Annotated in this window: 109 protein-coding genes, 1 tRNA gene and 1 pseudogene (1 of these 111 running past the window's edge); 50 read left to right on the top strand and 61 right to left on the bottom strand. The window is 65.8% G+C overall.

Going from position 1 to position 115,343, the window contains the following annotated elements; all coding sequences use genetic code 11:
* Window positions 1-25: 25 nt before the first annotated feature.
* The 3 genes from BHE97_RS16855 to BHE97_RS16865 all read right to left on the bottom strand — a co-directional run bounded on the left by BHE97_RS16855 (window position 26) and on the right by BHE97_RS16865 (window position 4,765).
* Window positions 26-2,290: a heavy metal translocating P-type ATPase gene (locus BHE97_RS16855; protein WP_087625207.1), complete on the bottom strand. Its 2,265-nt coding sequence runs from the start codon at window positions 2,288-2,290 to the stop codon at window positions 26-28.
* Window positions 2,287-4,299 (bottom strand): cytochrome c oxidase assembly protein, encoded by a 2,013-nt coding sequence (locus BHE97_RS16860; RefSeq protein WP_140400221.1) that lies wholly within the window; start codon window positions 4,297-4,299, stop codon window positions 2,287-2,289. The genes BHE97_RS16855 and BHE97_RS16860 overlap by 4 nt, the downstream gene beginning before the upstream one ends.
* Window positions 4,300-4,384: 85 nt before the next feature.
* The gene (locus BHE97_RS16865; protein ID WP_170931474.1) at window positions 4,385-4,765 is read right to left on the bottom strand and encodes a BlaI/MecI/CopY family transcriptional regulator; all 381 of its coding nucleotides are present in this window, start codon (window positions 4,763-4,765) and stop codon (window positions 4,385-4,387) included.
* A gap of 162 nt (window positions 4,766-4,927) precedes the next feature.
* Between BHE97_RS16865 and BHE97_RS16870 the strand changes: the two genes are divergently transcribed.
* The 5 genes from BHE97_RS16870 (at window position 4,928) to BHE97_RS16890 (ending at window position 7,942) form a co-directional block, all read left to right on the top strand.
* On the top strand, window positions 4,928-5,290 hold the full coding sequence (locus BHE97_RS16870; RefSeq protein ID WP_087625210.1) for a DUF6153 family protein: 363 nt from the start codon (window positions 4,928-4,930) through the stop codon (window positions 5,288-5,290).
* Window positions 5,291-5,379: 89 nt separating this feature from the next.
* Entirely contained in the window at window positions 5,380-6,039 is a 660-nt protein-coding gene (locus tag BHE97_RS16875; protein ID WP_087625211.1) for a thioredoxin domain-containing protein, read from the top strand.
* Window positions 6,040-6,077: 38 nt separating this feature from the next.
* Entirely contained in the window at window positions 6,078-6,605 is a 528-nt protein-coding gene (locus tag BHE97_RS16880) for a TlpA disulfide reductase family protein (RefSeq protein WP_170931475.1), read from the top strand.
* Window positions 6,605-7,351, top strand: coding sequence for a cytochrome c biogenesis protein CcdA (locus tag BHE97_RS16885; RefSeq protein ID WP_087625213.1), 747 nt, complete (start codon window positions 6,605-6,607; stop codon window positions 7,349-7,351). The genes BHE97_RS16880 and BHE97_RS16885 overlap by 1 nt, the downstream gene beginning before the upstream one ends.
* A gap of 51 nt (window positions 7,352-7,402) precedes the next feature.
* On the top strand, window positions 7,403-7,942 hold the full coding sequence (locus BHE97_RS16890; protein WP_170931476.1) for a copper resistance protein CopC: 540 nt from the start codon (window positions 7,403-7,405) through the stop codon (window positions 7,940-7,942).
* Window positions 7,943-8,036: 94 nt separating this feature from the next.
* Here BHE97_RS16890 and lnt read toward each other — a convergent pair whose 3' ends face one another.
* Entirely contained in the window at window positions 8,037-9,599 is a 1,563-nt protein-coding gene (gene lnt / locus BHE97_RS16895; RefSeq protein WP_087625215.1) for an apolipoprotein N-acyltransferase, read from the bottom strand.
* A 77-nt stretch (window positions 9,600-9,676) separates the two neighbouring features.
* Here lnt and BHE97_RS16900 point away from each other — a divergent pair, with 77 nt between their 5' ends.
* Window positions 9,677-10,057 (top strand): BlaI/MecI/CopY family transcriptional regulator, encoded by a 381-nt coding sequence (locus BHE97_RS16900; protein WP_087625216.1) that lies wholly within the window; start codon window positions 9,677-9,679, stop codon window positions 10,055-10,057.
* A 3-nt stretch (window positions 10,058-10,060) separates the two neighbouring features.
* The gene (locus BHE97_RS16905) at window positions 10,061-10,996 is read left to right on the top strand and encodes a M56 family metallopeptidase (RefSeq protein WP_087625217.1); all 936 of its coding nucleotides are present in this window, start codon (window positions 10,061-10,063) and stop codon (window positions 10,994-10,996) included.
* A gap of 32 nt (window positions 10,997-11,028) precedes the next feature.
* On the opposite strand, the gene BHE97_RS16910 is transcribed toward BHE97_RS16905, so the two are convergent.
* Window positions 11,029-11,568, bottom strand: a complete 540-nt coding sequence (locus tag BHE97_RS16910; protein ID WP_170931478.1) for a DUF3152 domain-containing protein — start codon at window positions 11,566-11,568, stop codon at window positions 11,029-11,031.
* Window positions 11,569-12,310: 742 nt separating this feature from the next.
* Between BHE97_RS16910 and BHE97_RS16915 the strand changes: the two genes are divergently transcribed.
* The 6 genes from BHE97_RS16915 (at window position 12,311) to BHE97_RS16950 (ending at window position 19,977) form a co-directional block, all read left to right on the top strand.
* The gene (locus tag BHE97_RS16915; protein WP_236757759.1) at window positions 12,311-13,216 is read left to right on the top strand and encodes a helix-turn-helix transcriptional regulator; all 906 of its coding nucleotides are present in this window, start codon (window positions 12,311-12,313) and stop codon (window positions 13,214-13,216) included.
* 1,276 nt (window positions 13,217-14,492) lie between these two features.
* On the top strand, window positions 14,493-15,260 hold the full coding sequence (locus BHE97_RS16925; protein WP_236757760.1) for a DUF2637 domain-containing protein: 768 nt from the start codon (window positions 14,493-14,495) through the stop codon (window positions 15,258-15,260).
* Between the two features lie 489 nt (window positions 15,261-15,749).
* Window positions 15,750-16,607 carry a hypothetical protein gene (locus BHE97_RS16935; protein ID WP_087625221.1) on the top strand — a complete coding sequence of 286 codons (858 nt, stop codon included), beginning with the start codon at window positions 15,750-15,752 and terminating at the stop codon, window positions 16,605-16,607.
* Window positions 16,608-16,609: 2 nt separating this feature from the next.
* Window positions 16,610-17,602: a ParB N-terminal domain-containing protein gene (locus tag BHE97_RS16940; RefSeq protein ID WP_087625222.1), complete on the top strand. Its 993-nt coding sequence runs from the start codon at window positions 16,610-16,612 to the stop codon at window positions 17,600-17,602.
* An 81-nt stretch (window positions 17,603-17,683) separates the two neighbouring features.
* Window positions 17,684-18,364, top strand: a complete 681-nt coding sequence (locus tag BHE97_RS16945) for a hypothetical protein (RefSeq protein WP_087625223.1) — start codon at window positions 17,684-17,686, stop codon at window positions 18,362-18,364.
* A 20-nt stretch (window positions 18,365-18,384) separates the two neighbouring features.
* On the top strand, window positions 18,385-19,977 hold the full coding sequence (locus tag BHE97_RS16950) for a M23 family metallopeptidase (protein WP_087625224.1): 1,593 nt from the start codon (window positions 18,385-18,387) through the stop codon (window positions 19,975-19,977).
* Window positions 19,978-20,143: 166 nt separating this feature from the next.
* Here BHE97_RS16950 and BHE97_RS16955 read toward each other — a convergent pair whose 3' ends face one another.
* From BHE97_RS16955 to BHE97_RS16965, 3 genes are all read right to left on the bottom strand, one after another.
* Window positions 20,144-21,481: an MFS transporter gene (locus BHE97_RS16955; protein ID WP_087625225.1), complete on the bottom strand. Its 1,338-nt coding sequence runs from the start codon at window positions 21,479-21,481 to the stop codon at window positions 20,144-20,146.
* A gap of 282 nt (window positions 21,482-21,763) precedes the next feature.
* Entirely contained in the window at window positions 21,764-23,704 is a 1,941-nt protein-coding gene (locus BHE97_RS16960; protein WP_087625226.1) for a cation-translocating P-type ATPase, read from the bottom strand.
* A gap of 92 nt (window positions 23,705-23,796) precedes the next feature.
* Window positions 23,797-24,189 carry a metalloregulator ArsR/SmtB family transcription factor gene (locus tag BHE97_RS16965; protein ID WP_087625227.1) on the bottom strand — a complete coding sequence of 131 codons (393 nt, stop codon included), beginning with the start codon at window positions 24,187-24,189 and terminating at the stop codon, window positions 23,797-23,799.
* A 118-nt stretch (window positions 24,190-24,307) separates the two neighbouring features.
* Between BHE97_RS16965 and BHE97_RS16970 the strand changes: the two genes are divergently transcribed.
* The 6 genes from BHE97_RS16970 (at window position 24,308) to BHE97_RS16995 (ending at window position 29,289) form a co-directional block, all read left to right on the top strand.
* On the top strand, window positions 24,308-24,937 hold the full coding sequence (locus BHE97_RS16970; protein ID WP_236757761.1) for an isoprenylcysteine carboxylmethyltransferase family protein: 630 nt from the start codon (window positions 24,308-24,310) through the stop codon (window positions 24,935-24,937).
* A gap of 69 nt (window positions 24,938-25,006) precedes the next feature.
* The gene (locus BHE97_RS16975) at window positions 25,007-25,741 is read left to right on the top strand and encodes a hypothetical protein (RefSeq protein ID WP_140400225.1); all 735 of its coding nucleotides are present in this window, start codon (window positions 25,007-25,009) and stop codon (window positions 25,739-25,741) included.
* A 6-nt stretch (window positions 25,742-25,747) separates the two neighbouring features.
* Window positions 25,748-26,014: a DUF6112 family protein gene (locus BHE97_RS16980; RefSeq protein ID WP_087625229.1), complete on the top strand. Its 267-nt coding sequence runs from the start codon at window positions 25,748-25,750 to the stop codon at window positions 26,012-26,014.
* A 160-nt stretch (window positions 26,015-26,174) separates the two neighbouring features.
* On the top strand, window positions 26,175-26,495 hold the full coding sequence (locus BHE97_RS16985; protein ID WP_087625230.1) for a DUF6112 family protein: 321 nt from the start codon (window positions 26,175-26,177) through the stop codon (window positions 26,493-26,495).
* Window positions 26,496-26,501: 6 nt separating this feature from the next.
* The gene (locus BHE97_RS16990; protein WP_087625231.1) at window positions 26,502-27,815 is read left to right on the top strand and encodes a conjugal transfer protein TrbL; all 1,314 of its coding nucleotides are present in this window, start codon (window positions 26,502-26,504) and stop codon (window positions 27,813-27,815) included.
* Window positions 27,816-27,822: 7 nt separating this feature from the next.
* Window positions 27,823-29,289 carry a PrgI family protein gene (locus tag BHE97_RS16995; protein ID WP_087625232.1) on the top strand — a complete coding sequence of 489 codons (1,467 nt, stop codon included), beginning with the start codon at window positions 27,823-27,825 and terminating at the stop codon, window positions 29,287-29,289.
* 4 nt (window positions 29,290-29,293) lie between these two features.
* On the opposite strand, the gene BHE97_RS17000 is transcribed toward BHE97_RS16995, so the two are convergent.
* Window positions 29,294-30,361, bottom strand: a complete 1,068-nt coding sequence (locus BHE97_RS17000) for a CHAT domain-containing protein (protein ID WP_087625233.1) — start codon at window positions 30,359-30,361, stop codon at window positions 29,294-29,296.
* Window positions 30,362-30,421: 60 nt separating this feature from the next.
* On the opposite strand from BHE97_RS17000, the gene BHE97_RS17005 reads away from it, so the two are divergent.
* From BHE97_RS17005 to BHE97_RS17035, 7 genes are all read left to right on the top strand, one after another.
* Window positions 30,422-31,300 (top strand): hypothetical protein, encoded by an 879-nt coding sequence (locus tag BHE97_RS17005; protein ID WP_201791507.1) that lies wholly within the window; start codon window positions 30,422-30,424, stop codon window positions 31,298-31,300.
* Complete coding sequence (locus BHE97_RS17010; RefSeq protein ID WP_087625235.1) at window positions 31,297-32,790, top strand: ATP-binding protein; 1,494 nt, start codon at window positions 31,297-31,299, stop codon at window positions 32,788-32,790. The genes BHE97_RS17005 and BHE97_RS17010 overlap by 4 nt, the downstream gene beginning before the upstream one ends.
* Before the next feature lie 165 nt (window positions 32,791-32,955).
* The gene (locus BHE97_RS17015; protein ID WP_087625236.1) at window positions 32,956-33,441 is read left to right on the top strand and encodes a hypothetical protein; all 486 of its coding nucleotides are present in this window, start codon (window positions 32,956-32,958) and stop codon (window positions 33,439-33,441) included.
* Window positions 33,438-35,222, top strand: a complete 1,785-nt coding sequence (locus tag BHE97_RS17020) for a TraM recognition domain-containing protein (RefSeq protein WP_087625237.1) — start codon at window positions 33,438-33,440, stop codon at window positions 35,220-35,222. The genes BHE97_RS17015 and BHE97_RS17020 overlap by 4 nt, the downstream gene beginning before the upstream one ends.
* Before the next feature lie 69 nt (window positions 35,223-35,291).
* Window positions 35,292-35,765 (top strand): single-stranded DNA-binding protein, encoded by a 474-nt coding sequence (locus BHE97_RS17025; RefSeq protein ID WP_087625238.1) that lies wholly within the window; start codon window positions 35,292-35,294, stop codon window positions 35,763-35,765.
* A 15-nt stretch (window positions 35,766-35,780) separates the two neighbouring features.
* Entirely contained in the window at window positions 35,781-36,368 is a 588-nt protein-coding gene (locus tag BHE97_RS17030; RefSeq protein WP_140400227.1) for a hypothetical protein, read from the top strand.
* A gap of 306 nt (window positions 36,369-36,674) precedes the next feature.
* Window positions 36,675-37,385 (top strand): hypothetical protein, encoded by a 711-nt coding sequence (locus tag BHE97_RS17035; RefSeq protein WP_201791508.1) that lies wholly within the window; start codon window positions 36,675-36,677, stop codon window positions 37,383-37,385.
* Here BHE97_RS17035 and BHE97_RS17040 read toward each other — a convergent pair.
* Complete coding sequence (locus BHE97_RS17040; RefSeq protein ID WP_140400229.1) at window positions 37,382-38,320, bottom strand: HNH endonuclease; 939 nt, start codon at window positions 38,318-38,320, stop codon at window positions 37,382-37,384. The genes BHE97_RS17035 and BHE97_RS17040 overlap by 4 nt on opposite strands.
* A gap of 324 nt (window positions 38,321-38,644) precedes the next feature.
* Between BHE97_RS17040 and BHE97_RS17045 the strand changes: the two genes are divergently transcribed.
* Window positions 38,645-39,049, top strand: coding sequence for a sulfate permease (locus tag BHE97_RS17045; protein WP_236757762.1), 405 nt, complete (start codon window positions 38,645-38,647; stop codon window positions 39,047-39,049).
* Between the two features lie 44 nt (window positions 39,050-39,093).
* On the opposite strand, the gene BHE97_RS17050 is transcribed toward BHE97_RS17045, so the two are convergent.
* The 7 genes from BHE97_RS17050 to recO all read right to left on the bottom strand — a co-directional run bounded on the left by BHE97_RS17050 (window position 39,094) and on the right by recO (window position 44,834).
* Window positions 39,094-40,299 (bottom strand): site-specific integrase, encoded by a 1,206-nt coding sequence (locus BHE97_RS17050; protein WP_087625240.1) that lies wholly within the window; start codon window positions 40,297-40,299, stop codon window positions 39,094-39,096.
* Entirely contained in the window at window positions 40,292-40,477 is a 186-nt protein-coding gene (locus BHE97_RS17055; protein WP_087625355.1) for a helix-turn-helix domain-containing protein, read from the bottom strand. The genes BHE97_RS17050 and BHE97_RS17055 overlap by 8 nt, the downstream gene beginning before the upstream one ends.
* Window positions 40,478-40,667: 190 nt before the next feature.
* Window positions 40,668-40,742 (bottom strand) — tRNA-Gln (locus BHE97_RS17060).
* Window positions 40,743-40,864: 122 nt separating this feature from the next.
* Window positions 40,865-42,340 carry a glutamate--tRNA ligase gene (gene gltX, locus BHE97_RS17065; protein ID WP_087625241.1) on the bottom strand — a complete coding sequence of 492 codons (1,476 nt, stop codon included), beginning with the start codon at window positions 42,338-42,340 and terminating at the stop codon, window positions 40,865-40,867.
* Window positions 42,337-43,149 (bottom strand): fumarylacetoacetate hydrolase family protein, encoded by an 813-nt coding sequence (locus tag BHE97_RS17070; protein ID WP_087625242.1) that lies wholly within the window; start codon window positions 43,147-43,149, stop codon window positions 42,337-42,339. Before BHE97_RS17070 ends, gltX begins: the two co-directional genes overlap by 4 nt.
* 186 nt (window positions 43,150-43,335) lie before the next feature.
* Window positions 43,336-44,103: an isoprenyl transferase gene (locus BHE97_RS17075; RefSeq protein WP_087625243.1), complete on the bottom strand. Its 768-nt coding sequence runs from the start codon at window positions 44,101-44,103 to the stop codon at window positions 43,336-43,338.
* A complete protein-coding gene (gene recO, locus BHE97_RS17080) occupies window positions 44,100-44,834 on the bottom strand; it encodes a DNA repair protein RecO (protein WP_087625244.1) in 735 nt (244 codons plus the stop codon). Before recO ends, BHE97_RS17075 begins: the two co-directional genes overlap by 4 nt.
* A 79-nt stretch (window positions 44,835-44,913) precedes the next feature.
* Between recO and BHE97_RS17085 the strand changes: the two genes are divergently transcribed.
* Together BHE97_RS17085 and BHE97_RS17090 are read left to right on the top strand one after the other, a co-directional pair.
* Window positions 44,914-45,309, top strand: coding sequence for a phage holin family protein (locus BHE97_RS17085; protein WP_087625245.1), 396 nt, complete (start codon window positions 44,914-44,916; stop codon window positions 45,307-45,309).
* A gap of 190 nt (window positions 45,310-45,499) precedes the next feature.
* A complete protein-coding gene (locus BHE97_RS17090) occupies window positions 45,500-46,468 on the top strand; it encodes a quinone oxidoreductase (protein ID WP_087625356.1) in 969 nt (322 codons plus the stop codon).
* A 5-nt stretch (window positions 46,469-46,473) separates the two neighbouring features.
* On the opposite strand, the gene BHE97_RS17095 is transcribed toward BHE97_RS17090, so the two are convergent.
* The 4 genes from BHE97_RS17095 to BHE97_RS20205 form a co-directional block, all read right to left on the bottom strand.
* Window positions 46,474-47,553: a saccharopine dehydrogenase C-terminal domain-containing protein gene (locus BHE97_RS17095; RefSeq protein ID WP_087625246.1), complete on the bottom strand. Its 1,080-nt coding sequence runs from the start codon at window positions 47,551-47,553 to the stop codon at window positions 46,474-46,476.
* 165 nt (window positions 47,554-47,718) lie between these two features.
* Window positions 47,719-49,413: a 2-isopropylmalate synthase gene (gene leuA, locus BHE97_RS17100; RefSeq protein ID WP_087625357.1), complete on the bottom strand. Its 1,695-nt coding sequence runs from the start codon at window positions 49,411-49,413 to the stop codon at window positions 47,719-47,721.
* A 258-nt stretch (window positions 49,414-49,671) separates the two neighbouring features.
* A complete protein-coding gene (locus BHE97_RS20200; RefSeq protein WP_170931479.1) occupies window positions 49,672-49,947 on the bottom strand; it encodes a PepSY domain-containing protein in 276 nt (91 codons plus the stop codon).
* Window positions 49,907-50,227 carry a PepSY domain-containing protein gene (locus BHE97_RS20205; protein ID WP_170931480.1) on the bottom strand — a complete coding sequence of 107 codons (321 nt, stop codon included), beginning with the start codon at window positions 50,225-50,227 and terminating at the stop codon, window positions 49,907-49,909. The genes BHE97_RS20200 and BHE97_RS20205 overlap by 41 nt, the downstream gene beginning before the upstream one ends.
* 135 nt (window positions 50,228-50,362) lie before the next feature.
* Here BHE97_RS20205 and BHE97_RS17110 point away from each other — a divergent pair, with 135 nt between their 5' ends.
* Entirely contained in the window at window positions 50,363-51,292 is a 930-nt protein-coding gene (locus BHE97_RS17110) for a glutathione S-transferase C-terminal domain-containing protein (RefSeq protein WP_087625358.1), read from the top strand.
* On the opposite strand, the gene BHE97_RS17115 is transcribed toward BHE97_RS17110, so the two are convergent.
* The 3 genes from BHE97_RS17115 to BHE97_RS17125 are packed head-to-tail and all read right to left on the bottom strand — an operon-like array spanning window position 51,293 to window position 55,501.
* Window positions 51,293-53,422, bottom strand: a complete 2,130-nt coding sequence (locus tag BHE97_RS17115) for a DUF3488 and transglutaminase-like domain-containing protein (protein ID WP_170931481.1) — start codon at window positions 53,420-53,422, stop codon at window positions 51,293-51,295.
* Window positions 53,419-54,570, bottom strand: a complete 1,152-nt coding sequence (locus BHE97_RS17120) for a DUF58 domain-containing protein (RefSeq protein ID WP_140400231.1) — start codon at window positions 54,568-54,570, stop codon at window positions 53,419-53,421. Before BHE97_RS17120 ends, BHE97_RS17115 begins: the two co-directional genes overlap by 4 nt.
* 4 nt (window positions 54,571-54,574) lie before the next feature.
* Window positions 54,575-55,501, bottom strand: coding sequence for an AAA family ATPase (locus tag BHE97_RS17125; protein ID WP_087625250.1), 927 nt, complete (start codon window positions 55,499-55,501; stop codon window positions 54,575-54,577).
* Window positions 55,502-55,580: 79 nt separating this feature from the next.
* Here BHE97_RS17125 and BHE97_RS17130 point away from each other — a divergent pair, with 79 nt between their 5' ends.
* Window positions 55,581-56,030: a flavodoxin family protein gene (locus tag BHE97_RS17130; RefSeq protein ID WP_087625251.1), complete on the top strand. Its 450-nt coding sequence runs from the start codon at window positions 55,581-55,583 to the stop codon at window positions 56,028-56,030.
* Window positions 56,031-56,105: 75 nt separating this feature from the next.
* On the opposite strand, the gene BHE97_RS17135 is transcribed toward BHE97_RS17130, so the two are convergent.
* Window positions 56,106-56,387 (bottom strand): acylphosphatase, encoded by a 282-nt coding sequence (locus tag BHE97_RS17135; RefSeq protein ID WP_087625252.1) that lies wholly within the window; start codon window positions 56,385-56,387, stop codon window positions 56,106-56,108.
* A 52-nt stretch (window positions 56,388-56,439) separates the two neighbouring features.
* Between BHE97_RS17135 and BHE97_RS17140 the strand changes: the two genes are divergently transcribed.
* Window positions 56,440-57,462: a PHP domain-containing protein gene (locus BHE97_RS17140; protein ID WP_087625253.1), complete on the top strand. Its 1,023-nt coding sequence runs from the start codon at window positions 56,440-56,442 to the stop codon at window positions 57,460-57,462.
* A 12-nt stretch (window positions 57,463-57,474) separates the two neighbouring features.
* Here the strand turns inward: BHE97_RS17140 and era are convergent, their stop codons facing one another.
* The 9 genes from era to hrcA all read right to left on the bottom strand — a co-directional run bounded on the left by era (window position 57,475) and on the right by hrcA (window position 64,626).
* Window positions 57,475-58,392 carry a GTPase Era gene (gene era, locus BHE97_RS17145; protein WP_087625254.1) on the bottom strand — a complete coding sequence of 306 codons (918 nt, stop codon included), beginning with the start codon at window positions 58,390-58,392 and terminating at the stop codon, window positions 57,475-57,477.
* A gap of 1 nt (window position 58,393) precedes the next feature.
* Window positions 58,394-58,726: a cytidine deaminase gene (locus tag BHE97_RS17150; protein WP_087625255.1), complete on the bottom strand. Its 333-nt coding sequence runs from the start codon at window positions 58,724-58,726 to the stop codon at window positions 58,394-58,396.
* A 36-nt stretch (window positions 58,727-58,762) separates the two neighbouring features.
* Complete coding sequence (locus BHE97_RS17155) at window positions 58,763-60,025, bottom strand: hemolysin family protein (RefSeq protein ID WP_087625256.1); 1,263 nt, start codon at window positions 60,023-60,025, stop codon at window positions 58,763-58,765.
* 34 nt (window positions 60,026-60,059) lie between these two features.
* Window positions 60,060-60,542 carry an rRNA maturation RNase YbeY gene (gene ybeY / locus BHE97_RS17160; protein WP_087625257.1) on the bottom strand — a complete coding sequence of 161 codons (483 nt, stop codon included), beginning with the start codon at window positions 60,540-60,542 and terminating at the stop codon, window positions 60,060-60,062.
* Between the two features lie 14 nt (window positions 60,543-60,556).
* Window positions 60,557-61,552 carry a PhoH family protein gene (locus BHE97_RS17165; RefSeq protein ID WP_087625258.1) on the bottom strand — a complete coding sequence of 332 codons (996 nt, stop codon included), beginning with the start codon at window positions 61,550-61,552 and terminating at the stop codon, window positions 60,557-60,559.
* A gap of 191 nt (window positions 61,553-61,743) precedes the next feature.
* Entirely contained in the window at window positions 61,744-62,088 is a 345-nt protein-coding gene (locus BHE97_RS17170) for a histidine triad nucleotide-binding protein (protein ID WP_087625259.1), read from the bottom strand.
* A 35-nt stretch (window positions 62,089-62,123) separates the two neighbouring features.
* Window positions 62,124-62,396 (bottom strand): hypothetical protein, encoded by a 273-nt coding sequence (locus BHE97_RS17175; RefSeq protein WP_087625260.1) that lies wholly within the window; start codon window positions 62,394-62,396, stop codon window positions 62,124-62,126.
* A gap of 18 nt (window positions 62,397-62,414) precedes the next feature.
* Window positions 62,415-63,572, bottom strand: a complete 1,158-nt coding sequence (gene dnaJ, locus BHE97_RS17180; protein WP_087625261.1) for a molecular chaperone DnaJ — start codon at window positions 63,570-63,572, stop codon at window positions 62,415-62,417.
* A gap of 25 nt (window positions 63,573-63,597) precedes the next feature.
* Entirely contained in the window at window positions 63,598-64,626 is a 1,029-nt protein-coding gene (gene hrcA / locus BHE97_RS17185; RefSeq protein WP_087625359.1) for a heat-inducible transcriptional repressor HrcA, read from the bottom strand.
* A gap of 62 nt (window positions 64,627-64,688) precedes the next feature.
* Between hrcA and BHE97_RS17190 the strand changes: the two genes are divergently transcribed.
* Both BHE97_RS17190 and BHE97_RS17195 read left to right on the top strand, forming a co-directional pair.
* Complete coding sequence (locus BHE97_RS17190) at window positions 64,689-65,117, top strand: hypothetical protein (RefSeq protein ID WP_087625262.1); 429 nt, start codon at window positions 64,689-64,691, stop codon at window positions 65,115-65,117.
* Window positions 65,107-65,949, top strand: coding sequence for a DUF3097 domain-containing protein (locus BHE97_RS17195; RefSeq protein ID WP_087625263.1), 843 nt, complete (start codon window positions 65,107-65,109; stop codon window positions 65,947-65,949). The genes BHE97_RS17190 and BHE97_RS17195 overlap by 11 nt, the downstream gene beginning before the upstream one ends.
* On the opposite strand, the gene BHE97_RS17200 is transcribed toward BHE97_RS17195, so the two are convergent.
* The 9 genes from BHE97_RS17200 to BHE97_RS17240 form a co-directional block, all read right to left on the bottom strand.
* A complete protein-coding gene (locus tag BHE97_RS17200) occupies window positions 65,874-66,782 on the bottom strand; it encodes a galactosyltransferase-related protein (RefSeq protein WP_087625264.1) in 909 nt (302 codons plus the stop codon). The two genes, BHE97_RS17195 and BHE97_RS17200, sit on opposite strands and share 76 nt — an antisense overlap.
* The gene (locus tag BHE97_RS17205) at window positions 66,779-67,756 is read right to left on the bottom strand and encodes a glycosyltransferase (protein ID WP_087625265.1); all 978 of its coding nucleotides are present in this window, start codon (window positions 67,754-67,756) and stop codon (window positions 66,779-66,781) included. The genes BHE97_RS17200 and BHE97_RS17205 overlap by 4 nt, the downstream gene beginning before the upstream one ends.
* Window positions 67,753-68,817 carry a glycosyltransferase family 4 protein gene (locus BHE97_RS17210; protein ID WP_087625266.1) on the bottom strand — a complete coding sequence of 355 codons (1,065 nt, stop codon included), beginning with the start codon at window positions 68,815-68,817 and terminating at the stop codon, window positions 67,753-67,755. The genes BHE97_RS17205 and BHE97_RS17210 overlap by 4 nt, the downstream gene beginning before the upstream one ends.
* Window positions 68,802-69,947, bottom strand: coding sequence for a glycosyltransferase (locus tag BHE97_RS17215; protein ID WP_087625267.1), 1,146 nt, complete (start codon window positions 69,945-69,947; stop codon window positions 68,802-68,804). The genes BHE97_RS17210 and BHE97_RS17215 overlap by 16 nt, the downstream gene beginning before the upstream one ends.
* Window positions 69,948-70,062: 115 nt before the next feature.
* Complete coding sequence (gene hemW, locus BHE97_RS17220; RefSeq protein WP_087625268.1) at window positions 70,063-71,208, bottom strand: radical SAM family heme chaperone HemW; 1,146 nt, start codon at window positions 71,206-71,208, stop codon at window positions 70,063-70,065.
* A 41-nt stretch (window positions 71,209-71,249) separates the two neighbouring features.
* Complete coding sequence (locus tag BHE97_RS17225; protein WP_087625269.1) at window positions 71,250-73,085, bottom strand: long-chain fatty acid--CoA ligase; 1,836 nt, start codon at window positions 73,083-73,085, stop codon at window positions 71,250-71,252.
* 69 nt (window positions 73,086-73,154) lie between these two features.
* Window positions 73,155-73,772 carry an MOSC domain-containing protein gene (locus BHE97_RS17230; protein WP_087625270.1) on the bottom strand — a complete coding sequence of 206 codons (618 nt, stop codon included), beginning with the start codon at window positions 73,770-73,772 and terminating at the stop codon, window positions 73,155-73,157.
* Between the two features lie 113 nt (window positions 73,773-73,885).
* Entirely contained in the window at window positions 73,886-75,742 is a 1,857-nt protein-coding gene (gene lepA / locus BHE97_RS17235) for a translation elongation factor 4 (protein ID WP_087625271.1), read from the bottom strand.
* A 7-nt stretch (window positions 75,743-75,749) separates the two neighbouring features.
* Window positions 75,750-76,085: a hypothetical protein gene (locus tag BHE97_RS17240; protein ID WP_140400233.1), complete on the bottom strand. Its 336-nt coding sequence runs from the start codon at window positions 76,083-76,085 to the stop codon at window positions 75,750-75,752.
* 145 nt (window positions 76,086-76,230) lie between these two features.
* Between BHE97_RS17240 and rpsT the strand changes: the two genes are divergently transcribed.
* Entirely contained in the window at window positions 76,231-76,491 is a 261-nt protein-coding gene (rpsT, locus tag BHE97_RS17245) for a 30S ribosomal protein S20 (RefSeq protein ID WP_087625273.1), read from the top strand.
* Between the two features lie 186 nt (window positions 76,492-76,677).
* Here rpsT and holA read toward each other — a convergent pair whose 3' ends face one another.
* From holA to BHE97_RS17280, 7 genes are all read right to left on the bottom strand, one after another.
* Complete coding sequence (gene holA, locus BHE97_RS17250; RefSeq protein ID WP_087625274.1) at window positions 76,678-77,652, bottom strand: DNA polymerase III subunit delta; 975 nt, start codon at window positions 77,650-77,652, stop codon at window positions 76,678-76,680.
* Window positions 77,653-77,703: 51 nt separating this feature from the next.
* Window positions 77,704-79,878: a ComEC/Rec2 family competence protein gene (locus BHE97_RS17255; protein WP_087625275.1), complete on the bottom strand. Its 2,175-nt coding sequence runs from the start codon at window positions 79,876-79,878 to the stop codon at window positions 77,704-77,706.
* A 20-nt stretch (window positions 79,879-79,898) separates the two neighbouring features.
* Complete coding sequence (locus BHE97_RS17260; RefSeq protein WP_087625276.1) at window positions 79,899-80,681, bottom strand: ComEA family DNA-binding protein; 783 nt, start codon at window positions 80,679-80,681, stop codon at window positions 79,899-79,901.
* Window positions 80,682-80,775: 94 nt separating this feature from the next.
* Window positions 80,776-81,618, bottom strand: coding sequence for a DegV family protein (locus BHE97_RS17265; protein WP_087625277.1), 843 nt, complete (start codon window positions 81,616-81,618; stop codon window positions 80,776-80,778).
* A 71-nt stretch (window positions 81,619-81,689) separates the two neighbouring features.
* The gene (gene leuS / locus BHE97_RS17270; protein WP_087625278.1) at window positions 81,690-84,536 is read right to left on the bottom strand and encodes a leucine--tRNA ligase; all 2,847 of its coding nucleotides are present in this window, start codon (window positions 84,534-84,536) and stop codon (window positions 81,690-81,692) included.
* A 179-nt stretch (window positions 84,537-84,715) separates the two neighbouring features.
* Window positions 84,716-84,976, bottom strand: a complete 261-nt coding sequence (locus BHE97_RS17275; protein WP_087625360.1) for a hypothetical protein — start codon at window positions 84,974-84,976, stop codon at window positions 84,716-84,718.
* Window positions 84,977-84,986: 10 nt separating this feature from the next.
* Window positions 84,987-86,675, bottom strand: coding sequence for a sodium:solute symporter family protein (locus BHE97_RS17280; RefSeq protein WP_236757769.1), 1,689 nt, complete (start codon window positions 86,673-86,675; stop codon window positions 84,987-84,989).
* A gap of 102 nt (window positions 86,676-86,777) precedes the next feature.
* On the opposite strand from BHE97_RS17280, the gene BHE97_RS17285 reads away from it, so the two are divergent.
* Entirely contained in the window at window positions 86,778-87,224 is a 447-nt protein-coding gene (locus BHE97_RS17285; RefSeq protein ID WP_087625280.1) for a VOC family protein, read from the top strand.
* 58 nt (window positions 87,225-87,282) lie between these two features.
* Here BHE97_RS17285 and BHE97_RS17290 read toward each other — a convergent pair whose 3' ends face one another.
* Window positions 87,283-87,960 carry a TrkA family potassium uptake protein gene (locus BHE97_RS17290; protein ID WP_087625281.1) on the bottom strand — a complete coding sequence of 226 codons (678 nt, stop codon included), beginning with the start codon at window positions 87,958-87,960 and terminating at the stop codon, window positions 87,283-87,285.
* The gene (locus tag BHE97_RS17295; protein WP_087625282.1) at window positions 87,953-89,308 is read right to left on the bottom strand and encodes a potassium transporter TrkG; all 1,356 of its coding nucleotides are present in this window, start codon (window positions 89,306-89,308) and stop codon (window positions 87,953-87,955) included. Before BHE97_RS17295 ends, BHE97_RS17290 begins: the two co-directional genes overlap by 8 nt.
* A gap of 73 nt (window positions 89,309-89,381) precedes the next feature.
* Between BHE97_RS17295 and BHE97_RS17300 the strand changes: the two genes are divergently transcribed.
* The 4 genes from BHE97_RS17300 to BHE97_RS17320 all read left to right on the top strand — a co-directional run bounded on the left by BHE97_RS17300 (window position 89,382) and on the right by BHE97_RS17320 (window position 93,216).
* Window positions 89,382-90,329 carry a glycosyltransferase gene (locus BHE97_RS17300; RefSeq protein WP_087625361.1) on the top strand — a complete coding sequence of 316 codons (948 nt, stop codon included), beginning with the start codon at window positions 89,382-89,384 and terminating at the stop codon, window positions 90,327-90,329.
* A 46-nt stretch (window positions 90,330-90,375) separates the two neighbouring features.
* The gene (locus BHE97_RS17305) at window positions 90,376-92,265 is read left to right on the top strand and encodes a glycosyltransferase (protein WP_087625283.1); all 1,890 of its coding nucleotides are present in this window, start codon (window positions 90,376-90,378) and stop codon (window positions 92,263-92,265) included.
* Window positions 92,266-92,597: 332 nt separating this feature from the next.
* Window positions 92,598-92,828: a hypothetical protein gene (locus tag BHE97_RS17315; protein ID WP_087625362.1), complete on the top strand. Its 231-nt coding sequence runs from the start codon at window positions 92,598-92,600 to the stop codon at window positions 92,826-92,828.
* Window positions 92,815-93,216, top strand: a complete 402-nt coding sequence (locus BHE97_RS17320) for a type II toxin-antitoxin system VapC family toxin (protein WP_087625285.1) — start codon at window positions 92,815-92,817, stop codon at window positions 93,214-93,216. The genes BHE97_RS17315 and BHE97_RS17320 overlap by 14 nt, the downstream gene beginning before the upstream one ends.
* 37 nt (window positions 93,217-93,253) lie before the next feature.
* On the opposite strand, the gene glf is transcribed toward BHE97_RS17320, so the two are convergent.
* On the bottom strand, window positions 93,254-94,423 hold the full coding sequence (gene glf / locus BHE97_RS17325) for a UDP-galactopyranose mutase (RefSeq protein WP_087625286.1): 1,170 nt from the start codon (window positions 94,421-94,423) through the stop codon (window positions 93,254-93,256).
* A gap of 145 nt (window positions 94,424-94,568) precedes the next feature.
* Here glf and BHE97_RS17330 point away from each other — a divergent pair, with 145 nt between their 5' ends.
* Both BHE97_RS17330 and BHE97_RS17335 read left to right on the top strand, forming a co-directional pair.
* Entirely contained in the window at window positions 94,569-95,603 is a 1,035-nt protein-coding gene (locus BHE97_RS17330; RefSeq protein ID WP_087625287.1) for a class I SAM-dependent methyltransferase, read from the top strand.
* A 194-nt stretch (window positions 95,604-95,797) separates the two neighbouring features.
* Entirely contained in the window at window positions 95,798-96,967 is a 1,170-nt protein-coding gene (locus tag BHE97_RS17335) for a glycosyltransferase family 4 protein (protein WP_087625288.1), read from the top strand.
* On the opposite strand, the gene BHE97_RS17340 is transcribed toward BHE97_RS17335, so the two are convergent.
* Window positions 96,880-98,574 carry a glycosyltransferase family 2 protein gene (locus BHE97_RS17340; RefSeq protein ID WP_087625289.1) on the bottom strand — a complete coding sequence of 565 codons (1,695 nt, stop codon included), beginning with the start codon at window positions 98,572-98,574 and terminating at the stop codon, window positions 96,880-96,882. The genes BHE97_RS17335 and BHE97_RS17340 overlap by 88 nt on opposite strands.
* 541 nt (window positions 98,575-99,115) lie before the next feature.
* On the opposite strand from BHE97_RS17340, the gene BHE97_RS17345 reads away from it, so the two are divergent.
* On the top strand, window positions 99,116-100,411 hold the full coding sequence (locus BHE97_RS17345; RefSeq protein WP_236757763.1) for a hypothetical protein: 1,296 nt from the start codon (window positions 99,116-99,118) through the stop codon (window positions 100,409-100,411).
* 68 nt (window positions 100,412-100,479) lie between these two features.
* Entirely contained in the window at window positions 100,480-101,271 is a 792-nt protein-coding gene (locus BHE97_RS17350; RefSeq protein ID WP_087625291.1) for a class I SAM-dependent methyltransferase, read from the top strand.
* An 8-nt stretch (window positions 101,272-101,279) separates the two neighbouring features.
* Here the strand turns inward: BHE97_RS17350 and BHE97_RS17355 are convergent, their stop codons facing one another.
* Entirely contained in the window at window positions 101,280-103,325 is a 2,046-nt protein-coding gene (locus tag BHE97_RS17355) for an acyltransferase family protein (protein ID WP_087625292.1), read from the bottom strand.
* Between the two features lie 276 nt (window positions 103,326-103,601).
* Here BHE97_RS17355 and BHE97_RS17360 point away from each other — a divergent pair, with 276 nt between their 5' ends.
* The 3 genes from BHE97_RS17360 (at window position 103,602) to BHE97_RS17370 (ending at window position 105,805) form a co-directional block, all read left to right on the top strand.
* The gene (locus tag BHE97_RS17360) at window positions 103,602-104,072 is read left to right on the top strand and encodes a hypothetical protein (RefSeq protein ID WP_087625293.1); all 471 of its coding nucleotides are present in this window, start codon (window positions 103,602-103,604) and stop codon (window positions 104,070-104,072) included.
* Window positions 104,069-105,049, top strand: coding sequence for a glycosyltransferase family A protein (locus BHE97_RS17365; protein WP_170931483.1), 981 nt, complete (start codon window positions 104,069-104,071; stop codon window positions 105,047-105,049). Before BHE97_RS17360 ends, BHE97_RS17365 begins: the two co-directional genes overlap by 4 nt.
* Before the next feature lie 288 nt (window positions 105,050-105,337).
* Window positions 105,338-105,805: an adenylyltransferase/cytidyltransferase family protein gene (locus tag BHE97_RS17370; protein WP_087625295.1), complete on the top strand. Its 468-nt coding sequence runs from the start codon at window positions 105,338-105,340 to the stop codon at window positions 105,803-105,805.
* On the opposite strand, the gene ispD is transcribed toward BHE97_RS17370, so the two are convergent.
* Entirely contained in the window at window positions 105,787-106,515 is a 729-nt protein-coding gene (gene ispD, locus BHE97_RS17375; RefSeq protein WP_087625296.1) for a 2-C-methyl-D-erythritol 4-phosphate cytidylyltransferase, read from the bottom strand. The genes BHE97_RS17370 and ispD overlap by 19 nt on opposite strands.
* A gap of 140 nt (window positions 106,516-106,655) precedes the next feature.
* Here ispD and BHE97_RS19825 point away from each other — a divergent pair, with 140 nt between their 5' ends.
* Window positions 106,656-108,209 carry a class I SAM-dependent methyltransferase gene (locus BHE97_RS19825; protein ID WP_140400239.1) on the top strand — a complete coding sequence of 518 codons (1,554 nt, stop codon included), beginning with the start codon at window positions 106,656-106,658 and terminating at the stop codon, window positions 108,207-108,209.
* A gap of 264 nt (window positions 108,210-108,473) precedes the next feature.
* Entirely contained in the window at window positions 108,474-109,412 is a 939-nt protein-coding gene (locus BHE97_RS17390) for a glycosyltransferase (RefSeq protein WP_201791509.1), read from the top strand.
* A 272-nt stretch (window positions 109,413-109,684) separates the two neighbouring features.
* On the opposite strand, the gene BHE97_RS17395 is transcribed toward BHE97_RS17390, so the two are convergent.
* A complete protein-coding gene (locus BHE97_RS17395) occupies window positions 109,685-110,509 on the bottom strand; it encodes a siderophore-interacting protein (protein WP_236757764.1) in 825 nt (274 codons plus the stop codon).
* 84 nt (window positions 110,510-110,593) lie between these two features.
* On the opposite strand from BHE97_RS17395, the gene BHE97_RS17400 reads away from it, so the two are divergent.
* A complete protein-coding gene (locus tag BHE97_RS17400) occupies window positions 110,594-112,543 on the top strand; it encodes a M13-type metalloendopeptidase (protein ID WP_087625300.1) in 1,950 nt (649 codons plus the stop codon).
* A 13-nt stretch (window positions 112,544-112,556) separates the two neighbouring features.
* On the opposite strand, the gene BHE97_RS17405 is transcribed toward BHE97_RS17400, so the two are convergent.
* The 4 genes and pseudogenes from BHE97_RS17405 to eno all read right to left on the bottom strand — a co-directional run.
* The gene (locus BHE97_RS17405; protein WP_087625301.1) at window positions 112,557-113,000 is read right to left on the bottom strand and encodes a hypothetical protein; all 444 of its coding nucleotides are present in this window, start codon (window positions 112,998-113,000) and stop codon (window positions 112,557-112,559) included.
* Window positions 113,001-113,104: 104 nt separating this feature from the next.
* A pseudogene (locus BHE97_RS17410) lies at window positions 113,105-113,588 on the bottom strand (DUF501 domain-containing protein); the annotation flags it as partial.
* The gene (locus BHE97_RS17415; RefSeq protein ID WP_236757765.1) at window positions 113,585-113,986 is read right to left on the bottom strand and encodes a septum formation initiator family protein; all 402 of its coding nucleotides are present in this window, start codon (window positions 113,984-113,986) and stop codon (window positions 113,585-113,587) included. The gene BHE97_RS17415 and the pseudogene BHE97_RS17410, both read right to left, overlap by 4 nt.
* A 173-nt stretch (window positions 113,987-114,159) precedes the next feature.
* Window positions 114,160-115,343, bottom strand: the 3' portion of a protein-coding gene (gene eno, locus BHE97_RS17420) for a phosphopyruvate hydratase (RefSeq protein ID WP_087625303.1). It continues 94 nt past the right edge of the window; 1,184 of the gene's 1,278 nt are visible here — the last part of the coding sequence; its start codon lies beyond the right edge, outside the window — the gene reads right to left on this strand; the stop codon is at window positions 114,160-114,162.

Genomic DNA, 115,343 nt, shown 5'->3' on the forward strand with positions numbered 1-115,343 from the left:
GCAGCGAACCTGGGGCGGTTCAATCTCAGTTGGCTGCTCGAAGCCTCTCACGGTCTGCGTGTTTGCCTAACCGAAGGCTGTTGTGAACAACGAAGAGCGATGAGCACGCCATTGCGGCGGCTGCAATGAGTGGGTTGAGAAACCCTGCCACGGCGATCGGAATTGCGGCCACGTTATAGCCGGCCGCCCACATCAGATTGCCTCGGATGGTCCTGAGGGTGGCGCGTGATAATTCGATGGCATCGGGGATGACATCGAGGTCGTCGCGGAGCAGGATCACGTCGGCTGATCGCATCGCGATGTCGGTCCCTGTGACGAGGGCGAGTCCGAGGTCGGCTTGGGCAAGAGCCGCGGCGTCGTTGATTCCGTCGCCGACCATCGCCACCCGACGCCCACGTCGTTGAAGTTCTCCGATTGCGAGCGCCTTTTGCGCCGGCAGCACCTCGGCGAGCACGAGATCGATGTCGAGACGGTCGGCGATAACACTGGCAGCTCGATAATGGTCACCGGAAAGCAAACCGACATCCAGACCCATGGACTTGAGACGTTTGATAGCGCTGTCGGCGGAGTCTTTGAGTGTGTCGGCGCATCCGATGACCGCGCAGCAGCGGCCGTCGACTGCGATGACTATCACGGTCGAGCCGGTCTCACGCTGGTCGCGAACGTCATCGTTGAGGACACCGAGTTCGTAGCCGAGTTCGGTCATCATCTCGACAGTTCCCACATCGATCCGCCGATTGTCGACCCACCCACGGACACCACGGCCGGCGACCGTTTCGCTGAGCTCGGGCTCAGTGACCCCGATTCCCCGATCTGCGGCGTAGTCGACCACTGCCTGGGCGACTGGATGGCTGGCACCGCTCTCAACCGAAGCCGCCCATCGCAACACCTGGTCCGTAGCGAAGCCATCCACTACTGCCAGTTGGTTCACTCGCATCTTGCCCGTAGTCAGCGTGCCGGTCTTATCAAGGACAACTGTGTCGATAGTGCCGCTGGCCTCGAATGCATCCTGGCCTCGCACAAGCACTCCGCCGCGGGCTCCCCGGGCGACACCAACCATGAGCGCCATGGGAGTGGCGAGCCCGAGCGCGCAGGGACAGGCGATGATCAGCACAGCGATGCCGATGGCGAGCGCTTGGCCCAGTGGTGCGCCGGCGGTGAACCAACCGATGGTTGTCAGACTGGCGACGACGATGACGGCAGGGACGAACCAGCTCACGACCTTGTCGACGAGACGCTGAATACGTGCTTTTCGCTCTTGCGCCTCTTCGGCCATGGCGGCCACCTGCGCGAGTTGAGTGTCGGCACCAACTGCGGTGACTTCGACGACGATACGTCCATCCATGTTGTACGCGCCGCCGACAACATGATCGAATTCGGTCACGGCGCGTAACGCCGATTCGCCGGTGACCGGTGACGTATCGAGCGAGGCTACGCCGCGCCGAACGGTTCCGTCGAGGGGAACCACCTCGCCGGGCAGGATCACGATAGTCTCACCGACGCTGACCGTTTCGGTGGCAACAACATACTCTTCGCCTCCACGGATCACCCTGGCTTCGGGGGAAGCTAGTTCACCGAGCGCTTCGAGCATGTCTGCCGCCCTGCGACGTGACCTGGTTTCGAAGTAACGGCCGGCAAGCTGGAATGTTGTAAGCCCGGCAGCGACGTCCAGGTAGAGCGCGTCAGCACCGGCGGGCACCTTGCCGAAGCCGATCCAGAATCCGGAGTCATCGGCAAGCCCGAGCAACACAGAGGCTGCGGCCCAGCCAAACGAGACGACAATACCCAGCGACACGAGGGTATCCATGCTTACCGCGCCACGTCGCACGTTGTGCCAGGCGGCTCGGTGGAAAGGCATCGCGCACCAGGTGACGACCGGTATCGCCAGCAGGACGCAGAGCATATCCCAGTAGTCGAACCTCAACCGGGGTACGAGGGCAAGCGCGATAGTCAGGTCCATGAGAGGCACGGTGATCAAAGCGGCGACCACCAGCCGAATGCGCAGGTCGCTGAGCCGTCGCCGGGCGGCGGCCACCGACCACTGTTCGTCGGCCTGATGTTCACGCGCCTCGTAGCCGGCCCTCTCCACAGCCTCAACGGCACGGTGCACTTGATCTTTCGGCAGCCCGCCGACGGTAGCCCTTTCGGTGGCGAGGTTGACCGTTGCCCGCACGCCGTCGAGCTTGTTGAGGGCACGCTCGACCCGACCGGCACAGGCGGCACAGGTCATCCCGCCGATGTCGAGTTGCAGCACAGTCGTGCGCTCATCGGACTGCTTGCTCGCTGTCATGATTCGTCTCCTCGTCGGCCCGGAGAGTTACGGGTCGATGGCCGTTCCGCCAACCGATCGAGCATGCGGTTGTAGGCCTCGAATTCGTCGTCACGCCCGGTATCGAAGTGCCGGTCCTTGCGTCGAGCCTCACGTGCGTCGCTGAGTGCCCATTGCGCAGCCAGGGTCAGCACCACGATGAGAAGCGGGATCTCGCCACCAGCCCAGGCGATCCCGCCCCCAAGACGCTGGGTCGCCAGCAAGTCGGTGGACCAGGACATATCCAGATAGGCGTAGTATTCCGCGGCGATGATCGTGCCCGTCGACATGATGATGACGCCAAAGAACGCGTGGAACGGCATCGCGGCGAACACGAAACCGAGGCGGGCGATATGCGGAAGTCGGTGCGGGACTTTGTCTATTCCGACCGCGAGTCCGTAGTACAGGTAACCGATCAGCAGAAAGTGCAGGTTCATCAACTGATGCGTCCAGTGGCTTCGGACCATCTGTTCAAACAGGCCGGTCAGGTAGAGGGCGTAATAGGAGCCAACGAACACCACGAAGACGACCAGCGGGTGGTAGACCACCCGCGCCAGCGGTGAACGGAGCAGCCCCGTGATCCACTCGTGCGGCCCGGACGGCCCACCAGCTCGGGTCACCCGCAGCGCCAGCGTAACTGCCCCGCCCAGCACTAACAACAACGGCACCAGCATGTTGAGGACCATGTGCACGCCCATGTGCACCGCGAAGTCGGCCCCTGAATATTTCCCGAAGCCTGAACTCGTCGCCGCGATCAGCAGTAGGCAGCCAGCAAACCAAGCCGCCGACCTCCCTACCGGCCAGCTGTCACCTTGATGGCGGAGGCGTCGCAGACCCAACCCGTAGGCGACCATGAGCACCACCGCGATCGCGCAGAACAACAGGTTCGGACGCCACTGCCCGAGCAACACGGCCAGGCTCGGTGAATCTGGAAGATCGAAGCCCAAAAAAATCTCGGCCAGCGAGGTTTCCACGTCGTACTGGGGTGAGAGGAACCGCGTCATCGCCACCTGCGCGGCCACCGAGGCCGCTCCCAGCGAGACGATGCAGAAAACCGCACGCTCTCCAGCCACCGTCGCATCGCCACGGCTTCGACGCCATAGGACGAAGGTGATGACCCAGATGGCGAGGAGACTCACCAGCCGAACCAAGCTGAGCCATCCGGCCAACCCACCAGTCAGGGAGGTACCCGCGAGCTTGAACCACACGATCACGACCTCGGCAGCGAGTGCCACCGGCATGGCCGTCACAGTCCAGAGCACCAATCGGCGTACCAGCTGACCCGAGGTCGGTTCGCCCGAGACGATGCGAAACAACTGATTGGTCCAACAGCCGAGTGCGCTCAGTGACAGAGCCGTCATGATGACCGCCGCGTCGCCGCCGAAGTCATGGTTCGGACCGACCAGCACTGAACCGACAACCACCGGCGCAAGAATGCCCACGACTGCGAGCATCAACGGCACGAGCAGATGCCACCACAAGTAACTGAAATAGGTGATCACCACGATGACCATGGCCGCGACGGCAGCAACGAACCAGGCACGGGCATAGAGGCTCGTGCTCACCAGATGCCAGAACGCACCCTCTTCGAGAAGCCTGGACAAACTCATCCCGTTCGAGTCCACGGCTTCGAGAAACACCGACGCTGCAGCAGAGACCATCCATAAGCCCGCAGCGCCACGCAGAACGCGCACGTCGAACGAATCCGTGAGCCGCAACTGTTTGGCCATCCGGAGCCTCTGCAAGAACAATGCCGACACCGCGGCGCCGAGTGTGAGGATGGCAGACATGTCCGCCACTGCTCGAACCGCCGCCGTGACTGCCCCTGTGGCCGGACTGCCTGGATAGTCGCGTCGATCGTTGGCGTCCTCGCCCAGCACAATAGTGACAATCACCGGTACGGCGATCACGGCCAAAAACAGAACGAACGCGAGTACGCGTCCGGCAAGACGTCGCCCGGGGACGACCGGCGTGAAGAGTTCAGCACTCACGCAGCTACTCTACATATCGTAGAGAACAACCATGCCGGGACTGGAGTGTCCACCGGCGCCCGCCGGTAAGCGGCGGGCGCCACCTCTAGCCGTCGCCCTGATCTTCCAATGCTTTGCGCAGCGCCGCCACATCTTCATCGCTGAGTTGCCCAGCGAAATGCAGCAGTGCCGCACTCCGACGCTGCGCATGGTCCAGCCGGTCGAGCATCGCCAAGCCGATGTATTCCTCTTCGGTGCGCGTCGCAGCGAACCGCACCCCTCGTCGCTCCTCCCCAACACGACGTATCTGGCCCTTCGCACGCAATCGCTCCAGTGCCGTCAGGACAGTGGTGTGCGCGGGCCTCGCACCCGGCAGCGCGGCCTGCAACTCCTTCGCCGTCATCGGAGAGTCGTTGTCCCACAGCGTGCGCAGCACCAGAGCTTCAAGCTCGCCACGCGAGCGCCGCGATCTGGCTGCGTCTTCCACTGGACCGACCCTCCGTCGCCGGTTTACAACTCTACTCATTGTAGAGGCTCAAGTCTCCATTGTCCCTCATACCCCCAGGCCCTAGAGCCGCCGAATGACACCAGAGGTGGTTTGAAGCGTCAGGAATACTTTTCCCGAGGAGGTGCCGTCGTGAGGTTGCGCATGAGCTTGGGTGTGTTCGTCGGTGCCTTGGTGCTCGGCGTGCTCGGACTGCACACCTTCGCGGCGGGACACGAGTCGCCCGCGCCGGCAGTGGCCGTCGACGCCGGTCACGTGCTCGCGGGCTCCGCCGATAAGGTGCCGTGCGACTCGTGCGCCGACGATCCAGGTCATGCGGCCGTGGCCATCGGGTGCATTCTCGCGCTGATCGGCTTCGTCATCGCCTGGCGTGTTCCCACGAGCCGCTTCTGGTACTTCGTGCGCTCGCGGGCTCCTGACCCCAATGTCGTGGTGCCGCATATCGCTGCATGGAACGTGTTGGCCGATAAACCTTCACTTTCCGCGCTGGGAATCTCCCGAACCTGACAACAATGCCGGTCCTCAGACCGGTCCGATGGGCATGCTGCGGCGTGCCCATCTCGTCGTTGTCCAGTGTCATTTTCCTTGGAGTCCCCATGTCCCGTACCACCCGTGCCATCGTCACCCTGGCCGTCGTCATCACCGCTCTGCTCACCCTCGCCGCGCTCGTACTGTTCCAGATGAGCAGTTCCGATCAAGACAAACAAGCCGCCGCCGAAGTCAGCACCGTCGAGGACAACAGTCATCGGCTGCAAGAAGCCGATAACCCCGACGCTCCGGTCTTCGTGGAGTTCTTGGACTTCGAATGCGAGGCCTGCGGCGCGGCCTACCCGGTCATCGAAGACCTACGCGAACAGTACGCGGGCAAGGTGACCTTCGTCGTGCGCTACTTCCCGCTCCCGGGCCACCGCAACTCCCGCAACGCCGCCCACGCGGTCGAGGCCGCCGCCCGTCAAGACGCCCTTGAGCCGATGTACCAGCTGATGTTCGAGACCCAGGCCAGCTGGGGCGAAAGCCAAGACGACAGGTCCGAGCTGTTCCGCAGCTACGCCGAACGCCTCGGACTCGACCTGGACCAGTACGACCGCGACGTCGCCAGCGACTCGGTCGCCCAACGCGTCCAGCAGGACTACGACGCGGCCATCGCCCTCGACCTCAGCGGCACACCGTCGTTCTTCATCGACGACGAACCCCTGCAGCCGCAAAGCCTGCAAGACATGACCGACGCGATCGACGCCGCGATCGCCCGCCGATGAAACGCCGGCGACCGCTGGCGATCATAGTCAGTAGCAGCTTGCTGGCCATCGTTACAGCGTGCGGGACAACGGAGGAGACCAACGAGGCCGGTTTCGCCTCCGGCGATGGATCGGTCACGTTCGTGCCGCCAGCAGAGCGTGCTGAGTTGCCTGAGTTGACGGGCGTCGACTTAACCGAACAGCCGATGAGCTCACGGGACTTCGACGCCGGCGTCCTCGTCATCAACATCTGGGGCTCCTGGTGCCCGCCGTGCCGCAAGGAGACGCCCACGCTGGTGTCACTCTCCCGCGAGTTCGAAGACCAAGGCGTACAGTTCCTCGGGATCGCCGTGCGAGAAAGTCCGGCGGCATCGCAAGCCTTCGTCCAAAAGAACGACGTTCCTTACCCCAGCTTCAGCGACGAAGCCGGCAAGTTGCTGCTCGCGTTCACCGAGTCACTGCCAGCGGCCGCGGTACCGACGACTTACGTCATCGACCGAGACGGCAAGGTCGCGGCACGGATCCTTTCCGAAGTTGACGAAACGACCCTACGTCAGCTCATCGAGCAAGAACTAGGGCGTCGATGATGGGTGACTGGTTCGCCCTCCAGGTCACCTCAGGCGCGTTCGTCGTAGCCGCGCCCATCGCGGTGATCGCCGGGCTCATATCGTTCTTCTCTCCTTGCATCATGCCGCTATTACCGGGCTATCTGTCATATGTCAGCGGCCTGACAGTCGAAGAGATCGGACAACGTACGAACTGGCGCATCATCGCAGGAGCAGCGTTGTTCGTCGCTGGATTCACCGCGATGTTTGTTTCGTACGGCATGGCATTCGGCGCCATCGGCTTCCAGCTCCTGGCCTATCAGAAGCCCGTCAACATCGTACTGGGCATTATCACCATCTTGATGGGCCTGGCATTCCTCGGAGCGATCCCGGCGCTGGACCGTGGCGTCGGAGCGGTGGCGGTGCCACGGGTGGGTTTGGCCGGTGCCCCCGTCATCGGGGTGCTGTTCGGAGTCGGGTGGACACCTTGTCTGGGGCCGACGCTCGCCGCCGTGCTCTCGCTCTCAATGACCGAGGCGAGCGCGTCCCGGGGTGCCCTGCTCACTCTTGCCTACTGCATCGGGCTCGGAGGGCCGTTCATCCTCGCCGCCATTGCGTACCGACGGGCACTTCGGACCATGGCGTGGGCGCGCCAACGGCAGTTGCTGTTCAAGCGCATCGGCGGAGCCCTGATGATCTCCATCGGCCTGCTGCTCGTGACCGGATTGTGGCAACGCCTCGTCAACGCTCTGCAAGGCCTCATCGCCGGCTATACCCTTCCCGTCTGACCTAGCGAGATCACCATGCGCCTACTCACACGCTCGACGATCATCCTGAGCATGGCTTCGCTGGTAGCCGGTCTGGTGCTCATCGGCACCGGCCCGGCATCAGCCCATAGCCAGATCATCGACGTCGATCCAGCCGACCACACCGTCGTCAAGGATCTCAACGCCGTCAAGCTGACCCTGGACGAACAGCCGGCACCAAGAACGACCAGCATTGCCGTCGTTGACTCAAGCGACAGCAGCATCGCGCTGGGTGCCCCCACTATCAACGGCACCACCGTGACGCAGAAGATCGCGCCGGAAAGCCCGGCTGGCACCTACACGATCGGCTGGCGCATCACATCGTCGGACGGCCATCCCGTCACCGGAACATCGACCTTCGCCATCGCCAACGACGATGGCGGCACATCACGAATACCGACCGGTTTGGACCCGCAAGCCACCATCAAAGGCGCCGATAGTGACACCGTTCTGGGCGCCGGCGCTGCGCTCCTCATCAGCGTCCTCCTGCTCGCAGCAGTGTTCATTCTCGCGATCACTCGGCGGCGGAGATACCCTCAGGACGCGGACCACGGCGGCAGCAGTGAGTCTTAGTGGTTGGCAACCAGTGGCTCGCAGCATTTCGAACTCTGAAGGGGCGGCGCAAATCCGCCTGCCACCGCATGCTCGCTGTCGCCCCGTCCTATCATCATCGCGGTTGCTCGGGCGTCGACATAGGACCGGCGCGCCGAAACTTCGAGGAGTGACGCTGTCGGGACCAACGAGCAAGGGCGAAAGCCAGGCCAAGAAACCCGGCCGCATGGAGACCGGCAGAGCGCATGAACTGCAGGCGTATCGCCGGCGTGATCACCTCCGCGAGAGGGACAGCTGCCACCAGCGTCGCTGCCGGACCGCTGGGGGCGCGCCGAACCACACTGCCGTCAGGTCGGATGATCCCTGAAACCCCGTTAGTGGAGGCCACGACGATACTGCGTCCCAACTCGACGGCGCGAGCCCGAGTCATAGCGAACTGCTGCTCGGGCTGAGAAGTACCGGTAAAAGTAGCGTTGCTCGTCTGCACCACTGCCAGCTGCGCTCCGCGAGCTACCTGGCGGGGGAGCACGTCGTCGTAGGCGACGTCGAAGCAGATCGCATCGGCCACCAGCATTCCCTGTACGTCGATCGGTCCCTCGTCATTGCCGGGCAACATGTCACGGGGTATCCGGTCGAACCGTGACGACCATCCCTCGATCAAAGGTCGCCAGGGAATGTACTCTCCAAAAGGAACCAGATGGGTCTTGGTGTAGACGCCGGCGCGGGTGCCGTCAGGAAGCCACAGCAGTCCACGGTTGTAGGCCTTAGACTGATCCGGGCCGTCGAGAATACTCCCGGCCAGCAGCGGAGCATCGATCGCAGCGACGGCTTCCCTGATTTCCGCTCCGGCGAGAGGATCACGGACCGGATCGACGGCAGTGGCGTTCTCCGGCCAGACCACCAGCGCCAGCGAGTCCCGCTCTTCCCCGGTGAGCCGACGTGCCAGGTCCGAGGTCGCCTCGACGTGGTTGCGAGTGACCTGTCGGTGGTTGGCTGCCAGGTCTCGACCGTCTCCTGGCACCCCGCCCTGCACCGCAGCCACCGTGGCCGTGTCGGTGGCCGGCACCCGATAGGGCCATACGGCGGACGCCACGGCAACCAAACAGGTGCCACCGATGAGGACCACCGCCGGCCCACGCCGCCGGCTGCAAGCGTGGGCAGTCGCGAACCCAGCCAGGGCGATCATGAACCCAGCGCCGGAAACCCCGCCGTAGCCGAGCAACGCCTGCCAAGGAGTATCGATCGCCGTAAACCCGAGTCGTCCCCAAGGCATCCCACCGAGCGGCCAGCTGCTGCGCAGTGCCTCCACACTGCCCCAGACCGCTGCCGCCCACACCGGTCCACCCGACAGCGAGGCGACCACCCGCATCGCCACGACGGCAATCGTGACCGCGACAGCTTGTGCAACCGAGAGTCCGAACCAGGCTCCCCATCCAATCGAATCCTTCAGCCACCACAGCAACACCAGCATGAACGCCAGCCCGAAACAGAGTCCGCACCCCACCAACGACCACAGTCGTCTTGCTTCAATGCGCGACAAGCTGGCCCACAGCAAGGCCATCGCAAGTGGCGCGAGCCAACCTGCGCTGACCGGCGGAAAAGACAAAGCCGCAAGCAGTCCACTCCCAGCCGCGGACCACCAGGACATGCGACAGGGCGCGTCGAAAGCTGAAGACATGGGATCCTGAGGACGGATGAATAACCGATCTACGATGTAGCATAGTAGACGATGACTCCCCTGAAAATGGAGGTTGAATGAGACGGCTCGGACAACTGGAAACCGTGGTCATGCAACGCCTGTGGGATTGGGGCCGCTCGGTGTCAGTGCGAGAAGTCGTCGAGGATCTCCACAAGGAACGGCGAATCGCTTACACCACGGTGATGACAGTGCTCGACAATCTCCATCGCAAGGGCTTGGTACACCGCGAGAAACATGGGCGCGCCTATCAGTACCACGCGGTCATGTCCCGAGAAGCCCACACCGCGGGCCTGCTGGAGGACGTTCTGGATCAGAGCCCGGACCGCAAAGCGACCCTGTTGAACTTCGTAGGGCAGCTCTCAGCCGAAGAACAAGTCCAACTCCGGGCAGCGCTGGCCAAGTTCGATGAGCCAGACGACATAGACACCGAGGAGTAAGACGTGCTCGCCCCCATCGTTCTCCTCGCCTTCGCCGCTCTCGCCATCATCTGCGGTCCGCGCCTCCTACTCGGGTCTGCCTGGGTACGCCGGGCACCAGGCTGGGGTGTCATGGCATGGCACGCACTGACACTCTCGGTCGTCGCTGCAGTCGCCCTCTTCGGGTTCACGCTGGCAACACCCGTGTCGCCGTTAGCCGAGCCGATCGCCCGACTATTTCGTACGACACCCACCGAAGTCGTCGAGCACTACCAGACCCCAGCTGGGGTCTGGCTCGCCTACACTGCCGTCTTTGCCGTCGCCGGCTTCACAGTGTGGATGCTGTGGCTGACCATCTCGACCCTGATCGACACCACTCGCAGCCGCCGCGCCCACCTGCGGCTCCTACGAATGCTCGGACGCGATCACCCCGGCGGCTTCGTACTCGTTGAGCATTCCCAAGCCCTGGTCTATTGCCTACCTGGACTACGAAAACGGGTCGTGGTCACCACCGCAGCTTTGGAACTACTGGACGCTCACCAACTCGAACTGGTGCTGGCACACGAGAAGTCGCATCTGCGCTCACGTCACGACATCGCAATCGCACTAGCTGACGTGCTGCGCCGTACGTTCAGACCTCTGAGGTTGTTCACTGTCGCGCATGAACAGGTGCGAACGCTCATCGAGATGCAAGCCGATGACGCGGCACACGATCGCCACGGCCTCGCTCGTGCGTTAGTGACGCTGGGCTCCGGCACGCCCGAACCTGGCCTGAGCGCCGGTGACGTGGCCACGTTCGCCAGAGTCCAACGGCTGACCAACGGCGCGGGGCCATGGAAACGTCGACAGAGCTTCGCGGTGTGCCTGGCCACCACCACACTGCTCGCGACCCCTATCGCACTAGCGACGACACCTATGATGGAGATGATCATCATCGGATGCACCACCGTCCTCGGCTAACCAACGCCAAATACCCGAGATGAGAATGGGTCCTAAGCGACCGTAGGCCACACGTTGCGTCGACAACCGTCCAGTCCGTAGGTCTGCTGCTGCATCACCGGTGCCGGTTCTCCAGGCCCGGGGCACTGGACGTGAGCGTAGCCGATGGCGTGCCCAACCTCGTGGTTGACTAGGTACGTGCGATACTCGGGCACCGCGTCCTGGTAGTCCTCGGTACCGAACGCCCAGCGGCGGGCATTGAGCACCACCGATTCCCCATTGCGACAGGAGACCTCGCCGTTGGTCTCCAACGGCGAGCAAAGTTGGTCCGTGGTCCCCGGAGTAGCCACGAGGATGCGCAGCTCACCCGCGGCGGCAACCGGGTGGAATTCGCGTCCAGCCACACCCGGCCAGCCTCGAAGGTCATCGAGGATCCCATCGATTGCGTCGGCCGTCGCACTCGGATCGAACGGGAGACCCGCTTCGATCTCGACGGTATAAGTCAGTTCCCCCGCCCCAAGGTCGTGGTCCGGCGAAACGGACGGCGCAGAGACGATGAAGTTACCGGGCCCGGTCTCGGCGATATCGATCACCTGAGTAACATCCGCCGGAGGACGCGCCGCAGGCTCCGTCTCAGTCGGCCCGGTTGACCGAGACGGTCGCCGTGCCTGGTCCGGCGTCCCTCCGGCCTGCGGCGTCGAGGCTTTCTGCCGAGACATGGATCCGATGTCCGTCTGTTGTCGGGACACGCCGATACCGACCCCCATCACCGAACCGACCAATGAGACCGTCAGGATCGAGGTCGCGACGAGGCGGCGTGAAGAGGGCTTCTTACGGTGCTTGCCGGAACGACCCGCATACCACCGACTAGCCATAGGCATCGGCACCGAGGGCACGAACTCGACTGAGCCGCTCGACCGCAAGCTCAGTGCACAGCGCGAGGCGTGGGCTACTCACACCACTCACATCCACCACTCACACCTCAGCGGTCAGCAACAACCTTCATTCAGTAATCCGCACACACGGACCTGCCACCACACTCTACTATGGTTGATAGTAGAGTGCCTTAGCGGCGATCAAACAATGCTGTCGCAGTCCAGTTCTGCGCCCGCGCCCTGCACGGGAATGGGGGCCGCACGCCCGCTCGCCACAAAGAGCATGTGAGGTCGCTCGAAAACTGACGACAAGAGGGCCAGGAGGAACATGAATCCTACTGACTATGTCACATAGCAGTAGATATTAACAGCGGTCGATGGCTAGACAAACCCGGGATGAGGTAGCCGGGCATGGGTTCGGTCATTCGTCAATGATCCAGAACGGCGAGGTTAGTGAAGCGTGAATTACCGCTTTACGCCTATAGTCGCAAGAACAGAGACGATTACTCGCCCAGTAGATTCACGAGCATTCGATTGTGTAAAGCTCATTTTCATTCGCAGTGGATCAGCAGTATTATTCAGCGAGTTCGGCGAAAAGCCAGTGCGGGCCAACGACGTGGTCGTGCTCGCACCAAACACCATGTGCGGGAGTCATCCCGAAGGTGCGATCACAACGACGACGATCTATGCGGATCTGGACTATCTGATTGATCAAGCGTTCTGGCAACATTCTGCTTTTCTGACAGACCGGCATCACGCACGAGAGTTCATCGCAAGGAAGTTTCCTGACCCGGCCCGAATCATCCGATTCGGATCGGAGCGGATGTGCGCAGTTTCACCGTGGCTCGATCAACTTGTAGATCTGAGCGTGGCGGGTGCGAGTGCAGATCAATTCTTCCAAATGCAGGCGAATCTCGCAGCCGTACTGAATGCCTTGTCACCGTTCTTTAGACCCGGCGGGCCGGAACCCAAGCAAGAAGCCAGCTGGAGTCGGCCTTCACTTCCTCGTGCACGCCGGTTCCGCCCCGTGCGCCGCGAGGCCTCGAACATACGCAAGTTACTAGAAGAGGAGCCATCATTACGGTGGAGCCTGAACCAACTTGCGGCTGCGGTGCATCTCTCACCGTCGCAAGCGCATCGCGTGTTTCTGGATGCATACGGGAAAACCCCACTAGCCTATCAAGCACTGCTTCGAATCCAGAAGATGGCCGATTTACTGCGCAGCTCGGACTTATCGGTGCAAGAGATCGCCAACGCAGTAGGTTGGCGTGACCGCAGCCACGCGGCTCGTATGTTTCGACGTCTGGTCGGAGCATCACCGCATCGGTACCGCCAGTTACTTGACGGTCGAGGAGACCGGCAATGACTTAAGCCCTTGTCGTTCTGAGATGCGGCAGTAGCAGCTGGGGGTCGAGCGACCTCAATGATGGCTGAACTTTCGAGGGTGATCTTGCGGTAGTTGACGGCGTTCTTCTCAAATCACGGGGTTACCTCCTGGCGGACGCCTGCGGGAGCGGCTAAGCAGGAGAGAATCGTCAGGCAAGCTATCGATCCCTGACGGCCGCTGTTGCTACTCCTCGTTTGCTGTCTGGCTGGATCCGCTGGCTCTCCTGACGCACCTCATGGTCATGAGACCACCCACGCCGCGGTGGTCCGGCGGGAGGAGGTTCGAGCATGGGGATGCGGAGTACGGCGACCCGGTATGCGACTCTGGCTGCGGTCTTTTCCAGGCCAGTTGGACAGGTGTCCTTGCCAACAGCTGCGCAGTTGTTAGCCCTTGGCGGTATTCCGATCTTCCCGTGTGTTCCGGGAGAGAAGCGACCGTTGACGCCGAGAGGATTTCACGACGCCACCACGAACCTTCAACAGGTGAAGGCGTGGTGGCGTCGGCATCCAACGGCTAACCTCGCCATCCCCACTGGTGGGGTATCAGGTTTGGTGGTCGTCGATGTTGATGTCCATGGTTCCGCCAACGGTTACAGAGCCTTCGACCGTGCTAAGCGAGCCGGGTTGGTCCCAAGCTGGTCGTTTCTCGTGGATACGCCGTCTGGTGGATTGCACGCCTACTACCCGACAGTTCGGGGTGTGGTCCAGCGGTCGTGGCAGGCAGCCAGCTCTGGAGTGGATTTTCGCGGTGACGGTGGTTATGTGCTCGTCCCACCCTCAATGATCACTAGTAAGCGCGGTAGGGCGACCTATCAGTTGCACCAGGTGGGTATCGCGGCGGCGCGACCGGTGGATTCCGACCGCCTGCGCGATTTTCTCGACCCGCGCCCCGAACCCCGTCCGCTGTCACCTTCCGACATGCGACAGGGGGCTGATGTGTCGAGGCTGGCAGCTTGGGTGGCGAGCCGGCCTGAGGGCGAACGTAATCGTGGATTGTTTTGGGCGGCCTGCCGTCTGGCCGAGAATCGGATTCCAGCCGCAGACGCGCTCGATGTGTTCATCGCGGCTGCGGGCCACGCGGGGTTGGGTGAGCGGGAGGTTGTCGCCACCGTCCGATCCGCCTACCGCTGCACTCATCCGAGACCGTCGTCGACGCCCACGCCGACGCCACGCACCGCAGGATCGATGCCATCGACTGCGGGCGGTTGGATGGATGAGCGCCCTGCCCAACGGGCCTTTCGCGGACGGGGGTTGTCGTGTTGACTGGGCGACGTGGGGCGGTGGTCACCGCGGTGGCCGGGACGGTGGTCATCGGATGCGGGGCGTTCTGGCTGTCGTTCATGTCGTTAGCGGACCTGGCACGACGTTCAGGGATCGGTTCAGGGCACGCGTGGGTATGGCCAGTCATCGTGGACGGCATCATCGTGGTGTCCACCGTCGCGGTGGTCGCCCTCGATGGGCAGTCCACCGCGTGGTATCCGTGGGCGCTGCTGATCGGTGCCGCCGCGATCTCGGTCACCGCGAACTCCGTGCACGCGATCGTCGCTGCCGAGGCCAGTGTGCCTGCACTTCTGGCCGCCGCGGTGGCGGCGATCCCTCCGGTGGTGCTGCTGGCAAGCACCCACCTGACGGTGATCCTCATCCGCCCATCCGCCCGAGCTGAGTCCCCGCCACATAACAGGCATCCAGCCGAACCGACCCCGCTGACCACGGTCACTCCCCCGACGACCGGCAAACCTGAGCTGCCCGGGCCGGTGTCCGGACCAGCGAAGCCGCAGCGGGATCGGCGTGATCGGGCCCGCGAGTTACGCAGCCAAGGCTGGTCGAACAAGCGCATCGCCCGAGAGCTTGATGTGCACGCGGCGACGGTGGGCCGCTGGTTCGCTCGCGAACACCGTGAGCGCCAGGAGGCGACAACGCCCCTAGGGAGTCTAAAGGAGCCATGGAGAAGGAGAGGGACTGATGAACCCCAACAACCAGGAACAGAACCATCAGCCGTGGAGCCGTTCGGACCCGACGCCTGACCGCGGGCCGACAGAGTCGGCTGGCCCTGGCGGTGCGCCGGATGCGGTCCAGGCCGCTGATCTGGGACAACGACATAACCGAGAGCTTGAGGACCGCGATCTCAACGACGAAGCCACCGCGAAAGCCGAGGAACAGGAATCGAGGCAGGAGCATCGGCGCGGCCGAGGTGTGGAGTGGGTGCGTCCGACAGAACTGCTTACTCGTACCGGCGGCGTGGCGTCAGGGCGTGGGATCAGCTTTCAGGCTGAACTGGCACGGACCGTACGCGCTCCGGTGGTCGATCGGCTCCAGCGGGTCGGTGAGCGGGCTCGTCAGCTCCCGCCGTTGGCCGCTTTCGGGCGGAGTTCGAGGCGTGATGGCACGGGCCGCTCCAGTGTCGGCATGAGCTGAAGAGCCGGGTGTCAGGTCATGGACGTTGACGTCGAGGGCGAAAGGTCCACCGGGTCCGGACGTGGTGGGCGTACCTGGCTGGCAGGAGGTATCCAACCATGAGAGCTGACGACCGAGCCCCTACCCCGCCCGGCGGTGAGGACTACACGAGTAGCGAGGGGCTGCGGGCTCTGCTGCACCGACTCCACACGGCTGGTCCAGGGGCGTGGCAACACGACCAGACCGCCGCGGAGCTGATGGCGTATGCGGCCGAGAAGTATGCCGCCTTGGCCAGGAAGCACCGACTCGACCCGTGGGAGGCGGCGACCGCGGCATTTGATGCGATGCAGTACCGCTCCACCAGGAATGCCGCCGATCCGTGGGCGATGGTCACCCACGCCGTGCGGGTGACCTGCGTCTTCGAGGAGCGCGGCCAAGGCATGCTCTGTTCGACCCAGCAGGCGAGGCGCCCTCATTTCTCGATCTTCCACGACGCGGAGCGGTTCAGCGACCGCGAGACTCCGTTGACCGAGTGGCACCCGGCGTTCCACGTCACCGACGAACCCGACCTCGACGACGATGCCGACGACGCATCGGAACCTGCGGGTGTATCGGCGACCGAGGCGGTCGAGGAAACCATCGCCCTGTTCACAAAGTGGGGCTGGCCAGCGACCACGGCCCGGACTGCCGTCGAACATGTATGCGGTGTACTGGCACGGGCCGGATCTCGACAGACCGCCTATGAAAGTCTGCGACGCGATCAGCATGCGCGGGCGCTGCTCGACCTGCCCGCGAAATCCTGGTCGATGCTGCTGAGGATCTTGTTGGGCCACCCGCATCCGGCGTACGCCGCAACTGACACCGGCCGCGGGGTGCTGTTGCGGCTGCTGATCGGCGAGAACCTGCCGAAACTGTTGGAGGACAACGGCCTGCGACTGGCGGTGGAGGCGGCTGCGCCGAAACGAGGAGGCTACTGATCGTGGCCACAACTACCGGGCATATTGAACTCGATCGCACGGTCGAGTCAATCAGGATCGGGCGACGGCATCGCACCGACCTGGGCGACCTCGACGCCCTCGCCACATCCATCGACCGCTATGGCCTGCTTCAGCCGCCGACCGTCACTCCCGAAGGGGTACTGGTATGCGGTCGGCGACGGCTGGCAGCCATCAAACACCTCGGCTGGCGAACCCTCAACGTGTGGGTGCGGTCGGGGATATCGGACCGATTGGGGCACCTGTTGGCCGAGCAGGACGACAACGTGTTGCATAAGGAACTCACCGCGTCTGAGGCCTTCGCGCTCTACCGCGAACTCAAGACATTGATGGCCGAGGATGCCAGACGGCGCAAGGCATCGACGCAGTTCAGCGCCACCCACCAGCCGCGCATTGACGGTCCCGGAAATTTTCCGGGACCGTCGATCTCTGTCGGCGACGCTCGCGAGCAAGCCGCCGCGATGATCCCCGGCGGCGCCTCCTACAAGACGCTGGACAAGATCGGATATCTCCGACAAATCGCCGAGGACCCTACCCTCCCCGAGCGACTGCGCGCCACGACCCGCGACGAGTTGAAACGTATCGACGCCGGCGCACCGATCGATCCCTCCTACCAACGTCTGCGCACCGCCGCCGAGGGTGCTCGGGCGAGCGAGCTGGAACAACTGGCCGATGACGCGGTCGCTCGCGCCACCGGCGCCAAGACTGACCGGACTCGGAAGAAGTCGGCCCGAACGACACGGACCGTTGATGGAGAGCCGGAAAAGTGGCCGGTACGGGCGTTCTTACAGACCTGGACCAGCCTGGAATGCTGGTGGACCCACTATGACCCGGTCGAGCTCGCCACTAGTTTGAGCGATGAGCAGATCACGTCGTTCCTGGACACCGCCGATGGCACCTACTGGTTCGCCGGCCAACTCCGCGACGCCTTGACCACCCATCACCGACATCACGACAACGGGGGGCGCCGACGGTGAAGCCAGCAGCGACCCTGCGCCGAGTCACCTGCGCCTGAGGTAGGCGCCGTGCCGGTGGGCGCCGGCCGTGCACCTGATGGCATGACTTTCCACGACTCTCATGCGCGGCATCGCCTGTTCGCCGTCATCATCGCCGGCCTAGCCGTGCTGGTCCTGGTCGGGATCGGCGTCTACGGCCTGGTCATCGGTCCCGATAGTGACTCCGGCACCAGCGATGGTGAACGAGCGCGGCCCGGGTCGGTGACCAGCGAGCCCGGTGGACCCGCGAGAAGTGGTGCGATTCCGCCGATCCGCCCCAGCGAAGACCCTGCGACGTTCGCCCGCGTCGTGGCCACCCGGCTGTTCGACTGGGACACCGCCAGCGGGAACCTACCGTTGGACTACACCACGGTGATCCTTGATGTGGGTGATCCGTCCGGGACCGAGCAGCCTGGTCTCGCCTCCGACGTCGCCTCCTACCTGCCCACCCGCGAGGCCTGGATCGAACTGCGCGAGTACGCCACCCGACAGCAACTGACCATCGACCAGTCGTATGTGCCCGAAGCCTGGGACACCGCCGTCGAACAGGCCGAGCCCGGACAGCTCGCCGAGGGCACCATCGCCTACACGATAGAGGGCACTCGGCATCGCTCGGGCGTCTGGAACGACGAGAACGTGACCTCCGAGCACGCCGTGGAGTTCACCGTGTTCATCGTCTGCGAACCCACCTACGACTCGTGCCGGCTCCTGAGGCTGTCCGAACTCGACAACCCGCTGCGCTGAGCCGAGAAGCAGGCATCCCCGTGTTGAAGAAGCTCAGTATCGGTGTCCTGGCGTTGATGATCCTGTGTCCCTCGCTCGGGCTCGTCGGCGTGGGTGCGCTGATGAACCCCGCCGCGAACGCCGCCTGCACCATACCCGGCGGCGACACCAGCACGCCCGCAGGTGAGGTGCCCGACAAGTTAAGCGCGACCACCGCAGATGGTGACCAGATCACCCTGACCAAGACCCAGCTGGAGCACGCGGCCACGATCATTGACACCGGATCGGGCATCGACGGCGTCGGCCGGGACGGGCAGCGAATCGCGCTGATGGCCGCGCTCGCCGAATCCACATTGAAGAACCTCGCCAACCCCGCCCACCCCGAATCGGGTGAGCTGCCCAACGACGGGAACGGCACGAACAACGACAGCCTGGGACTGTTTCAGATGCGCCCATCGGCCGGATGGGGCGACCCGAGCCAACTCATGAATCCGGAGTATCAGGCCCGGGCGTTCTTCGGAGGCCCGGGCGGGCCGAACAACGGCTCCCCGCGAGGACTACTCGACATCTCAGGCTGGGAACAGCTCGATCCTGGCGAGGCCGCCCAAGCCGTTGAGGCCTCCGCCCACCCCGACCGATACCGCACCTTTCAACCGGTGGCCGACACGATCCTGGACGCCCTCACCGACAGCACCGACGCGCTGGCAACCACGCTCGTCGCGGCCGACATCACCACCAGGGCTTCTAGCCAGGCACGGATCGTGTTCCCGCTCCCGGCCGACAGCTGGGTCATGACCGACGAGTTCGGACCGAGAACTCATCCAGTCACCGGCCGGCCATCGATGCACACCGGTACCGACTTCGCAGCGGCCGAGGGCACACCAATTCTCGCAGTTGCGGACGGCACTGTCACCAAAGCCGGGCCGGCCGCCGGGTTCGGTCAGCTGATCGTCATCGAGCACCAGATCGACGGCGCCACCGTGGCAACCGCGTATGCCCACATGTGGGAGAGCGGCGTCCGCGTCAACGTCGGCGATACCGTGAGCGCTGGTCAACACATCGGCGACGTCGGCAGCGCCGGTTATTCGACGGGTCCCCATTTGCAGTTCGAGGTCCGTCCCGGTGGCACCAACGCCGCAGCCGTCGACCCCGTGCCCTGGCTGAACGAACACGGCGCGGCCGACTTGCCCGAGCCGGGACCCGGCTCTCCAGCTCCAGGACCGGCTGGCTGCGATCCCAGAAGGCCTGGGCCAGATGATGGCAGCATCTCGGATGCCGAGTGCCGACATGGTTCACGGATCGAACAAGGACTCCAGCCAGACACCGTCAAGGTCTACCGTGCGGTCTGCGCCGCCTGGCCCGAAGAGGTGACCATCTACTACGGTCTCGCCCCACGCGGTGAACACGCCACTGGCCACTCCCTAGACATCATGATCTCCGGAAAAGCCGGCTGGGATATCGCCTATTGGCTACAAGAGAACCATGAGGAGTTGGGTATCGACTACGTGATTCACGCACGAAAGATCTGGTCAGTCCCTCGCTCAGCCGAAGGCTGGCGCCCCATGGAAGGCCGGGGTGACCCAACCCAGAATCATTTGGACCACGTGCATGTCACTACCGTCGGGTGGCGCTGAACGCACGGTTCAGGGATCGGACTCATCTCCCTCTCGCCGGCAACCCATTTTGTGGACGGTCATCCTCTTGTCGCCCATGTGGAGGTCGACCTGTAGACCGTGGTGATGTTCCGGCTTCTTCTTTCCTTCCTTATCGGGAGAACGGGCAGCGATGAGGCTTGTCCGGTCACTCCGACTCGGTATTGGCCTTCGCATCAAGGGTGAACAGCGCGAGGAGCGCGGCGGCGATGAGGATGCCGCTGCCGGCGACGAGGGCGGTGCTGTATCCGGCGACCAGTGCCTCCCCGGGCGGCAAGGCCGTGTTGTCGGCGCGTGCGGTGATGGTCGCCGCGACGCTGGCGAGGATGGCCAGGCCGAGGGCGACGCCTATCTGCTGGGCGGAGTTCAACAGCGCCGAGGCGATACCGGCCTTGTCCGGATCGACCCGGTAGACCGCGGCCTGGGTGAGGGCGATGACTCCGATACCGAACCCGAGCGCCACGAGGAACATAGCCGGGGCCAATCCGAGCCAATAGCCGGTGTCCATACTGATGCGGGAGAACCAAAACGCACCGACCGCGCTCAATAGTGCACCGACTGCGGTGACATATCGGGCAGAGACTGCCAGCAGCAACTTCGGCGCGCCACCTGCACCCACGACGATGCCGACCGCGAACGGTAGCCACGCGAGCCCTGTGGTCAGCGGCGTGTAGTCGCGCACCTGCTGGAGGTAGAGGGTGATCACATACAGCGTGCCCATCGGCCCGATTGCGAGTCCCAGCATCGTCAGATACGCGCCGGCCCGGTTGCGGTCTGTGAACAGGCTCAGCGGCACCAGAGGGTTCTGGCTACCGCGTTGCGTGAGGACGAACACGACCAGCAGCACCGCCGCCGCGACGATCAGGATGTAGGCGATGGGGTCGGTGAAGCCGTCTTCGCCGAAGCGGGTGATCGTGTAGACCAGGGCTACCATACCGCCAGTGCCAAGCACTGCGCCGAGCGTGCCGAGGCGTCCGGCATGGCGCCCGGCGGCGACGAGGGTGCGGGTGCCGGCCAGGACGAGTAGGCCGATGACGATCCCGATACCCGACATCGCCCCGTAGAGAAAGAGCGCTTTGTCGCGCATCGACCGCTCGGAGAAGGTCGTCGTGATCAGCGCGAGCGCGTTCGGGGCCGCCATCGCCGCCCCGACACCCTGCGCGGCGCGGGCGACGATCAGCATGAGTGTGTTCTGTCCGAGGCCGCCGACGAGGGAGGCGACGATGAAGATCGCGATACCGGTCTGCAGCGTGCGCTTGCGGCCCCAGAGATCACCGATCCTGCCCCCCAATAACAGCAGCGCGCCGAAGGCCAGGATGTAGGCGTTGACCACCCACGGCAGATGCACCGCCGCAACGCCGAGCTCGTCCTGGATACTCGGCAACGCGATGTTCACGATCGAGTCGTCCAACACCAGCATCAACTGAGCCGTTGCAATTACCAGCAGCGGGATCAACCCGCCCCCGAACTGCACCTTCGAGGTCATCCCCACTCCTTCATCCGCGCAGCACAAGACCACACGTCACCACGTTTGACTGCCATGCCCAGCTCTCACCCAGGAACGGCGAACATTAGATATAACCTATACCCCCTACGGGTATAGAGATGCTACGGGTTCGCCGAGAAGCGCAGCAAGCAGAATGCGAGGATCTTCTCGCCTAGAGGGGTGGATAGCGTGCGCAGCGGTGAAACGTTCAACGACTCCGACGCAATCGACGACTTTCCTGGGTGAGAACGGTCGTGCCGAATCCAAAGTCTGGAACGACTATCAACCAGTGGTGGCATCGCGCCGAACGGGGGTGGTGATCGTCGATATCGCGTGGGTTCGGCCGCGGGCGGCGCGTAGTCCGTTGCCAATGACGATCACTTCAGCGATCTCGTGGACGAGCACCACTGCGGCCAGGCCAAGCACCCCGAACAGCGCGAGGGGGAACAGAATGACGATGATCGCGAGCGCGAGGGCGATGTTGCCAGTCATGATCGCTCGGCCACGACGCGCATGGATCAAGGCAGCGGGGATCAGACGCAGGTCGTGGCCGGTGAAGGCCACATCGGCGGACTCCACCGCAGCGGCGGACCCGGTGGCGCCCATAGCGATCCCCACAGTGGCCGAGGCCAGGGCGGGAGCGTCGTTAATGCCATCACCAATCATCGCCGTGGGAGCCTGACTTGCCAGCTGGCGGATGTGCTCGGCCTTGTCAGCTGGAAGCTGCTCGGCATGCACTTGGTCGACCCCGGCCCGCGCAGCAATCGCGTTCGCGGTCAGGGCATTGTCGCCAGTTAACATCACTGTGTTGATGTCTTGAGCGTGCAGAGCGGCGATGGCTTCGGCGGCTTCGGGGCGCAATTCGTCGCGGATACCGATCACGCCAGCAATGTGGGTGTCGGCTTCAACAACGATAATGCTCATCCCTTCTCCAGCCATTGCCTCGGCCTGGGCGTCCAGACCTTGGGGGTTGATCCAGCGGGGGCTGCCGACGCGCACCTTCCTACCACCAACAACGCCGGTCAGCCCATGACCAGGATGCTCCTGCACATCGGCCGCAGTCGGATTCTCGGACACCGCGGTGATGATTGCGCCGGCGAGGGGATGACTGCTGTTGACCTCCAACGCCGCGGCCATCCGCAACACCTCATCATGCGAGTAGCCATCAATCGTGTGGATTGCTACAACCTGGGGATGGTTACGGGTCAGAGTGCCCGTCTTGTCCACCGTGACCGTGCGGATGGTGCCAAGCTGCTCGAACGCCGCACCGGACTTGATGACAATGCCGAACTTGCTGGCCGAGCCAATCGCCGAGATCACCGTTACCGGGACCGCAATCGCCAAAGCACAGGGCGAGGCCGCGACCAGCACCACCAGAGCACGCTCGACCCAGGTGCCCGGATCCCCAATAAGGAACCCGAACGCCGCAATCAGCGCAGCGGCTACCAGCACTGTCGGCACCAGCGGGCGGGCGATCCGGTCAGCAAGCCGGGCGCGCTCGCCCTTGGCCGCGTGGGCCTGCTCGACCAGATGCACGATCTTCGTCAGCGAGTTGTCCCGCCCGTCGGCGATGGCCTCGATGCTCAGCGTGCCCGATCCGTTCACCGACCCAGCCAACACAACGTCTCCGGGTACAACCTCGACCGGAATCGACTCTCCGGTGATCGCAGATGTGTCCACCGACGACCGGCCACTGACTACTACGCCGTCGGTGGCGATACGCTCACCGGCGCCCACGATCAGGATGTCCAGCTCGCGGATCTGCGCAGCGGGAATCACCTCCTCCCCGGATAGACGGGAGACCCGAGCTGTCTCAGGGATCAGCGACAATAGGGCCCGCAGACCCTGGCGGGCGCGATCCATCGCCCGGTCCTCCAGGGTCTCGGCGATCGAGAACAAGAACGCCAACGCGGCAGCCTCGCCTGTATGGCCTAGCAGCACCGCGCCGGTCGCGGCAATCGTCATCAGCAATCCCACACCCAGTCGGGCGCGTCCACGGCCGGCGAACAGCCGGCGCAGGGCGTGTGGGACGAACGCCCACGCCCCCGCGGCTAATCCCAGCGCATGGGAAATCAACGCCGGAACCTCCTGGCCGGTCCAGTCCAGGATCAGCCCCGTCACCCAGAGGACGCCGGAGGCGACCGGCAGCACCAGCGTTCGGTCGCTCCACCACGGCGCGGGATCTTCATGCTCGCCACTAGACTGGTAATCGCGGTCGCGCATTGGTTCGGGACCGCAACACGCATCCCCCAGTGTGGACGGTCTCCGCGCCGAGGGGAGGGGCACCGGCTCGGCGGGGCCACGGCGCTCCCGGCTCATACTCGGGCCTTCGACGTCAGCCCGTCGGGGGTTGCAGTGGCGGCAGGCCCGCAACACAGCGGTACATCGCAGTCAGTGTCCACGCATGACATGCCGTCGTCGACAGCGAGCACCACGTCCAGCAGCGCCTCCAAGGCGCGGGTCAGATGCGGGTCGGCGATCTCGTACCTGGTCTGTCTGCCCTCGACCTCAGCCACCACAATCCCGCACCCCCGCAGACAGGCCAGATGGTTCGATACGTTCGTCCGCGAGAGGTTCAACTCGCGCGCGAGCCGCGCTGGATACCCCGGCCCCTGCAACAGAGACAACAGAATCCGTGACCTCGTCGGATCGGACATCGCCCGGCCCAGCCGATTCATTGCATCTACCCGAGACGATATAGTCAGCATATGATGACTATACACCGTTTGCTGAACAATACTCGACGACCATCATGACCTGTGAACGTCATCACCAGACTGCTGCTCAGCTCGATCTACCCGCAGACACGGCTGGCGGGATCGCCAGATGATGCGAGACGCCGCCGTCGCGCTCATTCTCTATCTGAGCTACCTAGCCGTCGCCTTCGGCCTGCGCACCTGGCTGCTTTATCGACAGACGGGCATCACCGGATACAACGGCCCATCAGGATCTGTCGGCTCGTCGGGCTGGTCAAGCGGTGTTCTTTTCATCGTCGCTCTACTCTTAGGACTGGTTGCCCCCTTGCTGCAACTCCTCGGCGCGATCGAGCCCATTGAGGTACTCCATAATGCCGCCGTGCGCTATATCGCTTTCGCTCTCACCTTGAGCGGTGCTACGGCAACGCTGGTCGCCCAACACGCGATGGGCCAGCACTGGCGTGTCGGAGTCAATGACGACGAGTTCACTGGACTTGTTCGCTCCGGACTTTTCGCCATCGTCCGCAACCCGTTCTTCAGCGCTTTGCTGGCCACCGCAGCCGGCCTCGCTCTTCTCACACCGAACCTGCTGGCCGTTGCGGCTTTCGCTGCCCTATTTGTCGCAATCGAACTCCAGGTCAGGGCAGTCGAGGAGCCTCACTTACAGACAATGCACGGCGACGTCTATCAGGACTACGCCCAGAAAGTCGGACGGTTCATTCCTGGCGTCGGGCGACTGCGGTCTAATTCCTCGCGTTGACGCGAGCATAACGAGAAGAACGCCTGCGGAATATCCAGCGCACCCGATACCTCACGAGTACCTGTCGGCATGGACGCAGAGAAGTCTGAAGCTGGAGCACCATCCTTTCGCACCGTGTGCCAGGCGTTGGCGTGGCTCGAAGTCGCCCAGCCTGAGGAGCATCGGCGTTGGGAGAGACGGCTGGACGCGGCCGACTACCAGCCCGATGAGGTCTACGACAGGCTCACCCGTGAGTTGGTGGCGCAATGGCGGCAGCATCGTGACGATCCGCTGCCCTCGCACCAACGGTTGAACTCGGATTTGGCGCAGGCCGAGGACTGGCTCGGGCGGGAGTATGCCTCCCCGTGGCGGCGTTGGCATGGTCTGGCGATGACGCCAGCTGAAATCGAGCACGACCACGATGAGCTGCTGAGCCTGTGGCGGCAGCATCGTGATGGTGGCGACGACCTGCCTACAGGCGCGAGAGATTACCTGGCATGGTTGAAGACGTCCAGGGAGGAACGGCTAACCGAGGCCGAGAAGTGGTTCCGCAACGAGGACCCGGACGCCTATCGCCGGTGGGATACCCGCCGGAGCTTCGCCGATACGGTCCAGGATGCCACCCGCGATGAACATGATCTGATCCGCCGGTGGCTCGACGAAGGCGCGCCCGCCGCACCTCCCGCGCCGTCTGCTCGGCAGCCTTCCGCCCGTCACCGGTGGACTGACAAGATCCTGGGCCGGCGGGCACCTGGCCGCTTCGGGCGCAACGATCACGCTGGTCTCGGCCGAAAGCCGGGGGCCGGGCCGCCGTGGGAGCTGTGATGCGTAATGGACGTGTTTCCCAATTTCGACGGGCTGGCGGGCGTAAGCGATCTCGAAGACGTCGTTGGTGCGCTGTTGACGATCGTGCTGGTGGCCGCGGTGTTGATGTTGATCGTCTCGGCTGTGGCGTGGGCGATCGCGTCGGCAGCTGGTAACTACGCGACCGCGGGGAAGGCCCGAGGCGGCGTGCTGGTGGCGCTCGGTGCGGCCGTGCTGGCCGGAGGCGCCATCGCGTGGGTGAACTGGTTGATCGGTATCGGCCGGCAGCTCTAAGACCCGGCCCGTTCTCTCAGCGGACGCCCATCTCTTGACCGAAGGGATGGGCGTTCCTCATGTCCGGCCGCGCTGAGCACACGAAGGCGAAGAAGTCCCGGGGTCGTCGGGTGTACCTGATCGCCGTCCCCACCTGTTTCTCGCCAGTCAGGAGCATGCCGTGTTCGAGTTAGTTGTTTCCGTGATCACCGGCGCGGTCACGATGCCGTTGCAAGTCGATATCGCCCCGAACTCCGATGGGCTACCGGGCATCGCGCAGCTGCGCACAATCGTCGGCGCGGTGATGACGATCGGTCTGATCCTGTCGGTGTTGGCCTTAGTGATCAGCGCGATTGTGTGGGGTTTCGGGTCGAACTCATCAAATCCCCATTTAGCGGGCCGGGGAAAGCTCGGCGTGCTGATTTCCTGTGCCGCCGCGGTGATCTGCGGCGCGTCGGTGACGCTTATCAACTTTTTCTGGAACGTGGGACAACAGGTGTGATTCTTGATGGGCGTCTGCGATATCCCGGTGATCTCCGGCGTCTGCGACAGCGCCGGTGAAGCTGCGGCGAGCCTGGTGGCGGCGCCGTTCGAGTGGCTGGCCTCGGCGATGGGCGAGACCGCCGGATACCTGATCGAGTCGATGTGGGCGATATTCGACACCACGACCTTCGTCGATATCACCAGCCCCGAGTACCTGGCGGTCTACCGGCTGCTGTTCGGCATCGGTATCTTCCTGGTGCTGATCTTCTTATGCTGCCAACTCATCCTCGGCCTGATCCGGCGTGACCCGGCGGCGTTGTCGCGAGCCGCGCTCGGGGCGGCCAAAGCGGTCCTCGGCAGCTTCCTGGTGATCACTTTGGCGGCACTCGCTCTGGAAATCGTCGACCGGCTCTCACTCGGGATCGTGCAGGCCGCGGGTGAGACCAGCGAGACCATGGGCGACAAGATCGCCGCCCTCGCGGTGGGGCTGGGCGCGACCACGGTCGCGATCCCGGGAGTGGGTGCCATCCTCACCATTTTTCTGGCTGGGTTGATGATCTGCGCGGCCGCGATCGTCTGGCTGTCGCTGCTGATCCGCAAGGCGCTGCTGTTAGTGGCGATCGTGCTCGCGCCAGTCGCGCTCGCCGGGGCGACCTGGGATCTGACCCGCGGGTGGATCGGCAAATGGCTCGCCTTTGTCATCGCGCTCATCGTCAGCAAACTCGTGTTGGTGGTGATCTTTCTGGTGGCGATCACGCAGGTCGCGGCCCCGATCGACAGCGACATCGCCTCGGTCGCCGACCCCCTGGCCGGGATCGCCTTGCTGTTTATCGCGGGTTTCGCTCCCTACATCGTCTACAAGACGATCTCGTTCCTCGGCGTGGATCACTACCACGCGACCGGGACCGAGCAAGAGGCCAAGAACGCGCTTAACAGGCCTCTTCCGATACCCGGCGCTCGCCGTCAGGGCGGAGGCACCAAGAGCGTCCTCAACAGCGACAACAACGACGATGGTCACGGCAAGACGGACACCGCGAGCGAAGGCGGGCAGCGACCGACGCCCAAACCCTCCCCCGCGCCGGAGGGCACGCCCGGATCGAATCCGGAGACCACCGAGGTCGCGGCCACCGCTGGGCCCGCGACCGTGGTGGTCGCCGGAGCCGAAGCCGTCAAGGACACCGTGACCGCCGGCCCTCGGGCCGGTGAGGCCGCGGGCGACCAGGCCGAGACCGCTGCGGACGGCCCCACGAATGCCAGCGCGGACAGCGCGCCGCCTCCGCCTCCGTCGGACCCGGTGCCGAAGACACCACCCGACCCGAGCCAACCGAACAAGGAGTGACCCGCCGATGACCACGTCGACGGACCAGCCGCCGGGCACCGAATTGGTGCCAGTGAAGTTCTCCCGACTGACCCGGCGCGGCATCCTACTCGGACTATCGCTGGCCCAACTGATCGCTCTCGGCATCGCCGGCACCACTTTGACCGGCACGCTCTACTCCGGTGGCGGGAAACTGATCTGGCTGTCCGCGCCGATCTGGCTACCGGCCGCGCTGGCCGCCTGGGTCCCGGTCGCCGGGCGCCCAGCCGTCGAGTGGGTACCGGTCGCCGGCTGGTGGGCCTGGCGTGCCACCGGCCACCAGATCGCCTACCGTCGCCGCATTCTCGCCCCGCGTCCGGCCGGAACCCTCGCTCTGCCCGGCGATGTCGCCCGGCTGCGCGAGTACGTGGACCCACACACCGGTGCGGGGATGATCCACGACCCGAGGACACGCACCCTGACGGTGGTGTGCGAGGTGACGCATCCAGCCTTCATCCTGCTCGACCCCGCCGAGCAGCAGCGCCGGGTCACCGCTTGGGGTCGCGTGCTGGCCACCATCTGCCGCTCCGGCCGGATCGCGATGCTCCAAGTCCTCGAACGTACCCTGCCAGCGTCCGGCACAGGCCTGGCCGACTGGTGGGCCACCCACGGTAACGACGACGGTTCCTGGGCGGCCACCACCTACGCCGAACTCATCGACCGAGCCGGTCCCACCGCGCAACGCCATGCAACCACCATCAGTCTCAGCCTCGACATGCGCGCCGCCACACACCAGATCCGGACCGCCGGTGGCGGCATCCGTGGCGCCGCAGCCATCCTGCGACAAGAAATGACCACCCTGACCGCGGCGCTGCGGTCGGCGGACCTGGCGCCCTCGGCCTGGTTGGATAGCGGCGACATCGCCGTGATCTTGCGCAGTGCCTACGACCCGGCCATCGCGCCGGCGTTGGAACGTCACGGCCAGCTCGGCCGGTCGCTGGCGACCGCCGGACCCGCTGCGGTCAACGAGTCCTGGTCACGGATCCGCACCGACTCGGCATATCACGCTGTGCTGTGGATCAGCGAGTGGCCCCGCGCCCGCATTCATCCCGGGTTCCTCTCCCCGGTGCTGCTGTCGACCGATATCCAACGCTCCTTCTCCCTGCTGTGCACGCCCATGCGAGCCGATCAAGCAGCACGCCACGTCCGCAAGAGAAAGACCGAACACATCAGTGACGCGGCCCAGCGGGCACGGATCGGGCAGATCGAAGACGCCGCCCAGGCCGCCGAGTACGCCGACGTGCTCGCCCAAGAAGCAGACCTCACCGCCGGCCACGGGCTGTTGCGCTACACCGGCCTCGTCTCGGTCACCGCTACCAACCCCGACGAGCTCGATGCCGCCGTGGCAGCCGTCGAGCAAGCCGCCATCCAAGCCTCCTGCGAAACCCGGCGACTCGTCGGACAACAGGCTAGAGCCTTCACCGCCGCCGCGCTCCCCCTAGCCAGGCGGGTGTGACGCCTCATTCGGACTTGGGAGCTTTCACTAAGACGGTATCGCCTGGTTCGACCCCTTGCGCCCAGGCCAGAGTCGGCAGTTCGGCACTGTCGAGTCCCGCGGCTTCGAGTGCGACCTGGGCGGACAAGTGCGCGGACCGGATCGATTGTCCGTTGGCGATCGTGGCGTAGAACTGGGCGGCGTAGCTGATGGCATCGCTGTCGTCGATGGTCCCGGCCATACCGATCGCGAATGGCACCACCTGGGCGACAAGGTCATCGATTTGTGCGGCCGAGTTGCACGAGTTCAGCAGCACGAGCACGGGTGGATCGTCGGTTGCGTCGATTGCCTTGGCGAAAGTTTTCGCTGTGACAATCACGCCTTCGTGGTGACCGTCGTGGTCATCCTCGAACACGATGAGGTTCTCGTTGCTGTGGCCCGAGAAATGCACGACATGTGGCCGGAACTTTGCTAGTCCTTCAAGCAGATCAGCCGTGGTGGCCGCCGGTCGGACATCGAGCTCGATCTGGTCGCGGTGTAACGCTGACTCCACCGCAGCACGGATGCGTTTCTGCTCCCGCCCAAGACGCAGGTCACCTTCGGCGGAGGCTCCAAGAATCAGGACCCGCAGCTTCTCCTGTTTGGGCTGTCTCAGTTGTCGTGCAAAGTGCTCAACTGCCAGTTCGGTGTCAGCGACTCTGGATTCCAAGGTGGCGTGTTCCGCAATGGCTTGGCGCTCGATTCGCTGTTGCACCTGTTTACGTTGGCGTTCGGCCGCATCAGCCTCGGCGCTCTCAGCGCGAGCAAGCTTCGACGCCAGGGCCGCTTCCTCCTTGGCATAGGTTGAGGCCTTTTTCTGCCAGCGCGCAGCTTCTTTGCCTGCGGTCTCAGCCTCCCGTTCTTTATTGTCAGCCTGGCGCTGCTTACTTCGCCGCGTGGTGTCGCTCTTGGTCTTCGCACCCGCAAGCCGAGCCCGGCCAGCCTCGGCCCGTTTTGTCGACTCCTTGGATCGGAACTCACCCGCTTTCTTCTCAGCAGCCAGACGTTGGTTTCGTTTGCGTTCGAGCTGACTTCGGTACTGGCTTGCGCTCACTCTCTTGACCCTTTCTGGACCACAGCGTCCTCCTCACTGTACGGGCGTGTTCCGACACTCGTGACCGCCTCGGCGCACCTCCCGGTCGAACCCGATCGTTTGGGGAGGCCGAAGATGCCCACGTTTCATGATCCTGTCGCCGATGCGACCGAGGCCGCGAGCGCGTTGCGCGGTCTGGCGCACGCTTCTCGATCGTTCGAGGACCCGGACCAGACCTATGGGGTGCTTGCTGATCTGTTGGCCGCCAGCCGGTCGTTTCGGCAGGTTCTGGACCAGCTCGCCGACGCGCATCTGACCCACCGTGGGCAGGCGCGTGACGAGGACGGCAGTCGGGCGCCCGGGCTGCTGGCCGCGTTGTCTGCTGCTGATGAGTTACATGAGGCGGGGACGCTGCTCGATCAGGCCAAGTCGCATCTCGTCACCGCGTTGCGAGAGGCCGGGCGCATCGCCTGGCATCCCTACGCGCCTGAGGCCGAGGTACCGGTAGGTCAGTGGGTGCCGGTGGTGATCCTCAATGGCGAGGACACCGATCACGTGGTGGAGCTGATGGACCGTGACGGCGCCGATGCCGCCATCGAGCACGTGGCTCAGTGGGATTACGGCGAGGAGACGACCGAGGCGGCGTTGGACAACGGGCAGGTGTATGACGAGCCGCCGTTCGGTTCGATGGACCGCCGGGCGACACGCGGCGTGTATACGCTCACTTACAGCATCCCGTTCGGGCAGATCGGGCTCTACCGGCAAGCTGACGCGTTACCGGATCTGAAACCGCTCGGCGTCGCCGCGCCCACCGTGACAGGCGCCCACACGAGCCAAACACCCGCGCCGGGCGGAACCGCCACATCTGGTCGGCCAGCTCGGCGTCGAGCGGCCGATACATCGTGGTTCTCACGCGGCGACGACGGTATCGTCACCCGGACACGGGGACGGTCCCTGTGAACCCCAGCGACGAGGAGTCCGAGCGGCTGCACACCTCCGTCCTGGTCGCCCCGTCCGCCGAGCGGCGCCGGCTGCGCAAGCAGCGCCGTCAGGCGGCAGCACGGCTTCAGGCCGACCGGCGCCGCGCCGCACGGGCGGCGGCGAAGGCCAGGGCTGAGACAGAACGCGCCGAGCGCCACGCCACCCGGTATCTGCCCGCGGCCGGTGAACCGGGACCAGCCGCATTGCGGACGCCGGGGCGGTTCCGGCTGCCCCGCCATCAGGACACGTCCGCCACGTTGGCAGCCGCGTACCCGTTTCTGGCCGAGGCGGGCCTGGGCAGCAACGGCGTGTTCGTCGGAGCCGATCTGTACAGCGGCGGCAGTTTCGTGTTCGATCCGTGGGAGCTGTACCGGCAGGGCGTGATCACCGCGCCGAACGTGATCGTCGCGGGAATCGTGGGCAGTGGGAAGTCGAGCCTGGCCAAGGCCCTGTATGTGCGGTCGCTGCCGTTCGGGCGCCGGGTCTACATCGCCGGGGATCCCAAGGGCGAGCACTCCGCGGTGGCCGAAGCGGTCGGGGGTCGGGCGATCCGCCTCGGCCACGGCCTGCCGGCCCGGTTGAACCCGCTCGACGAGGGTTACCGGCCCAGCAACTTGTCCGACGCTGAGTGGGCTGTCACGGTCACGGCGCGGCGCCGGGCGTTGGTCGGTTCGCTGGCCGAGACCGTCGTCGAGCGGCCGTTGTCGCCGTTGGAGCACACCGTCATCGACGCCGCCCTGACTCAGGCCGTCCGCGACCATACGGTGCCGACCCTGCCGATGGTCGTCGACCACATCCTGGCCCCTTCGCACGATCCGGATGGGCGCTTGGCAGAAGACGGCCGGCTCGTCGGCCACGGCCTGCGCCGTCTGGTGGCCGGTGACTTGGCCGGATTGTTCGACGGCCCGAGTACCGAATCCTTCGACCCGTCGTTGCCGATGATCTCCTTGGACCTGTCCCAGGTCACCGAGAGCAACACGCTCATCAGCGTATTGATGACCTGTTCCAGCGCCTGGATGGAGGCCGCGCTGCTCGACCCGGCCGGCGGGCAACGCTGGGTGATCTACGACGAGGCATGGCGGCTGATGAGCCATCCCGCCCTGCTCAAACGCATGGACTCCCACTGGCGGCTGGCCCGGCACTATGGGATCAGCAACATGCTGCTGTTCCACAAACTCAGCGACCTGGACAACGTGGGCGACTCCGGGTCGGCCATGCGCGCTTTGGCGAACTCGCTGTTGGCCAACGCCGAGTCGAGAATCGTGTACCGGCAAGAGAGCGACCAACTCGGCGTCACCGCCGACATGCTCGCGTTGACCGGCACCGAACGTCAGCTCCTGCCGTCGCTCGGGGTCGGCCAGGGCTTGTGGAAGATCAAGGACCGCAGCTTCGTGGTCCAGCACCAGCTTCATCCGGCCGAGCTAGCGCTGTACGACACCACGGGCCGCATGATTGATTCTCAAAATTAGCATCTTCTAATTGTAGAGTAATCAAGGTCTGCGCGGGGCCGCGGCGCGCACCTGGCTGGCATGGGAACACATACCCCCAGTGGGGCGGATCGCAGGTCAGCGCATCGGACCAGGCCCGGAAAGCATCAGGACACGTCACCGGAACGGTCGCCCGGTCGCGTTCCGGTGACGCTGCCGCATGTGGTGGTCACGGCCGCCGACACCGGCACGTTGACGGTCAATGTCGATGACAAACCGTTCCACCCGCCCGACGGTGACCCGCCGTGGACGCGGGCGACGTTCGGCGACCTGCTCGATACCGTCACCCGCGACCGGCATGTGCCGGTGCGGATCGAAGTCCGCGAAACCGACGGCACGGTGTTCACCGACCTGGTTCAGGCCAGCCGCCGCCCCGCCACCGGTCAGCCCGACCCTCCGGCCGACGAGCCGCCGCAACGCGACGCGGTGCGTTCGTTCGAGCAGGTCGAGGTCGTCGGCGAGAGGTTCCGCCCCGGTGAGCAGGTCCTGGTGGCGATCGTCATCGACGACGTCCATGCCGGTCCGGACGGCACGGCCCGAGCCGCACTGTCTCCGGGCCGGATCGAGCCGGCGGACGAGGTGGTACTGGTCGGACGGATGTCCACCACGCTGCGCACCCAGCGGGTCGGATGAGCGGGCAGCGTCAGACCGGCTCGTTCGGCGACGAACTCACCAACATGCTGCTGGCCGGTCTGATCGGGTTGTTCGGGACCACGCTCGTGCTGCGCGTTAGCGGGTCGATCGCCGCGTTCGTGACCGGTGCGCCCCAGCCCGCCGGGAATGTCACTGCCGGGGTACGGGTGTTGTTTCGTCCCGGCGACCCCGCCGCCGCGCTCGACGCCGAGCGCTTGAACCCGGTCGTCTACTGGACCCTGGTCGCGGCCATGCTCGCCACGTTCACCGCTGCGGGAACCTGGGGGTGGGCTTGGGTACGCCGTCACATCCGCAGAACCGAGACCGACCCGCGCAAGCTCGCCGGCGTCGCCACCACCGAGGAAGTCAGGCAGGTCGCCTCACCTCGGGCTTTGTTGCGCCGCGCCGGTAACCTGCGCCCTTCTCTGGAGCATCCGACGCCAAGGGACGTGGGTTACCTGCTCGGCGCCAGCCGCGGCAAACAGGTGTGGGCCAGTGTCGAGGACTCGATGCTGTTGCTCGGCCCGCCGCGTAGTGGCAAGGGCCTGCATGTGGTGATCCCGTCGATCCTGGATGCTCCCGGCGCGACGATCACCACCTCCACCAGGCCCGACAATCTCACGGCGACTCTGCGCGCCCGGGAACGCATCGGCCCGGTGGCGGTGTTCGATCCCCAACACCTGGCCGAAGGGGTGCCGGCCGGGATGCGCTGGTCACCGATCCGTGGCTGCGCCGACCCGTTGACCGCGATGATCCGCGCCACCGGACTGGCCGCCTCCACCGGACTGGGCGCCGGCGGCGTCGAGTCCGGCGGGTTCTGGGAAGGCAAGACACGAACCGCGCTGCAAAGCCTGCTGCACGCCGCCGCCCTCGACCAGCGCTCCCCCGCCGAGCTGTTCCGCTGGACCCTTGATCCCTCGGCGGCGGCCGAAGCGGTCGCCATCCTCACCAACGCACCGACCGCGGCGACCGGGTGGGCCGATTCCTTGGATGCCATGATCGACGCCGACCCCCGCACCCGTGACAGCATCTGGCAAGGCGTCTCCCTCGCCCTGGGTGCGCTGGCCGACCCGCGGGTACTCGATGCCGTCAGCCCGCGCCCCGGTGAGGACTTCGACCCCGAGACGTTCCTCGCCGACCGCGGCACCCTCTACATGTTGGCGACTGGATCCGGAGCCGGAGCCAGCGCCCCACTGGTCGCCGCGTTCATCGAGGATCTGGTGGAGACCGCCCGCCGGATGGCCGCCCGCTCACCGGGCGCTCGACTCGATCCACCGGTGCTGCTGGCCTTGGACGAGATCGGCAACCTGGCAAATCTGCCGAGCCTGCCGACCTTGATGGCCGAAGGCGGCGGCACCGGCATCACCACGCTGGTGGTCCTGCAATCGCTGGCCCAGGCACGCGACCGATGGAACGAGAACCAGGCGAATGCGATCTGGGACGCGGCCATCGTCAAGGTCATCCTCGGCGGAGCATCGAACTCCCGAGACCTGCAAGACCTGTCCGCCTTGATCGGCGAACGCGACGAACACACCGACTCCATCACGATCGGGGACCACGGATCACGGTCCTCACAACGGTCGATCCGCCGGATACCGATCCTGCCGCCCGACCGACTCCGCACCCTACCGTTCGGCACCGGCATGGTCCTGCTGCGCGCCGCCCCACCGATCGTCACCGACCTGACAGCGTGGACCAAACGTGAGGACGCGACAACTCTGACAGCCGACCGCCGCCAGATCGAGCACCTGCTGGAGACCGGATCCGACGGGCCGTCCTGATCGGCCAGTGCACCTAGCAGTCACAGCAATCATCGACCGGCCCGTCCGGTCGCCGGGAGGAGACCTCTCATGACCATGCACACCCAGAAGTCGATCAGCGGCTTCATCGCGTCGGACCCGAAACTGACCTACCACCATGACGGGAACCCCAGGTTCTACGCCCGGTTCAAAAAGGAGCACTACCGCGAGGAGCCCGACGGGTCGTTCACCCAGCTCGAACCGACGTTCCACCACCTCGTCATCCGTCGTAAGACCGCCGAACGCGCCCACGAGATGTTCGCCGAGGGCGACGCCTTCATCGCCGAGGGCTACGTCCGTCGATACAGCTACCAGCGCGACGGCCGACAAGTCGAGGGCGAGGAATTCGTCGCCAAGAAGATCGGCCACGACACCGCCCGCAGCCGCTACACCGTCGACCGGACACCACGCGACCGGGCCGTCGATCACGAGGACCGAGCACTCGACCGCCGTGGCGGGTTCCCCTCTCCCGACCCACCCTCCTACGGGGCCGCCGGGTCCGCGGCGTCCGTACTCGGTCAGTAAGGAATGGGGAGAAGCATGACCGACGAGCCATTTGCTGACGATCACTTCGCTGAGGAGCCCGAACCCGACCTCGACGACACGATCGATGCTCGGAACGATATGGAGGTCTCGGCTGAACCGCCGCGGCCAGTGAACTGGAACCTGCTCACCGCCGACGACCTGGAGATCGAGCTGCTGGAGCTCAACCAATGGGTCCGGTGGCTGTGCCGAACCTATGGGCTGCCAGCCAGCGTGATCCCACCGCTGTGGCATCGGCACTGGGAGCTGATCTGGGAATTGAGTTCGCTGCATTTACATTGGCTCTGCGCCTACGATCCCGAACAAGACGGCAGCGCCCCGCTGGGCTGGCATCGGGACTTCGCCGACGCACGTGGGCGGTTGCGCGACTGGGTGACAGCTGCGGGGACACGACTGGATCGTGACCGGCCCACCCGGCAGACCGTCTGGCCGGGCGACGAGCCGATCGAGTCCTCGGGCGAGGTGCCGATCGCCAACCGCGACCAGGACTTCGTGGAGTTCGTGATCGCCGAGGTCGACCAACGCCGACAAGCCGAAGAGGAGTTCTACGCCTCCCTCGACCCCGACACCGGTGAACTGCGCTGACCGGTGCCGTCAGTCGCCGAGTCCCCGAACGCGGGCGGGCGAACGGTGCGGCGGTCGGGTCTCCAACCGTACCGAGACAGCATCGCTCTGCGAAGGTCGTGAGCTTCGCGTTAGCCGGTGTGAGTTTCGGAACGAGATGGGCGCTCTCTCAATGCCATGATGTTGTGCATGCAAGACGGGCGCAGACTTCAACCCGACGACTTCGCACATCTGCTGTTAGATAATGACGGCTTGTGCTGGTGGTGTCAGAAACGTCCCGCAACGACCGGCGAACACAAGTACAAGCACAGCGATTTGAAGCGGTTGATGGGCGACGACGATGTGTTGTATTGGGGTGACCACGAACAGTTCCGCGAATTGCGCGGTAGGAGCGGCATCAAACGTGACCGGCACGGGGTGGTTAAGTTTCCGAAGTCAATGTGCGGCCCCTGCAACAACGCTAGGTCGCAGCCGTTCGATCTGGCATACGACAGGTACGCCAAATATGTGACTGAACGACCGACTCGGAAGATCCCCGGACTTGACTTCGAGGCGGTCTACGGTGAGTCGTGGGAGAACGATCTTCTGAATCTTGCGCGGTACTTCGGAAAGCACTTCGGTTGCCGAATGGCCCGATCTCGCGTGCCGGTCCCGGAGTCATTGCGGAGCTTCCTCGACGGCTCCACTGACATGCCGGATGCTCACATGGCTTTGATAACAACCGATTCAGTCCACCGGCTCTATCGACATGGCATGTACATAGGACCCGACGGTGTTGACGTTTCGTCCGACTGTTCAAGATTCACCGGATATGTGATGGCGGTCTACCTGGGATCATTCGGGGTTCGCTACATGTGGTCAGAAGAGGAGATTCCAAACGAAGAGCGCTCGCAGTTCTTCCACTTCCCTCGACCGCTTCTGAACTACTTTCGGACCGAGGAAGCGGTGATGCGTGGAGACACCCGCAAGCCTGGCCTCCTCGTCCGATTTCTGCAGTGGGCACAGAAGCCACGTAACGATAGTGGACCCGAAAGCTAACTGTCCGCCAGGTGCGGCCCCAGTTGCACAGCCGCCCCCGGCTTATCGTCTACCACCGGAACCACCCAGCCTCCGACAGGCCAAGTGACGAGCAACACTGCTGAGAGAAGAACTGCATACTCCGCGTGGTCATCGGACCAGGCTTGGACCAAGAGTGTTTCGCCGCGAGCTGCCGGACCCTGACTCCGGGCAACCCTGATGCCTTGAGGTACAAGCATGGGATCAAGACGCTCATTCTTCGGCTTGTCCCGAGCGATCATCAATGACTCCCGGACTCGTTCAGCTTCCGGGGTTTCTGGGATTTTTCCCAGTAGCAAGCACGAGGCGAGGTATGCGGACTTGAGTGCCGCCAGCTGCCAGCGGACGGAGTCGATGACCTGGTAAGTGAAGTCGATTTCACCGCCTTCCTCGAAGACCTCCCGCACCTCTCCTGGGGTCCGCGGCTTGTCCGGCAGCATGACAAACTCGCCGTTGTCGGTTTGTCGCAGCAGAATCTTCGGACCGCGACGAGCTCCCTGAAATCGGGGACTACGGTATTCAACCCGGACCAGGGCGTCTTCCCACCAATCGACGAGGTCAGCTTCCAACTTCGAACCAAAGGCGTTGTTACATCGCGCACAGGTGTTGACCATGACTGCGCCGCCGAGCGCCTTCGGCGGTACGTGTTCGAGGCTGTCTGCATCCGATGCCAGGCAGAGCGGGCAACGATCGAAGTGGCGATTGGGCAGGATCTCGGCGATCGGAATAATCTGATCGACCTTGCGATAGTTCTCGTGTTCCAGACGGCTGATCCGCAGGCTCTTGCCCTGGCCGTCGTCGAGCAGCATCTCATGGGCTTTCGCCAACCCCGGTTCAGGAGAGGAGCCGCGACCGCGTACATGTTGAACCTTGAACGGCTGTCGCTGTTGAGTAGGCTCGCTTGCTTTTTCTGCCACTGAAGCAGCCTAGCGACCAGTGCTGACACCAGCTCTGATGAACCACAGTAGTCACGTTCGCTCGCCCGGCTGTGAGGACTGCCGGCTGAGCGAACTCTTCACAGGGGCAGTCTCATGCCGTCGTATCGCGAGGTTATATCCCGACAGTTCTAGTGGTGTCAGCTTTGAGCGGAAACGACTCATTGCCGACACACATGCTAGGCTCCGCCGACCGCTGGCTCGTCGAATCGTTACGTCTGACTAGATGCCCGTCGTTGATCAGCGGTAGAATCACCAACCAAGGCGACCTGTAGATCAGCTAGGTCACCGGATACATCCGGTGACATGACGCCCTCGGGAAACCGCTCGGGGTCGGTCCATTTCCCACGCGACGTCGCCGTCATCAAGGAGGACTGGACCATGCTCGGTCCTATTCTCGCCGGTGTCACCTACGTCTACGTCTTTCTGCGGACGTGGGCGCCCAGCAACATCGTCTTAGATCTCATCCGTACCCGGTCCGGGCTCAAGTGGGGTGTTCCCGCGATGGGGATCGCGGTGCCCTACCTGGCCATCGCGTACTGGTGCACCACGCTCATCAATGGCGGCGGTCCCGGATGGTTGCATCTGGTGGTGTTGTGGGGCATCTGGAATGGCATCAAGTTCCTGGCTATCGGGCCGGTCAGCCTGGTCCAGTTGACGATCGTGCGGGTGCGGGAGCACCGCGCCAGGACCGCGCCGGCCGGCCGCTGACGGCCGGCGCGACCCCGCACCCTCCCCCGGGGGCTGACCGCGGATCACAGCGGGTCGGCGAAGGCGTCGTCCATGATGTCGGCGGTGACCGGGTCGACGAGTTCGCTAGTGACGACGTAGCTGCGGCGAGTGACCTGCTCGTCTGCGTGCCCGAGCAGCCGGGACGCCAGCCCGATGCCGGCTTTGGCTTCCACGATGGTGGCGGTCGAGCGGCGGAAGATGTGGGTGCTGAACTCCTCGACATCGATCCCTGCGGCGATCAGCTCGGACCGGTGGTCGCCGACGAACGTGCGCAGCAGGCGTTCGTAGTTGCTGACGCTCAACGGCTTTCCCGTCTTGGTGGCGAACAGATACGCCTCGGGGTGTGTGTCGGTGACGGCGAGTTGGTTGCGCACCGCGGCCGCGCTGAACGATGGCAGCACGATCCGCCGTTCTTGGCGGACTTGTTTCGGGGCGGGTTTGCGATGCAGGCCCTCTTTCTTGGTGTAGCGGATCGTGCCGTTGAAGTGCGCCAGCGGCTTGACGGCTGTCACGTCCACGTCGCATCGACGCAGGGCCAGCACTTCGCCGATGCGCACGCTGGTGCCGATCATGATCCACATGGCGTTCTCCAGCACTCGCACGTTGGGACGCGGCCCATAACCGCTGTCGGCGCGCCAGGCTCGCATCAATCGCCGCACTTCCCAGATCTGTGCGGGGGTGAGCACCGATTCCTTCTTGTCCGGCATCGGTAGTCGGCGCGCCGCCCGCACCGGGTTGTGCGTCAGGACCTCGTGCTCGATCGCGACCTGGCAGACCTGCGACAACACCGATCGCACCTTCCGCGCCGCCGACAACGATCGCGTGGTGCGGATTTCGGCGAGGATCTTGTTCAATCGGCGTACCGACAGGTCGATCAACAGCAGGTTGTCGCAGGTGCCAACGATCTCGTTGTTGACCGTGTAGGTGTAGCTGTCGATCGTGCTGTCCTCGACCAGCCCCGACTCGGCCTTGTCACGTAGGAACACCGCGCAACCGTCGGCGATGGTCGAGTCCGCGGTGAGTTCCACGCCGCCGGTGCTGTCGCGCAGCTCGGCGGCTTTGGCGCGCAGCCGCTCTTCGGCCTCCTCGGCGGTCGTCGCGCTGGCTTTAAGGCGGCTCTGGCGGCCGACCTCGTCGCAGAACAGCGCCCGGGCCTGTAGGCGCCCGCTCGGCATCTGGGTGACGCGGATGCGGCCGAGCTGGCCGGCGCGGAGTCTCTGCCTACTCATCGCCGGCCAGCTCCTCGAACCAGACCAGCACCTCGGCGCGCAGGTAGCGGATGTGGCGGCCCATCTTCCGGTACGGCGGACCGGTGCGGGTGCGTCGCCATTCCTCGACCGTGCGCACCGAGACTTGCAGCAGCTCGGCGACCTGCTCGGCGGTGAGAATCTGGCGCTCGTCGCTCATGCCACGCAGGTAGGCCAGGCGCTTCGGGGCCAGCACGGGCCGGCTGCGGGCTAGTCGTAGCAGCCAGGGGCGACGAAGGCCGACGAGGGCTCCGCCAGGCAAAACGGGACCCAAAAAGGGACTTTGAGGGGTAACCGGCCGTGACACCAGCATGGGAATCTCACATTTCCCGCGAGATTCCAGGCGGATTTGGCTGGGGTACTAGGACTCGAACCTAGAACAACTGAACCAGAATCAGCCGTGTTGCCAATTACACCATACCCCAAGGGGGTACCCTGCGGGCTCCTTGCGGAGCCCGGGGAACCGAAGTAAGACTCTACCCGACGGCCCCACCACGCCCCAAACCGGGGTGCGTGCCCACCTTGTACCGAGATCTGCAATCTCGGTTCAGGCCAGGGCGGCGTCGAGGCGGGCGAGGGTCGTGTCGCGACCGAGGAGTTCGAGGGATTCGAACAGCGGCGGTGACACTCGGCTGCCCGTTACCGCCACTCGAACCGGGCCGAAGGCGAGCCGGGGCTTGAGACCCAGGCCCTCGATGAGAGCGCGCCGCAGCGCGCCCTCGATCGACTCCGTCGCCCACTCCCCCAGTCCAGCGAGAGCCTTGCGGGCGGCGCTCACGACCTCCAACCCCTTCTCATCGAGCTGCTTGGCCCGATCAGCCTCGTCGATCGCGAAATCGGCCTCCGACACGAGGAGGAAGCGCAGCATCGCGACCGCCTCGGTCAGCAGATTCGTCCGCTCATGGACGAGCGGCGCCGCACTCGCGAGCGTGGCGTGCTGTTCCTCGGTGATCGGGTCGTCGACCAACCCCGCCGACTGGAAGTACGGCACCAGACGGTCCGTGAATTCGTCCAGCGACAGCAACCGGACATGGTCGCCGTTGATCGCCTCGCACTTCTTCAGATCGAAACGCGCGGGATTCGGGTTCACCCGCGAGATCTCGAAGGCCTCGACCATCTCCGCCAGCGTGAAGATGTCGCGATCCTCGGCGATCGACCAGCCCAGCAGAGCCAGATAGTTCAGCAACCCCTCCGGAAGGAAGCCCTGCTCGCGATAGCCGAGCAGATTCGACTCCGGATCGCGCTTGGACAGCTTCTTGTTGCCCGAACCCATCACATAGGGCAGATGAGCGAACTGCGGGGTGGATCCGTCGCCGACACCGATCTCGGCGAAGGCCTCGTACAGGGCGATCTGACGCGGCGTGGAACTCAGCAGATCCTCACCGCGCAGCACATGGGTGATGCCCATGAGCGCATCATCGGTCGGATTGGTCAGCGTGTAGAGGGGCTGGCCATTGGCACGGACGATGACGAAGTCCTGCACATTCTCGGCACCGAAGGTGATCGGCCCGCGCACGAGATCGTCGAAGGTCCAGTCCTTGGCCGGCATCTTGAAGCGGATCACCGGCCGGCGACCCTCGGCCTCGAAGGCCTGCTGCTGCTCGACGCTGAGGTCGCGGTGCAAGCCGTCGTAACCGCTCGGGCGGCCCTCGGCACGAGCCTTCTCCCGCCGCTCCTCAAGCTCCTCGGCCGTGTCATAAGCCTTATAGGCGAAGCCCGCGTCGATCAGTCGCTGGGCGACATCGGCGTAGATGTCCATGCGCTCGGACTGGCGGTACGGACCGTCCGGTCCGCCGACCTCGACGCCCTCGTCCCAGTCCAGCCCCAGCCAGCGCATCACGTCGATAAGCAGCTGATACGACTCCTCATTGTCACGCGCGGCATCGGTGTCTTCGATGCGGAACACGAAACGGCCGCCGTGATGGCGGGCGAAGGCCCAGCTGAACAGGGCGGTACGCGCCATGCCGACGTGCGGGTTACCGGTCGGCGATGGGCAGAAGCGGGCTACGACCGGTTTGGTCATGCCGGCACCTCCAGGTCGTCGTCTTCGTCATCGACATCGGCGACGACGGGATTGGTCAATGTGCCGATACCCTCGACGGTCACGCTCACCGAGTCGCCGACCTGCATCGGGCCGACGCCCTCCGGAGTGCCGGTGAGCACCACATCGCCGGGCAGCAGCGTCGTGAAGCTCGTGACGTATTCGATGACATCGGCGACCGAGAAGACCATGTCGCTCGTCCGACCATCCTGTCGGAGGTGACCATTGAGTGACGTGGTGACCCTCAGATCGGCCGGATCCAGGTCGGTCTCGATCCAAGGACCAAGCGGGCAGAAGGTGTCGAAACCCTTCGCCCGGGCCCACTGACCGTCCTGGGCCTGCAGATCGCGGGCGGTGACATCGTTGGCAACCGTGTAACCGTAGATCACCTTGGCGGCATCCGCGGCGTCGAGCTTGCGGCAGATCCGACCGATCACCACGGCCAGCTCTCCCTCGAAGTGGAGGTCCTCCGTCTGCTCGGGATAGAAGATCGGCTCATCGGGGCCGATCACGCTCGTATTCGGCTTGTAGAAGATCAGTGGCTCGGCGGGCACGTCGCCGCCCATCTCCGCCGCGTGCCGGGCGTAGTTCTTGCCGACGCAGACCACCTTGCTGCGGGGGATGACCGGCGCCAACAGCCTGACATCATCGAGCGGGAGCTTCTGCCCGGTCAGCTCGACACCGGCGTACATCGGGTCGCCCTTGAGCGGCGCGATCACCGTCGTTCCGTTGTCATCGCCGATCACACCGAAGCGAGGTTCATCGTCCAAGGAGAAGCGGGCAACGCGCATGCCCCCACCCTATCGAGCGCCCCTCCTCCCTAACCCGTTGAGTGTGGGGGCACCTCCCACGAGCGCAGCGAGTAGGGGGAACGTTTGGAGGGTACAACTGTCGATTTTGCCGTCCAAACGTTCCCCCAAGGACTCCGCTTGCGCTCCGTCCAGGGAGGTGCCCCCACACTCAACGGGTTCCCGAGGTCAGGCGGAGCCGAAGCGGCGCTGGCGGGCGGCATACTCCTCGACGGCGGCCCACAGCGCACGACGGTCGACATCGGGCCAGGCGATGTCACTGAAGACCATCTCCGCGTAGGCCGACTGCCACAGCAGGAAGTTGCTCGTGCGCTGCTCGCCCGAGGTGCGCCAGAACAGATCCACATCGGGCATCCACGGCTCATCGAGATACCGGGCGAAGACCTTGTCGTCGATCCGATCGGGGCTGACCTTGCCCGCCTGCACATCGCGCGCGAGCGCGGCCGCCGCATCCGCGATCTCAGCGCGGCCGCCGTAGTTGACGCACATGGTCAGCGTCATGACCGTGTTGTTCCGTGTCAGCTCCTCGGCGAGCTCGAGCTCGCGGATCACGCTGCGCCACAACCGGGGCCGACGGCCCGCCCATCGCACCCGCACACCCAAGTCGTGCATCTCATCCCGACGCCGGCGGATCACATCGCGGTTGAAGCCCATCAGGAACCGCACCTCGTCGGGCGATCGCTTCCAGTTCTCGGTGGAGAAGGCATAAGCCGACACTGCCTCGACACCGATCTCGATGGCACCCTCGACGACATCGAAAAGCGCCGCCTCCCCCATCTCGTGGCCGGCGGTGCGAGGCAGACCGCGCTGCTTGGCCCAGCGCCCGTTGCCGTCCATCACTATCGCGACATGGCGGGGCACCTGCGAGGGCGCCAATGACGGCGGCTGGGCACCCGAGGGATGTGGGCGCGGGGGCCGGGGGGCCGGCAATGTCATGAGTATCGATCCACGTGAGCCAGGGAACGCAGACCGCGCTCCAGATGCCAGGACAAGTAGGCGGCCACGATACCGCTCGCCTCACGCCGGGCACGGTCATCGGAGGACCTGGCCGTCGCCCAGTCCCCCGCCAGCAGCGATCCGAGCAGCTGGACGGTGGCCGGCGACGGCGCCGTCGCGCCCGCGACACGGCACCGGTCGCAGAGCATCCCGCCCGCCGCCACCTGGAAGAAGGTGTGCGGACCCTCGACGCCGCACCGCGCACATGCCTCGAAGGACGGCGCGTAGCCGGCGATCGCCAGGGACCGCAGTTGGAAGGAATCGAGGATGAGACCCGGATCCTCGCGCCGCTCCGTCAGCGCGCGCAGGGCACCCACGAGCAGCGTGAACTGTGGCACCGAAGGCTCGGCTGTATCGGCGACCAGTCGCTCCGCCGTCTCGAGCATCGCGCAGCCGACCGTGTACGCGCCGTAGTCGGCGCCCAGATCCCGGGCGAAGGCGTTGATCGTGACGACCTGGGTGATGAAGTCGAGGGATTTGCCCTCGCCCATCTGCAAGTCGACGTGCATGAAGGGCTCGAGGCGTGCACCGAAACGGCTGGTGGTCTTGCGGATGCCGCGCGCCGCCGCCCGCACGACACCTCGTTCCCGGGTGAGCAACGTGATGATGCGGTCGGCTTCACCCAGCTTGTGGGTGCGCAGCACGATACCCGCGTCACGATAGAGGCTCACCGCCCCATTGTGCCGCGTCCCTCCGACAGTCCCGGCTCGGCGCGCGCATCGTCTTCGGCAGAGGCTCTACGATGTGGCCATGGCCAGACTCGCGGTGATGATCGGCGTCTACCTGGGTTCGGCGGCCCTCGGACTGCTCGCGGCCGCCATCGCGGTCGACGGGTTCCGGGTGCGCGTCTTAGGATTCGTGACCACCGTCATCATCTATGCCATCGTCCAGGGACTCGTCACACCCTGGCTGGCCCGGGTCACCGTGGAGCGTGCCCGGTATCTGGTCGGACTCACCGGCCTCGGTGCCACCTTGATCGCGCTGGTCATCGCCTCTTGGTTCGGACGTGCATTGTGGATCTCCGGCCTGTCCGCTTGGGCGTGGGGTGCACTCGTCGTCTGGCTCGTGTCGTCGATCGCGGCCATCGCCCTCCCTCGCCTCCTGGTGGCCCTCGGCGTCGAGGCAGCCCGCGATCCGCAGGAGTAAGCGTCGCACTCGCCGCCGCCCGCGGATGGCGGTAGCCGGTCAACCTCACCTCGATCGCAGGGGTACGTCAGCAACGTGATGAAGGCTTTATGAGGTTGATAGCCCACCGCGACCACGAGCGTAGGGTTAGATGACCTACCGCCACGCCGAGCTCAGCAGCGCGACAAGGGCCGCGGACTACCCTGGCTGTATGAGTCACGCGATCGTCATCGAGGAGACCGGCGGACCCGAGGTCATGCAGTGGCGCGAGGTCGAGCAGCCCGTGCCGGGACCGGGTGAGCTCCTCGTCGAGACGGGTGCCGCAGGCGTCAACTTCATCGACACCTACCTACGCACGGGGACCTACCGCGCACCTCTCCCGTTCACCCCGGGCAAGGAAGGCGCAGGCCGGGTAGTGGCCGTCGGCTCCGATGTCACGGAGTTCGCACCCGGTGATCGTGTCGCTTGGGCGATGGGCGATGGCGGGTACGCCGAGCATGTCGTGGTCCCCGTCAGGCTCGCTGTGCGGGTACCCGACGGAATCAGCGACGAGCAGGCGGCGGCTGCGTTGCTCCAAGGCATGACCGCGCACTTCCTGGCGCATTCGATCGTTCAGCTCGACGCGGGCGACATCGTGCTCCTGCATGCCGGCGCCGGGGGCGTCGGTCTGCTGCTGACCCAACTCTTGACCCACCGGGGTATCCGGGTGCTGACCACGGTCTCGACTCCCCAGAAGGCCGATCTCTCGCGCAGCGCTGGGGCCGAGGACGTGATCGTGGGCTATGACCGCTTCGAGGAGCGTGTCCGCGAGTTGACCGATGGCCAGGGTGCCCGGGTCGTCTTCGACGGGGTCGGCCGGGACACCTTCGACCGCTCACTCGACGCCGTGCGCTCGCGCGGAACCATGGTGCTATTCGGCGCCGCGAGCGGTCCGGTGCCCCCTGTCGATCCACAGACGCTCGCTGCCAAGGGGTCGCTCATGTTGACGCGCCCCTCCCTCAACGATTTCATCGCCGATCGTGCCGAGCTCGACTACCGGGCCACCGATATCTTCACGGCGATCTCCTCGGGTGAACTGGATGTGCGCATCGGTGCGACCTACCCGATGCCCGAGGCCGCGCGAGCACACGGGGATCTGGAGGCCCGTCGCACCACGGGCAAGGTCCTGCTCACGATCTGACCCGATCAGGCTGCGGCCGCGAACAGCGCCCCGGATCGTGTCCCCAGCAGATCGGCGAGCCGGATGTCCTCCTGATGGACGAATCCGGTGTGCGGCAGCACGCCCGCGGCCACCAGTTCCACGACGCCGACCGCGGATGCCGCGGTCGTCCAGCTGATGGCCCGCCAGCGGCGGCCGTCGATGTCCATCGGCAGATAGCCGCGGACGAAGTTCTCACGGAACGGCTGCCCGTCCTTGACTCCCTCGACGGCCGCGTGCACGTAGACGATGTCGTCGTTGACCGGTGGCTTGGCATCGAGCAGGATGCGCCCGATGAGCGCTCGGTCCTCGCGCAGGTTGAGCTCATCGAAGAGGAAGTGCATCTGCCGGAAGTGCCCGGGATAGCGCAGTGTCTTGTAGTCGAGCCGCTGCACGCGTCCCTCATAGGTCCGGCACATCGTCCCGAGTCCGCCGGAGGTGAGCGCGGCCTCCAGCTCGATGCCGCCGATGACCACGCGTTCCTTCTCCGTCAATGCCGGCACCGTCTGACGGTGTCCCCCGCGGAGCACCTCGCAGTCGTTCAGGTACTCGTTGACGACTCCCTCGGCCGACCAGTTGAAGGCGTAACCGAGGAGGCCGGTCGGGTTCTGGGGCAGGGCACCGACCTTCAGCTCGATGCTGCGCATCGTGGTGAAGGTCGCGGCGACCGATGCTCCGATGATGCCGATCAGACCGGGGGCCAGGCCGCACTGCGGCACGAAGACGGACTCCGGGCGTGCGGCCGACAGCTCCACCACACGGCATGTCGTCGGCACGTCCTCTGTGAGGTCGAAGTAGTGCGTGCCGGCCTCGTAGGCAGCCTCGGCCACCGCGATGTTCAGGTGATAGGGCAGACAGGCCATGACGGCATCGACCTCGGCGAGAGCGACACGCACAGCACCGTCATCGGCGATATCGAGGACCCGGGTCGCGAAATCGGCACACGATCTCTCGACGGCGTCGATACCGATCACGTCGAACCCGGCCCGCACCAGCAGCGAGGCCACCAGCTCACCGACCTTGCCCAGGCCGACCACTGCTACCGTTTCGATCGATCGCGTGGCCATGCTCACAGCATGGACTAAGCCGTCCAGACGGTCCAGGGGAACGCTCGACCCGCCTCCTCGCGCGGTGCATGAGCGTCCATCCGGCTGACCGGATGGACGCTCATCCACCGTTCATGACTGCGGATGGACGCCTACTCACCGCCCGGGTGGGCGGGTGAGGACGGGTCAGTCGCGCGGGATGGTCACGGCCTCCGCGCGGTTGGCCGCACAGACCACGGCGCGCAGCGATGCCGTGACGATGCTCGGGTGGATCCCCACGCCCCAGACCACCTCACCGGCGATCTCGCACTCGACATAGGCCGCGGCCAGCGCATCGCCACCGGAGGACAGAGCATGCTCGCTGTAGTCGAGCACCCGGATCTCCGCACCGGCCTGACGCATCCCGTCCACGAAGGCATCGACCGGGCCATTGCCCACGCCCTTGAAGGAGCGGTGCTCGCCCCGTACGACGAGGTCGACGATCTGCTCATCGCGTCCATCGACACTCGTCGTCGAGGACAGTCCGGCCAATGCGTAGGGCTCCTCCACCTCGAGGTACTCGCGTTGGAAGGCCTGCCAGATCTGATCGGCCTCGATCTCGCCGGCCTCACCCTCGCTCATGCCCTGGATGACGCGGCTGAACTCGATCTGCAGACGACGCGGCAGATCGAGCTGGTGCTCGGCCCGCAGGATGTAGGCGACGCCGCCCTTGCCCGACTGGCTGTTGACGCGGATGACCGCTTCATAGGTACGGCCGACGTCGTGCGGATCGATCGGCAGATACGGAGCCTCCCAGGGCACTTCGCGTACATCGACGCCCTGCTCGGCCGCCTCCCGCTCGAGGTGCTCCAGACCCTTCTTGATGGCGTCCTGGTGCGAGCCGCTGAAGGCGGTGTAGACCAGATCACCGGCGTACGGATGCCTCGGGTGGACCGGCAGATTGGTGCAGTACTCGACCGTTCGGCGGATCTCGTCGATATCGCTGAAGTCGATCTGCGGATCGATGCCCTGGCTGAACAGGTTCATGCCCACGGTCACCAGGTCGACATTTCCGGTGCGCTCGCCGTGGCCGAAGAGGCACCCTTCGACGCGGTCCGCCCCGGCCATCATCGCCAGCTCCGTCGCCGCGACCGCCGTGCCGCGGTCATTGTGCGGGTGCAGGCTGATCGCGACGTGCTCGCGGTTCTTGACGTGCCGGCCGAACCACTCGATCTGGTCGGCATAGGTGTTGGGGGTGGCCATCTCGACCGTCGCGGGCAGGTTGAGGATGATCTCGCGTCCGGCCTCGGGCTGCCAGACGTCCATGACCGCATCACAGACCTCGACGGAGAACTCGAGCTCGGTGCTGGTGAAGATCTCCGGACTGTACTGGTAGCCGAAGGCCGTGTCGTTCATATTCTGCTCGGCGTACTTCATGACCATCTCGGTGCCACGCGTGGCGATGGCGCGGATCTCGTCGCGCGAGGCATTGAACACCACCTTGCGGAACAACGGCGCCACCGCGTTATAGAGGTGGATATTGGCGCGCGCGGCACCGGCCAGCGACTGCGTGGTGCGCTCGATGAGGTCCTCGCGCGCCTGGGTCAGGACCGAGATCGTCACATCATCGGGAATCAGATCCTGCTCGATCAGATCGCGCACGAACTGGAAGTCGGTATCGCTCGCGGCAGGGAATCCGACCTCGATCTCCTTGTAGCCCATGCGCAGCAATAGATCGAACATCCGGCGCTTGCGTGCGGGGGTCATCGGGTCGATGAGCGCCTGATTGCCATCACGCAGATCGGTGGACAGCCACCGGGGCGCGGCGGTGATGGTCGTGTTCGGCCAGGTTCGATCGGGGATGTCGATCGGCTCGAAGGCACGGTAACGGCCGAACGGCATCGGCGACGGCTGCTGGGGAGAGACGGGGTTGTTCTTCACTAGGGGCTCCTCGGGTGAGTTCGTCAGGCGGCCGGTCACGACGAACTCCGCGGCGAGGTGCCCGACCTAGTGGACCTCGACGCGGCAGCGAAGGAGCAGGTTCGCGTAGCGCATGACGTGGTCAGCATAACAGGCACGCGACGACCGCCCCCACGCGCGACCGCTGATCGCCCCAGCCAGGTCGGACCGCACCATGGCCGGTGCCGATTCAGACGAGCTTCAGTCGTCGCAGCCGAGGAACTCGCCGCTCACCGCATCGACGCTCACCTCCACGTCCTCGGAGTCACCGTCGGCGCGGATGTCGAACTGATAACGGGGACCTCGCGAGGTGCCCTCCAGCTTCCATTCGACGATGCGGCCGTCATACTCGGCGAGCGCGGTCCCCATCGCGTCGTCGAGCTCGACCACATCGCCGACCGAGACGACCTCGGCTGCCTTCTCGGCCCGGTCATCGTCATCGAACCGCTCGGTCTCCTCCGCGCACCCGCTCGTCATCGGCTCCGATGACGGTCTCGTACTCCTCATCCGCTGACACCAGCTCGATCGTGTAGACCAGGCCCTCGCGACCATCGTCGAGTTCGATGGAGGCCAGATCGCCGTCGAAGGACTCCTGTGCCAGCGCGACGGCGTCCCGCCACGACAGCGCCACGTCGGTATCCGCCAGATCCGTGGTCGTCCGGGTCGGGCCGCCGGACGCGTCATCGTTATCGCCGCATCCCGCGAGGAGAGCCGCGAAGACCGCTCCGGCTCCCGCCATCAACATCCGCTTCCCCATACCGGCCAGCCTGGCACCCTTCATCACCCGACGCAGCTCGATCGCGTGCGGCAGACTGGTGAGGTGAGCTCTTCAGATCCCGATCAGTCGACCACCGGCTCCTATGTCACCGCCGGAGAGGCCTTCGACCGCGACATGGACTACATCCCCGACCGGATCACCGCCCACGGCGGTGACCCGATCGACGATCGCGCGGGGACGGGCAAGACCAGCCCCGATGACGCGCCGCGGTGGCCCGTCGAGCCGGGACGTTACCGGTTGATCGCCGCCAAGGCGTGCCCGTGGGCGAATCGATCGATCATCGTGCGGTCGCTGCTGGGGCTCGAGGACGTCATCAGCCTCGGCATGCCCGGGCCGACACACGACAAGCGCAGCTGGACCTTCGACCTCGATCCGGGAGGCGTCGATCCGATCCTGGGCATCGAGCGGCTCCAGGAGGCCTATTTCGCACGTTACCCGGACTATCCGCGCGGTATCACCGTGCCGGCGATCGTGGAGATCGAGTCCGGCCAGGTCGTGACCAATGACTTCCCGTGGATCACCCACGACTTCTTCTTCGAGTGGCGCGAGCACCATCGGCCGGATGCTCCCGACCTGTGGCCCGCCGACGTCCGCGACGAGATGGAAGACGTCATGAAGCGGGTATTCACCGAGGTCAACAACGGGGTGTACCGCTGCGGATTCGCCGGATCCCAGGAGGCTTATGGTGACGCCTACGAGCGACTGTGGGCCGCACTCGACTGGCTCGAGGACCGGCTGTCGACCCGCCGCTATCTGATGGGCGACACGATCACCGAGGCCGATGTCCGGCTGTTCACCACCCTCGCTCGCTTCGACGCGGTCTATCACGGGCACTTCAAGTGCAATCGGCAGAAGCTCACCGAGATGCCGAATCTCTGGGGCTACGCGCGCGATCTCTACTCGATCCCCGCCTTCGGGGACTCGATCGACTTCGAGCAGATCAAGAAGCACTACTACGTGGTGCACACCGACATCAACCCCACGCAGATCGTGCCGTTGGGACCCGATCCGGCCGTATGGCTCGAGCCCCACGGCCGCGGCTGATCAGCTCCAGAGCGAACGGGGGAACACCCGGGCGATGATCCGGCGTCGCCAGGAGGTCGAGGTGCTGAGCCGACGCGCGACGCGACGAGCCGTCCCGCGGTGGTGCTCGTCGAGGCCTGGAGGAGACGCGGCGTAGCGTTCACGCTCCACTAGGGCGACGACCTCGCGCACCTCGGGCCCGGCGGCTGGAGCGAGAGCCTCCGCCTGTGCCCGAGCGGTCGCATGGGGAGGGATCGAGATCCCCAGGTCGGTGGCGGTGTCGGTGAGCTCCCGCCACCACGGTTCGACCCGGGTCCTCCGCCAGCGCACAGACCGGCGCACCTGCCGCAGGAGCCCCGGAGCCAGTCCGAGCAGGACCAGGAACACGGTCGAGACCAAGCCGATCCCCCAGGCGGACTCGTTGTCCGTGCCCGACTCCGCCGTCTGATCCGGGTCGGGCCGTGCGGTGTCGGGACCGTCAGTGGGAGCCGCCGTAGGCACCTCCGGCACGCTCACATCCGGTGCTGTGGCGCCCAACTCGCTCCGGGGCTCGTCGAACTCCGTCGGCGACCCCACCCCCGGGGTCGCGTCGAAGGCCACCCAGCCGACGCCGTCGAACCAGACCTCGGTCCACGCATGCAGCATGTCCGACCGGGTCGAGTACACCTGTTCCCCGTCGGACGTGCGACCTGCGGGCCGCCCCGGGGCATAACCGACCGCGATGCGCGCCGGGATGTTCAGCGACCGCGCCATCGCGGCGAGCCCCGAGGCGAAGTGCACGCAATAGCCCGACTGCTCCTCGGTGAGGAAACGAGCGACGACGTCCAGTCCGTTGCCGTCGTAGCCCTCGGCGACCGGAGCGGACTCCGAGTACGAGAAATTGCCGCGCAGCCAGTCCTGGAGGGCGACGACGCGGTCATAGGAGTTGGTGAGACCGGCGGTCTGCTCGCGCGCGACCTCGCCGATCTCTCCCGGAGTCCCGTCCGGCAAGTCGGTATAACGACCGAATACCCCCGGGGTCATCGATGTCGAGCGTCCACGCATCTGCTCGGCGTCAGGCGCGATCTCGACATAGGACGCGGCATAGGTCAGCTCCCGGGTGGTGTCGCCGCGCGACCGTACGGTTCCGCCGATCGGATGCCGCGCCCAAGCCCCGGCCAGGCCCCGCAGCTCATCGAATCGATAGGGAACCGGGAGCATCGTCGTGTCCAGGTCACCGATCTCGACACGGATCTCCTCGGTGCTCGTGGCGATGTCGGGGCCGATATCGGCGAGCGGTTCCTCCGCCGGCAGCCCGGCGCCGTCACCGACCTGCCGCCAGGTCTCGCCGTCGACGTCGATGAGGGTCGCTACCTTGAGATACGGAGGATCATCCGCGGTGGTGATCGACCGGGCGACCTCCACCGACTCGCCGCGGCGCAGGTTCTCCCCCAGCCGCAGCATCGGGTTGATACCGCGACCGAACACCTCCGCGGGAGGTCGTCCCCAGGAGGTGACCGTGGGCTCGAGACCGGGAGCGGCGAGCGACGGGGTCAGCAGGGCGACGACCACCGCTATCGCGCCGATACCGGCGGCGAGCGCTGCCCGAGCCGGTGTCGGAACGCCGCCCCGGCCGATGATCACGCCCAGCCAGCCGGCCGCTGTCACGGCGACCGCGAGCGGATCGGGCGTGACCCCGACGATCAGCGATGCCGCCGCCAGGCCACCGGTGTAGAGGATCCCGCACCCGACGGCGACCCCGGGGATGGGTCGAGAGAGGAGATCGTCGACCACGAGGGCCACCAGGCCGAAGCCCAGGGCGATGAACATGACCAGCGCATCCGGAGGCGCGAGCGGGGCCTGCTCCTCGGCGACCACCGCGATCGCCAGACTCAGCTGGTCGCCGAACGCGGCCCAGGTGGCACCCGTCGGGACGCCCACGACCGTCGTGGCGGGCAGGAAGATCCAGATCACCAGGAGGGCCAGAGCCGCCACCGCCGCGAGTGGGGCCACGACCGGCCGCACGCGCCGCACCAGCGCCGAGACGACGAACACCACCGCCATCACCAGCACGACCGGCCACCACCAGGTCCCCAGGAGCACGACCCGCAGCCCGAGAAGGACTCCGACGAGACCGAGGACGCCGAAGAACGAGGCCCGCTCAGCCCTCATCGGCTCGAATCCTCGTCGAGCCTGCTCCAGACACCTCCGACATCGTCGCGATCGCGGTAAGTCACGACACGCCAGGAATCCTCGCGCAACAGCGCCAGCGCCTCGGCATCGCTGGCATCGTGCAGCATCGCGTAAGCCGGGCGGCGGCGAGCGGCCAGCCATTCGCGCGCGACCGGGACATCGACGCGTCCCCCGAGCAGGACCATCGGCGCGTGAGGATCGATCGACGGTCCATGCGGATACGGTTCCGCGAGGGCCAGCTCGACGAGTGCGGGACGCGGCGTGTCGTCGCGTCGCACGGCATGCTCGTTCCGCCCGACCGACAGCTGCAGGTCGATGTCATCGTGATGCAGATGCTGGAGGATCGAGGCCGCAGCAGAGATCCGCCAGTCGAGATCGCCCGCGGAATCACCGCGCGGATCGACGACCACGTGCACCTGACGCTGGGACTGCTGCTGATCGTGACGCACCATCAACGTGCCCCGATGGGCTGTGGCCTTCCAGTGCAATCTCTTCACCGCGTCGCCGGTACGGTACGGCCGCGCGAGCACATCCGCATCGCCGCTGCCGGAGGGTCTCAGGCGCAGTGCCGAGTCCTCGCGGTCCTGTGCGCCGATCAGCGCGTCGATCCTTCCCTCCAGCTCGTATCGGTGCGGGAGCACGATGACGGTGTTCTCACCCTCGAGCTGGGTCCAGCGGGTGGCGAGCGCGAATGGGTCGGTCACGCGAATGCTCGTGGGGCCGAGACCATGACGGCCGCGCCTCGAGAGGCGCACCTGGTAGCGCCCGTGGGGTGCGCTGGCACCGGCCCCTCGATCGACGAACGACCCGCTGTGGCCCCCGCCGCTCGCATCCTCCCACCACTCGACAACATCGAGAGCGCTGCGCCGGGTGCTCATCAGCCGGAAGCGGACGTCCACCGGCTCTCCCGGCTCCGCGACATGCGGCACGGCGCTCCGGCGCACCTCCCACCGAGGGTGGCTGACGGCGACGGCGATGTGCGCCAGCACCACGATCGTCACAAGCAGGCCGGACACACTCAGCAGCACCGGGACACCCCACCAGAAGGCGCTCACGGCGCTGCCGACCGCGGCGGCCAGCGAGACCACGCCTCGGGCCGTCGGGACAGGCCACCGGGACCAGGCCACCGCGTCAGCCGCCCTGCGGGACGGGGACCGCCGCGACGATCTCCCGCACGAGGGTCGCCGCAGCGGGCGCGCCGCGATCCACGATGAGGCGGTGCGCGAGCACGGCCTCCGCGAGGGCGTCGATGTCATCGGGCAGCACGAACTCGCGTCCGGCCATCGCCGCCCGTGCCTTCGCGGCACGGACGAGCTGCAGCGTGGCCCGTGGACTCGCCCCCAGGTAGATACGGGAGTGTTCGCGGGTCGCGGTGGTGATCGCGATGACATAGCGCCCCACCGCATCCGAGACGTGCACGGCGCGGGCCTCGCCGATCATCGCCGTGAAGTCCGCGAGCGGGACGACAGATTCCAGCTCCTCGACGGGCTCCACCCGATCGTGTCCGCGGATCATCGCCAACTCCGCATCCGCATCGGGGTATCCCATCGAGATCCGCGCCATGAAGCGGTCCCGCTGCGCCTCCGGCAGCGCGTACGTGCCCTCCATCTCGACGGGGTTCTGGGTCGCCACCACCATGAACGGAGGCGTCAGCGGATACGTGGTGCCGTCCACCGAGACCTGGCGCTCGCTCATCGCCTCGAGTAGGGCCGACTGGGTCTTGGGCGATGCGCGGTTGATCTCGTCGCCGATCACGATATTGGCGAAGACGGCACCCGGCCGGAACTCGAAGGCCGCCCGGGCCTGGTCGAAGACCGAGACTCCGGTGATGTCGGAGGGCAGGAGATCCGGCGTGAACTGCACACGATGGACCGTGCCGTCGATCGATCGGGCGAGAGCACGCGCCAGAGCGGTCTTGCCCACGCCGGGAACGTCCTCGATCAGCAGGTGACCTTCGGCGAGCAGCACCGTGATCGCCGTGTCGATCGCTTCGGACTTGCCGTCGATGACGCGTTCGACATTCGCGCGGATCGACATCGCGGCGGCAGCGAGGTCCATGGCACGATCCTAGTGCCCTGCGCCGAAAGTTCCTGACCGCTTTTCGCCGCCACTCGGCCGCCCGGGTTAGCGTCGGACCATGTCCCGACTTCTCGTCGTCCACCACTCGCCCACGGACACCTTGCGCAAGCTCACCGATGCCGCCCTCGACGGTGCCCGCGATCCGGCCATCGAGGGAGTCGAGGTCATCGAGCGGCCGGCGCTGGACGCCACGGTCGAGGATGTGCTCGACGCGGACGGTTATCTCCTCGGCACGAGCGCCAATCTCGGCTACATCTCCGGGGCGCTGAAGCACTTCTTCGACTCCGTCTACAACGACGTGCGCGACCCGACGGCCAAGCGACCCTTCGCGTACTGGATCCGCGGTGGTTACGACACGACGGGAGCGGAGCGGGCGATGGAGTCGATCACGACGGGACTGCAGTGGTCGCTGGCCGCGCAACCTCTCGTCTTCACCGGCGGCATCGAGCCCCATCTTGACGAGGCGACCGAACTGGGCGGCACTCTCGCCGCCCTCCTCATGGAGTGAGCGCGCGGTCGAGCACCTCCGGCGGCCTCACGATTGCACCACTCACCATGCCCAGGAGCCGGCGGAGGGAGCCGATCAGTAGCGCGTCCTGAAGTCGCTCAGCCGATCGTCGACCTCGGCCTCGCCGACCTCGACCGAGGTGACAGAAGCCTGCCGCGGACCCTGATGGCACCAGCGCACGAGCTCCTCGACGGCATCGGCGGATCCCTGCGCCACGAGCTCTACCGCGCCGTCGTCACGGTTGCGCACCCAACCGGCGACCCCGAGGCGGCGTGCCATGTCCTCACACGAAGCGCGGAAGTAGACCCCTTGGACACGGCCGTGGACGATGAGATGGCGACTGATCGTGGAGGGCATGTCTCCATGAAGGCATGCGGCGGAGACGCTCGCAAGGTGGGAGCATCGGCCTATGGACGCCGTCGACGCACTCCGTGAGATCGCCTTCTGGCTGGAGCGGGAACGCGCATCCACGTACCGCGTGGAAGCCTTCCGCACGGCCGCCGATGTGCTGTCCGCGCTGGCACCTGCCGATGTCGAGCGCCGGACGCGCGAGGGCAGTCTGAAACGTCTCAAGGGCCTCGGGGCTCGCACCGTCGGCGTCGTGGAGGATGTCATCGCCGGTGAGGTCCCCGACTACCTGGCCGAACTGCGGGAGCGAGGCGCGACTCCACTGGTGGACGGCGGTGACCCCTTGCGCGGGCAGTTACGTGGCGACCTGCACCTGCACTCGGACTGGTCCGACGGCGGTTCACCGATCGAGGAGATGCTGCGTGTCGCGAACCGGCTCGGTCGCGAGTACATCGCCCTGACCGATCATTCGCCCCGGCTCACCGTCGCCCGCGGGCTCTCCCCCGAGCGCCTGCGCGAGCAGCTCGACCTCATCGCCGGCCTCGAGGACGATACAGAGGGCACGACCCTGCTCAGCGGGATCGAGGTGGACATCCTCGACGACGGCAGTCTCGATCAAGAGGATGAGCTCCTCGAACGCCTCGAGGTCGTGGTGGCATCGGCGCATTCGCAGTTGCGGATGCGAGCACCGGCGATGACGCGGCGATTGCGGAAGGCCGTGGCGAACCCGCGGACGCGGATCCTGGGCCACTGCACCGGGCGACTCGTCACCGGCGGTCGCGGCACCCGCCCGCCCTCGGAATTCGACGCGCGGGCGGTCTTCGAGGCATGCGCCGAGCACGATGTCGCCGTCGAAATCAACGCGCGGCCCGAACGCCAAGACCCGCCCGACGATCTCATCGCGGTCGCCCTCGACGCGGGATGCCTGTTCTCGATCGACTCCGATGCCCACGCGCCGGGGCAGTTAGACTTCCTCGACTACGGTGCGGCGCGGGCGATGGCCTGCGGCGTCCCGGCCGAGCGCATCGTCACCACCTGGCCGCTCGACCGGCTCCGCACCTGGCTGAGCCGCGACGGCCGGTGAGGGGACGAGACCTCAGAAGCCGAGCTTGCGCAGTTGCTTGGGGTCGCGCTGCCAGTCCTTGGCCACCTTGACGTGCAGGTCGAGGTAGACAGGAGTGCCGAGCAGCCGCTCGATCTGACCGCGGGAGGTCACGCCGATCTCACGCAGCCGAGCACCCTTCTTGCCGATGATGATGCCCTTCTGGCTGTCGCGCTCGACGTAGAGGTTGACACGGACATCGAGCAGCGGCTTGCTCTCGGGACGATCCTGTCGAGGCACCATCTCCTCGACCACCACAGCCAGCGAATGCGGTAGTTCGTCGTGGACGCCCTCCAGAGCCGCCTCTCGGATGATCTCGGCGACCAACGTCTCCTCGGGTTCGTCGGTCAGCTGCCCCTCGGGATAAAAGGCCGGGCCCTCGGGGAGGGTTTGCAGCAGCAGATCGGAGAGCAGCTCGACCTGCTCTCCCTTGACCGCCGAGACCGGCACGATCTGCGTCCAGTCGACACCGGCCTCCTGTCCAGCGGAGGCGATCGCCTGCAGGTGCTGGGCCAGTCGTTCTGGCGAGACGAGATCGGTCTTGGTGGCGATCGCGAACATCGGCTTGGAGCGCAATGCCGCCAGCTCCCCGATCAGGTACCGATCCCCCGGCCCGATCCGCTGATCGGATGGGAAGCACATCCCGACGATGTCGACCTCGGACCAGGTCGACCGGACGAGATCGTTGAGGCGTTCGCCCAGCAGCGTACGGGGCCGGTGCAGGCCGGGGGTGTCGACGAGGATCAGCTGGCCGTCGGGGCGGTGGACGAGTCCGCGGACGACGTGCCGGGTGGTCTGCGGACGTGACGAGGTGATGGCGACCTTCTCACCGACCAGCGCATTGGTGAGGGTGGACTTGCCGGCATTGGGCCTGCCGACGAAGCTGACGAAGCCGGAGCGGAACTCGCTCATCTCAGGCCTCCAGCACCGTGTCGACCGCGCCATCGGGTCCGGCGACCACGACAGAGGTCCCGGCCCCGGCGAACTCGCGCACCGTCTCGGTGCGGATCGGCACGTCACCCTCGGTCACGACGGCTGCGGCCTCCAGACCCTTGGCCCCCGAGGAAACGGCCATCGCGACAGCGAGATCCAGAGCCGAGAGCGTGAGGGATTCCAGGGCGATCGTCGCGGCGGCGTAGGTACGCCCGTCGAGATCGCGCACGGCCGCGCCCTGCGCGACCCCGAGCCGGGCGCGGGTGGCGCGGGCGAGCGTGACGAGCTTGGCATCCTCAGCCGACAGATCCATGTCCTCAGCGTATCGGCCCGCCCGCCTACCGAGGCCTCAGGAGTCGAGACGGGAGACGAGGACCCGGCCGATACGATTGCGGCGGCCGGCAGGCGCCTGGGCCTCCAGCCGCAGGCCGTCGACCTCGACGACGCTGCCGGGGATGGGCACCTTGCCGAGATGCTTGGCCATCAGACCCCCCACCGAGTCGACATCCTCGTCCTCGATGGGGACACCGAACAGCTCCTCGAGGTCATCGACATCGAAGCGCGCACTGACACGCCAGGAACCATCGGAGAGCTGCTCGCGTTCATCGGGTTCCGAGTCGTACTCGTCGGTGATCTCCCCGACGATCTCCTCGAGGATGTCCTCGATCGTGACCATCCCGGCAGTACCGCCGTACTCGTCGACGACGATCGCCACATGTGTGCGGCTCGCCTGCATCTCACGCAGCAGGTCATCAGCCTTCTTGGTGTCGGGGACGAACGGGCACGGCCGGCAGATCGAGTCGACCTTCTCGGCGGTCTCGGCCGCGTGATTGTCGAAGACGCGTTTGGTGAGGTCCTTGAGATAGGCCATGCCCACGACATCGTCGAGGTTCTCCCCCACCACGGGGATACGCGAGTATCCACTGCGCAGCGCGAGGCTCATCGCCTGCCGTAGGGTCTTGTGCTGTTCGATGAACACCAGATCGGGACGGGGCACCATGACCTCCCGCACGATCGTGTCGCCGAGCTCGAAGACCGACTGGATCATCTTCGACTCATCGGTCTCGATGACGGAGCTGCGCGCGGCGAGATCGACCAGCTCACGCACCTCCACCTCCGACGCGAAGGGCCCCTCGCTGAACCCCTTGCCGGGGGTGAGGGCATTGCCGATGAGGATCAGCAACTTGGGGATCGGGCCCAGCAGAGCGGTCAGCATGACGACCACGAAGGCGGAGGCGACCGCGATGCGCTCGGCATGCTGCTTGCCGATCGTGCGGGGACCGACGCCGATGACGACGAAGCTCACCACCGTCATGATCGCGATGGCGATGAGCACATTGCTCCACAGCCCCTCGACATGATCCGCGACCACTGCCGCGACGAGCACGATGCTCGCGGTCTCAGCCAGGATGCGCAGGAGGAGGACGGTGTTCAGATAGGGAGCCGGATCCTCCAGGATCGTGCCGAGCCGCTTGGCGCCGGCGCTCCCGGACCCGGCCAGCTCCTCGGCCCGGGCCCGCGAGAAGGAGGAGATGGCGGCCTCGATGCTCACCAGGATGCCGGCCAGCACCGCGAGCACGACCGCCAGCACCAGCGGCGTAGTCACGCCCATGTCGTCACCCCTGGAACGAGCTCACGCAGCTCGGTCACGATGCGTCCGGATCCTGTCCGGCGGCCGCCTCGTGCCACTCCACGAGGAGGCGTCCCTGGATGCCGAACATCTCGGCGTGTTCCTCGGGGGTCGCGTGGTCGTAGCCCATGAGGTGCAGCATGCCGTGCACCGTGAGCAGGGCGATCTCGTCGTCTCGGTCGTGTCCGGCGGCCGGCGCCTGCTGGGCGGCGATCTGCGGGCAGAGGGCGATATCGCCCAGATAACCGGGGTCATCACCGTCATCGGGCTCCTCGCGCCCCGGTGTCAGCTCGTCCATCGGGAACGAGAGCACGTCCGTGGGACCCTCCTTGCCCATCCACTGCTCGTTGAGCGTGGCGATGGTGTCGGCGTCCACCAGCCGCATGGTCATCTCGGTCTGCGGGTGCAGCCGCATCCTCCGCAGAACGAAGCGGCAGAGCCGGGTGAGGCCGAGGACGTCCACGTCCTCGCCGGACTCGTCGAGAACGTCAACGCTCACCGTGGCCCACCTGCTCAGGCACGCTCGCGGCCGGCATCGTCGCGCCGCCCCGCGTCGTACTGGTCGTAGGCGGCGACGATGCGTCCGACGAGCTTGTGCCGGACGACGTCGTTGCTGGTCAGCCGGGAGAAGTGGATGTCGCGGACATCACCGAGGATGTTCTCGACGACCCGCAGACCGCTGGTGGCGCCGCCGGGGAGGTCCACCTGGGTGACATCCCCGGTGACGACCATCTTGGAGCCGAATCCGAGGCGGGTCAGGAACATCTTCATCTGCTCGGCGGTGGTGTTCTGCGCCTCGTCGAGGATGATGAAGGCATCGTTGAGACTCCGGCCGCGCATGTATGCGAGGGGGGCCACCTCGATGACGCCGCTGGTCAGCAGCTTGGGGATCGACTCGGGGTCGAGCATGTCGTGCAGAGCGTCGTACAGCGGGCGCAGGTACGGATCGATCTTCTCGCTCAGCGTGCCGGGGAGATACCCGAGCCGCTCCCCTGCCTCGACGGCCGGGCGCGTGAGGATGATCCGCGTGACCTCCTTGGCCTGCAACGCCTGCACGGCCTTGGCCATCGCGAGATAGGTCTTGCCGGTGCCTGCGGGGCCGATCCCGAAGACGATGGTGTGCTTGTCGATCGCGTCGACATAACGCTTCTGGTTGAGGGTCTTGGGGCGGATGGTGCGGCCCCGGCTGGAGAGGATATTGAGGCTCAGCACCTCGGCGGGCCGCTCCTGGGTCTCGGTGCGCAGCATGGAGATGCTGCGCTCGACCGTCTCGCGGCTGAGCGCCTGTCCCGTGCGCAGGATAGTGACGAGCTCATCGAGCAGGCGCTCGACGAGCGCCGCCTCGGCGGGGTCGCCCTCGACGGTGATCTCATTGCCGCGCGCGTGGACACGGGCATCGAAGGAATCCTCGACCAGTCTCAGGAACTCATCGGCCGGGCCGAACAGGGCCACGGCGGGAACGCTCGACGGCACGGTGAACACGTGGCGAGCCTTGATGTCATCAGTCATACGCGTGCCAGTCTACGCTGTTGCACCGACAGGCGTCTCGCTACAGACTCGGCCGTCCCCCACACGTGGCGGTACGCCATCAACCTCACCTCGTGAACGGCGGTACACCGTCAACCTCATCCGCGAGTGATGGGGTTGACGGTCTACCGCCACGAGAACGAAAGGTTGATGCTCTACCGCCGCCGATGCTGTCAGCCGAGGAAGAGCTTGGAGACGTCCACCCCGGCGAGCACATGAGCATGGGCGTGGAAGACGGACTGGCCGGCCTCGGCACCGGTATTGAAGACGAGGTTGTAGTCCTCATAGCCCTCTTGGCGTGCGACGACCCGGGACTGCGCGAGCAGCTCGGCGGCCACCAGCGGGGATGCCTCGGCCAGGCTCACGATGTCGGGCTCGTGCTCGCGGGGGATGACGAGCACGTGCACCGGCGCCTTGGGACTGATGTCCCGGAAGGCGATGGTGTGCTCGGACTCGGTGACCACCTCGGCGGGGATCTCTCCATCGACGATCTTGCAGAACACGCAGTCAGCAGCCATACGGTCAGTCTACGAACATGTCGCCCCGTCGGGAATCAGCTCTCGGGGTCGCGGGTGAACGGTCGGTTGACGTCGAGCTCTCCGGCACTGATCAGGACGGCTCCCTTCGGCCCCCAGAAGCCCACCGTGGCATCGACCGCCAATGATGTCGGCCTGCCGGCCCGCAGCCGCGTGGTCCCCACGAGGAGACTGCGCTCGTCGACGACATCGCCATCAACGATGAGCCGGACTCGATACCAGAACAACGAGCCTCCGTCGAACTCGACGGTCAGCGTGCGACCGTCGTGACGTAGCGAATACTGTTTCATGCCCTTGTCATACCCGCCTCACTTGAAGGCATCGCGGATACGGCCGAAGACGCCGTTCCGGTGCGAGTGGCCGACCACCGGCTCGGGTCGTTCCTCGCCGCGCAGCGATGCAAGCTCGGCCAGCAGCTCGCGCTGACGGTCGTCGAGATCGCTCGGCGTCTCGACGACCACCTGCACCGTCAGATCACCGCGGCCGCTGCCACGCAGCCGCTGGACCCCCTGACCGCGGACGGTGACCGTCTCACCCGACTGCGTGCCCGAAGGGATGTCGATCGACACGGTGGCCGGCACATCGCCGAGATCGGGCCGTTCGGACTCCAGGGTGGGGATCTCGATGCGGGTGCCCAGCGCGGCGGCCGTCATGGGCACGGCGATCTGGCAGGCGAGCTGATCGCCCTGACGGGTGAACACCTCGTGGCGTTGCACCCGGACCTCGACATAGAGATCACCCGCCGGTCCACCGCCGGTGCCGACCTCGCCCTCCCCCGCCAGCTGGATGCGGTTGCCGTCGTCGACGCCCCCGGGGATGTTGACCGAGATGGTGCGACGCGCCCGGACGCGCCCGTCGCCACCGCACTCCGCGCACGGGTCGGGGATGACCGTGCCGAAGCCGCGGCAGGTGGGGCACGGCCGCGAGGTGCGGATATCGCCGAGCAGCGACCGCTGCACCGACTGCACCTCACCGTGTCCGTGACAGGTGCCGCAGGTCACCGGCTCAGATCCCTCGCTCGCCCCGGAGCCGTTGCACAGTAGACAGACGATCGCCGTGTCGACCTTGAGCTCGCGGGTCACGCCGAAGGCGGCCTCGGGAAGCGTGACCACCACGCGCAGCAGGGCGTCGGATCCTCGCTGGACCCGCGACTTGGGCCCGCGGCTCGCGCCACCCTGACCGAAGAAGGCATCCATGATGTCATCGAAGTTGAAGCCGCCCTGGCCGAAGCCGCCGCCCATGCCGCCGCTCGAGAGCGGATCCCCGCCGCGGTCGTACACGGCTCGCTTGTCCGGGTCCGCGAGGACCTCATAGGCCAGCGAGACCTCCTTGAACTGCTCGGCGGCATCCGGAGCGTCGTTGACGTCCGGGTGCAGCCGCCGCGCGGCCTTGCGGTAAGCCTTCTTCAGCTCCTCGGCGCTCGCATCGCGCGAGACGCCCAGCAGTGCGTAGTAGTCCTGTGCCATGTCCTTCTCTCACCCGATCGGGGGATCAGCCGTCCGCGAGGATTCGTCCGACGTAGCGGGCCACGGCCGAGACGGCGGCCATCGTGCCCGGATAGTCCATGCGCGTGGGTCCGACGGTACCGAGACGCGCCAGGACCTCGGCATCGGACCCATAACCCGAGGAGACCACCGCCGTATTCGAGAGGCCGTCGTGTCCGGTCTCCATCCCGATGCGCACCTGCGCCGCATCGCTCGGGCCGCGCGTCGCCTCCCCGAGCAGCTTGAGCAGGACGACCTGCTCTTCCAGCGCTTCGAGCACGGGACGGATGGCCGTGTCGAAGTCGGCCCCGAAACGCGCCAGATTCGCCGTGCCCCCGACCGCGACGCGCTCCTCCGAGCGCTCACCGGACAATGTGTGACTCAGGGTCGTGACGATGCTCGTGACGATCGGGCGGTCGCGCGGATCGACTCCGTCGATCAACTCGGCCAGCCGCAACGCCGCCTCGGGCAGGCGCTGGCCGACCGTGGCACGCACCAACCGCCCGCGAAGATCCGTCAGCAGCTCCTCGCTCGGCGTCTCCACCAACTCGACGATGCGCTGCTCGACGCGTCCGCTGCTCGTGATCACCACCAACAGCATCCGAGCGCCGTCCAGTGCGACGACCTCGACGTGACGCACCGTCGAACGAGTCAAGGAGGGGTACTGCACGATGGCGACCTGATTGGTCAGCTGCGCCAGCACCTTGACGCTCCGGCGCACCACGTCGTCGACGTCGAGGGCCTCGGCCAGGAAGGTCTCGATGGCGCGGCGCTCGGCCGGTGACATCGCCTTGACCGTGGCCAACCGGTCCACGAACATCCGGTATCCCTTGTCGGTGGGGATACGACCCGCGCTGGTGTGCGGCTGGGTGATGTACCCCTCGTCCTCCAAAGCAGCCATGTCGTTGCGGATGGTGGCTGGTGAGACGTCGAGATGGTGCCGGTCGACGAGCGCACGCGAGCCGACGGGTTCCTGGGTCGCGACATAGTCCTCGACGATGGCACGGAGCACTTCCAGCCGGCGTTCCTCCGACATGATCGCGGTCACCTCCCCGTGTCGCACTGGCACTCTCGATGGTCAAGTGCCAGTCTAGCCAAATGGCCGAGCTCACCATATGTCCTGACGGGGCGATCACGGTCACCTCGGGCGATGACGTGCTGACGTACACCCCCTACGCCGTCACGGCACCGGACGGGCAGCGGATCGCGCACGAGTCCCGAGGCGGCTCGCTGGTCGGTGTGTGGTCCACACAGGTCGGCGACGCTTTCGTGGAGGTCTCCTATCTGGGCGACGGGCCGGTGGGCGGCGAGCTCGTCATGGTCGTGACGCTGCCCGGTGAACCGCCCCAGGTCGCCCTCGGTGCCCTCATCGCCCCCGAAGCCCCCTCCGCCGATGTCCCTGACAGCTGGCCGGCCGCGGTCGACCTCGCGCTGGGGCTGATCGCCGACGACACGCTCGACAGCGGTTCCAAGGACGAGATCGAGTCCTTCCATCAACGCCTGCTGGAGGTCGTCCATGGTCTTTGACCGTTACGGCTCCGATGTGCTCGGCGGGGACTGGCGCAAGCCCCCGCGCGGCCGCTCTACCGAGCAGTCGGCCGATATCGGGCTCGTCGTCGAGGAGGCCACGAGCGGTTTCGTCGGCGAGATCATGAAGGTGGAGCGCGATCTGGGCACCGTCGTGCTCGAGAACCGCCACCTCAAGCGCCGGACCTTCCCGCTGGGTCCCGGCTTCCTCCTCGAGGGCAAGCCCGTCGTGCTCGTGGCACCGGCCCGTTCCGCCCCGCAGAAGGCCACCAGGACGGCCTCCGGGTCGCGGATCGCCGCCGACACCCGTGCCAAGGTCGCGCTTCCGAGCCGCATCTACGTCGAGGGACGCCATGATGCCGAGCTCGTCGAGAAGGTCTGGGGCGATGACCTGCGGGCCGAGGGTGTCGCAGTGGAGTTCCTGGGCGGCATCGACGACCTGCCGGCGATCGTGCGCGACTTCGCGCCCACGAGCCAGCGTCGTCTCGGCGTGCTCGTGGACCACCTCGTCCCGGGTTCCAAGGAGTCGCGCATCGCCGAGCAGCTCTCGGGACAGCCGCACGTCCTCGTCGTCGGACACCCTTATGTGGATGTCTGGCAGGCCGTCAAACCCGAACGCCTCGGGATCGAGTCCTGGCCGACCATCCCCCGTTCGGTGGAGTGGAAGAAGGGGATCTGCGCATCCTTCGGCTGGCCCCATCGGGATCAGACGGACATCGCGCGGGCGTGGAAGCACATCCTGAGCCGGGTCGGCAGTTACACCGACCTCGAGCCGGCCTTCCTCGGCCGGGTCGAGGAACTCATCGACTTCGCCACGCTGCCCGCCGACTGATCGACGGTTCGGCGGTAGGCGCCGTCGTCGGTGCGTTCCAGGAGGCCACGTTCGACGAAGGCATCGAGCCACCCGCGCATCGGCCACCATCCCCAGATGCGATGGAACTGGCGCGCATTGCGGAGGATGTCCTCAAGGTGCTGCACCGGCGGATCGCTCGTCGGATGATGCTGGTGGAAGGCCCGCGCCCCGCCGACCCACGCGATCGGCACACCCGCTGCCCTGGCCCGCTGTCCGAAGTCGGTGTCCTCGGCCCCATACCCCCGGTAGCGCTCGTCGAAACCGCCGATCCGCTGCCAGGTCTCGGCCGTCACGGCGAAGGACAGCGACCAGAACAGGGTATGCCCGTCGTCATCGCGCACCACGGTGCCGCGTGGCGGTGCGGGTCGGGCCGGATGAGGGTCGGCCATCGCGGCGAGCCGACCGAGGTCGTACCCTCCGGCCGGAGGCGGCGGAAGATAGGCGACCGGACCGCTGAGCACCGCATCGCGTCCGCGCGGTTCGCGTGCCGCACGGACATAGCTCTCGACGAGTCGGCCCTCCGGCAGACAGTCGACGTCGAGGAAGATCAACAGCTCAGCTCCCTCGCGAAGAGCCGACGCGGCACCACGGTTGCGAGCCGTCGCCAGTGGTAGAGCAGCGGCGTCGGCCTCGACCGTCTCCACCAGCGGGAACGGTGCGGCGGTGGGGCGCCACCGGCTCAGCGAGGGATCGTCCATCGCCACCACGCGGTAGGAGTCCACCGGCACCGTCCCGGCCCCGAGGGCCTCCTGCTGACGCCGCAGGTGATCGTGTCGGCCGTGGGCCACGGTGATCAGCGCTGTGCGTGTCATCGCCGCAGCACCTCGCACACGACCTGAGCGAAACGCCTCGCGCCTCCCCCGTCGTTCCAGTCCTTCCACCGCTCACCGTCGAGCCCCGACGCGAGATCGAGCAGGGCCGGCCATCCGTGGCTCGGGAACCCGTCGAGGGAGACGACAGGCCACCGTCCTCCTTCGCGCAGAGTCGCCGCCATCGTGCGCTGCTCGTCGTGGGGCCGGTCCTGCGGCACCATGATCACCGGGCGACGCGCCGCCGCGACCTCGGCGAGGGCGTTCTGCCCCGCATGGGTCACGATCACATCGGCATCGACGAGCCGCGTCCACGGGTCCTCCACCCAGGACGCCGCCGAGGAACCGGCGAGGCTCCATTCCCAGTCAGGGGTGGACGCCCGCGCGCGATCGACGGCCTCCTCGGGCACATCGTGTCCGCCGCGCCCGAGCAGCAGGGCGACCCTGCGGGTCTCGGGTCCCGGGGGCGGGACGCGGTCGTCGAAGCGCGAGAAGGCCCCGACGTGGACGAGGCGATCACCGTGAGCGACACCCGGCAGCAAGTCGCCCGCGGACGCAGGCCAGGGAGCCACCACCCGGTCGGCGATCCGATAGGCCATCGAGTGGGGCACATCATCGCGGATCCCCGGCTGCGCGACCGCGATAACCGGGATGCCGTGCAGCCGCGCCAGCAGACAGACCTCCACCGACACGTCGACGATCATCAGCTCGGGCCGTGCTCGCTCGATCCATGCCGAGATGGTCGCCATCCGGGCGCTGAGACCCCGGTCGTGCCGCGGCACCCAGTGCAGCAGCCCATGCGCGGTCGGATCCTCCGCCACCCCTGTGTCGTCGCGCGCGAGCTCGACCCAGTCGCCATCCCACGAGTCCGGGGGCGCCGCCGACGAAAGAAGGGTGAACTCCGGCAGCCAGGGCGCCAGTGTCATGGCCCGGTTGACGTGACCGGCGCCGTGATGGTGTGCGTAGTAACCGATCACGCCATCGCCTCGACGGGAGAGCCGCTGTAGAGCCGTTCGTAGTCGTCGACCATCCGGCGAAGGTCGCAGTGCTCGACCGCATGGGCCCGCACAGCCCCGCGGTCCAGGTCCCGCGCATCGACGGCCGCGCGAGCGAGCGCGTCCACGTCATCGGGCTGCGCGAGCCGTCCGCCCCGCGGACCGATCACCTCGGGCAGCGCCCCTCGCGCGAAGGCCGCGACCGGCGTGCCACATGCCATCGCCTCGGCCGCGACCAGTCCATAGGGCTCGTCCCAGCGCGGGGACACCAGCGCGACGCGCGACGTACCGACGGCTGCCACGAGATCGGTGCTCCCCAGGTGACCGAGGTAGCGGATGCCGTCGCCCAGCCGCGGAGCGATGGCCTCGTCGAAATACGCCCGGTCGAGCACCGGCCCCGCTAGATCGAGCGGGAGACCGGCACGCCGGGCGGCTTCGATCGCCAGGTGCGGGGCTTTCTCGGGAACCAGCCGACCGGTCCAGATCGCACGCTCGCCCCCAGGGCCCGGCACCCAGCGCTGCGTGTCGACGCCATTGGGGATCACTACCGGACGCACCGCGTGCGCCCAGGCATCCGCGGTGTGCCGGCTGACGGCGACATAGGTCGACGGCGAGGGCGCCAGCGCGATCGCCGACTCCAGCCAGCCGACCGGTGGCGTGTGCAGGGTCGTCAGGAAGCGCAACCCCGTCGCGGCGGCCATCGCGATCGGGAGGTGATGCAGGCTGTTGTTGTGGACCACATCGAATCGGTCGCGCCCGTGTTCGATGAGATCGAGCATCAGGGCGAGATAGGCGTGGTGCTCGCGCAGCCACGTCTCGGGGTGTGCGCCGACATCCGCCCGAGCGGCCGGACTCGGCTCGAACCGCCGGACGGGCAGCTCGACGGCACCGAGGGCCGGATCGGAACCCGGGGCGGCAAAGATCGTGACCTCATGTCCTCGCTCGATCAGTGCTGAGCCGAGTGCCGCCGTATGCGCCTCGAGACCGCCTTGGAAGGGCTCGGCGATCGGGAATCTGCTGGAGGCGATCAGGCAGACGCGCATCGGGCCCCCACGAGATCGGCATAGAGCTCGGCATGCGCGGCGGCGATCTGGTCGCGCTGGGCCCGCCTCCGAGCCACGATCTCCGCCGGCGGCGGGGTCTGCCGGTACGCGGCCAGAACCGCGTCGGCCAGCTCATCCTCGTCGAGACGGTCCTCGTCCATCGTGAACGAATGCACGGGTCCCTGGTCGGCGTAGTAGCCGCATGTGGGCGCCGCGACCGGTGTGCCCACGTCGCGACAGGCTTCCAGCCACCCCGAGTGCGTGCCGAATCGGTATGGCAGCACCGACAGGTCCAGCGAGGCCAGGTACTCGACCAGCTCGGCATCGGAGAAGAAGTCGTGGATCCGCACATCGACACAGGACGGCGCGGCGCGCAGGGCCGAGGCCAGCTCGACATCGTACCGCGCCCCGGCCGGGTCCAGGACATCGGTGTGACCGTCGACCTGGAGCACACCGCCGGGGATCGAGCTGACCGCCCTCACGAGCGCAGGGAGCATCGCCAAGGGGTCCATGCACGAACGCAGGCTCTTGACGTGCAACCCCACGCGGAACTCGCCTCCGCGATCGGCGGGTGCTCTACGTGTCGCGGGCAGCGACTTCATCGTCTCGAAGTCCACGACATGCGGGTGCGGGAGGACGACGGCCTCGCGCGACCAGCGGCGCTCGATCTCCGCGGCTGCGCCTGACGTCAGGGTGATCACGGCATCGGCGGCCGGGATCAGCACATCGAGCTGAGCATCGTGGAGTTCCCGCGTGCGGTGGTGCGGGTTACGCAGGTCGTGCGCCGTGTGGACCAGGGGCTTGCCGTGCTCCCGGAGCGCCTCGACCGCGCGTCGCAGATCGGCCGGGGCGAAGGCGTCGAAGCCGAACTGCACATGGAATAGGTCGAAGCTGTCGTGTGCGCGCTCGATCCAGGCCGGGTCGAGCATGACCGGCGGCCACCAGCGGCTCTGCCCGGCCGGTGAGGCGTCCGGCGGCGCGGGGTCGTCCAGGCGGACGACCTCTCGCCATGCCCTTTCCACAGGGGCGAGGTGACGGATGTAGACGTGACCGGCCGGCACGGAGGCCACCCGGATGACGTCCGCCCCGGTCCGGTGAGGAACCGAGGCGGGCCGATGAGCCACACGCATGCGACACACCTTTCGATCAGCGTGGAGGACGGCGACTTGTCGCGTCGTCACCCGGTGCGTACCCGCGATGGCCCACGCCGAACCACGTCCCCCATGTGACCTGGACCCGGTGACGTCAGGTGAGGCGCCGGACGACGTGATCGGCCAGGAGCCGGCCCTCCCGGGTGAGCACGACGCGATCGCCCTCCTCGGTCAGCAGTCCTTCGCCGACCATCGGCGTCGGGTCCTCGGCGAGCGCCGAGCGCTCGATCCCCTCGCGCAGCCGAATGCGGAGCATGACGTCCTCGAGTGCGCGGGTGTCGTCATCGAGGGTCTCACCGTCGGCGCGCGGCGAACCGCCTGATGCGAGCCGCTGCGCGTAGGCGGCCGGATGCTTGATGTTCCACCAGCGCTCGCCATCGAGATGCGAATGAGCTCCCGGCCCCACTCCCCACCAATCCCCGGAATACCAGTAGCCGATGTTGTGGCGGCACCGGGCTTCACCGTCACGGGCCCAGTTCGACAGCTCGTACCAGCTGAGTCCCGCGCGTTCGAAGAGATCGTCGGCGAGCAGGTACTTGTCGGCGGTCTCGTCGTCATCGGGCATCGCCACCTCGCCACGCCGCACCTTGCGGGCGAAGGCGGTCCCGTCCTCGACGATCAGCGCATACGCGCTGATGTGATCGGGCTCCATCGACAGAGCCTCCTCCACGCTGCGCCGCCAGTCCTGGACGGACTCGGTGGGCGTGCCGTAGATGAGATCGAGGCTCACCTGTTCGAAACCGGCATCCCGCGCCCACCGCACCGCACGCGGCACATTGGCCGGGTCGTGCGTGCGGTCGAGCATCGCGAGGACATGCGGAGCGGCCGACTGCATGCCGAAGGAGATCCGGGTGAAGCCGCCCTCGCGCAGCTCCGCCAGGGATCCGGGCGTGACGCTGTCGGGATTGGCCTCGGTGGTCACCTCGGCATCCGGGGAGAGGCCCCAGGCATCGTCGATGCCACGCAGCATCCGCACCAGCTCTGACGAGGCCAGCTGCGTGGGTGTGCCGCCGCCGACGAAGACCGTGTCCACCGGGCGGGGGCCGGTCCTTCGGGCGGCGAGGTCGACCTCGCGAAGCGCGGAGTCGGCATACTGCGCCCGGGTGGCGCCCTCCCCCAGCTCATCGGACGTGTAGGTGTTGAAATCACAGTAACCGCAGCGCACATCGCAGAACGGCACGTGCAGGTACAAGCCGAAGGAGCGACCCCACTCCCTGGCGGTCGCTCCTTCGGCGGTCACGGATCCAGCCTACTGGCTGGCGCTCACCCGGCTGTCAGGCGTCAGGCGTAGAAGCCGTTGAGGATGTCCTGGTAATTGTCCTCGACGACGCGGCGCTTGACCTTCAGGCTCGGCGTGATCTCCCCGGACTCGATCGACAGATCATGATCGAGGATGGCCCACTTCTTGATCGTCTCCCACTGATTGAGCTTGGAGTTCAGCTCCTTGATGTAGCCCTCCATCTCGCGCTGCATCGCATCGGAAGAGACCACCTCGCTGTAGGGCTTGCCGGCCATGCCGTGCTGCTGTGCCCAGGCCTCCACCGCATCGGGATCGAGGGTGATGAGGGCGGAGCAGAAGTTGCGCTGGTTACCGTGCACGACCATCTGGCTCGCGAGCGGGCAGACCGCCTTGAACGCGCCCTCGATGTGCGAGGGGGCCACGTACTTGCCGCCGGAGGTCTTGAACAGGTCTTTCTTGCGGTCGGTGATCCTCAAGAAGCCGTCGGCATCGAGTTCGCCGATATCGCCCGTGGCGAGCCAGCCGTCGTCGGTGAGCGAGGAGGCCGACTCCGCCTCGAGATTGTGGTATCCACGCATGACGCCCGGGCCCTTGATGAGGACCTCGCCGTCCTCGGCGATCTTGACCTCCGTACCCGGCATCGGCAGGCCGACGGAGCCGATCTTGAAGTCATCGGGGTGATTGACGAAGGACCCGGCCGAGGTCTCGGTGAGGCCGTAGCCCTCCAGGATGAGAACGCCCGCGGCGTGGAACCACTCGGCGATATCGGAGGACAGCGCCGCGGCACCGGAGATGAAGAAGCGCACCCGGCCGCCGAAGCGGTCGCGGATCTTGGTGAAGACGAGCTTGTCGGCGATGCCGTACTTGATCTTCAGGCCGGTCGGGATCGACTTGCCGGCGCGCTCGAGCCTCGAGTGCTCCAGGCCGACCTTCTCGGCCCAGCGGAAGATCTTGAGCTTGGCGCCTCCCTCTTCCTCCATCATGCCGACGATGCGGCCATAGGCCTTCTCGAAGATGCGCGGCGCCGCACCCATGAAGGTCGGCTTGACGATCGCGAGGTTGTCGACGATCTTCGGCACGCGGCCGTCGATCGCGGCCGGGAAACCGACCTGCAGCTGCGTGGTCAGCAGGACCTTGCCGAAGGAGTGCGCCATCGGCAGCCAGCGGAACTCCAGGTCGTCGACGGTGAGGAATCCGCCCGCCGCGACGGCCGCGCCCTCATAGGTCCAGCCATCGTGGCTGAGGCGGACGCCCTTGGGACGGCCGGTGGTGCCCGAGGTGTAGATCAAGGTGGCGAGATCATCGGGCTCAGTGGCCGCCACGCGCTCGCGCACCGCCTCGGGGTGATCCTGCAGGTACGACTGTCCCAGCTCTTCGAGCTCGGCGAAGGTGATGACCCAGTCGCCATCGCCCTCGCCATCGAAGAGGACGACCTTCTCGACGCTCGGCAGTTCCGAGCGCTTCTCGCGCAGCTTGGCGAGCTGCTCGTCGTCCTCGGCGAAAACCACGCGGCTGTCGGAGTCGGCGAGGATGTAGGCGACGTCATCGGCCACGGACGTGGGGTAGACCGTGGTGGTGGCCGCGCCGGCGGAGTTGATCGCAAGATCGGCCAGGATCCACTCGTAGCGGGTTCCGGCGGCGATCGCGACACGCTGTTCGCGTTCGATGCCGAGGGAGATGAGTCCGGCGGCCAGCTTGCTCACATGCTCGCCGGCCTCGGACCAGGTGATCGACTGCCAGTTCTCCTGGGCGTCCGGGTAACGGAATGCCTCACCGCTGCCGGACTTGGCGACGCGGTCGAAGAACATCTCTCCGACGCTGCGCGCACGGTTGTTGATGATCTCCAGCTGCTCGGGCGTGGGGGTCGGGGCAGGCATCGTGCTCCTTCGCGGGGGACTTGTGGTGGAGATCACCTTAACTGATGAGTAGCTTGTCTCACACCGGCTTCACCGAGTTGTTGCCTTCTGACGCAGCGAAACGCTGATCCGGGGTTCCTCGGCGAACCGCGACAGCAGCGCCCGCTCGGTGGTGCAGGCCCGAAACACCAGGCCGACCGTGAGATCGTGGTCAGGGCGCTCCACGACGACGATCGGGGCTCCGGAGGTGACGTGGCCTTGTTCGAGCACCCGCAGGTAGGCCCCAGGGACACCGTGGGCGGTGAAACGCTTGACCCACCGCGGCTCGTCCACGAATCCGGCGAACACTGAGCAGGGGATGCGCACCGAGGCGACCTCGAGCAGCGCCTCACCGACGCGCCACCGCTCTCCCATCCGCGCGTGCTGGATGTCGAGGCCGCTGGTGGTCAGGTTCTCGCCGAAGACACCGCTGTCCAGCGGCCTGCCCAGCTCGGCCTCCCAGTGCGCGTAGTCCTCCCGCGCGAAGGCGTAGACCGCCTTGTCCGGTCCGCCATGGTGGACCAGATCGGCGATCTCGTCGCCGTCGAGACCGAGCTCGCCGATCCACACCGGGCCGTCGACGGCTCGCTTGTCGATCGCCGTCCGCTTGAGCTTCCCGTGCGGGGTCGGTCGCACCCGCCCCACATTCACCGACTCGACCCGCTTCATGGAGGCAGCCTATGAGTAGGTCCCCGTTGAGTGTGACGTTTGGACGGTGAAATCGGGCATTTCACCGTCCAAACGTCACACTCAACGGGGACCGCGCACGACAGGAACAGGGGTCAGGACTGCTTGGGCTCGCTCGTGGAGAGGGCGGCGATGAAGGCTTCCTGAGGGACCTCGACACGGCCCACCATCTTCATGCGCTTCTTGCCCTCCTTCTGCTTCTCCAGCAGCTTGCGCTTACGGCTGATGTCACCGCCGTAGCACTTGGCGAGGACATCCTTGCGCATCGCGCGGATGGTCTCACGGGCGATGATGCGCGCTCCGATCGCGGCCTGGATCGGCACCTCGAACTGCTGCCGCGGAATCAGCTCCTTGAGCTTGCCCGCGAGCGCCACACCATACGCATAGGCCGAATCGCGATGGACGATCGCGCTGAACGCGTCGACGATCTCGCCCTGCAGCAGGATGTCGACCTTGACCAGGTCGGCGGGTTGCTCGCCCGAGGGCTCGTAGTTGAGTGAGGCGTAGCCCTTGGTGCGCGACTTGAGCTGATCGAAGAAGTCGAACATGATCTCGCCCATGGGCAGCGTGTAGCGGATCTCCACGCGGTCCTCGGACAGGTAGTCCATTCCCTCGAGCTTGCCACGACGCGACTGGCACAGATCCATGATCGCGCCGATGTAGTCCGCGGGCGCCAGCAGCGTGGCGTTGACGATCGGCTCGTAGACCTCGGCGATCTTGCCGCTGGTCGGGTACTCGCTCGGATTGGTGACCGTCACCTCACTGCCGTCCTCCATGACGACCCGGTAGACCACATTCGGCGCGGTGGAGATGAGATCGAGGTTAAACTCCCGCTCCAGCCGCTCGCGCACGATCTCCAGGTGGAGCAGCCCCAGGAAGCCGATACGGAAGCCGAAGCCGAGCGCACCGGACGACTCCGGCTCGAACTGGAGTGCGGCGTCGTTCAGCTGCAGCTTGTCCAGCGCATCGCGCAGCGTCGGGTAGTCGTCACCGTCGATCGGGTACAGGCCGGAGAAGACCATCGGATTGGGATGCCGGTAGCCGCCGAGCGGCTCACCGGCCGGTCGGCTGTTGGAGGTGACGGTGTCGCCGACACGGGACTGCCGAACCTCTTTCACCCCGGTGATCAGGTAGCCGACCTCCCCGACGCCGAGGCTGCTCTCCTTGATCGGCTCGGGACTGATGACGCCGACCTCGAGCATCTCGTGCACGGCGCCGGTGGACATCATCTTGATGCGGTCGCGGTGGCTGAGCTGACCGTCGACCACGCGCACATAGGTGACGACCCCCCGGTAGGTGTCGTAGACGCTGTCGAAGATCAGCGCTCGCGGAGGGCCATCGGGATCGCCCACCGGAGCAGGCACCTGTTCGACGATGGCCTCGAGCAGGTCGGCGACGCCCTCACCGGTCTTGGCCGACACCCGCAGCACATCGGCGGGGTCGCCGCCGATGATGCCGGCGAGCTCCTCGGCGTACTTCTCCGGCTGCGCGCCGGGCAGGTCGATCTTGTTGAGCACGGGGATGATGTGGAGATCGGCCTCGAGCGCGAGGTAGAGATTGGCGAGGGTCTGCGCCTCGATGCCCTGTGCCGCGTCGACGAGCAAGATCGCGCCCTCGCAGGCCTCGAGGCTGCGGCTCACCTCATAGGTGAAGTCGACGTGGCCGGGTGTGTCGATCATATTGAGCACGTGGACGGTGCCGGCGCTCTCGCCTCGGGTGGGCGTGAACGGCATGCGCACGGCCTGGCTCTTGATCGTGATGCCGCGCTCACGCTCGATGTCCATGCGATCGAGGTACTGAGCGCGTGCGGCGCGCTCGTCGACCACCTCGGTGATCTGGAGCATGCGGTCGGCGAGCGTCGACTTGCCGTGGTCGATATGCGCGATGATGCAGAAATTGCGCAGCACCTCGGCCGGGGTCGAACCCGGGGCCGGGCTGTGGAGAGTGGACACGAGGCGACTACCAGGCGATCGCGATGGCGACGTTCAGGCCGATGAGAGCGGCCAGCACGTACGCCATCGAGTTGGGGGCGGGCTTGCGCTGCTGGGTGTAGGCGACCACGACGGCAGCGAGCGCGACGACGAGCTTGACGCCGATCTTGGCGTGATTGGGCCCCTCGTCGTATACATCGGTCATCTCCCACAGCCCGACCAGGAGCAGGCCGGTCACCAGCGCCGCGGCCGTGGCGTGAGCCGTGCCGGGGGTGATCTGCGGCGGGATGAAGTTCATCGCCAGCAGAGCCACAGCCCAGAACAGGACGTGCAGGACGACGAGGATCGTGAAGAGGGTAGCCACGGCCCCCATCGTAGAGGTCGATGCGATTTGAGTCGGCGGCGCGTGTGCTGCTATCGTTGAGGTTCGCGTGCCCGGTCACGTCCTTCGACGTCCGGCGCCATCACCATCTTCATCAGCAGTTTCACGAGAGAACAGGTTTTGCCCCGTGGCGAACATCAAGTCGCAGATCAAGCGCAACCGCCAGAACGAGGCTGCGCGCGAGCGCAACAAGGCCGTGCGTTCGGCCCTGAAGACCTCCGTCCGTCGCTTCAACGAGGCCGCCGAGGCCGGTGAGCAGGACAAGGCTCAGGAGATCGCGCGCGAGACCAAGCGCAAGCTCGACAAGGCCGTCTCCAAGGGCGTCATCCACAAGAACCAGGCCGCCAACCGCAAGTCGGCCATCGACAAGAAGGCCGCCGCTCTCTGAGCTGCTCCCGCCCTCGAAAGCCCCGTCCCCCGGACGGGGCTTTCGTCGTTTCCCGGCACATCTCGAGCCGTGGCCGCCCCAGCGGCGGTAGATCATCAACCCTTCCCGTGGGGCGGTGGTAGGCCGTCAACCCCCATCCGCGCGAGATGAGGTTGATGGCCTGCCGCCACCGGGCAAGGGCCGTGTTCAGTGGCGCTGGCGAGCGGCGGAGACACGCAGGATCATGCGTTCCACGGCGTAGCCGGGCTCGGCTCCTCCGCCCTTGACCGCGATATCAGCCTCGGCGACCGCCTGCAGTGCCCGCGCGAGGCCGGCGGGCTCCCACGAGCGCAGCTGCTGGCGCAGCGCGCGGATCTTGAAGGGCGGTGCCCCGACCTGGGATGCGAGCTCGTTGTCGCGCATCCCGCCGGGCGCGCTCGCCAACTGCGCCAGCTGTCGCAATCCGGTGGCGAAGGCCGAGGTGACGAGCACCGGAGCGACCCGGGCGGCCTCGGCCCACCGGGCCCGCTCCAGGGCATCGGCGAGCCGGCCCTCGAGCGCGGCATCGGCGATCTCATAGCCCCGTACCTCTGCCCGCCCGCCGAAATACCGACGGACGATCTCGAGGGTGATGGCCTCACCCGGGGGAGTGGTCACGGCCAGCTGATCGATCGCTCCGGCGAGCGCCCGCAGGTTCTGGCCCACGGCCGTGACCAGGAAGGCCGCGGCGGCCTCATCGATCGAGCGGCCGAGATCGCGAGCCTCCGACCGCACCCATCCGGCGAAGTCCCGCTCGTACTTGGGTGGCTGCACCTTGACCTCATGGACCGCAGCCGCCTTACGGAGCTTGTCCAGCGTGCCCTTGCCCTTGTTGCCCCCGCCGTGGACGGCGATCACCGCGACATCGTCCTGCGGAGAGGCGGCATAGGCGATCAACTCGGAGGCCGGCGCCTCGGCGAGGTTCTCCAGCTCCAGCACGACGACCGCGGTCGCGGTCGAGAAGAGGGACGGGCTGGTGAGCGCCGCGAGTTCCCCGGCCGCAAGCTGCCCGGCCACGGTCTCGGAGACCTCGACATCCGAGACTTCCTCGCGCACCGCTTCGAGTGCACGGCGGCGTGTTCGCTCAGCGAGGAACTCGGCATTGCCGGTGATGAGCAGGATCTTGCCGAATGCCGTGGCCACGTGTCGAGGATATCTGCGCGAGCCGACAGCCGGCTCCCCCTCCTGGCGGGTTCAGGGTGAGACCGCGCGCAGCTCCCCGTCGCGATGGACGATCGCGACATCGCCGAGCTCGTCGGTGCGCCAGGCGCGGATGCCCGCATCGCGAAGGATGTCCAGGGAACGGCGCGTCGGATGTCCGTAGTCGTTCTGTCCGACACTCACGGTCGCCGCCACCGCCCCCGTCTCCTCGTGGAACCGCGCCGACTGGTCGGCGCTGCCGTGATGCGGCACCTTGAGGATGTCGGCGGTGACATCCTCGCGCGCGGCCACCCGCGCCTGCGTCCGCTCACCGAGATCACCGGTGAACAGCACCCGCACTCCCTTGATCGTGAAGCGTTGCACGAGGCTCGCATCATTACGGTCGGCGGCACGATGATCCGTATCGGGCCAGAGCGTCTCGATCTCGACATCACCGACCGTGACGGACTCCCCTGAGCCGGGTGTGGAGCGTGGGACATCGGGGAGCTCCGGCCCACCGGAAGGACCGACCATCACCTCCTCGACCTCGCGCCCGCGCACCGCTCCCCGCCAGCCCGCTACGTGATCGGCATCGGCATGGCTGAACACCAGCAACCGGATCCGATCGATACCGAGCCGGCGTAGGCATCGGTCGATCGGCCCCGGGTCCATGCCGGTGTCCACGACGATCGCGTCGCCCTCGCCCAGCGGTACGACACTCGCATCGCCCTGGCCCACATCGCACGCCACCACGATGACCTCGTCAGGTGGCCAACCCGTCTGCGGAGGCCGGACGATCGCCACCAGCAGACCCAGCGACAATCCGACCGCCAGCACGGGACGGCTGAGCACCGCCAGCATGATCATCGTGACGACGGGGACGACCAGTACGAGCGACCACCACGGATGCTCCCAGGTGATTGCCGCACCGTCCCAGGAGGCCGACCGCCGGCCGACCTCGGCGATCCACCAGGCAGCGCCGAAGGCACCCGCACCGATCAGCCGCGCGGCAGGTGCCCACACCAGGTCGGCGAGACCGCCGGTCAATCCCAGGACTGTCGCCGGGGCGACAGCCGGAGCGGCGGCGACATTCGACACCACGGCGACCAAGGAGACCTCCTCGGAGATCGCCGCGACCATCGGCACACAGGCCAGATGCGCTGCCAAGGGGACCGCGAGCGCCATCGCGCCCCAGGTCGGCAGCCACCGTTCCAGGCGCCGCGTGAACAAGGGCCCCAGCGTGACGATGCCCGTGGTGGCACACACCGACAGGACGAAGCCCGCGGCACGGCCCATCCACGGATCGATGACGAGGAGGGCGATCACCGCCCAGGCCACCGCCCGCAGGCCGTCGCGCGTCCCCCATCCCAGGCCGACCACCGCGACCGTGCCCATGACGGCCGCCCGTTGAACGCTCGGCTCGGGTCGCGCCACGAGAACGAACACGACGACCGCCAGGAGCGCCGCCGGGATCATCAGGCGCTTGGCGCCGACACCTCGCACGATCAGCAGCACGGCACCGAGGACGATGGTGAGGTTGCTGCCCGATACCGCCGTCAGATGTGTCAGACCCGAGCGCCGGAAGTCCTCGCGGAGATCATCGTCGACCGCCGTGACGTCACCCGTGACGAGGGCCGGGACGATCGCGGCCCCGGGGCCGGGATAAGGGGCGACCGCGGAGCGGACGCCTTCGCGGACGCGCTCGCTCGCCTCCCACCACCAAGCCGCATCCCCGGCCGGTCGCCATCGTTGGACCGCCAGGGTGCCGACGACATCGGAGTCCTCCGCGGCGGTGATGGTGCCTTCGAGCACCACATGACGTCCGACGACGAGTCCCTCCAGATCGCCCCGGACGAAGGCCGTCAACCGAGCACGTCCCTCGACCGATCCGCCGCTGCTCCGCGCCCGCTGTGTCGTCAGCTCGACGACCCCCTGATCCCGCTGGGGCCCGAAGGCGCGCACGTCCTGACGCACCGTGGCCTCGACCGTCACCCAGCGGCCGTCGTCGGCCCAGCCGCGCAGCGGATGCTGTTCCACCGCCGCCATCCGCACTCCCGACGACATCGCGACCAGGCCGATCGCCAGAGCGATGACGCCGAGACCCGGTCGGCATCGAAGGAGGACCACCGCCACCAGCGCTGCCGCCACAGCCACGATCACGACGACCCGACCGGTGCTCGTGACGGCCCAGACCGCCACCGCCCAGACCGCGCAGGCACCGGGCACCATGCGCAGATCGTGGCCTCCCATCACACGGTGACCCGGTCGCGGAGGTCAGCCAGCGTCGCCTCTCCGATGCCCTTGACATCGAGCAGGTCCTCCACCGCACGGAAGGGACCGTGATCCGCGCGACGGTCGATGATCGCCTGGGCGGTCACAGGCCCGACCCCGGGGAGTTCCTCCAGCGTGGAGGAGTCGGCCGTGTTGATGTTGATCAGCCCGCCGGCACCGGCCCCCGAAGCGGCCGCTCCCCCCTCGGGCCCGGCGGGAGGACCGCCCACGACGATCTGCTCGCCGTCCTGGATCTCGCGGGCCAGGTTGAGGGTCGACAGATCCGGCGCCCCCGCCACGCCGCCGGCGGCATCGATCGCCTCGTGCACTCGGCTTCCCGCTGGCACGACGACGATGCCCGGGGTCTGCACCTCGCCGGTCACATGGATCACCAGCTCCCCGGAGGTCTCGGCCCCGGCCGCGTCCCCGGGGTCCGCCGAACTCTCCGAGGCCCCGACGGAGGCGAGGGGCGCCGGGTCGTCGACCTCCGCGGGTCGCCCGGCGATCACCCACCACGCGACGAGTACCGCCGCCGCAAGACCGAGAACGGCGACGACGGCGAGGTGGCGATCGCCCCAGCGCCGTCGCACCGGCCGAGCGTGCCGAGGCTCGGTGTCGTCATCGAGCGTCTCCTCGGACGGATCATCGTCCTCCGCCGGGCTCCAGGTGGCGTCGAAGGCCGTGGCGAGCTCCGCGAGTCGCCGACGCGCGATCTCGGCACGCGTCTCATCGGGTACTCCCGGAACGATTCTTCTGGCCACGTGAGCACCGTACGAAGCCGATCAGCGGATCGTCACCGCCTCGACCAGGATCTGTGGACAGCCCGGTGAGCCTCGGATCCTGGGGATAACCGGGTCAGCGGCCGGTGACCGTCACGGCGATCATGCCCGGGCCGACATGGGCGCCGATATCGGCGCCGACCTCGTCGACGGGCACATCGTCGCGGCCCCAGGCGTCGGCGAGGCGCGCGGCAACGCCCGCAGCGCGTTCCTCTGCCGCGAGATGCTGCACGCCGGTATCGAAGCCACGGGGGAACCGCTCCGCTGCCTCGATCGCCAGCTCGACCACCCGCGCGAGTGCCTTGGAGGAGGTCCGCACCTTCTCCAAGGGCACGACTGCTCCATCGGCGACCGTGAGGATCGGTTTGACGGCCAGCGCCGAGCCGATCAGCGCCTGGGCCGCGCCGATGCGCCCACCGCGCTTGAGGTACTCCAGCGTGTCGACATAGAGCAGGACGGTGGACTGCTGCCCGGCGCGTCGTGCAGCAGCGACGATCTCCGCACTCGACCCACCCTCATCGCGGATGCGCGCAGCGGCACCCGCGGCGAAGCCCGTGGCGATGCCGACCTGCCCGGTATCGATGATGTGCACCGGCACCTCGCAGCGCGAGGCCGCGAGTCGAGCCGAATCGATCGTCCCGGAGACGCGCTTGCTCAGATGCACCGACACGATCTCGGTCGCTCCCTCGGCGACGAGACCGGCATACACCGCCGCGAAGGCCTCCGGGCTCGGGCGAGAGGTGCTGACCGTGGCCCTGTCGCGCAGAGCACCGGCGATCGTCTCGGCGTCGATGTCGACACCCTCGGTGTAGACGCGCGATCCGATGACGACCGTCGTGGGCACGACGACGATCCGCTCGCGCTGCGCGTCGCCGGGGTCGAGCGATGCCGTCGAGTCGGTGACGATGGCGATGCTCATGCCGTCGCCCGCCCACGCTCGATCATGTCGTCACCTTATCCGTCGCCACCGCCCACCGGAGACGGTGAAGGCTAGACGACGATGTTGACGAGCTTCGGAGCTTTGACGATGACCTTCCGGATCTCGCGCCCGTCGATCGTGCGCACGACATTCGGCTCGGCCAGGGCGATCTCGGTGAGGGCGTCCTCGGCGATATCCGGGCTGACCTGCAACTTGCCACGGACCTTGCCCTGCACCTGCACGACGCAGGTGACCTCCTCAGCGACGAGGTACCGGGGGTCGGCCTCGGGATAGGGCACATAGGTGATCGTGGCGTCGTGCCCGAGCCGCTCCCAAAGCTCCTCGGCGAGGTGCGGGGCGAAGGGCGCCAGCATCTGCACCAGCGGTTCGAGCGCACCACGCGCCGAGACCGACTGCTTGGTGAGGTGATTGGTCAGCTCGATGAGCTTGGCGATGGCGGTGTTGAACCGCAGCTCCTCCATGTCCGCACGCACTCCCGCGATCGTACGATGGAGGATGCCGAGGGTCGCACTGTCGAGATCGTCTTCGGTGACTCGGGCGTTGCCGGTCTCCTCGTCGACCACGAGCCGCCAGACCCGCTGGAGGAAGCGCTGCGAGCCGACCACGGCACGGGTCTCCCAGGGACGGGAGACGTCCAAGGGCCCCATGCTCATCTCGTAGACGCGGAAGGTGTCGGCGCCGAAGGTCTCGTACATCTCGTCGGGTGTCACAACATTCTTGAGCGACTTGCCCATCTTGCCGTACTCGCGCTGGACCGGTTCGCCGTGATAGGTGAAAGTCCCGTCCTCGGCCTCGACGACCTCGTCGGCCGGGACATAGGCGCCGCGCGCATCGGTGTAGGCATAGGCCTGGATGTAACCCTGGTTGAACAGCCGGTAGAACGGCTCCTCACTGGAGACGTAGCCGAGGTCGAAGAGCACCTTGTGCCAGAACCGCACATACAGCAGGTGCAGCACCATGTGCTCGACGCCGCCGATATAGAAGTCCACGCCGCCGGGATCGTTCGGGCGTCGTTGTTCCTGCGGGCCCATCCAGTACCGCTCGTTGGCGGGATCGGCGATCCGCTCGGTGTTGTGCGGGTCGGTGTAGCGCAGCTCGTACCAGCTCGACCCGGCCCAGTTGGGCATGGTGTTGGTCTCGCGGCGGTAGGTCTTGGGGCCGTCGCCGAGGTCCAGCTCGACGTTGACCCAGTCGGTCGCGCGCGCGAGCGGCGGCTCGGGCTCGCTCTCGACGTCATCGGGGGCGTACGTGCGCGGCGAGTAGTCGGGCACCTCGGGAAGCTCGACCGGCAGCATGCTCTCGGGCAGCGCGATGGGGGTGTCGTGCTCGTCGTAGACGATCGGGAAGGGCTCGCCCCAGTAGCGCTGGCGGCTGAACAGCCAGTCGCGCAGGCGGTAGGTGGTGGTGCCCTGGCCTGTGCCCTGCTCCTCCAACCAGGCGATGATGCGCTGCTTGGCCTCGGCGACCGACAGACCGTCGAGGCTGATCTCGGCATTGGAGGAGTTGACGAGCGGTCCCTCACCGGTGAACGGCAGATCGCCTTCACCGTCGATGACGCGCGGGGTGGGCAGGCCGAGGACCTGGGCGAACTCGAAGTCGCGCTCGTCGTGGCCGGGGACCGCCATGATGGCGCCGGTGCCGTAGCCCATCAGGACGTAGTCGGCGATGAAGACGGGGATCTGTTCACCGTTGACCGGGTTGACCGCGAAAGCTCCGGTGAAGACTCCCGTCTTCTCCTTGTTCTCCTGCCTCTCAACGTCGGACTTGGCGGCGGCACGCGCCCGGTAGGCGGCGATAGCCTCAGCGGGGGTCGCGGACCCACCGGTCCAGCGCGTGTCGGTGTGGGCGGGCCAGGCGTCGGCCGCGAGGACCTCGACGAGCGGATGCTCGGGGGCCAACACCATGTAGCTGGCACCGAAGAGGGTGTCGGGTCGGGTCGTGAACACCTCGATGGGCTCGTCGATCCCCGGGACGGCGAACTGCACCTGCGCACCGTGCGAACGGCCGATCCAGTTGCGCTGCATGAGCTTGCCCGACTCGGGCCAGTCGACCCGGTCGAGGTCGTCGATGAGGCGGTCGGCATAGGCGGTGATGCGCAGGTTCCACTGCCGCAGGCGTCGCTTGAAGACCGGGAAGTTGCCGCGCTCGCTGCGCCCGTCAGCGGTGACCTCCTCATTGGCCAGGACGGTGCCGAGGCCGGGGGCCCAGTTGACGGGGGCGTCACTGATATAGGCCAAGCGGTAACCGGCGATGACCTCCTCGCGCTCGGCGGCGGAGAGATCGGCCCATACCGCTCCCCCGGGCACGTCGCGGGCACCGTTCTCGAACTCGGCGATCAGCTCGTCGATGGGGCGGGCGCGGTTCAGGTCGTCGTCATACCAGGAGTTGAAGATCTGCAGGAAGATCCACTGTGTCCACTTGACGAAGTCGGGATCGATGGTGGCGAAGGATCGTCGCGGGTCGTGGCCGAGACCGAGCCGCCGCAGCTGGCGCCGCATGTTGGCGATGTTCTCCAGCGTGGTCTCACGGGGATGACGGCCCGTCTGGACGGCGTAGAGCTCGGCGGGCAAGCCGAAGGCGTCGTAACCGAGAGCATGCAGGACGTTGTCGCCGCGCATGCGCCGGTAGCGTCCGACGACATCGGTGGCGATGTAGCCGAGCGGGTGACCGACGTGCAGCCCCGCCCCGGAGGGGTACGGGAACATGTCCATCAGGAAGTACTTGGCTCCGTCGGAAAGCTGTGCGGTGTCGGGAGCCAGATCGCCCACCGGATTGGGGGCGTCGAAGGTGCCCTCTTCCTCCCACCGGTCCTGCCAGCGCAACTCGAGGCGTCCGGCGAGCTCACTGGTGTAGCGGTGGCCGGTGTCGGAGGGCGTGGTGGGGTTATCGGTGGTCACCAGCCCATGCTAGCCAGCGGCCTCCCCGCCGATCCGTGGGCGGTGACCCATCCCGCGTTCGGAGGCCCGTCGCCTCGGTTGAGGACCCACCGCCGCCGGGCACTACGCCATGTCGGTGCACCATCATCCACTGCCTGCGCATGTCGTGGTTGATGGCGCACCGCCCACGTGATGGACGGCTACTCCTCCTCGACGAGGATGGGACGCCACCGCGCCCAGGCGATGAAGATCGCCGAGGTGACGAGGAGTCCGATCCCGGTCCACAGGTTGACGTGGAAGCCGTCACCCTTGGCCAGCTGTTCATCGGAGGTGAAGAACAGCCCGACGATCACCAGCACGACCCCGTAGAAGCCGAGCAGGCCGCCGATGATCGTGCGGATGTCGAAAGCCCCGGCGGTCTTGCTCTGTCCGGGGTGCTCGCGGTGTTCCTGATCGTTCATGTCGGCCACCTCAGAAGATCACGTTGAAGACGATGATGATGACGAGTGCGATACCGGCGAGCTTCACCGGCGACTGGTACCAGGGCAACTGCTTCTCCTCGGGATCGACCAGTGACTCCTTGGGCGTCAGCCCATACACCAGGCCCACCAGCTGCTTCTCGGGCTTGGGCGCCGTGACCGAGGTGACCGCGACGCTGACCGCGATATCGACGACGAACGCCGCACCGGCCGCCACGAAGCTCGCGCCCTGGCCGCTCAGCGGGAGAACGCCGAAGCTGAGACCGCCGAGTGCGTCCTCACTGAGGAACGCCACGACGATCGCCGCGAGCGTACCGGAGACGAGCCCGGTCCAGCCGGCGGTGGCGGTCATGCGCTTCCAGAACATACCGAGGATGAATGTGGCGAACAGCGGTGCGTTGAAGAAGCCGAACAGTGTCTGCAGATAGTCCATCAGGTTCGAGTAATTCGAGGCGATCAACGCCGTGCCAATCGCGATCACGGTGGCGGCGACCGTCGCGAGCCTCCCGACGAGCGTGTAGTAGCTGTCCTCGCGGTCCTTGACCACGTACTGCTGCCATAGGTCATAGCTGAAGACGGTATTGAAGGCCGAGATATTGGCCGCCATGCCGGCCATGAACGAGGCGAGCAGGCCGGCGATGGCGATGCCGAGCATGCCATTGGGCAGCAGATCGCGCATGAGCAGCAGGATCGCGTCGTTGTAGGTGACCCCCTCGACATTCTCGCCGCCCTTCAGCTGCGCCAGCTCGGGCACGACGATGGCGGCGATCATCCCCGGGAGGATGACGATGAAGGGGAAGAACATCTTCGGGAAGGCGCCGATGATCGGAGCCCGGCGGGCCGAGGCCATCGACTTCGAGGCCATCGCGCGCTGGACTTCGACGAAGTTGGTGGTCCAGTAGCCGAAGGAGAGGACGAAGCCGAGACCGAAGACGATGCCGATCACCGAGAGGACGGGATTGTCGATGCCGGTCAGATCGGTGCCGGGCCAGGACTCGAGCTGTTCGGGACCCGGCTGGATCTTCTCGGTGAGCCCTTGCCAGCCGCCGACCTTGTGCACGGCGATGACCGTGAGCGGCAGCAGCGCCGCGACGATCACGAAGAACTGCAGCACCTCGTTGTAGATCGCCGCCGACAGTCCACCGAGGGCGGTGTACGACAATACGATGACCGCAGCTATCACCAGGGAGACCCATAGCGGCCAGCCGAGCAGACGGTTGACGATCGTGGCCAGCAGAAACAGATTGATGCCGGCGATCAGCAGCTGCGCGATGGCGAAGCTGAGAGCGTTGACGAGGTGGGCGCCCGTGCCGAAGCGCTTACGCATGAACTCGGGCACGCTGCGCACGCCCGAGCCGTAGTAGAACGGCATCATGACGATGCCGAGGAAGAGCATCGCCGGGACAGCGCCGATCCAGAAGTAGTGGGCCGTCGCCATGCCGTACTGTGCGCCGTTGGCCGACATCCCCATGATCTCCACCGCGCCGAGATTGGCGGCGATGAAGGCCAGGCCCGTGACCCACGCGGGGAGCGAACGCCCGGACAGGAAGAAGTCGATGCTGCTGGACACCTGGCGTCTGGCCAACAGGCCGATGCCCAGCACCACGGCGAAGTAGGCCGCGACGATGAGGTAGTCCACGAAATTCGCGTCGAGACGGAATGTGGAGTCTGCTGTCGCTATCACGTCGTGTGACGTTACTCCCATCCTCGGGTGCTTGCCGGGTGTCGAATCGGGGGCCGCGATGGCCGCTCCCTGAGCGCTCTTCGGGACTACGATCGCCTCATGCCCACCAAGCTCGAGAATGTCGCCATCGCCGTCCGCGATCTGGAGGCCACGATCGCGTTCTTCACCGATCTCGGCCTGACCGTGCTCGGCCGCGACACCGTCAGCGGCGAGTGGACCGACACCGCGGTCGGCCTCGACGGCAACCACGCCAAGGTCGCGATGCTCCAGACCCCCGACGGGCACGGTCGACTCGAGCTCTTGGAGTACATCCACCCTGAGGCGATCGAGACCGAGCCCACGCTTCCGAACGAGATCGGCATGCACCGCGTCGCCTTCTCTGTCGACGACCTCGATGAAGCACTGGAGATCGCGGCGAGGCACGGCTGCCATCCGCTGCGCGGCGTCGCCACCTATGAGGACATCTACAGGCTCACCTACGTCCGCGGTCCCTGCGGCATCATCGTGATGCTCGCCCAGGAGCTCACCCCGTCAGCGGCCGAGTAGGTCTCGATACGCGTCGGCCGTGGACGGCCTTTGGCTACTCGACCGCCGAGGGCCCGGTTCAGCCCTGGAGGGCGCAGAAGATCTCGACCTTGCGGGTGGGGCCGGAGACGATGAGCTCGTCGGAGGCGGAGATGAGCGTCTCGGGCCGGGCGTAGGTGAAGTCCTCGCCGCGTCGCTTGACCCCCACGACCGTGATCGCGTACTTGCTGCGCAGGGCCGACTGTTCGAGGGTCTGGTCCACCGCGATCCTGGGGGCGCGGGTGCGGGCGATGGAGAAGCCGTCGTCGAACTCGATGTAGTCGATCATCGCGCCGGTGACCATGTGGGCGACCCGCTCGCCCATCGCCGACTCGGGACGGACGACGTGCGTGGCGCCGACCCTTTCGAGGATGCGCGCGTGTTTGGCATTGATGGCCTTGGCCCAGACCTCCTCCACCCCGAGCTCGACCAGGCTGAGCACGGTGAGCACGCTCGCCTCGATGTCCGTGCCGATGCCAACCACGGCGCGGGAGAACTGCTCGGCGCCGATCTGGCGGAGCGCCTCGGTATCGGTGGTGTCGGCGGCGACGACGTGCGTGAAGTCGCTCGCGAACTTCTGCACGAGGTCGGCACGTTCGTCGACCGCCAGCACCTCGTGGCCCAGCCGCTCCAGCGACCGCGCGACGGACGCGCCGAAGCGGCCGATGCCGACGACGAGGACGGGAGCGGTGAGGGGGTTGTCGCTCTTCTTACCCAATGATCGGCTGCTCCTCGGGAAGGTGATACCGCGGTTGACGGCGACGTAGGACGAAGGCCGACGCTGCGGCAATCGTGCCCACTCGGCCCACGAACATCAAGCCGATGAGCAGGAGTTGAGACGGCGCGTCGAGTTGCGGGGTGAGGCCGGTGGACAATCCCACGGTTCCGAAGGCCGAGGTCACCTCGAAGAGGGCGTCGATATAGGAGGCCCCCGACAGCAGCATGAGCAGCAGCGTGCCGCCGACCACGAGCATCACCGCGATGAGCGCTATCGACAGCGCCGTGCGGACGGTCCGGCCGCTGATCGAGCGCCGGCCGATCCGTACTTCGGGGTCGCCGCGCAGCTCGGCGAGGATGACGAAGGCCAGCAGCAGGAAGGTCGTGATCTTGATGCCGCCGGCCGTGCTCGCGCTGCCGCCGCCGATGAACATCATCAGGACCGCGATGCCCTGGGTCTCGGGCCGCACGAGGGCCCAGTCGAAGCTCTGCAACCCGCCGGAACGGGTCATGATCCCGCCCTCGACGCTGGTCGCGATCTTGTCCACGAAGGGCTGCGAGCCGAGGGTGTCGGGATTGCTCCATTCGATCGCCAGGAAGGCCAGTGTTCCGACCGCCAAGAGCAGAAACGACCCCCAGACGGTGAGCCGGGTGTGGATAGTCCACCGGCTCGGCCGTCGCCAACCGCGATAGAGCTCCGCGAGCACCGGGAAACCGATGGCACCGATGAAGACCGCGATCGAGATGGGCACGATGACGCTCACGTCTCCCGCGTAGGAGGTGAGACTGTCGGAATTGAGCGAGAAACCCGCGTTGTTGAACGCCATGACGGCATCGAAGACTCCGTGCCAGATCGCGTCCAGCCAGGAGTCGAAATAGGCGATCCGGTAGCGGATCGTGAGAATGACCGCGATCACCGTCTGGAAGCTCAACAGGGTCACGGTCACGCGGCGGAAGAGGGGGCGGACATCGCCGAGGCTGACCACGTGCATGTCCACCTGGGCCAGCATCTGCGTGCGCAGTCCCAGCCTGCCACCGATGAAGAGTCCGAGGATCGTGGCGAGGGCGATGATGCCGATGCCGCCGATCTCGACGAGCAGCAGGATGATCGCGTGTCCGACCGGCGACCAATAGGTGCCGGTGTCGACGGTCGCCAGCCCGGTCACCGTGACGGCCGAGGTCGCGGTGAAGAAGGCATCGAGGAAGTCCGGCGATGCGTTCCCGCGTCGTGCGATCGGCAGGAGCAGCAGCAGGGTGCCGATCAGGATGAGGCCGAGGAAGGCAAGAGGCAGCAATCGCACGGGATGCGCGATGGCGGCAGGTATGTGCCAGCGACGCGAGGGCCTCATCACCCGATGACGGTACCGCGCTCCCGGCGACGTGCAGCGCAACAGCGCGCAGGACGCCCGTTACGCTGTTGCGGTGACCTCGACGACCGACCGCCTGGCCATCGCCATCGTCACCTTCAACCGCTCGGCACTGCTGGGTGAGCTGCTGGAGAGCGCCGCCACGATGCACGGCTCGCCCTATCGGGTCGTGGTCGTCGACAATGCGAGCACCGATAACACGTCCGAGGTCGTCGAGTCGTTCCGTCAGAGGTTCGCCGACGGTGTCCTCGTCTATCACCGGCTCTCCACGAACACCGGTGGTTCCGGGGGCTTCAGCGAGGGCACGCGGGTAGCACTCGAGGAGGGCGCCGACTGGGTATGGCTCATGGACGACGATGTCGAGATCCTGCCCGAGGCACTCGAGCGCTTCGAGCCGTGGATGCGCCGTTTCCAGGTGTTGCACGGCCGACGTTACGACGTGGACGGCACGCCGTTCTTCTGGCAGGCGAAGTTCAACGAGTTCCTCGGGGTGCCGCTGCCGTATACGCGCAAGGCCTTCAATCCCGAGGGCTATGCCATCACGAACTCGGGCACCTTCGAAGGCATGCTGATCCATGCGGACATCGTGCGGCGCATCGGACTGCCCGACCCCCGGTTCTTCATCTCCTGGGATGATGCCGTCTACGCCTGGCTGGCCTCGCGCTACACGCAGGTGGCCTATGTCGATGCCTATGTGCTGCAGAAAAAGCGCGAGCAGAAGCAGATCAACCTGGGCCTGCGGCATCTGAACGACTCGAGTCCGCTGGCGAAGTACCACGTGATGCGCAATCGGGCCTATGTCGGACGCTACTTCGACGTCCACGGTCAGCTGAATCGCGTCGGATTCGCGCTGGGGACGGCGTTGACCTTCGCGAAGGAGGTCTTCCGTCTCATCGCCGTCGAGCGGGGGCTGAAGGGGGTCGGCGTGCTCGTCAAGGGATGGCGCGACGGCCGCGCCATCTGGCGCGATCGCAGCTGGCGTCCGATGCCGCCTCTGGACTGACCCCGCCGTTCAACGACTTCTCATCTTCCTGGGAGACACTGCACCCATGAGCCATGTTCTCGCCCATGTCGTCTTTCCTGCCGACGGCGACCCCGACGTGATGCCGCTGTACGCCGATCCGGAGACGTGGACCACAATCGACGGCGAGACCGTACGCGTCAGCAATGCCACGCACCTGATGCGGGTGGAGTCGCGTCACAGCATCCGGGTGCGGCGCAGCGAGCGAGTGTCCTTCGCCTCGTACTTCAATGCCTTCCCCGCCGCGTACTGGCAGCGGTGGACCCGCGTGGAGTCGGTGACGCTGACCCTGCGCACCGAGGGAAGCGGGACGGTCACCGTCTACCGCTCCAATCCGCAGGGCGTCCAGCAGCGCATGGCCTTCGAGCACGTCGAGGGCGATCACGACCTGAGCTTCGAGCTCCCGGTGCGCAATTTCAGCGACGGCGGCTGGTACTGGTTCGACGTGACCGCCGCGGAGACGGATGTCGTCGTGAGCGACGGTGCATGGTCGACCGATACCGAGCTCGGCGACGGAACGCTCTCGATCGGCATCACCACGTTCAACAAAGCCGACTACTGCGTCCGCACGCTCGAGACGCTCGCCGATGCGCCCGAGGTCGTCGAACAGCTGGACCGTGTCTATGTCGTCGACCAGGGCACGCAGCTGGTGGCCGAGGCCGACGGGTACACCGAGGTCGCGGCGCGGCTTGGTTCGAGGCTGCAGATCGTCCGGCAGCCGAATCTCGGTGGGTCCGGTGGTTTCTCGCGGGCGATGAGCGAGACCGTCGAGGCAGGGCGGAGCAGCTGGGTGATGCTGCTCGATGATGATGTCGAGATCGAGCCCGAGAGCATCTGGCGCACGATCCAGTTCTCTCGTGCCTCCCGCCGGCCCACCATCGTGGGCGGGCATATGTTCGATCTGCTTGACAAACCGGTCCTCCACGCCTGGGCCGAGGGCATCGAGATGGACCACTTCCTGTGGGCACCGACCTTCCCCGAACAGCACCGGCATGACTTCCGGGCCGCGAACCTGCGACAGACGCCGTGGATGCATACGCGCCAGGACGCGACCTACAACGGCTGGTGGATGTGCACGATCCCGGTCGAGGTGATCGAGAAGGTGGGACTCGCCCTGCCGGTCTTCATCAAGTGGGACGACAGCGAGTACGCCCTGCGTGCCCGCGAGGCGGGTTACCCCACGGTGAGCCTGCCCGGCGCGGCGCTGTGGCATGTGTCGTGGCTCGACAAGGACGACGCCCAGGACTGGCAGGCGTACTACCACGCACGCAATCGACTGCTGGCCGCCATGCTGCACTCCCCCTTCCCCGGCGGCGGGAGGCTCGTCAAGGCGAGCCGGCGCATCGATCTGAAGCACTTGATCTCGATGCAGTACTACGCGATCGAGCTGCGACATCGGGCACTGCGCGACCTGCTCGCCGGGCCCTCGCATCTGGACCGCGACTGGCCGTCGGTGATGCCGGAGCTGCGCGCCTATGCCCAGGGATTCAGCGAGACACAGGTGATCACCGATGTCGACGCCCTGCCCACCACACGCGAGGGACAGAGGCACTATCCGTACGAGAGGGCCCCGCAGGCTCCTCGCGGGATAGGACGTGTGGTCTTCACTGCCAAGGCAGCGCTGCGTCACTGGATCCGCCCCACCGACAGCGCCGCCGAGCCGCAGGTCGAGCTGTCAAAGCACGACGCCGCCTGGTGGCGAGTTCCCGGTTTCGATTCCGCGCTCATCAGCGCCGCGGACGGTCGAGGCAAGTCCGTCTACCGCCGTGATCGGGCCGAGTACCGTCGCCTCCTGCGCGAGAGCATCGCCTTGCACAAGGACCTGGCAGACCGCTGGGACGAGCTCGCGGCCCAGTACCGTGCCGCGCTGCCGGACCTGACCTCGCGTGAACGCTGGCACCGCACCTTCGAGGGTTGAGCGCGCACCGCTAGCCGTAGCCGGTGCTCAGCGCGGCATCGTCGCGTCACCGATCGTCTGGAGCGTTCGCCGGCGCATGCCCAATGGCGTCGCGGGCCGGGTCGGGCAGGACCGCGTCGACCTCGAGGTGCTCCCGGCTGTCATTGAGGTCGTACTCGTACCAGGGCGCATCACCGGTTTTTCTCACGGTCTAGTCGAGGCGGACACCGTGCTCAAGGGTTCCGGTCTCCCCTTCTCCCGGTTGGGCTCAGCGATGAAGTAGGGAACACGCGGGTACATGGCGCAGGTAAGGATCGCTTGTGTTCTGGCACTTCCAGCGCCAGAATGGCGCTATGACGAGTGTGCAAGTCAAAGATGTTCCCGAGGAGGTCCATGCCGTGCTGCGCCGGCGTGCGGCGGCGGCGGGTCAGTCGCTCCAGGAGTATCTGAAGGCTCGACTCATCGCCGAAGCTTCGACACCCACGGTCGACGAGGTACTCGATCGGGCGGGCGGCCGGGCGGGAGGCCGGTTGTCGTTCAGCGAAGCGGTTGAAGCGCTGCAGGCCGATCGTGATCGTCGTTGACGCCAGCATTCTGCTCGTCGGTCTCGTAGACGATGACGCTGATGGCGATGCTGCACGCAGGAGACTCCGAGAGCAGGTGCTGCTCGCCCCGGATCTGGTCTACCTGGAGGTCAGCTCGGTCTTGCGTCGTCATGTGGCGGCCGAACGTCTCGATCGGCGGCGCGCCGAGTTGGCGCTGGAGGATCTGCTCGCGCTCCCTTTGCGCACCGTAGAGCACCTACCGCTCGTCAAGCGAATCTGGCAGCTACGTGACACCGTCACCGTCTATGACGCCGCCTACGTGGCGGTTGCGGAGCACTTCAACGCGCCTTTGATCACTGGCGATGCACGACTTGCGCGCGCCCCTGGGCCCACCTGCACTATTGAACTCTTCCCACCTGAGATCTAGCTCAAACTGACAAGCGGCCGCGAGCGTCTCCAGAGCGTCAGTCGTCGGACCGGCCGAACATGGGGGCGACGGTGTTGCGGAAGGTCGAGAGCGCCGAGCCGATGGCCATGTGCATGTCGAGGTATTGGTAGGTGCCGAGCCGGCCGCCGAAGACCACGCGGTCCTCGCCCTTCTGCAGCTCGCGGTACTTGAGCAGACCGTCGCGGTCCGCGGGCGTGTTGACCGGGTAGTAGGGCTCATCACCGCTCTCCGCGAACCGGGAGAACTCACGCATGATGACGCTCCGGTCGTCCGGATAACGGTCGGCGCGCTCGGGGTGGAAGTGCCTGAACTCGTGGATGCGGGTGTACGGCACCTCGCGGTCGGCGTAGTTCATGACTGATGTTCCCTGATAGTCCGGGACGTCGACGACCTCGCGCTCGAAGTCGAGGGTGCGCCAGGACAGCGAGCCCTCGGCGTAGTCGAAGTACCGGTCCACCGGGCCGGTGTAGATGATCGGGACCTGCCCCACTACCGCCGCCTTGTTGACGGGCTGCGAGGCATCGAAGAAGTCCGTGGAGAGCCGGATCTCGATATTCGGGTGATCGGCCATCCGCTCCAGCCACGCCGTGTAGCCGTCGACCGGCAGACCTTCATGCGTGTCGTTGAAGTAACGGTTGTCGTAGGTGTAACGGACCGGCAACCGGGTGATGATCTCGGCGGGCAGCTCGGTCGGATCGGTCTGCCACTGCTTGGCCGTGTAGTCGCGGATGAAGGCCTCGTAGAGGGGGCGGCCGATCAGCGAGATCGCCTTCTCCTCCAGATTGGAGGCGGACGCGGTGTCGACCTCGTCGGCCTGGGAGGCGATCAGTGCACGCGCCTCCGAGGGCGAGTAGGCCGAGCCGAAGAACTGATTGATCGTGCCGAGATTGATCGGCAACGGGTACACCACATCACGGTGGTTGGTGTAGACGCGATGCTGGTAGGAGGTGAACGCCGTGAATCGGTTGACGTACTCCCAGACCTGCTCATTGGAGGTATGGAAGAGATGCGCGCCGTACCGATGGATCTCGATTCCGGTGTCGGGGTCGTCCTCGCTGTAGGCATTGCCACCGAGGTGATCGCGCCGTTCCACGATCAAGACCTTCAGGTCCAGTTCGCGCGCCGCGCGCTCAGCGACGGTGAGTCCGAAGAAACCGGACCCGACGACCACGAGGTCGGGATTCATACACTCTCCTGGCTAGGTGGCAACCTGAGCAGTCTAGCCGGACGTTGCTGGGCTGCTCGCACCCCGCGATGCCTCGTACGTGGAGCGTTCCGTTGCCAGAACACTCCCCCGCCCATCAGCGGAGGCTCCCAAGTACTATCAGCCCATGTATCGAAGGCTTGTTCCCGGCACGCGGATAGGACGACTGAGCGTTGCGGGTATCGGCGTCCTCGTCGTCACCATCGCAGCGGTTCTTCTTCAGCGAACCTTCGATGACGTGGCCTCGGCTGTGCTCGGCGGCATCGTCGTCGCCCTGCTCGCGATCGCGATTCTGCGCATAGAAATGCACTCACGGCGCATGGCGGGCCGTCTGCACGAGATCGAGGGCGTCCGGAACGCCGTCGCCGACGTACAGAAGGCTGCCGATGGCATCAGTGGGCTAGTGCGTACCCAGAGAGACAGCAGCCTTGCTGGCATCGCAGAGCTCTCCGGCCACGTGTCGAAGCTCGATTCCGCACTTGCCGATCAGCGCAAGCTGACCGACTCTATCAAGACCTACATGGCGACCCGAAGCGGCGTTGAGCAGAACTACCGTCAGATCCAGGCGATGCTCAACCTCTTCTCCATGTTCGACATAGAGGGGGAGATCCCCCCCATGCGCGGCTGGGCGGCCTCGCCAGACATCACACTCTATCTCGTCGAGATCGTACGTCTTCAAAAGCCTCAGCTCATCGTCGAATGTGGCAGTGGCGTCTCGACCTTCTGGTTAGCCAAAGCGGCCGAGAAGTACTCCCCTGATTCACGGATCATCTCACTCGATCACGAGGCAACGTTCGCGGCGAAGTCGCGAGCCCTCCTCGATCGTCATGGGCTCAGTCACTTCGCTGAGATACGAGACGCGCCCTTAGAGAAGAACGGCGAGACCCAGGCATGGTACTCACCGGCGGCGTGGCACGACATCGAGAATATCGATCTCCTCTTCGTCGATGGCCCGCCCAAAGACTCCGGACCGCTAGCCCGCAGACCAGCTCTCTACGCGCTCGCAGACAAGGTCAGTCGCGACGGCACGATCGTTCTCGACGACGCGAAACGGGACGAGGAACTCGCGATCTTGAAGGAGTGGAGTGAGAGCTTCCCTGAGTTTTCACAGGAGATCCTGAGCGTTGAGAAACACGCTGGAGTCCTGCGTCGAACTCCATGAGTCCATGAGGCGTTGCTCCCAAGCAGGGCGACCCGGGCGCCCTTCTCGTGGCCCTCTTCCCGCGTACAGCAAGCAGGGGATCAATGCCCAAAGGCCATGTGCCCGACGCGCCATGAGTCCACCCATGGGGTCATCCCCAGTGGGAGGGAACAGCCCTGAGCTGCGGACTTGTGACGACCTTTAGGATCAGACTCGTGAAAACAGCAGCTCAGGTACTCGTCTTTCCCGCTTGGCGAGACAACCCTTTCCTCAATCTGCTGAGTCTGAGCGCTCGGTCTTCCGGCTACCGATTCCTCGACGCTACGAACTTCAACAAGCTGCTCGAGCAAGCCGACCGGCTGCAGGGCGGCGATATCTTCCATCTGCATTGGACGTATCCGCTGCTGCAGAACGCCCCATCAGAAGAGGAAGCCCACGCTCGACTATCTCAATTCTCTGAGATGTTGCGGTCCTTGAGGCAGCGCGGAGTCACGATCATCTGGACGATCCACAATCGCATCCCCCACGAGTTGCACTACAGAGAACCTGAGATAGAGCTGCACCATCTTCTCGCCTCGGAGGCCGACGCCATTCACATCATGGCTCCCGATACTCCCGCGGTCATGTCCGACGTGGTGGAACTCGACCCAGCCAAGATCCATGTCATCCCGCACCCGAGTTACCAAGGCGTTTACGACGTGGGGGTTGATCGTGACGCCGCTCGGAGTTCTTTCGGCCTAGAGGCCGACGACAGGTCGGTGCTCTTCCTCGGGCAGATCCGTCCTTACAAAGGAGTTCAAGCCCTCATCGAAGCAACGAGCTTGGCAGCGAAGACCAGCGATAGCCGGCTCGTGCTCATGCTCGCAGGGGTGGTCAAGGATCTTCGCGTGGAGGACTTCATCGCTGCGATCCCAGATCATCTGTCGACCCGGACCTTCTTCGACTTCGTCCCTGACGGGGATCTTTCACGATGGTTCAGAGCCGCCGATGTCGCGGTGTTCCCGTACCAGGCGATTCTCAACTCCGGCAGCGTCCATTTGGCGGCGACCTTCGGTGTTCCCACACTTCTACCGGGCGAAGACCACCTGCGTCGGCAGTTCGGAGACGAGCCCTGGGTGGCCTTCTTCGACAAGCAGCGCCCCTCGGAGTCCATCGCCGAGCTGCTCAATGACCCGGATCTGTTCAAGGACCTGAACGAGCACGATTTCACCCGCTTCACCTCGCGGATCGGCCCCTGGGACATCTCACGTCAGTACCACCGACTGATCGACAGGTATGCCTCGGGGCCGCTGTCCGATCAGGCGTCGGGGCCTCTACCCACGCCACGGCGCAAGCGGTCGCGGAGGATGATGAGGGATCGTTTCACCGCACGGGGCGCCCAGTGACGCCGTCGTCGCGTCAAGACCACCCGTCCGATGCGCCGATAGAGAAAACTGTCCTTCGCGGCATACTCCGGTAAGCGGGTCTCGCCTGCCGCGAGGACTGTCGTTCCGTCGGTGAACTGCAGCGCCGGCACCAGCGAGTGGTGCAACGGCACCGATCGAACCGAGAAAGTCGCACGCCAGTCACAACCGCCATCGTCGGACGGCCTTAGTTCTAGCTGAGCGGCGGTGACCACCGTTCGAGGATCGGCGTCGACATTGATCAAGACCGGAACAGCCTCGTTCGCGTGGCCCGAGTGATGTCCTGCGAGTGCTAACGTCTTCACTCCCCCAGCCATCGTCGTGACGGTCGCGTCAATCCGGTCGGCGCTGCGGAATGCTTGATCCTCCGTGCCCGGCAGTCGCGTCTCCGGAACGTACCGGAGGAACGAGTCGCTGAAGTGTCGGCGGACAACGTCCACGAGCAGGAGACGCTCGGCGGGGTCTTCTCGCAGGTCAGCCGATGCGAGAACCGCGGTGACACGATCGGTGACCGCCTCACGGTCCTCGTCGAGGATCAACCCGTGACGAGCTGCGCATCCCAGCGCATGCGACCAGCGACCAGCCCCCGAGGCGAACGTCTTGGCTGCAGACATCTCCCCGAGAGCCGCCAGCTGCACGGTCACCCTCTTCGACATGGCGATGAGCGGCGAGGGCGGCGGCGCGAACTTCAGGAGTTCAGCAATGGCGTTCGCTATCACCTGATCGTCATCTGACGGTTCCGTCCAGTCGTTGAGGAAACGCGCGATGTGGACATAGGTGTCTCGATCATAGATAAGCCTCTTGTACACATCACCGAGGTCATCGCCTCCATGAGCGGACAGCATTCGGGCGCACTCGAGCTCTTGTCCGAGGTAGCTCAGCATGGAGGTCGTCGACGTGGCCTGAGCCGTCATGGAGCTGCCACCGGGGCGCTCTCGATAGAGATAAACGACGTCGTCGACGATATCGATCCTGCGAGCCGCCAGGTAAGCGGTCACCATGGGCACGATGTCATTCGATCGCGGGACATCGGGAAAACGTATCTGGTTCTCCTCCCACCACTCGCGCACGAAAGCCTTGTTCCAGCATGGCCTGCTGTAGAGCAGTGTTGGTTCGTCAGTGAACCGGATGGCGGTCTGGGGACGAGAGAATGCCTCCATACTCCGCGTGGGACGCCAGGTGTGGGCTGGTCGGAACTTGAGGTAGTCGCCGAACGCGATATCCGAACCGCTGGCCTCCAAGCTGGCGACCAGAGCCGCATACGCCCCGTCGGGGATGAGGTCATCACCATCGCAGAAGATGAGGTACTTACCCCGCGCGTTCTCGACACCGAGGTTGCGCGCCGTTCCGCCTCCTCGTCCGTCTGTCTGCAGGAGGGTTAGACGCGCATCCCTGGCGCTGTAGTCGCTGACGATCTGCCGCGTCCTGTCGGTGGAATGATCGTCGACGACGATCACTTCCATGTCGTCGACATCTTGACCGAGCACGGAGTCGAGCGTCTCCTGCACCCACGGCTCAACGTTGTGCGTCGGAATTACCACGGTCAACGCGACGCCGGTACCACCCACCTGCGTCAATCGATCCGACACTCATGCCTCCAGACATCGTCGACCATCACGCTCACCCGGCGATCTTATACGCCGCTCATCGTCGACTCGCCTGCCTGTTACCGAACAGCATCGTGGATGCTCGGCGCTCCGGAGAACGTCCATCCACCTAGACTCGCCGCATGTCGAATTTCCTGGTGATCCGACACGCTCGTCGTCGACGCAGAGCCATCGACCGGTGGCTCGCTTCCCACGCCGCACGATCGGAAACCTGGAGCACTGAGTACGGCAGCGAACGACTCGTCATCGTCAGCAGGGAGGTCGACTCGAACGTTTCCAGTGGTGGCTTTCATCGCGGAATCGCCATCACACGTGATGCTGTCGCCTTTGAACATTCTCGCCTCGTCGGGGAAGCTTCTGCTGCTTCGTTGCCATCGGCTGGCAACATCCCCCCGCCGCGATTACGGTCAGACGCGATCTCTTCGGTATGCAGAAGCTGCTGGCGACATCGGGAAGAGGGTTCAGCGCGGCCAGCGACTCCCTTGTCACCTTGGCGTCCCTGCGTTCAGCGCTCGGCGAAAAGGTGTCCACGAACGAGCAATCGCTCTGGGCACGCTCCATCCTGACCGCCGCTACGACCCAGCAGATGAACGATGAGACGCTCATCTCGGAGATCCGGTTCATTCCGCCTGGACTCGACATCGATCTTGGATCGCAGACCTACAACATGACCGAACCAGCGCCGCCCGTCCTGCGCGACAGCGGACGTCCATACCGGGATCTGATTCGAGAAGCCGCGTTGGATCTCGCCAGCGTCTTGCAGTCACTCACCACCGCACGCGCTCACGTGCAGCTGGGATTGACCGGTGGCTACGACTCTCGGGCGGTACTCGCCGCGGCCCTGCTGGCACAGGCAACCGTGACCAGTCATACACAGGTGCACAATGCTGAGCAAGCACGTGATCGCGAGATTGCCGTCGCTCTCACGACGACGTACGACCTGCCCTTCGAAGACGTTGTGGTACACGACGCTCGGGGACCGGGAGATGCCCTCACGCTCTGGGGATCCTCCCTAGCCGGGGTCTACGACGGATTCCTGCCCGCGGGACCCTCACTGCCTTTCGGACCTTTCCGGGTCTACCTCAACGGGGTCGGCGCCGAGATCGCTCGCCCCAGCACGTGGCCGTGGGCCCATTGGTCTACCTATGCGCAGTCGAAGACGCCACCAGGTGAACACGCCCCGCCCACAGCCATCGAGGAGTTCTTGAGGGCGGGCCACCGGGGACTGCGAGTCGCTGGGCTCGAGGCCGATGACCCCATCGGCGCGCGCCATATGTACGCCATCTACCGGTGCGGCCTTCACGCCGCCTCTCCCGTGGCAACCCTCACGCCGTTGACATTGAGCCCCCTCGCATCGAGATATCTCGCGGAGGCCGGTTATCTCGAGCGATCCAATCGCCTGATCACCGACCTCACCATGCTCCTCTCACCAGAACTTGCCGTTCAGCCGTACGGTGATCCCAGCCGAACGTTGACCAAGAGCGCGGTGGAACAGCGGCTCAGCGAACTCGGCGGCCCGATCGGAGAATCTGAGATACCTGAACGCGGGGTCAAGGGCTCGCATGAGTCTGTCGTCCGTGGTCCCAGCCAGTTGGCGTTATCGGTGGCGAAGAGCATCGGTTTCACAGGCAACTATCATGAAGCGCCCGATTGGATCGACGATGACCTCGATCTGCTGCCAGCGCCACTGCAGCCGGTCTACAAGAAGCTTCACGCCAACGGTTTGTGGCGCGCCAACAAGTCCTTTGGCGGGAAGATCCAACCCTCTGGTGCCTCATTACCCAAGGTCGCCAGTCTTCGCCTACTACGACTCGCCTAGCAACCGGGTTCTCAGGCGCAGCGGAGTAAAGCACTGGCCTGTTCAGCAACAACTCGTAGGGTGAGGAGATGAATGGCTTCGACGCGTACCGGGCTGGCGGACACCACGCCGTCCACGGCTGGATGCAAGCCGGCCTGCTGGACTTCTTGACGGCAATCGATCAGCACCAAAAAGAGATGGGCGTCGACGGCGCCGTCGCCGAGATCGGCGTGCACCATGGTCGTCTGTTCATCGCCCTCCATCTGTTGCTGAGCGACGGTGAGCGATCAGCTGCCTTTGACATATTCGACTCTCAGGAACTCAACATCGATCAGTCCGGTTTCGGAGACCGCGGCGTCTTCGAACAGAATTTGCGTTTGCATGCTCCGAGGACGGCGGACCGAGCACTCATCGTCCCGGGCGATTCCATGGAACTCACAGGCGCTGGCGTCCTCGAACGCCTCGGCACCAGGGTGCGGCTCTTCAGCGTCGACGGCGGGCACTGGGCCGACATCGTCTGCCACGATCTTCATACCGCAGCCGATTCGCTCAGCCCGGGCGGCGTCATCATCGCCGATGACGTGTTCAATCAATCCTGGCCGGACGTCTGCGTGGGCTTTCTGCGGTTCCTCTCCGAACGACCGGAGTTCGCGCCTTTCGCCGTCGGCTACAACAAGGTCCTCGTCGCGCGGGCCGAAGACGCCCCGGCATTCCTTGAACTCATCGCGGCGCGCAGCGCCGAACTCGGGGACCGTTCGAAACGCCAGGAACTAGACGGCCATCCAGTTCACGTGATCGGCATGCCGAAGCCACGTCCTGTACTCGGCAATGCACCGAAGCCCGCACCTCGGCGGCGCTGGCTCGGGCTCAAGGCGAGGTGATCCGACGGTCACGGCAACCGATCGGCCAACCGTTCCGCCAGGATGGGACCGAGCGTTCGTGCGTAGGTGGCGGTGATGTGGTGGGCGTCTCGGTAGACGATCACATTGCCGATCACCGTGGGGCACTCACCATCACGGCAGAAAAGGTCTCGAGTACGGACTACCGGCACATCGGATCGTTCCGCAGGTGCGACGAAGACATCCCCGGCGGCGAAGCCTTCGGATTCGGTAACGACGCAGGCATTGTCCACCAGCTCCTCGGCGGAACTTGCGACTACACAGTCCGCCACCGATTCAGGTAAACGCGGGTTGTCTTCGATCACCACGACCTGCGTTCCCCGCTGCTCGAGCATCTCCCAGGCGTCTAACGTAGTAGCGATCGATTCCTCGGAGACGCGCCCGCTGGGGTTGCCACTTGTCGCGAGGAGGACATCATAAGGCTCAGCTTCGAGCAGATACTCTTCCATCTGCGCCATCCGAGAGCCACAGGCTTCCTCACTGGCCGGCAGCCCCCACACACAGCCGTTACCAGTGAAGGTGTCGATGTGCCAATTGCGTTCCTCCAGTTGCGGCTCCAAAGCCGGAATCATCATGGCCGCATGTGAATTACCCACAAGGGCGATGCGTAGCGCATCGGGCTGTTCCGAGCCGATCGCGCAGGTAGTGACGTCGACATCATCGGCTGCCGCGTAACAGGCATAAGCGCCACCTGTGTCGGAGAGCAATCCTGCGCTCGTCGGTACGAGAAGGTCGGCGTCGGGCTCGCACGCGGCCGCATCACGCAAAGCCGCCTCAGCGCCAAAGCAATCGGCGTCGTCCATCAGCCGAGATTCCGCTTCCGCCTGACGTTGGTCAGCCCGTGCGGCCTCTGCTCGAGCCGAAACGAGACTCGCCGCGGCGACCACGAGAACTCCTAGGAGAAGAAGGGTTGTGCCGATGCGACGACCGCTTGTTGTCCCCCCGAAGCGGATCTGGAAGGGGTTCTCCACCAACCTCACCGTGAGCCAGGCGAGCACGACCGAGCTGCCGATGATCAGAGCCCCCGGGACCGGCCCCACGTCGTGACTGCCCGACTCGTGGCGATACAGGATGAGCAGGGGCCAGTGCCACAGGTAGATGCCATAGGACAGGCCACCCAACCACACCATCGTCGGCCGAGACAGGAGCCACGTCGCATGACCCGGTGTGTCTCTCCCCCCGCCCGCGAACAGGATGAGCGTCGCTCCGGCCACTGGCCAGAGGGCCACGTAACCAGGAAATGAGGTAGCCACTGGCAGGAGCACACCACACAACAGCACGGCGGCCAGCCCGGTCCATCCGAGGAGCCACGAGACAGCCGGAGCGAGGATCACCCGGGCCAGCACGAAGGCTGTCATCGCTCCAACGGCGAATTCCCATCCTCGCGAGAAAGCGCTGAAGTAGGAGAAGGGCTGGTTCACCGCAGTGAACCAGACCGAGTAAGCGAATGAGAGGAGCGCGATAATCACGAGAAGCACGGCGGCGATGCTTCTCGTCTTCCGCCGCAGTTTCAGCGCGACAGCCGAGGCAAGGAGGAAGATGACTGCCCAGGTCACATAGAACTGGCCTTGCACCGACATCGCCCAGAAGTGCTGCACTGGCGTGTGGGGGTCATTCTGGTCGAGGTAGTCGACTGCGCTGAAGGCTAACTGCCAGTTCTCGAAGTAGAGCGCGGAGGCGAAGATCTCTCGGAACGACCGATCTCTCAGGGCCTCCGGGACCAACACCCAGGTGGCCACCAAGACGACCACCAAGACCACCAGAGCCGGCGGAAGAAGCCGTCTCAGCAGCCGCCCAAGGAACATGAACGGTCTCACGCGGCCGAATCGGTCGATGTGCCCGAGAAGCGTGGTCGTGATCAGAAAGCCTGAAACCACGAAGAAGACGTCAACACCGCCGGAGACCCCACCGACCCAGATATGCCAAATGGCGACCAGGAGTGCGGCCAGCGCACGCAAACCCTCGATCTCAGGGCGGTAGATGCGATCCGAGCTGGCTTTCGAACCCGGTCGTTCCAAGGTGTCCGTCGCAGACATCCGCTCGAGTTCCCCCTCGACTCGAAAACGACACCGACGTTACCAATGCTATCGCCGCCTTCGTCAGACCCCTCCTTCCGAGGCCTCGCAGGGTCCGGCAAGCGGGCCCCACACCATGTCATCGAGTACGGCATGCTCCGGGGACACCAGCCGGGTTGCCCGGGCAACCCAGTCTCCCGCCCTGAAGAAGAGGAACCGTTGATCAGGTATCTTGAGTGCGGCATGCGGTTCGCGGAGTATCTCGACGTCAAATGTTTTGAAGGGCATCTTTAGCACATGAAGTCACGTGTGATCGGATGCGGCTACCTCGGAGCCGTTCACGGCCCATTGATCGCGTCGTTTAGCCGCAACGTCGTCGGCGGGGACATGGACGATGCGAAAATCGGCGAACGTCTTGAAGGCGAAGGGGCGGACCTGTGCCGCGTCGACGCGACAGTCGAAGCTCTCACCCTCCACCTTCATCCGGACGACGAGGCCGCCCGGAAGTCCACCGTGCCCGCCGGTACGGCCCAACAACTCACAACCACCTCGCCCACCGGCGCCCGCATGGTAGGGAATCCAGCGTTTCCGCGAGAAGGATTCGCCGCTGAGGAGAAGCTCGCCACAGAATGGGTCGGGGTCCCTGCTCTCGATCCAACCGGAAGCGCCGCTTGCGTCGCACGCCAGGTGCTCATTGACGGACGCAACACCCTCAATCCCGCTAGCTGGCGCGAGGCCGGCTGGACCTATCACGGACTCGGACGGTGACAGTGCAACCCGACGCCCAGACTCCCCAGGTCTCCATCGTCGTTCGGACTAAGGATCGCCCTGCACTACTGCGCCGGGCGTTGCGGAGCATCACTGCTCAGACGTTCGAGAGATGGGAGGCAGTCATCGTCAACGACGGCGGCGACCCTACAGCTGTCGATCTGGCGATCCGCGAACTGCCCGAGCATCATCGTCAACGCGTCAGCGCACTCCATTCGAAGACCTCGCGCGGGCGCTGGGTGAGCGCCAACGCCGGCGTACTCGCAACCAGCGCTCCCTTTCTTGTCCTTCACGATGACGACGACACCTGGGACCCGGAATTCCTGAACCTCGCCGTCGACTATCTCGATACCCACCCCGAACGCGACGGGATTGTCTCGCGAATCGAAATTGTCTGGGAAGAGGAACAGGACGGTCAGCTGGTCGCCACCGATCGCACCATGTTCCAAGGTCAGCTCTCGGAACCGATGCTCGGGGATGAGCTACTTCTCAACCGCTTCGTTCCGATCGGCTTCCTCTATCGGCGCAGCCTCCACGAGGAACTGGGCCTGTACGATGACCAACTTCCCGTGGTGGGAGATTGGGACTTCAATCTCAAGGTCTTGACACGGGGGCCGCTGGAGTACCTCGGAGATACTCCCTATGCGTACTGGCACCAACGTCGCGGACACAGCGGCGCCTCGGGGAATAGCGTCATCGCGGCAAGCGGCGATCACAAACGATTCGATGCGCTTGTTCGTGACCAGGCGCTGCGTCGATACATCAATGAATACGGGCCAGGACTGCCTCTATACCTGAGCAAATTCATCGAAACCCAACTCAGAGAGACCAAGGGTCGCCTACACAAGGAACTGCGAGCAGATCTACGCCGAGATCTGGTGGATCTACGACACGATATTCGCGAAGACCTGCGCAACTCCAGTGTGTTGATAAGGGCCTACGCCAAGATCCGGCGGATATTCGGTCTGTCTTCCTAGGCCCCGTGTATAGACTCGTGGACCGCTGCATGCTTCTATTGGGAGAATCCGTTTATGGTGATGACGGGATGGCTCCGATGATCCCACGTTTCTCGGCGCCGATGCGTTGTTCACCTCACCTATTGACGGTTCGATCAGCGCTGCGAGGCACAGAAGTGGCAGAGCACTCCCCATCATCTGCTCGGGTGACCCCGAGCAGCCCGCTCGCCCGATCCGGCCACCGGCTCCTCTGCGCCACCGTCGGGATGCTCCAGCCTACGCACGCGCCGGACGCCTGAGAGGAAACCCATGACGACGATCCTCACCTACGGGACCTTCGATCTCTTTCATATCGGTCATGTACGACTACTGAGTCGCCTAGCCGAGCTGGGCGATCGACTCATCGTGGGTGTTTCCACAGATGAGTTCAACGCCGCGAAAGGAAAGCGCTCTTTCATCCCTTATGAGCATCGAGCCGAGATCGTCGCCTCGATGCGAAGCGTTGACCGTGTGATCCCTGAAACCAGCTGGGAACAGAAGAGAGCAGACATCATCCTGCACGGTGTAGATATCTTCGCTATCGGCTCAGACTGGAAGGGAAAGTTCGACACTTTATCCGACCTCTGCGAGGTGCGCTATCTGGAGCGGACGGATGGAATCTCCAGCACGGAGTTGAAGGCCCAGCTGGCGGCACCGGAACCGCAGGAGATAGAGCGCCTCGGTCACGCTTTGGATATCTTGCAGCAAGTGGTCGATAACTATCGCGGGCTGCCCTGAGCATCGACCTGCATCAATAGCTCAGCCACCTGGACATCCGTCGGCCCCGTCACTTTCATGTTCCGTTCGTCCCCGGAGACCACCGCGACAATGACCTGCGGCATATAACGCACCACTACGCTGCAGTCGTCGGTGGCGGCGAACTCGGGATCCTTCCACGCCCGCTCGTAGGCAGCCGCAATCACAGAGCGTCGAAAGGCCTGCGGTGTCTGATTTCGCCGCAACGCCTGGCGGGGCACGATGTCCTCGACGGTCAGCGCCTGTCCCCGAGGGCGACTCGCTGCGATCGTGTCCGTCACCGGGACTGACGTCACCACCGCATCGAAACTCGAGAGAGCCTCGACGACATCACTGATGATCCGTTGGGACACCAACGGGCGCGCTGCGTCGTGAAGAAGCACATTGCATTCTCTGTCACCGATAGCATTTAGGGCTATGGTTGCACTTTCGCTGCGCGTCGAACCCCCTTCCAGCAGCTGTGTGACCTTGTCGTAGCGACCATCCAGAAGCACCTTACGGACCGAGCCGAGATGTCCTGGTGCCATCACGATCACGATCTCATCGACACCGCGCGCGGCCTGGAAGGCGGCCATCGTGTGCTCAATGACCGTACGGCCGGCAATCTCGATGAGCTGCTTGGGAACCGGGGAGCCAACTCGGAGGCCGGTACCGCCTGCAAGGATGACGGCGACATTGCGCAAGTCACTCATTCCTCGGACTCTACCGTCGGCCCCAGCGGACCGGCGGTGCGAGATCCCTGCTGAGCGAAGCTATCGTGGCAGCGAGGTAACGATAGTCTTAACAAGGAACGAACGGAGGGAACCCTATCGCCACGTTAGAAGTTCTTGAGGTGACGAATAATCACCTCAAGATCGACCCCGCAGTGGCCGCGGAGCGCGCATCGATCGACATCCTCATCAACGGCCATCGCGTGTGGTCGGTGGACCTTCTTTCTGAACCACTGCCCAAGGATGGCGTCAAGGAATGGCCCGCCGCCCTAGCACCCTTCCTGGACGGTCACGCAGAGGTGATGGTGGTTGATTCTGCCACCGGAGAAGAACTGGCCGGCCAGAGCGTCCGGCTCGGTACCTCGCAGTCAGCGATCGCGGTCGTCGATCATCAGGGACGCTGGCTCGCCGTGAACAAGTGGGGACGGATGGGCAAGTCCTTCGCCGGAGCCGAGGAAGGGTTGCGCGACCGGCTGCTCGATCACCTCGATGACCTGGTCGTCTTCTGCGAGAGTCGGAACCTACGGCCCTTCGTGGTCGGGGGGACCCTCCTGGGAGCCGTCCGCGAGGGCAAGATCCTCGGCCATGATGACGACGCCGACCTGGCCTACCTCAGCCGTCACACCCATCCCAGTGACCTCGCGCTGGAGAACTTTCAGATCGAACGCGAACTCGAAGCACGCGGGATCGAGGTCGTCCGGCACTCGACCGCACACCTCCAGCTCACCTTCAGGACGTCGAGCGGCAAGGTCGACGGATATGTTGACCTGTTCACCGCCTTCTTCCGCGACGACGGCACCATCAACCAGCCGTTCCATGTCCGCGGACCGATGCCCGAGGCCAGCATGGTGCCGTTCTCCACGGTCACGCTTGAGGGCCGTCCCTATCCCGCTCCTGCCGTGCCCGAGGACTGGCTGGTCGTCAACTATGACGAGAACTGGCGCACCCCGCTACCGGGGTATAAGCTCCATACGCCTCAAGCGACCCAGCGCCGGTTCCGCAACTGGTTCGGCTCATACAACTTCCAGCGAGACTTCTGGGAGGAGCACTACGAATCCGGAGTCGCGACGCTACCGTCTGATGCCCACGATGTCCGCGGAGCGGAGTACCTCGCCGCTCACGTGACCGGAGGTTCACGCGTTGTGGATCTGGGCTGCGGTGCGGGTTCCAACGCCGCCTGGCTGGCGACCCACGGCTTCGATGTGACCGCCGTCGACTACTCCCCCAATGCGCTCTCCTTGACATGCAACCGTCTCGGCGCGAACGATGCCGATGTCTCCTTGCTTCGTCTCAACCTCAACGATTTCCGCCAGTACGCGGAGCTACTGCATCAGCTGGCCGACGAGCCGCGCCCGACACATGTGCTGGCCTCACACCTCCTCGAGCGCATGGGACATCTCGGTCGGTACAACGTGCTTCGCGCGTTCCGCCACGTGGCGAGACTCGGCGGGACAGTGGTCGCCGTCATCGACACCGTGCCTGCACCCGACGTCAGCTTCCGTGATCCGAGTACCTGGCACCTGGAGGTCAGCCCGTTCAAGAACGAACTGGCATCTTTCGGTCTCTCGCTGATCCGCCCCCGCCTGCTCACCGCGACACCCCGCGACCATCAACGACGTACGCTGCTGTGCGAGATCGCACTGTCACCCGGCAGCGTGAAAGGAAGCGCCCAGTGAAAGAGAAGATCCTCGCGGTACTCCGTTCCATCTCCCCGCGGCTCGCGGACCGCGCGATCCGCGCCAAACAGTTGGCGTCGCCGACAAGTGTGAAGTCGCGTATCCACCGGGTCGCGCTCCTAGAAGCCCGCGTCGAGACGCTGACCGAACAGGTCCGGGAACTCCGCGAGGAGATCGATGAGTCGCGCCGTGATGCCCTCCGTGTGGCCGAACTCACCGACATCGTCGAACATCGACTTTCCACTCCCAAGGAGTCTTGACCACGTGAACCAGCACGTCTCAGCCCGCGTCGCCCCAGATCACGGCACGGTTGCCGCAGTCGTCGTCACCTACAACCGGATAGAGAAGCTCCAGCGCACCATCGCCTCGCTGCGGGGATGTGATCGCCGGCCGGACAACATCATCCTGGTCAACAACGCTTCGACCGACGGCACTGACGCCCTCCTCGACTCGATGGCGGACGATGACGACATCACCGTGCTGCATCTGCCGGAGAACGTCGGTGGCGCAGGGGGGTTCGCCGCTGGCCTGCGGCATGCCTGGGAACTCGGTCATGACTGGTTCTGGGTCATGGATGACGACTGCTACCCCGAGCCGGCCTCCCTCTCGCGACTCCTCGAGGAGCACACCGATCTCGAGGCCTACCTCAAGCGACCGCTGAGCTTCTCCTGTTCAGTGGTCAAGGCTCCGGACGGAAGCCTGTGCGAGATGAACGAGGCCGTGACCATGTGGGATTGGCCCCGCTACCTGGTGCACGGCTTCAACTCCGTCAAAGTGAGCGAATGCACCTTCGTCTCGGTGCTCCTTCCTCGCTGGACAGTCGAAGAGCACGGACTTCCGCTCGCCGAGTACTTCATCTGGTTCGACGACAAGGAGTTCACCAAGCGCCTCACGCGGGCGGCCCGTCCCGGTGTTCAGGTGCTGGACAGCCAGGTCGTTCACGACATGGGCGTGAACCGTGGTGTCAACTACGGCCGCATCACAGAAGGTGATCTCTGGAAGTTTCGTTACGGCGCCCGCAATCAGGCCTCGTACCGCTGGCATTACGAGGGAAAGTGGTCATACCTGACCTACGTCCGCCGGGTCGTGCTGCAGATGCGTGAGGCGAAGCTGCCCCGCCACATCCAACGTCAGATGTGGAAGGCGCTGGTGACCGGCATCCGATTCAACCCCCAACCGGGTCGCGTCCAGGATCGCGCGTAGCGCACCGGACTCTGGCGTCAGGACGTGAACCGCGGCGGACGCCAGGCCGATGATCCCCGCGCCCCACCACGATCGCCTTCTGCATCGAGTCATCTCTTCCTCACCGGCCGCCCGACGATACCGGCAAGATGGCCGCGGAGCAGGCACCGGGCTCTCAGACACTCGCCCACCTCGCAGCGGTCGAGCGCTGACGCCACACGACATGATCTCGATACGGTTGCCCTGAGAGGGCTTCCTCCTCGATCACCGATCCCACGGTGCCGAGCGAGAACTCAGACGCTGGGCCGCATGACGGCTTCGGCCTGGGTGGACTTCCACTCGCGGAAGCCCTCCTCGGTCACGCCGTGACGCCAGTAGGCCGACACCGACAGGTCGGCACGGTCGACGCGACCGTCCAGCAGATAGGGGCGCACGGTCTTCAGCAGCGCCGATTCACCGTGCACGAAGGCCTGGACGCGACCCTGGGGCCAGGTCCATCCGCGCACCGCGCTGTCGAGCAGATCGGTCGTGCCCGGATGCGACGGCGCGCGATGCAGCCACCGCACGTCGAGATCGGCGGCCGTCGAGAAGCCCAGCTGGTCGGTCGGACCGTCGACCTCGAGGAAGGCCGTCGCCGATACGCCGGAGGGCAACCGCTCCAGCGCCGCCGCGATCGCGGGCAGGGCGGACTCATCACCGACGAAGAGATGGTGATCGGCCTCGGGTTTGGGCGCGTACGCGCCGCCGGGGCCACGCGCATGGATCCTGTCCCCCGGCCTGGCCTGGGCCGCCCAGGGACCGGCAAGCCCCTCATCACCGTGGACCACGAAGTCGATCGCGAGCTCACGCGCCTCGAGGTCGACCCACCGGATGGTGTAGGTGCGCAGGATCGGCTGTGCCTCGGCCGGCATCGTCTCGCGGACCAGGGCGAGGTCGAGCGGGGCGGGATAGTCGAATCCCTCACGCAGGAAGGCGAGCTTGACGTATTTGTCCGTGGCCTCGATATCGCGCTCCGCGAAGTCCTCGAAACCGGGACCCCCGAGGATCACCCTTCGCAGGCGAGGAGCGATCTCCTCGGTGCGCTGTACGACGAGCTCGACCGCGATATTCTTCGACACGTCGGTAAGCCTACCCTTGCTTCCCTGACGGACGGAGACCGTCCGAACGGTTCGATCCGTGTCCACCGCTGTTAGCCTGACGACGTGACGCATGGACTCGACCCGGCCTCCTTCGACCCGCAGATCCGCCCACAGGACGATCTCTTCCGCCACGTCAACGGCCCCTGGCTGCGTGATGCGCCGATCGCTCCGGACCGCGCCACCGCCGGCGCCTTCGTCACCCTCGTCGACGACGCCGAGCAGATCGTCCGCGCCATCATCGAACGGTGCGCCACGTCTGCGGAGTCCGACGAGGAGCGCATGATCGGCGCCTTCTATGCCAGCTTCATGGACACCGAGCGCGTCGAGGCGCTCGGTGCCTCACCGCTCGCGGCCGATCTCGAACGGATCGACGGCATCGCCTCGGTGGACGATCTGGTCATCGCCATGGGAGCGCTCGAGCGCTCAGGCATCGCGAGCATCATCGGCATGTACATCGCTCCGGATCGCGGCAATCCCGACCGCTACATCACCCATATCGTGCAGAGTGGCCTCGGCCTGCCCGACGAGTCCTACTACCGCGAGGAGCAGTTCGCGCCGGTGCGCGAGGCCTACGCGGCACATATCGAGCGCATGCTGGGCCTGACCGGTCTCGACGACGCATCGTCCCGCGCGGCTCGCATCATGGACCTCGAGACGCGTATCGCCGCACTGCACTGGGATCGCGTCGCGGTCCGCGATGCCCAGAAGACCTACAACCCGCGCAGCATGGATCAGCTGCTCGCTTCACTGCCCGGTTTCGACTGGGCGGCCTGGCTCGATGCCGCCCAGATCGACCCGGCTGTCCTCGCAGAGGTCATCGTCTCGCAGCCGTCCTATCTCGAGGGTCTCGCCGACCTGCTCATCGAGGACCTCCTGCCGTCCTGGGGCGACTGGCTGCGCTGGCAAGTCGTCCATGCAGCCGCTCCCTATCTCTCCGGCGACTTCGTCGACGAGAACTTCACCTTCTACGGCAAGACCCTGCAGGGCACCGATGAGCTGCGCCCCCGCTGGAAGCGCGGTGTGAGCTTCGTCGAGGGCGCGATGGGCGAGGCCATCGGCAAGATCTACGTCCGCAGCGAGTTCCCGCCCTCCTCCAAGGAGCGCATGACCGAGCTGATCGGAAACCTCATCGAGGCCTACCGCCGGTCCATCAGTGAGCTGACCTGGATGAGCGACGAGACGAAGAAGCGTGCCCACGAGAAGCTCGACGCCTTCACGCCGAAGATCGGCCACCCGGAGACCTTCCGCGACTACTCCTCGCTCACGGCCGACCCGGGCGACCTGCTGGGCAATGCCCGCCGCGCGCTCTCCTTCGCGATGGATCGCGAGCTGGAGAAGATCGGGCAGCCCATCGACCGCGACGAGTGGTACATGACCCCGCAGACGGTCAACGCCTACTACAACCCGACCATGAACGAGATCGTCTTCCCCGCCGCGATCCTGCAGTGGCCGTTCTTCTCCCCCGATGCCGATGATGCCGTCAACTACGGTGCCATCGGCGCGGTGATCGGCCACGAGATCGGCCACGGCTTCGACGACCAGGGCTCGCAGTACGATGGCACGGGCGCGTTGCGCAACTGGTGGACCGATGAGGACCGGGCCGCCTTCGAGCAGCTCACCGGCTCATTGATCGCCCAGTACGATGAACTCTCACCCGAGAATGCGGACGGCCGAACCGTGAACGGGGCGCTGACGATCGGTGAGAACATCGGCGATCTCGGTGGACTGGGTATCGCCTACCGGGCGTACCTGATCGCGCGCGGAGACACCGTGCCGGAGCCGATCGACGGCCTCACCGATGTGCAGCGGTTCTTCCTGTCCTGGGCACAGGCTTGGCAGAGCAAGGTGCGCCCGGCCGAGACCGTCCGACGCCTCACCGTCGACCCGCACTCTCCGCCGGAGTTCCGCTGCAATCAAGTCGTGCGCAATATCGACGCCTTCTACGAGGCGTTCGGAGTCACCGAGGACGACGCACTCTGGCTCGACCCCGCCGACCGCGTCACCATCTGGTGAATCCCCTCGAGATTCAGCCGATCAGGTAGATGATGCCGTTGCCCGCGCGAGCGGCATCGACGGCGAAGTGCTGGACCCGGATGAGGAACTCTGCCACGCTGGCGACCTCCTCGCTGCGGAACATCGACCGCACGTCCCGCTCCCCCAGCAACACCAGATCGGCGGCGATCCTCGACACCTCGTCCGGCTCCAGCACCCGGATACAGGGCACCCGCGACGCATCGTCACCGCAATGCCGTACGTCCCCCTCGAACAGCCGAGAGGAAGGACGCGGCTCGGCACCGTCCGTGGTCAATCGGTGCAGTTGGCGCCGGCGCTTGTCCAGGTCGACGATCGCACCACCGGACCGGCCGTCACCGCCGGCCGGCGATTCGGCCGACACAAAGAAGCTCGGGTCGTGCCGCGCGAGACCGATGAAGTGTGGCTCTACTTGGTAGGCGTAGTAACGGAGTCCCATGACGGAAGGTGACCGTCACGGCAGCATCGCAACGGCGGTGGCACCGATCTGTGGACAGCGAACCGGGTGCGCTCCGCCTGTGGACCCGACCGTGGTCTAGCTGCCTCAGGCGCAGGCGGAGTTGGTCCACCAGTCGCCCAGCAGGGCGACCGCCTCGTCCCCGAGCGGATTCACTCCCGGGCCCTTGGCGAGCGAATGCCCCACCAGCACGTGCAGGCATTTGACCCGGTTCGGCATGCCGCCAGCGGTGATCCCGTCGATCTCCTCGACGTGACCCAGCGCCTCGCGCTCGGCCAGGTATGACTCATGGGCCGACCGATAGGCCGCGGCGAGGTCGGCGTCCTCGGTGAGGCGCTGCGACATCTCCGCCATCAGACCGGATGCTTCCAATGTGCCGATCGCTCCGGCCAGTCGCGGGCAGGTCAGATAGTAGAGCGTGGGGAACGGCGTGCCATCGGGAAGGCGCGGCTCGGTTTTGACCACATTGGGATGCCCGGAGGGGCAGCGCGAGGACACCTCGACGATGGCCCGCGGCGGCCGCCCCAGCTGCTCGGCGATCGTCGTCAGGTCGTCATCGCTCAGGGTCACGGATTCTCCAGTACGTCGTCGGAACGCGCCTCTTCCTCCGGGTCCGGCGGATTACCGGCCTGTTCGACGCTCCCCCATAGTTTGCCGTACCAGGGCTCGGCAGCCGCCGTGGGAGGCTCCCCCAGACGACCCACCTCGCCCTGCAGTTGGCCGTCGATGCCGACGACCCGGTAACCGACCTCACCCGGCATCACCCACCCGAAGCGGTCCCGTGCCTGCTGCTTGATGAACGCCGGATCGTCCCAGCGGTCGATCTCGTCGTGGAGGTCGTCGATATCCTGCTCGGCCTGCCGGTTGGCGGCCTTCAACGCCTCGATATCGCTGCGTTGCTGCCACCAGGCGTGCACCGTCGTGGTGTACGAGGCGACCAGCAGCACCACCACCGCGAGCAGGATCACCGCGCGGGCGGTGAAACGCGTCCCAGACGCCTGCTGCGGGGTAGGACGCGCGGCCTCCCCGGGACGACGCGGAGCACTCGTGGTGCTCCGCGTCGCACCCGCGGAGGGCGTCCTCCGGCGCGAACCGGAAGCCGGTCCGCGGGCTGGGGGTCGTCGGGACGCGGCCATCGGCCTCAGCGCGTCAAGCGCGGGAACGCCGAAGCACCGGCGTACACGGCAGCGGGGCCGAGGAGCTCCTCGATCCGCAGCAGCTGGTTGTACTTGGCGACGCGGTCCGAGCGGGCGGGGGCGCCGGTCTTGATCTGGCCGCAGTTGGTCGCGACCGCGAGATCGGCGATCGTGGTGTCCTCGGTCTCACCCGAACGATGGCTCATCATGCAGGTGAAGCCCGATCGGTGAGCCAGATCGACGGCGTCGAGGGTCTCGCTCAGCGAACCGATCTGGTTGACCTTGACGAGCAGCGAGTTGGCGGCACCCTCCGCGATGCCGCGCGAGAGACGCTCGACATTGGTGACGAAGAGATCATCGCCGACCAGCTGGACCTTGTCGCCGAGCTCGGAGGTGATGGTGGTCCAGCCGGTCCAGTCCTCCTCGTCGAGCGGGTCCTCGATCGAGACGATCGGATACGAGGCCACGAGATCGGCATAGTAGGCGGTCATCTGCTCGGCGGTCTTGGCCTCGCCCTCGAAGGTGTACGAGCCGTCGGCGAAGAACTCGCTCGCGGCAACGTCCAGCGCGAAGGCGATATCGGTGCCGACGGTGAGGCCGGCCTTCTCGACCGCCTTGGCGATGTAGTCCAGTGCGGCGCGGTTCGACGACAGATTGGGCGCGAAGCCGCCCTCGTCGCCGAGACCGGTCGACAGCCCCTCCTCGTGGAGGACGGCCTTCAGCGCGTGGTAGACCTCGGTGCCCTGGCGCAGCGCTTCAGCGAAGGTCGGAGCGCCGATGGGGGCGATCATGAACTCCTGAACGTCCACATTGGAGTCCGCGTGCGCACCGCCGTTGAGGATGTTCATCATCGGCACCGGCAGAACGTGGGCGTTGGGGCCGCCGACGTACCGGAAGAGCGGGAGCACCGCCGACTCCGCGGCGGCCTTGGCGATGGCGAGCGAGACGCCGAGGATCGCATTGGCGCCGAAGCTGGCCTTGTTGGGGGTGCCGTCGAGCTCGATCATGACCGAGTCGATCGCCCGCTGGTCGTCGGCGTCGAAGTCCTGGAGGGCATCGGCGATCGGGCCGTTCACGGCCTCGACCGCCTTGAGCACGCCCTTGCCGCCGTATCGGTCGCCGCCGTCACGCAGCTCCACGGCCTCGAACTGACCCGTCGAGGCCCCCGAGGGAACCGCGGCACGGCCGA

This window comes from Aeromicrobium sp. PE09-221 (assembly GCF_002174305.1).
Classification (GTDB): Bacteria; Actinomycetota; Actinomycetes; order Propionibacteriales; family Nocardioidaceae; genus Aeromicrobium.

Excerpts from the sequence above, each read along its gene's own strand:
- BHE97_RS17025 (WP_087625238.1), top strand. The coding sequence starts at position 35,292 with ATGACCATGCACACCCAGAAGTCGATCAGCGGCTTCATCGCGTCGGAC.
- BHE97_RS17150 (WP_087625255.1), bottom strand. The coding sequence starts at position 58,726 with ATGGATCTGTCGGCTGAGGATGCCAAGCTCGTCACGCTCGCCCGCGCC.
- BHE97_RS16935 (WP_087625221.1), top strand. The coding sequence starts at position 15,750 with ATGAGAGCTGACGACCGAGCCCCTACCCCGCCCGGCGGTGAGGACTAC.
- BHE97_RS17050 (WP_087625240.1), bottom strand. The coding sequence starts at position 40,299 with ATGAGTAGGCAGAGACTCCGCGCCGGCCAGCTCGGCCGCATCCGCGTC.
- BHE97_RS17255 (WP_087625275.1), bottom strand. The coding sequence starts at position 79,878 with ATGGTGCCCGGTGCCTGCGCGGTCTGGGCGGTGGCGGTCTGGGCCGTC.
- BHE97_RS16885 (WP_087625213.1), top strand. The coding sequence starts at position 6,605 with ATGGGTGACTGGTTCGCCCTCCAGGTCACCTCAGGCGCGTTCGTCGTA.
- BHE97_RS16955 (WP_087625225.1), bottom strand. The coding sequence starts at position 21,481 with ATGACCTCGAAGGTGCAGTTCGGGGGCGGGTTGATCCCGCTGCTGGTA.
- BHE97_RS16960 (WP_087625226.1), bottom strand. The coding sequence starts at position 23,704 with ATGCGCGACCGCGATTACCAGTCTAGTGGCGAGCATGAAGATCCCGCG.
- BHE97_RS17140 (WP_087625253.1), top strand. The coding sequence starts at position 56,440 with ATGGACGCCGTCGACGCACTCCGTGAGATCGCCTTCTGGCTGGAGCGG.
- BHE97_RS16855 (WP_087625207.1), bottom strand. The coding sequence starts at position 2,290 with ATGACAGCGAGCAAGCAGTCCGATGAGCGCACGACTGTGCTGCAACTC.
- BHE97_RS16975 (WP_140400225.1), top strand. The coding sequence starts at position 25,007 with ATGGACGCAGAGAAGTCTGAAGCTGGAGCACCATCCTTTCGCACCGTG.
- BHE97_RS17225 (WP_087625269.1), bottom strand. The coding sequence starts at position 73,085 with ATGCCTGCCCCGACCCCCACGCCCGAGCAGCTGGAGATCATCAACAAC.
- BHE97_RS20200 (WP_170931479.1), bottom strand. The coding sequence starts at position 49,947 with ATGACGAGCGGGTGCGCGGAGGAGACCGAGCGGTTCGATGACGATGAC.
- BHE97_RS17275 (WP_087625360.1), bottom strand. The coding sequence starts at position 84,976 with ATGAACGATCAGGAACACCGCGAGCACCCCGGACAGAGCAAGACCGCC.
- BHE97_RS17090 (WP_087625356.1), top strand. The coding sequence starts at position 45,500 with ATGAGTCACGCGATCGTCATCGAGGAGACCGGCGGACCCGAGGTCATG.
- BHE97_RS17175 (WP_087625260.1), bottom strand. The coding sequence starts at position 62,396 with ATGAAACAGTATTCGCTACGTCACGACGGTCGCACGCTGACCGTCGAG.
- BHE97_RS17110 (WP_087625358.1), top strand. The coding sequence starts at position 50,363 with ATGGACTACATCCCCGACCGGATCACCGCCCACGGCGGTGACCCGATC.
- BHE97_RS16995 (WP_087625232.1), top strand. The coding sequence starts at position 27,823 with ATGACCACGTCGACGGACCAGCCGCCGGGCACCGAATTGGTGCCAGTG.
- dnaJ (WP_087625261.1), bottom strand. The coding sequence starts at position 63,572 with ATGGCACAGGACTACTACGCACTGCTGGGCGTCTCGCGCGATGCGAGC.
- BHE97_RS17285 (WP_087625280.1), top strand. The coding sequence starts at position 86,778 with ATGCCCACCAAGCTCGAGAATGTCGCCATCGCCGTCCGCGATCTGGAG.
- BHE97_RS17305 (WP_087625283.1), top strand. The coding sequence starts at position 90,376 with ATGAGCCATGTTCTCGCCCATGTCGTCTTTCCTGCCGACGGCGACCCC.
- BHE97_RS16875 (WP_087625211.1), top strand. The coding sequence starts at position 5,380 with ATGTCCCGTACCACCCGTGCCATCGTCACCCTGGCCGTCGTCATCACC.
- BHE97_RS17170 (WP_087625259.1), bottom strand. The coding sequence starts at position 62,088 with ATGGCTGCTGACTGCGTGTTCTGCAAGATCGTCGATGGAGAGATCCCC.
- BHE97_RS17020 (WP_087625237.1), top strand. The coding sequence starts at position 33,438 with ATGAGCGGGCAGCGTCAGACCGGCTCGTTCGGCGACGAACTCACCAAC.
- BHE97_RS17030 (WP_140400227.1), top strand. The coding sequence starts at position 35,781 with ATGACCGACGAGCCATTTGCTGACGATCACTTCGCTGAGGAGCCCGAA.
- BHE97_RS17230 (WP_087625270.1), bottom strand. The coding sequence starts at position 73,772 with ATGAAGCGGGTCGAGTCGGTGAATGTGGGGCGGGTGCGACCGACCCCG.
- BHE97_RS17295 (WP_087625282.1), bottom strand. The coding sequence starts at position 89,308 with ATGAGGCCCTCGCGTCGCTGGCACATACCTGCCGCCATCGCGCATCCC.
- BHE97_RS17355 (WP_087625292.1), bottom strand. The coding sequence starts at position 103,325 with ATGTCTGCGACGGACACCTTGGAACGACCGGGTTCGAAAGCCAGCTCG.
- BHE97_RS20205 (WP_170931480.1), bottom strand. The coding sequence starts at position 50,227 with ATGGGGAAGCGGATGTTGATGGCGGGAGCCGGAGCGGTCTTCGCGGCT.
- BHE97_RS17210 (WP_087625266.1), bottom strand. The coding sequence starts at position 68,817 with ATGCGCGTCTGCCTGATCGCCTCCAGCAGATTCCCGATCGCCGAGCCC.
- BHE97_RS16900 (WP_087625216.1), top strand. The coding sequence starts at position 9,677 with ATGAGACGGCTCGGACAACTGGAAACCGTGGTCATGCAACGCCTGTGG.
- BHE97_RS17405 (WP_087625301.1), bottom strand. The coding sequence starts at position 113,000 with ATGGGACTCCGTTACTACGCCTACCAAGTAGAGCCACACTTCATCGGT.
- BHE97_RS17360 (WP_087625293.1), top strand. The coding sequence starts at position 103,602 with ATGAAGTCACGTGTGATCGGATGCGGCTACCTCGGAGCCGTTCACGGC.
- glf (WP_087625286.1), bottom strand. The coding sequence starts at position 94,423 with ATGAATCCCGACCTCGTGGTCGTCGGGTCCGGTTTCTTCGGACTCACC.
- gltX (WP_087625241.1), bottom strand. The coding sequence starts at position 42,340 with ATGACCAAACCGGTCGTAGCCCGCTTCTGCCCATCGCCGACCGGTAAC.
- BHE97_RS17155 (WP_087625256.1), bottom strand. The coding sequence starts at position 60,025 with ATGGGCGTGACTACGCCGCTGGTGCTGGCGGTCGTGCTCGCGGTGCTG.
- BHE97_RS16945 (WP_087625223.1), top strand. The coding sequence starts at position 17,684 with ATGACTTTCCACGACTCTCATGCGCGGCATCGCCTGTTCGCCGTCATC.
- BHE97_RS17125 (WP_087625250.1), bottom strand. The coding sequence starts at position 55,501 with ATGGACCTCGCTGCCGCCGCGATGTCGATCCGCGCGAATGTCGAACGC.
- BHE97_RS17115 (WP_170931481.1), bottom strand. The coding sequence starts at position 53,422 with ATGAGGGCTGAGCGGGCCTCGTTCTTCGGCGTCCTCGGTCTCGTCGGA.
- BHE97_RS17195 (WP_087625263.1), top strand. The coding sequence starts at position 65,107 with ATGGTCTTTGACCGTTACGGCTCCGATGTGCTCGGCGGGGACTGGCGC.
- BHE97_RS17370 (WP_087625295.1), top strand. The coding sequence starts at position 105,338 with ATGACGACGATCCTCACCTACGGGACCTTCGATCTCTTTCATATCGGT.
- BHE97_RS16990 (WP_087625231.1), top strand. The coding sequence starts at position 26,502 with ATGGGCGTCTGCGATATCCCGGTGATCTCCGGCGTCTGCGACAGCGCC.
- era (WP_087625254.1), bottom strand. The coding sequence starts at position 58,392 with ATGAGCGAGTTCCGCTCCGGCTTCGTCAGCTTCGTCGGCAGGCCCAAT.
- BHE97_RS17350 (WP_087625291.1), top strand. The coding sequence starts at position 100,480 with ATGAATGGCTTCGACGCGTACCGGGCTGGCGGACACCACGCCGTCCAC.
- BHE97_RS17190 (WP_087625262.1), top strand. The coding sequence starts at position 64,689 with ATGGCCGAGCTCACCATATGTCCTGACGGGGCGATCACGGTCACCTCG.
- BHE97_RS17265 (WP_087625277.1), bottom strand. The coding sequence starts at position 81,618 with ATGAGCATCGCCATCGTCACCGACTCGACGGCATCGCTCGACCCCGGC.
- BHE97_RS17070 (WP_087625242.1), bottom strand. The coding sequence starts at position 43,149 with ATGCGCGTTGCCCGCTTCTCCTTGGACGATGAACCTCGCTTCGGTGTG.
- BHE97_RS16965 (WP_087625227.1), bottom strand. The coding sequence starts at position 24,189 with ATGCTGACTATATCGTCTCGGGTAGATGCAATGAATCGGCTGGGCCGG.
- BHE97_RS17315 (WP_087625362.1), top strand. The coding sequence starts at position 92,598 with ATGACGAGTGTGCAAGTCAAAGATGTTCCCGAGGAGGTCCATGCCGTG.
- lnt (WP_087625215.1), bottom strand. The coding sequence starts at position 9,599 with ATGTCTTCAGCTTTCGACGCGCCCTGTCGCATGTCCTGGTGGTCCGCG.
- BHE97_RS17085 (WP_087625245.1), top strand. The coding sequence starts at position 44,914 with ATGGCCAGACTCGCGGTGATGATCGGCGTCTACCTGGGTTCGGCGGCC.
- BHE97_RS16980 (WP_087625229.1), top strand. The coding sequence starts at position 25,748 with ATGGACGTGTTTCCCAATTTCGACGGGCTGGCGGGCGTAAGCGATCTC.
- BHE97_RS17165 (WP_087625258.1), bottom strand. The coding sequence starts at position 61,552 with ATGACTGATGACATCAAGGCTCGCCACGTGTTCACCGTGCCGTCGAGC.
- BHE97_RS17200 (WP_087625264.1), bottom strand. The coding sequence starts at position 66,782 with ATGACACGCACAGCGCTGATCACCGTGGCCCACGGCCGACACGATCAC.
- BHE97_RS17130 (WP_087625251.1), top strand. The coding sequence starts at position 55,581 with ATGTCCCGACTTCTCGTCGTCCACCACTCGCCCACGGACACCTTGCGC.
- ispD (WP_087625296.1), bottom strand. The coding sequence starts at position 106,515 with ATGAGTGACTTGCGCAATGTCGCCGTCATCCTTGCAGGCGGTACCGGC.
- BHE97_RS17055 (WP_087625355.1), bottom strand. The coding sequence starts at position 40,477 with ATGAGCGACGAGCGCCAGATTCTCACCGCCGAGCAGGTCGCCGAGCTG.
- BHE97_RS17045 (WP_236757762.1), top strand. The coding sequence starts at position 38,645 with ATGACGCCCTCGGGAAACCGCTCGGGGTCGGTCCATTTCCCACGCGAC.
- BHE97_RS17075 (WP_087625243.1), bottom strand. The coding sequence starts at position 44,103 with ATGACATTGCCGGCCCCCCGGCCCCCGCGCCCACATCCCTCGGGTGCC.
- leuA (WP_087625357.1), bottom strand. The coding sequence starts at position 49,413 with ATGCCGTTCGGCCGTTACCGTGCCTTCGAGCCGATCGACATCCCCGAT.
- BHE97_RS16970 (WP_236757761.1), top strand. The coding sequence starts at position 24,308 with ATGATGCGAGACGCCGCCGTCGCGCTCATTCTCTATCTGAGCTACCTA.
- BHE97_RS17135 (WP_087625252.1), bottom strand. The coding sequence starts at position 56,387 with ATGCCCTCCACGATCAGTCGCCATCTCATCGTCCACGGCCGTGTCCAA.
- BHE97_RS17095 (WP_087625246.1), bottom strand. The coding sequence starts at position 47,553 with ATGGCCACGCGATCGATCGAAACGGTAGCAGTGGTCGGCCTGGGCAAG.
- BHE97_RS17215 (WP_087625267.1), bottom strand. The coding sequence starts at position 69,947 with ATGCGTGTGGCTCATCGGCCCGCCTCGGTTCCTCACCGGACCGGGGCG.
- hrcA (WP_087625359.1), bottom strand. The coding sequence starts at position 64,626 with ATGTCGGAGGAACGCCGGCTGGAAGTGCTCCGTGCCATCGTCGAGGAC.
- BHE97_RS17330 (WP_087625287.1), top strand. The coding sequence starts at position 94,569 with ATGTATCGAAGGCTTGTTCCCGGCACGCGGATAGGACGACTGAGCGTT.
- BHE97_RS17035 (WP_201791508.1), top strand. The coding sequence starts at position 36,675 with ATGGGCGACGACGATGTGTTGTATTGGGGTGACCACGAACAGTTCCGC.
- BHE97_RS16890 (WP_170931476.1), top strand. The coding sequence starts at position 7,403 with ATGGCTTCGCTGGTAGCCGGTCTGGTGCTCATCGGCACCGGCCCGGCA.
- BHE97_RS16870 (WP_087625210.1), top strand. The coding sequence starts at position 4,928 with ATGAGCTTGGGTGTGTTCGTCGGTGCCTTGGTGCTCGGCGTGCTCGGA.